Annotated in this window: 102 protein-coding genes, 3 tRNA genes and 1 riboswitch (2 of these 106 running past the window's edge); of the genes, 17 read left to right on the top strand and 88 right to left on the bottom strand. The window is 65.4% G+C overall.

Translation table 11 applies throughout. The annotated features are described in order from the left end of the window. The 3 genes from alr to glmS all read right to left on the bottom strand — a co-directional run. On the bottom strand, nt 1-1,113 hold the 5' portion of the coding sequence (gene alr / locus ACTODO_RS01340) for an alanine racemase (RefSeq protein WP_003790514.1). It extends 156 nt beyond the left edge of the window; only the first 1,113 of its 1,269 coding nucleotides appear in the window; its start codon is at nt 1,111-1,113; its stop codon lies beyond the left edge, outside the window. Between the two features lie 71 nt (nt 1,114-1,184). After that, complete coding sequence (locus ACTODO_RS01345; protein WP_003790517.1) at nt 1,185-2,966, bottom strand: bifunctional ADP-dependent NAD(P)H-hydrate dehydratase/NAD(P)H-hydrate epimerase; 1,782 nt, start codon at nt 2,964-2,966, stop codon at nt 1,185-1,187. Nucleotides 2,967-3,110: 144 nt separating this feature from the next. Next, nucleotides 3,111-5,024 (bottom strand): glutamine--fructose-6-phosphate transaminase (isomerizing), encoded by a 1,914-nt coding sequence (gene glmS, locus ACTODO_RS01350; protein ID WP_034512552.1) that lies wholly within the window; start codon nt 5,022-5,024, stop codon nt 3,111-3,113. Between the two features lie 89 nt (nt 5,025-5,113). Here glmS and coaA point away from each other — a divergent pair, with 89 nt between their 5' ends. Further along, nucleotides 5,114-6,154, top strand: coding sequence for a type I pantothenate kinase (gene coaA, locus ACTODO_RS01355; RefSeq protein WP_003790521.1), 1,041 nt, complete (start codon nt 5,114-5,116; stop codon nt 6,152-6,154). A gap of 68 nt (nt 6,155-6,222) precedes the next feature. On the opposite strand, the gene ACTODO_RS01360 is transcribed toward coaA, so the two are convergent. The 5 genes from ACTODO_RS01360 to ACTODO_RS01380 all read right to left on the bottom strand — a co-directional run bounded on the left by ACTODO_RS01360 (nt 6,223) and on the right by ACTODO_RS01380 (nt 16,442). After that, nucleotides 6,223-9,933: a cadherin-like beta sandwich domain-containing protein gene (locus tag ACTODO_RS01360; protein WP_003790523.1), complete on the bottom strand. Its 3,711-nt coding sequence runs from the start codon at nt 9,931-9,933 to the stop codon at nt 6,223-6,225. A 159-nt stretch (nt 9,934-10,092) separates the two neighbouring features. Then, a complete protein-coding gene (locus tag ACTODO_RS01365) occupies nt 10,093-11,025 on the bottom strand; it encodes a carbohydrate ABC transporter permease (RefSeq protein WP_003790526.1) in 933 nt (310 codons plus the stop codon). Continuing rightward, entirely contained in the window at nt 11,022-11,933 is a 912-nt protein-coding gene (locus ACTODO_RS01370) for a carbohydrate ABC transporter permease (RefSeq protein ID WP_003790528.1), read from the bottom strand. Before ACTODO_RS01370 ends, ACTODO_RS01365 begins: the two co-directional genes overlap by 4 nt. A gap of 106 nt (nt 11,934-12,039) precedes the next feature. After that, nucleotides 12,040-13,452, bottom strand: a complete 1,413-nt coding sequence (locus tag ACTODO_RS01375) for an extracellular solute-binding protein (protein ID WP_003790529.1) — start codon at nt 13,450-13,452, stop codon at nt 12,040-12,042. A gap of 134 nt (nt 13,453-13,586) precedes the next feature. Then, nucleotides 13,587-16,442 carry a glycoside hydrolase family 2 TIM barrel-domain containing protein gene (locus ACTODO_RS01380; protein ID WP_034511793.1) on the bottom strand — a complete coding sequence of 952 codons (2,856 nt, stop codon included), beginning with the start codon at nt 16,440-16,442 and terminating at the stop codon, nt 13,587-13,589. Nucleotides 16,443-16,553: 111 nt separating this feature from the next. Between ACTODO_RS01380 and ACTODO_RS01385 the strand changes: the two genes are divergently transcribed. Continuing rightward, on the top strand, nt 16,554-17,639 hold the full coding sequence (locus ACTODO_RS01385) for a LacI family DNA-binding transcriptional regulator (RefSeq protein WP_003790535.1): 1,086 nt from the start codon (nt 16,554-16,556) through the stop codon (nt 17,637-17,639). Nucleotides 17,640-17,750: 111 nt separating this feature from the next. On the opposite strand, the gene ACTODO_RS01390 is transcribed toward ACTODO_RS01385, so the two are convergent. Together ACTODO_RS01390 and ACTODO_RS01395 are read right to left on the bottom strand one after the other, a co-directional pair. Beyond that, nucleotides 17,751-18,653, bottom strand: coding sequence for a DUF4862 family protein (locus tag ACTODO_RS01390; RefSeq protein WP_034512555.1), 903 nt, complete (start codon nt 18,651-18,653; stop codon nt 17,751-17,753). Between the two features lie 5 nt (nt 18,654-18,658). Beyond that, nucleotides 18,659-20,134 (bottom strand): MFS transporter, encoded by a 1,476-nt coding sequence (locus ACTODO_RS01395; protein WP_003790540.1) that lies wholly within the window; start codon nt 20,132-20,134, stop codon nt 18,659-18,661. A 263-nt stretch (nt 20,135-20,397) separates the two neighbouring features. On the opposite strand from ACTODO_RS01395, the gene ACTODO_RS01400 reads away from it, so the two are divergent. Continuing rightward, nucleotides 20,398-22,635: a sialidase family protein gene (locus ACTODO_RS01400; protein WP_003790542.1), complete on the top strand. Its 2,238-nt coding sequence runs from the start codon at nt 20,398-20,400 to the stop codon at nt 22,633-22,635. Nucleotides 22,636-22,776: 141 nt separating this feature from the next. Here the strand turns inward: ACTODO_RS01400 and glmM are convergent, their stop codons facing one another. The 40 genes from glmM to ACTODO_RS01605 all read right to left on the bottom strand — a co-directional run bounded on the left by glmM (nt 22,777) and on the right by ACTODO_RS01605 (nt 51,896). Beyond that, nucleotides 22,777-24,129 carry a phosphoglucosamine mutase gene (gene glmM / locus ACTODO_RS01405; protein WP_003790544.1) on the bottom strand — a complete coding sequence of 451 codons (1,353 nt, stop codon included), beginning with the start codon at nt 24,127-24,129 and terminating at the stop codon, nt 22,777-22,779. Nucleotides 24,130-24,310: 181 nt separating this feature from the next. After that, the gene (gene rpsI / locus ACTODO_RS01410) at nt 24,311-24,802 is read right to left on the bottom strand and encodes a 30S ribosomal protein S9 (protein ID WP_009054763.1); all 492 of its coding nucleotides are present in this window, start codon (nt 24,800-24,802) and stop codon (nt 24,311-24,313) included. A 38-nt stretch (nt 24,803-24,840) separates the two neighbouring features. Continuing rightward, nucleotides 24,841-25,284 (bottom strand): 50S ribosomal protein L13, encoded by a 444-nt coding sequence (gene rplM / locus ACTODO_RS01415; RefSeq protein ID WP_016460312.1) that lies wholly within the window; start codon nt 25,282-25,284, stop codon nt 24,841-24,843. A gap of 203 nt (nt 25,285-25,487) precedes the next feature. After that, nucleotides 25,488-26,396 carry a tRNA pseudouridine synthase A gene (locus ACTODO_RS01420; RefSeq protein WP_003790549.1) on the bottom strand — a complete coding sequence of 303 codons (909 nt, stop codon included), beginning with the start codon at nt 26,394-26,396 and terminating at the stop codon, nt 25,488-25,490. Then, nucleotides 26,393-27,142, bottom strand: a complete 750-nt coding sequence (locus tag ACTODO_RS01425; protein ID WP_003790551.1) for an ROK family protein — start codon at nt 27,140-27,142, stop codon at nt 26,393-26,395. The genes ACTODO_RS01420 and ACTODO_RS01425 overlap by 4 nt, the downstream gene beginning before the upstream one ends. A gap of 85 nt (nt 27,143-27,227) precedes the next feature. Then, a complete protein-coding gene (gene rplQ / locus ACTODO_RS01430; protein WP_003790552.1) occupies nt 27,228-27,797 on the bottom strand; it encodes a 50S ribosomal protein L17 in 570 nt (189 codons plus the stop codon). A gap of 43 nt (nt 27,798-27,840) precedes the next feature. Beyond that, nucleotides 27,841-28,836, bottom strand: a complete 996-nt coding sequence (locus ACTODO_RS01435) for a DNA-directed RNA polymerase subunit alpha (protein ID WP_003790553.1) — start codon at nt 28,834-28,836, stop codon at nt 27,841-27,843. A gap of 124 nt (nt 28,837-28,960) precedes the next feature. Beyond that, nucleotides 28,961-29,371, bottom strand: coding sequence for a 30S ribosomal protein S11 (gene rpsK, locus ACTODO_RS01440; RefSeq protein ID WP_003790556.1), 411 nt, complete (start codon nt 29,369-29,371; stop codon nt 28,961-28,963). 61 nt (nt 29,372-29,432) lie between these two features. After that, on the bottom strand, nt 29,433-29,807 hold the full coding sequence (rpsM, locus tag ACTODO_RS01445; protein ID WP_005872704.1) for a 30S ribosomal protein S13: 375 nt from the start codon (nt 29,805-29,807) through the stop codon (nt 29,433-29,435). Between the two features lie 148 nt (nt 29,808-29,955). Next, nucleotides 29,956-30,069, bottom strand: a complete 114-nt coding sequence (rpmJ, locus tag ACTODO_RS01450) for a 50S ribosomal protein L36 (RefSeq protein WP_003790577.1) — start codon at nt 30,067-30,069, stop codon at nt 29,956-29,958. A 40-nt stretch (nt 30,070-30,109) separates the two neighbouring features. After that, on the bottom strand, nt 30,110-30,331 hold the full coding sequence (gene infA / locus ACTODO_RS01455; protein WP_003790580.1) for a translation initiation factor IF-1: 222 nt from the start codon (nt 30,329-30,331) through the stop codon (nt 30,110-30,112). Nucleotides 30,332-30,788: 457 nt separating this feature from the next. Beyond that, complete coding sequence (locus ACTODO_RS01465) at nt 30,789-31,697, bottom strand: type I methionyl aminopeptidase (RefSeq protein ID WP_003790582.1); 909 nt, start codon at nt 31,695-31,697, stop codon at nt 30,789-30,791. A gap of 3 nt (nt 31,698-31,700) precedes the next feature. After that, nucleotides 31,701-32,279 carry an adenylate kinase gene (locus ACTODO_RS01470; RefSeq protein ID WP_003790584.1) on the bottom strand — a complete coding sequence of 193 codons (579 nt, stop codon included), beginning with the start codon at nt 32,277-32,279 and terminating at the stop codon, nt 31,701-31,703. After that, nucleotides 32,276-33,568: a preprotein translocase subunit SecY gene (secY, locus tag ACTODO_RS01475; RefSeq protein ID WP_003790585.1), complete on the bottom strand. Its 1,293-nt coding sequence runs from the start codon at nt 33,566-33,568 to the stop codon at nt 32,276-32,278. Before secY ends, ACTODO_RS01470 begins: the two co-directional genes overlap by 4 nt. A 257-nt stretch (nt 33,569-33,825) precedes the next feature. Then, the gene (gene rplO, locus ACTODO_RS01480) at nt 33,826-34,290 is read right to left on the bottom strand and encodes a 50S ribosomal protein L15 (protein ID WP_003790587.1); all 465 of its coding nucleotides are present in this window, start codon (nt 34,288-34,290) and stop codon (nt 33,826-33,828) included. A gap of 2 nt (nt 34,291-34,292) precedes the next feature. After that, the gene (gene rpmD, locus ACTODO_RS01485; RefSeq protein WP_003790588.1) at nt 34,293-34,478 is read right to left on the bottom strand and encodes a 50S ribosomal protein L30; all 186 of its coding nucleotides are present in this window, start codon (nt 34,476-34,478) and stop codon (nt 34,293-34,295) included. Then, entirely contained in the window at nt 34,478-35,167 is a 690-nt protein-coding gene (gene rpsE / locus ACTODO_RS01490) for a 30S ribosomal protein S5 (RefSeq protein ID WP_003790589.1), read from the bottom strand. Before rpsE ends, rpmD begins: the two co-directional genes overlap by 1 nt. A 28-nt stretch (nt 35,168-35,195) precedes the next feature. After that, on the bottom strand, nt 35,196-35,567 hold the full coding sequence (gene rplR / locus ACTODO_RS01495) for a 50S ribosomal protein L18 (RefSeq protein ID WP_003790591.1): 372 nt from the start codon (nt 35,565-35,567) through the stop codon (nt 35,196-35,198). Then, nucleotides 35,567-36,109 carry a 50S ribosomal protein L6 gene (gene rplF / locus ACTODO_RS01500; RefSeq protein ID WP_003790593.1) on the bottom strand — a complete coding sequence of 181 codons (543 nt, stop codon included), beginning with the start codon at nt 36,107-36,109 and terminating at the stop codon, nt 35,567-35,569. Before rplF ends, rplR begins: the two co-directional genes overlap by 1 nt. Nucleotides 36,110-36,124: 15 nt before the next feature. Next, on the bottom strand, nt 36,125-36,523 hold the full coding sequence (rpsH, locus tag ACTODO_RS01505; RefSeq protein WP_003790595.1) for a 30S ribosomal protein S8: 399 nt from the start codon (nt 36,521-36,523) through the stop codon (nt 36,125-36,127). A gap of 62 nt (nt 36,524-36,585) precedes the next feature. Next, nucleotides 36,586-36,771: a type Z 30S ribosomal protein S14 gene (locus ACTODO_RS01510; protein ID WP_003790603.1), complete on the bottom strand. Its 186-nt coding sequence runs from the start codon at nt 36,769-36,771 to the stop codon at nt 36,586-36,588. 3 nt (nt 36,772-36,774) lie between these two features. Next, nucleotides 36,775-37,320, bottom strand: a complete 546-nt coding sequence (gene rplE / locus ACTODO_RS01515; RefSeq protein WP_003790605.1) for a 50S ribosomal protein L5 — start codon at nt 37,318-37,320, stop codon at nt 36,775-36,777. Nucleotides 37,321-37,322: 2 nt separating this feature from the next. Then, nucleotides 37,323-37,754, bottom strand: a complete 432-nt coding sequence (gene rplX / locus ACTODO_RS01520) for a 50S ribosomal protein L24 (protein ID WP_003790606.1) — start codon at nt 37,752-37,754, stop codon at nt 37,323-37,325. 3 nt (nt 37,755-37,757) lie between these two features. Then, nucleotides 37,758-38,126, bottom strand: coding sequence for a 50S ribosomal protein L14 (gene rplN, locus ACTODO_RS01525; protein ID WP_003790609.1), 369 nt, complete (start codon nt 38,124-38,126; stop codon nt 37,758-37,760). A gap of 88 nt (nt 38,127-38,214) precedes the next feature. Then, entirely contained in the window at nt 38,215-38,481 is a 267-nt protein-coding gene (rpsQ, locus tag ACTODO_RS01530) for a 30S ribosomal protein S17 (protein ID WP_003790611.1), read from the bottom strand. Nucleotides 38,482-38,486: 5 nt separating this feature from the next. Continuing rightward, nucleotides 38,487-38,720 (bottom strand): 50S ribosomal protein L29, encoded by a 234-nt coding sequence (gene rpmC, locus ACTODO_RS01535; RefSeq protein ID WP_003790613.1) that lies wholly within the window; start codon nt 38,718-38,720, stop codon nt 38,487-38,489. Continuing rightward, a complete protein-coding gene (gene rplP, locus ACTODO_RS01540; protein WP_003790615.1) occupies nt 38,720-39,139 on the bottom strand; it encodes a 50S ribosomal protein L16 in 420 nt (139 codons plus the stop codon). The genes rpmC and rplP overlap by 1 nt, the downstream gene beginning before the upstream one ends. Nucleotides 39,140-39,144: 5 nt before the next feature. Further along, nucleotides 39,145-39,954: a 30S ribosomal protein S3 gene (gene rpsC / locus ACTODO_RS01545; protein WP_003790618.1), complete on the bottom strand. Its 810-nt coding sequence runs from the start codon at nt 39,952-39,954 to the stop codon at nt 39,145-39,147. A gap of 1 nt (nt 39,955) precedes the next feature. Further along, a complete protein-coding gene (gene rplV / locus ACTODO_RS01550; protein WP_003790620.1) occupies nt 39,956-40,327 on the bottom strand; it encodes a 50S ribosomal protein L22 in 372 nt (123 codons plus the stop codon). Nucleotides 40,328-40,356: 29 nt separating this feature from the next. Then, nucleotides 40,357-40,638: a 30S ribosomal protein S19 gene (gene rpsS, locus ACTODO_RS01555; protein WP_003790621.1), complete on the bottom strand. Its 282-nt coding sequence runs from the start codon at nt 40,636-40,638 to the stop codon at nt 40,357-40,359. Between the two features lie 16 nt (nt 40,639-40,654). After that, on the bottom strand, nt 40,655-41,491 hold the full coding sequence (gene rplB, locus ACTODO_RS01560) for a 50S ribosomal protein L2 (RefSeq protein WP_003790623.1): 837 nt from the start codon (nt 41,489-41,491) through the stop codon (nt 40,655-40,657). A gap of 22 nt (nt 41,492-41,513) precedes the next feature. Next, nucleotides 41,514-41,819: a 50S ribosomal protein L23 gene (gene rplW / locus ACTODO_RS01565; RefSeq protein ID WP_003790626.1), complete on the bottom strand. Its 306-nt coding sequence runs from the start codon at nt 41,817-41,819 to the stop codon at nt 41,514-41,516. Beyond that, nucleotides 41,816-42,460 (bottom strand): 50S ribosomal protein L4, encoded by a 645-nt coding sequence (rplD, locus tag ACTODO_RS01570; RefSeq protein ID WP_009054699.1) that lies wholly within the window; start codon nt 42,458-42,460, stop codon nt 41,816-41,818. The genes rplW and rplD overlap by 4 nt, the downstream gene beginning before the upstream one ends. Nucleotides 42,461-42,462: 2 nt before the next feature. Next, nucleotides 42,463-43,128 carry a 50S ribosomal protein L3 gene (rplC, locus tag ACTODO_RS01575; RefSeq protein WP_003790629.1) on the bottom strand — a complete coding sequence of 222 codons (666 nt, stop codon included), beginning with the start codon at nt 43,126-43,128 and terminating at the stop codon, nt 42,463-42,465. Between the two features lie 11 nt (nt 43,129-43,139). Continuing rightward, on the bottom strand, nt 43,140-43,448 hold the full coding sequence (gene rpsJ / locus ACTODO_RS01580) for a 30S ribosomal protein S10 (RefSeq protein ID WP_003790631.1): 309 nt from the start codon (nt 43,446-43,448) through the stop codon (nt 43,140-43,142). A gap of 608 nt (nt 43,449-44,056) precedes the next feature. Beyond that, complete coding sequence (gene tuf, locus ACTODO_RS01585; RefSeq protein ID WP_003790633.1) at nt 44,057-45,244, bottom strand: elongation factor Tu; 1,188 nt, start codon at nt 45,242-45,244, stop codon at nt 44,057-44,059. A gap of 146 nt (nt 45,245-45,390) precedes the next feature. Further along, nucleotides 45,391-47,514 carry an elongation factor G gene (fusA, locus tag ACTODO_RS01590; RefSeq protein ID WP_003790635.1) on the bottom strand — a complete coding sequence of 708 codons (2,124 nt, stop codon included), beginning with the start codon at nt 47,512-47,514 and terminating at the stop codon, nt 45,391-45,393. An 80-nt stretch (nt 47,515-47,594) separates the two neighbouring features. Continuing rightward, the gene (rpsG, locus tag ACTODO_RS01595) at nt 47,595-48,065 is read right to left on the bottom strand and encodes a 30S ribosomal protein S7 (RefSeq protein WP_003790637.1); all 471 of its coding nucleotides are present in this window, start codon (nt 48,063-48,065) and stop codon (nt 47,595-47,597) included. Further along, nucleotides 48,065-48,439 carry a 30S ribosomal protein S12 gene (gene rpsL / locus ACTODO_RS01600; protein WP_003790639.1) on the bottom strand — a complete coding sequence of 125 codons (375 nt, stop codon included), beginning with the start codon at nt 48,437-48,439 and terminating at the stop codon, nt 48,065-48,067. Before rpsL ends, rpsG begins: the two co-directional genes overlap by 1 nt. A 505-nt stretch (nt 48,440-48,944) precedes the next feature. Further along, entirely contained in the window at nt 48,945-51,896 is a 2,952-nt protein-coding gene (locus tag ACTODO_RS01605) for a glycoside hydrolase family 3 C-terminal domain-containing protein (protein ID WP_003790640.1), read from the bottom strand. 807 nt (nt 51,897-52,703) lie between these two features. Between ACTODO_RS01605 and ACTODO_RS10955 the strand changes: the two genes are divergently transcribed. After that, entirely contained in the window at nt 52,704-53,753 is a 1,050-nt protein-coding gene (locus ACTODO_RS10955; RefSeq protein WP_244262492.1) for a hypothetical protein, read from the top strand. A 509-nt stretch (nt 53,754-54,262) separates the two neighbouring features. Here ACTODO_RS10955 and ACTODO_RS01615 read toward each other — a convergent pair. The 3 genes from ACTODO_RS01615 to ACTODO_RS01625 all read right to left on the bottom strand — a co-directional run bounded on the left by ACTODO_RS01615 (nt 54,263) and on the right by ACTODO_RS01625 (nt 61,986). Continuing rightward, nucleotides 54,263-58,165, bottom strand: coding sequence for a DNA-directed RNA polymerase subunit beta' (locus tag ACTODO_RS01615; protein ID WP_003790645.1), 3,903 nt, complete (start codon nt 58,163-58,165; stop codon nt 54,263-54,265). Between the two features lie 15 nt (nt 58,166-58,180). Next, complete coding sequence (rpoB, locus tag ACTODO_RS01620; RefSeq protein ID WP_003790647.1) at nt 58,181-61,657, bottom strand: DNA-directed RNA polymerase subunit beta; 3,477 nt, start codon at nt 61,655-61,657, stop codon at nt 58,181-58,183. A gap of 252 nt (nt 61,658-61,909) precedes the next feature. Next, a tRNA-Ile gene (locus ACTODO_RS01625) sits at nt 61,910-61,986 on the bottom strand. Between the two features lie 140 nt (nt 61,987-62,126). On the opposite strand from ACTODO_RS01625, the gene ACTODO_RS01630 reads away from it, so the two are divergent. Further along, entirely contained in the window at nt 62,127-63,869 is a 1,743-nt protein-coding gene (locus ACTODO_RS01630) for a pyruvate dehydrogenase (protein ID WP_003790651.1), read from the top strand. A gap of 72 nt (nt 63,870-63,941) precedes the next feature. On the opposite strand, the gene ACTODO_RS01635 is transcribed toward ACTODO_RS01630, so the two are convergent. The 8 genes from ACTODO_RS01635 to ACTODO_RS01670 all read right to left on the bottom strand — a co-directional run bounded on the left by ACTODO_RS01635 (nt 63,942) and on the right by ACTODO_RS01670 (nt 72,176). Then, on the bottom strand, nt 63,942-64,532 hold the full coding sequence (locus tag ACTODO_RS01635; protein WP_003790653.1) for a hypothetical protein: 591 nt from the start codon (nt 64,530-64,532) through the stop codon (nt 63,942-63,944). 160 nt (nt 64,533-64,692) lie between these two features. Next, nucleotides 64,693-65,589, bottom strand: a complete 897-nt coding sequence (locus ACTODO_RS01640; RefSeq protein ID WP_003790655.1) for a fructosamine kinase family protein — start codon at nt 65,587-65,589, stop codon at nt 64,693-64,695. Nucleotides 65,590-65,745: 156 nt separating this feature from the next. Further along, the gene (locus tag ACTODO_RS01645) at nt 65,746-66,480 is read right to left on the bottom strand and encodes a DUF8453 domain-containing protein (RefSeq protein ID WP_244262493.1); all 735 of its coding nucleotides are present in this window, start codon (nt 66,478-66,480) and stop codon (nt 65,746-65,748) included. 1,504 nt (nt 66,481-67,984) lie between these two features. After that, a tRNA-Ala gene (locus ACTODO_RS01650) sits at nt 67,985-68,060 on the bottom strand. A 141-nt stretch (nt 68,061-68,201) separates the two neighbouring features. Beyond that, nucleotides 68,202-68,951: a hypothetical protein gene (locus ACTODO_RS01655; protein ID WP_244262494.1), complete on the bottom strand. Its 750-nt coding sequence runs from the start codon at nt 68,949-68,951 to the stop codon at nt 68,202-68,204. A 374-nt stretch (nt 68,952-69,325) separates the two neighbouring features. Next, nucleotides 69,326-70,024, bottom strand: a complete 699-nt coding sequence (locus tag ACTODO_RS01660) for a GNAT family N-acetyltransferase (RefSeq protein WP_003790661.1) — start codon at nt 70,022-70,024, stop codon at nt 69,326-69,328. After that, nucleotides 70,021-71,247 carry a molybdopterin molybdotransferase MoeA gene (locus ACTODO_RS01665; protein ID WP_003790664.1) on the bottom strand — a complete coding sequence of 409 codons (1,227 nt, stop codon included), beginning with the start codon at nt 71,245-71,247 and terminating at the stop codon, nt 70,021-70,023. The genes ACTODO_RS01660 and ACTODO_RS01665 overlap by 4 nt, the downstream gene beginning before the upstream one ends. Before the next feature lie 5 nt (nt 71,248-71,252). After that, nucleotides 71,253-72,176 carry a UTP--glucose-1-phosphate uridylyltransferase gene (locus tag ACTODO_RS01670; protein WP_208853676.1) on the bottom strand — a complete coding sequence of 308 codons (924 nt, stop codon included), beginning with the start codon at nt 72,174-72,176 and terminating at the stop codon, nt 71,253-71,255. 40 nt (nt 72,177-72,216) lie between these two features. Between ACTODO_RS01670 and ACTODO_RS01675 the strand changes: the two genes are divergently transcribed. Then, nucleotides 72,217-72,861: a 5-formyltetrahydrofolate cyclo-ligase gene (locus ACTODO_RS01675; RefSeq protein WP_003790668.1), complete on the top strand. Its 645-nt coding sequence runs from the start codon at nt 72,217-72,219 to the stop codon at nt 72,859-72,861. Nucleotides 72,862-73,149: 288 nt separating this feature from the next. Next, a complete protein-coding gene (gene mscL, locus ACTODO_RS01680; protein WP_003790670.1) occupies nt 73,150-73,563 on the top strand; it encodes a large conductance mechanosensitive channel protein MscL in 414 nt (137 codons plus the stop codon). A gap of 128 nt (nt 73,564-73,691) precedes the next feature. Here mscL and ACTODO_RS01685 read toward each other — a convergent pair whose 3' ends face one another. The 7 genes from ACTODO_RS01685 to ACTODO_RS01715 form a co-directional block, all read right to left on the bottom strand. Further along, nucleotides 73,692-73,913 carry a hypothetical protein gene (locus ACTODO_RS01685; RefSeq protein WP_003790672.1) on the bottom strand — a complete coding sequence of 74 codons (222 nt, stop codon included), beginning with the start codon at nt 73,911-73,913 and terminating at the stop codon, nt 73,692-73,694. Further along, nucleotides 73,906-78,114 (bottom strand): hypothetical protein, encoded by a 4,209-nt coding sequence (locus tag ACTODO_RS01690; protein ID WP_003790674.1) that lies wholly within the window; start codon nt 78,112-78,114, stop codon nt 73,906-73,908. Before ACTODO_RS01690 ends, ACTODO_RS01685 begins: the two co-directional genes overlap by 8 nt. Before the next feature lie 25 nt (nt 78,115-78,139). Further along, nucleotides 78,140-79,057, bottom strand: coding sequence for a DMT family transporter (locus ACTODO_RS01695; protein WP_003790676.1), 918 nt, complete (start codon nt 79,055-79,057; stop codon nt 78,140-78,142). 15 nt (nt 79,058-79,072) lie between these two features. After that, nucleotides 79,073-79,145 (bottom strand) — tRNA-Arg (locus ACTODO_RS01700). 154 nt (nt 79,146-79,299) lie between these two features. Continuing rightward, nucleotides 79,300-80,232 (bottom strand): universal stress protein, encoded by a 933-nt coding sequence (locus ACTODO_RS01705; protein WP_034511812.1) that lies wholly within the window; start codon nt 80,230-80,232, stop codon nt 79,300-79,302. Between the two features lie 133 nt (nt 80,233-80,365). Next, complete coding sequence (locus tag ACTODO_RS01710) at nt 80,366-81,115, bottom strand: C40 family peptidase (RefSeq protein ID WP_346432464.1); 750 nt, start codon at nt 81,113-81,115, stop codon at nt 80,366-80,368. A gap of 2 nt (nt 81,116-81,117) precedes the next feature. Beyond that, a riboswitch (cyclic di-AMP (ydaO/yuaA leader) is annotated at nt 81,118-81,258 on the bottom strand. A gap of 236 nt (nt 81,259-81,494) precedes the next feature. After that, nucleotides 81,495-82,172 carry a metal-dependent transcriptional regulator gene (locus tag ACTODO_RS01715; protein ID WP_034512560.1) on the bottom strand — a complete coding sequence of 226 codons (678 nt, stop codon included), beginning with the start codon at nt 82,170-82,172 and terminating at the stop codon, nt 81,495-81,497. A gap of 173 nt (nt 82,173-82,345) precedes the next feature. On the opposite strand from ACTODO_RS01715, the gene serC reads away from it, so the two are divergent. After that, on the top strand, nt 82,346-83,473 hold the full coding sequence (gene serC, locus ACTODO_RS01720; protein ID WP_003790686.1) for a phosphoserine transaminase: 1,128 nt from the start codon (nt 82,346-82,348) through the stop codon (nt 83,471-83,473). A gap of 15 nt (nt 83,474-83,488) precedes the next feature. On the opposite strand, the gene ACTODO_RS01725 is transcribed toward serC, so the two are convergent. The 4 genes from ACTODO_RS01725 to ACTODO_RS01740 all read right to left on the bottom strand — a co-directional run bounded on the left by ACTODO_RS01725 (nt 83,489) and on the right by ACTODO_RS01740 (nt 87,721). Beyond that, entirely contained in the window at nt 83,489-84,778 is a 1,290-nt protein-coding gene (locus ACTODO_RS01725) for an MFS transporter (protein WP_034511815.1), read from the bottom strand. Between the two features lie 145 nt (nt 84,779-84,923). Then, nucleotides 84,924-86,375, bottom strand: coding sequence for an NCS2 family permease (locus ACTODO_RS01730; protein WP_034511818.1), 1,452 nt, complete (start codon nt 86,373-86,375; stop codon nt 84,924-84,926). 121 nt (nt 86,376-86,496) lie between these two features. Then, nucleotides 86,497-87,351, bottom strand: coding sequence for a DUF3027 domain-containing protein (locus ACTODO_RS01735; RefSeq protein ID WP_003790692.1), 855 nt, complete (start codon nt 87,349-87,351; stop codon nt 86,497-86,499). Further along, the gene (locus tag ACTODO_RS01740; protein ID WP_003790694.1) at nt 87,344-87,721 is read right to left on the bottom strand and encodes a cold-shock protein; all 378 of its coding nucleotides are present in this window, start codon (nt 87,719-87,721) and stop codon (nt 87,344-87,346) included. Before ACTODO_RS01740 ends, ACTODO_RS01735 begins: the two co-directional genes overlap by 8 nt. A 206-nt stretch (nt 87,722-87,927) precedes the next feature. Between ACTODO_RS01740 and ACTODO_RS01745 the strand changes: the two genes are divergently transcribed. Both ACTODO_RS01745 and ACTODO_RS01750 read left to right on the top strand, forming a co-directional pair. Then, nucleotides 87,928-90,015, top strand: coding sequence for a coiled-coil domain-containing protein (locus ACTODO_RS01745; RefSeq protein WP_003790696.1), 2,088 nt, complete (start codon nt 87,928-87,930; stop codon nt 90,013-90,015). A gap of 108 nt (nt 90,016-90,123) precedes the next feature. Further along, nucleotides 90,124-90,849 (top strand): PspA/IM30 family protein, encoded by a 726-nt coding sequence (locus ACTODO_RS01750; protein WP_034511820.1) that lies wholly within the window; start codon nt 90,124-90,126, stop codon nt 90,847-90,849. A 107-nt stretch (nt 90,850-90,956) separates the two neighbouring features. Here ACTODO_RS01750 and ACTODO_RS01755 read toward each other — a convergent pair whose 3' ends face one another. The 3 genes from ACTODO_RS01755 to ACTODO_RS01765 form a co-directional block, all read right to left on the bottom strand. Further along, nucleotides 90,957-91,529, bottom strand: a complete 573-nt coding sequence (locus ACTODO_RS01755; protein ID WP_003790700.1) for a PIN domain-containing protein — start codon at nt 91,527-91,529, stop codon at nt 90,957-90,959. A gap of 121 nt (nt 91,530-91,650) precedes the next feature. Continuing rightward, on the bottom strand, nt 91,651-93,171 hold the full coding sequence (glpK, locus tag ACTODO_RS01760) for a glycerol kinase GlpK (RefSeq protein WP_003790702.1): 1,521 nt from the start codon (nt 93,169-93,171) through the stop codon (nt 91,651-91,653). Nucleotides 93,172-93,323: 152 nt separating this feature from the next. After that, nucleotides 93,324-94,109, bottom strand: coding sequence for an MIP/aquaporin family protein (locus tag ACTODO_RS01765; RefSeq protein ID WP_003790706.1), 786 nt, complete (start codon nt 94,107-94,109; stop codon nt 93,324-93,326). 314 nt (nt 94,110-94,423) lie between these two features. Between ACTODO_RS01765 and ACTODO_RS01770 the strand changes: the two genes are divergently transcribed. Further along, entirely contained in the window at nt 94,424-95,365 is a 942-nt protein-coding gene (locus ACTODO_RS01770) for a sugar-binding transcriptional regulator (RefSeq protein WP_003790707.1), read from the top strand. 83 nt (nt 95,366-95,448) lie between these two features. Here ACTODO_RS01770 and ACTODO_RS01775 read toward each other — a convergent pair whose 3' ends face one another. Together ACTODO_RS01775 and ACTODO_RS01780 are read right to left on the bottom strand one after the other, a co-directional pair. Further along, the gene (locus ACTODO_RS01775; protein WP_003790710.1) at nt 95,449-97,068 is read right to left on the bottom strand and encodes a lysine--tRNA ligase; all 1,620 of its coding nucleotides are present in this window, start codon (nt 97,066-97,068) and stop codon (nt 95,449-95,451) included. Nucleotides 97,069-97,124: 56 nt separating this feature from the next. After that, nucleotides 97,125-98,012 carry a carbohydrate kinase family protein gene (locus tag ACTODO_RS01780; RefSeq protein ID WP_034511825.1) on the bottom strand — a complete coding sequence of 296 codons (888 nt, stop codon included), beginning with the start codon at nt 98,010-98,012 and terminating at the stop codon, nt 97,125-97,127. A 76-nt stretch (nt 98,013-98,088) separates the two neighbouring features. Here ACTODO_RS01780 and ACTODO_RS01785 point away from each other — a divergent pair, with 76 nt between their 5' ends. Next, nucleotides 98,089-99,462, top strand: coding sequence for a 6-phospho-beta-glucosidase (locus tag ACTODO_RS01785; protein WP_208853677.1), 1,374 nt, complete (start codon nt 98,089-98,091; stop codon nt 99,460-99,462). Between the two features lie 95 nt (nt 99,463-99,557). On the opposite strand, the gene ACTODO_RS01790 is transcribed toward ACTODO_RS01785, so the two are convergent. The 9 genes from ACTODO_RS01790 to ACTODO_RS01830 form a co-directional block, all read right to left on the bottom strand. Next, the gene (locus ACTODO_RS01790; protein WP_003790716.1) at nt 99,558-100,253 is read right to left on the bottom strand and encodes a PIG-L deacetylase family protein; all 696 of its coding nucleotides are present in this window, start codon (nt 100,251-100,253) and stop codon (nt 99,558-99,560) included. A 68-nt stretch (nt 100,254-100,321) separates the two neighbouring features. Then, nucleotides 100,322-101,644, bottom strand: a complete 1,323-nt coding sequence (locus tag ACTODO_RS01795) for an ABC transporter substrate-binding protein (protein WP_003790719.1) — start codon at nt 101,642-101,644, stop codon at nt 100,322-100,324. Between the two features lie 30 nt (nt 101,645-101,674). Continuing rightward, nucleotides 101,675-102,520 carry a carbohydrate ABC transporter permease gene (locus tag ACTODO_RS01800; protein ID WP_003790721.1) on the bottom strand — a complete coding sequence of 282 codons (846 nt, stop codon included), beginning with the start codon at nt 102,518-102,520 and terminating at the stop codon, nt 101,675-101,677. Further along, complete coding sequence (locus ACTODO_RS01805) at nt 102,507-103,385, bottom strand: carbohydrate ABC transporter permease (protein WP_003790723.1); 879 nt, start codon at nt 103,383-103,385, stop codon at nt 102,507-102,509. Before ACTODO_RS01805 ends, ACTODO_RS01800 begins: the two co-directional genes overlap by 14 nt. Nucleotides 103,386-103,567: 182 nt before the next feature. Further along, nucleotides 103,568-104,002: an aspartate 1-decarboxylase gene (gene panD, locus ACTODO_RS01810; protein WP_003790725.1), complete on the bottom strand. Its 435-nt coding sequence runs from the start codon at nt 104,000-104,002 to the stop codon at nt 103,568-103,570. Then, nucleotides 103,999-104,952, bottom strand: a complete 954-nt coding sequence (gene panC / locus ACTODO_RS01815; RefSeq protein WP_003790727.1) for a pantoate--beta-alanine ligase — start codon at nt 104,950-104,952, stop codon at nt 103,999-104,001. The genes panD and panC overlap by 4 nt, the downstream gene beginning before the upstream one ends. 132 nt (nt 104,953-105,084) lie before the next feature. Beyond that, nucleotides 105,085-105,972 (bottom strand): Rossmann-like and DUF2520 domain-containing protein, encoded by an 888-nt coding sequence (locus ACTODO_RS01820; protein ID WP_003790729.1) that lies wholly within the window; start codon nt 105,970-105,972, stop codon nt 105,085-105,087. A 25-nt stretch (nt 105,973-105,997) separates the two neighbouring features. Continuing rightward, nucleotides 105,998-107,557 (bottom strand): PH domain-containing protein, encoded by a 1,560-nt coding sequence (locus ACTODO_RS01825; RefSeq protein WP_003790731.1) that lies wholly within the window; start codon nt 107,555-107,557, stop codon nt 105,998-106,000. Further along, nucleotides 107,554-108,054, bottom strand: a complete 501-nt coding sequence (locus ACTODO_RS01830; protein ID WP_003790733.1) for a PH domain-containing protein — start codon at nt 108,052-108,054, stop codon at nt 107,554-107,556. The genes ACTODO_RS01825 and ACTODO_RS01830 overlap by 4 nt, the downstream gene beginning before the upstream one ends. 129 nt (nt 108,055-108,183) lie before the next feature. Here ACTODO_RS01830 and ACTODO_RS01835 point away from each other — a divergent pair, with 129 nt between their 5' ends. From ACTODO_RS01835 to ACTODO_RS01850, 4 genes are all read left to right on the top strand, one after another. Further along, on the top strand, nt 108,184-108,906 hold the full coding sequence (locus ACTODO_RS01835) for a response regulator transcription factor (RefSeq protein ID WP_003790734.1): 723 nt from the start codon (nt 108,184-108,186) through the stop codon (nt 108,904-108,906). Between the two features lies 1 nt (nt 108,907). Next, nucleotides 108,908-110,374 (top strand): sensor histidine kinase, encoded by a 1,467-nt coding sequence (locus ACTODO_RS01840; protein ID WP_003790736.1) that lies wholly within the window; start codon nt 108,908-108,910, stop codon nt 110,372-110,374. A gap of 175 nt (nt 110,375-110,549) precedes the next feature. After that, nucleotides 110,550-111,512, top strand: a complete 963-nt coding sequence (locus ACTODO_RS01845) for an HD domain-containing protein (RefSeq protein WP_003790738.1) — start codon at nt 110,550-110,552, stop codon at nt 111,510-111,512. A 219-nt stretch (nt 111,513-111,731) separates the two neighbouring features. Further along, a complete protein-coding gene (locus tag ACTODO_RS01850; protein WP_034465355.1) occupies nt 111,732-112,025 on the top strand; it encodes a WXG100 family type VII secretion target in 294 nt (97 codons plus the stop codon). Between the two features lie 133 nt (nt 112,026-112,158). Here the strand turns inward: ACTODO_RS01850 and groL are convergent, their stop codons facing one another. Further along, nucleotides 112,159-113,787 carry a chaperonin GroEL gene (gene groL / locus ACTODO_RS01855; RefSeq protein ID WP_003790742.1) on the bottom strand — a complete coding sequence of 543 codons (1,629 nt, stop codon included), beginning with the start codon at nt 113,785-113,787 and terminating at the stop codon, nt 112,159-112,161. Nucleotides 113,788-114,254: 467 nt separating this feature from the next. Then, on the bottom strand, nt 114,255-114,785 hold the full coding sequence (locus ACTODO_RS01860) for a LytR C-terminal domain-containing protein (RefSeq protein ID WP_003790744.1): 531 nt from the start codon (nt 114,783-114,785) through the stop codon (nt 114,255-114,257). A 134-nt stretch (nt 114,786-114,919) separates the two neighbouring features. Between ACTODO_RS01860 and ACTODO_RS01865 the strand changes: the two genes are divergently transcribed. Continuing rightward, nucleotides 114,920-115,343, top strand: partial view of a uracil-DNA glycosylase gene (locus ACTODO_RS01865; protein ID WP_003790746.1) — the 5' portion only. Its footprint extends 287 nt past the window's final position; 424 of the gene's 711 nt are visible here — the first part of the coding sequence; the start codon lies at nt 114,920-114,922; the stop codon falls past the right edge of the window.

Here is a 115,343-nt window from a genome sequence, read left to right on the forward strand (position 1 = left end):
GGCGATGTCGCCGGGGATGGCGGGGGCCTGCCCGGAGCGCGCGGTCGGCGTTCCGGGGCTTCCCTCGGCTGGCCCGAGGTCGACCATGAACTGGTCCATGCACACGCGTCCGATGAGGGGCGCGTTAAAGGGGCCGAAGGCGGTGTGGACGACGACGCGCGCTTGGTTGGAGGCGGCGCGCAGGATGCCGTCGCCGTAGCCAAGGGGGACGAGGCCGATCCAGCGGCGCGTGGGCGCGACCCAGGTTCCACCGTACGAGGCCGGGGTCCCCTCTTCGATGACCTTGACGGAGGTCAGGGGCGCGCTTAGCTCGAGGGCGGGGGTGAGGCCGAGTTGCTCGGACGTGGCCACCGCCGGGTCGGGGCTCAGCCCGTACAGGCCAATGCCGGCGCGAACCATGTCGTAGTGAGCTTCGCGGTGCCACAGGATGCCCGACGTGGCGGACAGGTGTCGGATGCGCGGAGTGACGCCCGCGTCGGCGAGGATCGCGAGCCCCTCCTCGAAGATACGCACGTGGCTCGCGGTCGAGGCGTTTCCTGCCTCGCTGGGGTCGTCGGCGCGGGACATGTGGCTCCAGGCGCCAACGACATCGACGAGGCCGTCGTCGGCGGCCATGCGCAGGGCCGAGGCCAGGGCGGGCAGGTCGGCGAGCGTGGAGCCCGCGCGGGACATGCCGGTGTCGATCTTGACGTGGACGCGAGCCGGGCGGCCGGCCTCTCGGGCTGCGGCGCAGATGTCGGCGAGGACCCACGTCCACGAGACGGACAGGTCGATGTCGGCCTCGATCGCAGCCGCGAAATCCGAGGACGACGTGGAGATCCACGCGAGGATGGGCGCGTCGGCTCGGGCGACCGCGGCCTCGTCGAGGCCACGGCGCAGCGTGAAGGCCTCGGCCAGCTGGGCAACACCCAGCCAGTCGGCGCCACCGTCCAGGGCAGCGCGGGCGACTGGGAGGAGGCCGTGCCCGTAGGCGTTCGCCTTGACGGTCGCGAGCTGGAGCGCGCCGGGGGCGGCTGCGCGCAGGACGCCCAGGTTGTGACGGATCGCGGCCAGGTCGACGGCCGCGGATGACGGGTAGTCCCGTCCTTCGACTCGTTCGTCTGTGGAAATCACACCTCTAGTATCTCACGGCGCGCGCCGCCCGCCCCGCGTTCGTTGGCGTCGCGATCATGGCGACCAGAGTGTCACCGCGTGGGCTGCGACAGGACCTGCCCGATCGCGGCCGCGATGTCGGAGGCCTGAATGGGAGCAAATCCACCGGCAGCCTCTGCGGCCACCTGGGCGGCTCGCCCGTGAACGCTCACCGCCGCCGTCAGGCGTCCCGGGGTGACGCGCTGGGGCTGCCCATCGGGACCCGCCACGGCGTCCCCTTCATCGACCGGTCGGGCGAGCACGCCAGCGAGGAATCCGGCGAGCACATCCCCGTTGCCTGCGACACCCGCCCAGGAGGTCGTCACCTGGCCGACAGTCGGGGTGTAGGAGCGCACGAGGCGGCCCTGCGGCAGCGCGTCCACGTCGGGCCATACCTCCGCGGCGTTGAGCGCACGCTGGAAGGCCTCCTGCACCTCCGTATCGACGTATTCGACGGAGTACACGATCGTGACGGGCCCCTTGAGGATCACGTGGCAGCCCGTCGCCTCGTGGAGCGCGCGGGCGTAGCGCAGAGGCGCGGCGGCGACCTCGGCCCGCGTCACCGGAGCGCCGAGGCGCCCCAGAAGGCGCGCGGCCTCGCCGTAGTGCGGGGTGAGGACGGTGGCGTCGGGCTTGATGGAACTCGCCAGCTCGGGGACAAGGTCGAGGGCCCACGCGTCGATGACGAGGGGCATGCCCGATTGACCGCAGAATTGCGCGAGTTCGAGCGCATCCTCGCGACGATCCTCGTCGAGGCCGGGGCCGATGAGGGCGGACTGGATGCGCCCGCCGACGGTGACGACGCCGGGCTGGTCTGCGAGCACGAGGTCCTGGACGCGCCGGGTCGAGTTCAGGCGCACCATGCCCACGCCCGCGGCCAGTGCGCCGCGCGTCGCGAGGAGGCCAGCTCCCGGGTAGGTGTCGGATCCGGCGACAAGGCCGACGACGCCGCGCGCGTACTTGTCGTCGGAGAAAGCGGGGACGGGGACGACCTCGCGGGCGGAGAAGGCCTCGTCGACGACGTAGAGGTCATCCGCGCCAATCATTCCGTCATCACCTTGGGTGCGACCCGTCCCGTTGCTATCCCAGTCCATCGTCACGAGGCTGATGTCCCCGGTGAACTCGACGGCGGGAGGCAGGACCTGCGCGCGCTTGTAGGTGCCGACCGCGAGGGTGTGGGTAGCGCGCAGGATCGGGCCCGTAATCGCGCCGTCGTCGTCGGTCAGACCAGAGGGCACATCGATCGCAATAACGGGGCGAGGCTTGATGGCGGAAAGCCTGTTGAGGAGCTCCACGGATTCCGCGAGCACGCCCGTGAGCGGGCCGTGGGAACCGGTGCCCACGATGCCGTCGATCCAGGCGTGCGCGAGAAAGACCTCGGACCATGCGGGGGTGTTTTCGATGGAGCGCAGCGACTGGCCGCCGAGGTCGATGATGCGCACGCCCGCTTCCTGGGCGGCGGCGAGGGCGCGGCGGTGGCAGCGCTTCTTGAGGAGGTAGGCGGTCGCTCCGATTCCTCCGCGCGCGAGGATCGCGCAGGCGTAGAGGGCATCCCCACCGTTGTCTCCGCCTCCAACGAAGGCTGTAACACGGCTAGCGATCCGGTCGACCCCTTCAGCGTCGCCGCGTTCCTCCGCATCCACGCCGGGTTCACTGTCCTCGCCATTCCAGCTCACGGGCAGGTCCGCATGGCGAACGACCGCGGCCGCGACCTCGCCCGCGACGTCGAGCATGTAGCGGTCCGGATCGCCCTCGGAAACCGCCTGGTCAACGCACTTTGTCTCCAGTTCCCGCGCGTCGGCGAAGGACAGGGCGGCTCGATCAATCGTGAACATGCGCCATATTGTTTCACACCGCGCGCGCCTGGGGTGGCCGCTTGAGCGACGACGAAGCAGTCGCGCAAAGACAGCACGGGCCTCGTCCCAGATAGGGAACGAGGCCCGTGAACGCTCGGGAGGCACCAGCCCCGCGCCGGTGGATCACTCCACGGTCACGGACTTGGCGAGGTTACGCGGCTGGTCGACGTCGAGGCCCTTCACAGCGGCAAGCTCGCAGGCGAAGATCTGCAGCGGCACGACCGTCAGGAGCGGCGCGTACAGGGTCGGCACGGCGGGCACGCGGAAGACGACCTCGGCGAACTCGTCGACGCTCGCGTCCCCCTCCTCGGCGATGATGATCGTGCGGGCACCGCGGGCGCGGACCTCGGCGATGTTGGCCAGGACCTTGCCGTGCAGCTCTGGGCGGCGCGGGGTCGGCACGATGACGATGACCGGCTGGCCATCGTCCACGAGCGCGATGGGACCGTGCTTGAGCTCGCCGGCGGCGAAGCCCTCCGCGTGGATGTAGCAGATTTCCTTGAGCTTGAGCGCGCCCTCGAGGGCGACAGGGAACCCGACGTGGCGTCCCAGGTAGATCACCGACGTCGCGTCCTGCATAGTACGAGCGAACTGACGCACGCTCTCGCCGCCGTCGAGGACACGCGTGATCGCGTCGGGGATGGCGCCGAGCTTGTCCATGTAGTCGGCGATCTCATCGGCGTACTTGTTGCCGCGCACCTGCGCCAGGTACAGGCCCAGGATGTAGCAGGCGGTGACCTGCGCGGTGAACGCCTTGGTGGAGGCGACCGCGATCTCGGGGCCCGCGTGCGTGAGGATCACCGCGTCGGACTCGCGCGAGATCGTCGAGCCGGGCGTGTTGACGATGGCGACGACCTTCGCGCCCTGCTCGCGGGCGTGGCGGATCGCCTGGATCGTGTCCATGGTCTCGCCGCTCTGGGAGATGGCGACGACCAGGGTCTTCTCGTCGACGACCGGGTCGCGGTATCGGAACTCGCTGGAGAGCTCGACCTCAACGGGGATACGGCACCAGTGCTCGATCGCGTAGCGGGCGACCTGTCCGGCGTAGGACGCGGTGCCGCAGCCGATCATGATGACCTTGTTGACGGAGCGCAGGACGTGCTCGGGGATGCGCACCTCGTCCAGGGCCAGATGGCCGTGGGAGTCGATGCGGTCGGCCAGGGTGGCGCCCACGGCGTCGGGCTGCTCGTGGATCTCCTTCTCCATGAAGGTCGGCCACCCGTTCTTGGTGGCGCGGTCGGAGGAGAAGTCGACCTCGTACGCCTCGCGCTCGACGGGGTTACCCGCGGGGTCGATGACGGTCACGCCGGTCGCGGAGACAACCACGACCTCGTCCTGGCCGACCTCGACGGCGCGGTTCGTGTGCTCGACGAAGGCCAGGACGTCGGAGCCCAGGAAGTTCTCCCCGTCCCCCAGGCCAATGACCAGCGGGGAGGAGCGGCGTGCCGCGACGATGACGTTCGGGGACTGCGTGCTCAGCACCAGCAGGGTGAAGGTGCCGTGCAGCTGCTCGGTGACAGCGCGCAAGGCGACGACCAGTCGGCGCGCCACCTCCTCGTCCGCTCCGGTCAGTCCGGCGACCGCCCCTTGGTACGAGGCCGGATTAGCCTGGTCGTAGGCGCGGGCCAGCAGGTGGACGACCACCTCGGTGTCGGTCTCCGAGGCGAAAGTCTCGCCGTCGGCGATGAGGGCGGCGCGCAGGGCGTCCGCGTTCTCGATGATGCCGTTGTGAACGAGAGAGAAACGTCCATCCGGGCTGGAATGGGGGTGGGCGTTCGCGACCGTGGGGCGACCGTGGGTCGCCCAGCGGGTGTGTCCAATGCCCGCAAAGGCATCGGCCGGAGGCTGCGCGTCGAGGTCCTCGGAGAGGTTGATGAGCTTGCCGAGCGCGCGGCGAACGTCGAGGTGACCCGGGGACGCCAGGGCGATGCCCGCCGAGTCGTACCCGCGATATTCGAGGCGCGCCAGGCCGCCGAGGACAACCTCGCGACTACGCTGGGACGCCTTGCATGCAATATGTCCAACAATTCCGCACATAGCATCCATTGCAGCACACCCACCCCCTCCATCGGCCAGTAACGTGTGTCGCTTCACGTGGTGAACGAAGTGCGCACGACCACAAACATATGGGGCACAATGGGATCGTGAGCATCACCGAGAGCCCCTCGCCCATCCCATTCCCGGCCTCGTCAAGCGTCTCGTCTGACGAGCACAACCCTGCCCCCGCGCGCAACGCACCCAACCCCTACGCGCGCTTCGATCGCCGCGAGTGGGACCGCCTCGCCGATCGCACTCCCCTGCCGCTCACGCAGGAGGACATTGACCGCATCGCGTCGCTGGGCGACCCCATCGACATGACCGAGGTCGACACGATTTACCGTCCCCTGAGCGCGCTGCTGCAGCTCTACATCGACGGGCGTCGGCGCACCGCCGCCGAGCGGCACGCCTTCCTGGGCGAGCCCGAAGGCCACTCGACCCCCTTCGTTATCGGCATCGCCGGCTCTGTCGCCGTCGGCAAGTCGACGGTCGCGCGCCTCCTCCAGCTGCTGCTCTCCCGCTGGGATTCGACCCCGCGCGTGGACCTGGTGACGACCGACGGCTTCCTCTATCCGAACCGGATCCTGCAGGAACGTTCCCTCATCGCCCGCAAGGGTTTCCCCGAGTCCTACGACCGCTCGGCCCTCATCTCGTTCCTGGCTTCGGTCAAGGCGGGCAACCCGCACGCGAAGGCGCCGGTGTACTCCCACGTCACCTACGACATCGTGCCCGACGCCTACGTCGACGTGGACCGCCCTGACATCCTCATCGTCGAGGGCCTCAACGTGCTCCAGCCGCCGCGCTCCGCCCCCGGTTCTGTGTCGGTGGCCGTTTCGGACTACTTCGACTTCTCGATCTACGTCGACGCCGACGAGAAACAGATTGAGCAGTGGTACGTGGACCGTTTCCTCAAGCTGCGGGCGACCGCGTTTTCTCGCGAGGATTCCTATTTCAAGACCTACGCCTCCCTGACCGACGCCGAGGCCGCATCGACCGCGCACGTCGTGTGGAACGCGATCAACCTGCCGAACCTTCGCGAGAATATTCGTCCCACCCGCGAGCGCGCGACCCTCATCTTCCGCAAGGGCCCCGACCACCGCGTCGAGTCGCTCTCCATCCGCAAGGAATGAACCTTTTCGCACGCGAACGAGGCCGCAGCCGGAAAACCCGGCCACGGCCTCGTCCTGTGTGGAGCTAACTACTCAATCCACGCGCCCGAGGGCGCGAAGTGGTACCAGGTCCATCCGATCAGTTCCCAACCGGTGGCCATCGAGCCATTGCCGTGCAGGTAGAACCACGAGGGTCCATCCTTGAGCCAACCGGTGGTCATCGCACCGTTGGCGCCCAGGTGGTACCAGGAGCCATCCAGGTGCTGCCAGCCCGTGGCCATCGAGCCGGAGGGCGACAGGTAGTACCAGGCACCGCCGTCCTTCACCCATCCGGTTCGCATCGCTCCGGAGGGCGACAGATAGAACCAGGATCCATCGATCTGGGCCCAGCCGGTCGCCATCACGCCGTTCGACGGGTCGAGGTAGTACCAGTTACCGCGGTCCATGACCCAGCCGGTCTGCTGGGCACCGCTGGAGGCGTGGTAGTACCAGTGTCCGCCCTCGTAGACCCAGCCCGTCTTCATGTAGCCACGCGCATCGAAGCGGTACGTCTGTCCGTCGATGACCAGGGTTTCGTTGGCGGCGTAGGTGCCGTCAGAGTAGCTGTACCACCAGCCGAAGTAGCCGGACTTCCACTGACCGGTGCGAGGCTGGGGCGCAGGATCCGGGGTCGGAGCCGGGGTCGGGTCCACGGTCGGCTCAGGAGCCGGGGTCGGATCGACAGTCGGTTCGGGAGCCGGTGTCGGGTCCGGGGTGGGCTGCGGGTCCGGGGTGGGGGTCGGATCCTCGATCGTCACCCAGTACAGGAAGCGCGAGTCGCCGCCACCAACAGCATGGAGCACAACCTGCGAGGTCTCGCCCTCGCCGAGTTCGACTTCCTGCGTCGTCTTGTCGGCCGGGTTGACGAGCATCAGGTGTGCGTTCGCAGCCGGCTTCTTGACGGTCAGGGTGATGTCCTGAGCGGTCTCGGCCAGCGAACCATTGTCGGTTCGCGGGTCGAGGAGGTAGGACGGGTAGCGGGTCTGGCCCGTCAGAGCGTTGACGACCATGAAGCCCTTGGGGGCCGTCGTGGAGTCGCCGAAGATCTCGGCGGACTTGGCGGTCTCCAGGCCCTTCAGCTGCTCGAAGTAGCCGACGACGACATCGCCGGGCAGGCCGTCGTTGACGGAGCCGACGTTGGTCACCGACATGTCAACCAGGCCGACGGACTCGTTGGCGGCCTTGGCCTCGTCGCCGGAGGCGAAGTCACCGTACTTGTAGCCGCTCAGCGAGGGGATCGCGCCACGAGCCGCGTACTGGCCGGGCTTGTAGGCGACGAACGTGGAGTTCATGGCCTTCGTGTAGTTACCGATGTAGGTGACGTTGCCGAAGATGTTGGAGAACTCGTAGAACGAACGCGTGGGCGCGCCGTCGTGGTCGATGATCGAGGAGCGGTCGTAGCCGTTGTACTCCATGCGGAACAGACCGAACCACTTCTGGCCGGTCGCCAGGCCCAGGGAGGGAACGATCGACTTCTCAGAGGCGGACACGTTCGCATCCCAGTTGTAGTCCAGGTACTGGCCGTACAGGATCGGGCTGGAGCCGTCACCGGTGAGGCCCTTGAGGCCGTATTCGCGCTGTTTCTTCCAGGTGTTGGTGTTGAGCAGGTTCATGACGACGTTGCTCGGGGCCGGGCCGCCGTTGGCGCCCCAGTAGTACTTGTCCCAGCTGAGCAGGTCGGGCTTGGCGTTCTCGACGTAGTAGCTCAGATTGGCGTCGCGGTACCAGGACGGGTCGTCCCAGGAGTTCGCGTGGACGACGGCGCCGGGGATATTCTCCTTGGACCAGGAGAACCAGTTCTTGAAGCACTCGGACTCGCTGCGGTTGAAGCCGCCCTCATCGCCGTACTGGATGTCGACGAGCGTGGAGGCGTAGGGCTTCATGTATTCGTTCATGAAGTCGCGCGGCTCGCCAGCGTTGCACATGCTGTTCTTGCCGGTGGGGGCCTTGGCGAGGGCCCACGGCGCACCCTTACCCAGGGACTCCATCATGGCGGTGTTGAACATGGGCAGGTCGTAGAACATCGGGAACGCGCCACCCGTGAGGTCGCGCTCGTTGGCATCGAAGCCGCCACGGCCGTAGCCCTCGGAGGGAACCCACGCGGGCATCATGACGCCGTACTGCAGCGCGAGGGCCTGGGCACGGTTGACGCCCCACTTGCCGTCACCGGGATTGAAGCCGGAGTAGCGCTCGTACATGGAGTTGTCGACAACGGGAGCCACGGGGGTCTTGCCGGCGGGCAGGCCCCACACCTCAACGTCGTTGAAGGTCACACCGGTGGCGATGTTGCGGGGGGTCTGAGGTTCGGTCTCGTCGTTCATCCAGATGCGGATGTTCTTGGCGAGGTGGTAGCTGTTGAAGTCCCAGTACCACAGGCCGCGCGCGTCGCGCGTGAGCGAGCCGTGGGTGACGATGGTCTTCCATTCGCCGCCGTCGGCCTCCTGGACCGCGATGGCCACGGAGTTGCCGCCGTGCCATCCCTGGACGCCCGCGGGCAGGATCGGGGTGCCCCATCCGTTGACGCGGTGCACGTAGCGGGCCTCGCCCAGATGCAGCTCGATGCCGGTGACGCTGCTCGACCATTCATTCGCACGAACGAGCGGATCGGAGGTCCACGTCGTTGTCGGGTCGAGGTCAGTGAGGGCCGCGTTGTCGGCCTCGGTTCCGCCATTCGCCTGAGCGGTCGCGGGGATCATCACGTTGCCGCGGAAGTCGGTGTCAACCTTGGTGATGTTAACGACGTAGGTGGCTTCCTTGCCGTCCTTGGCCACGGTGGCGGTGATAACGTTCAGGCCCGTGGTGAGGTCAAGGTTGGACACGCGTCCGTCGGCGTCAGGGGTCGCGCCGTTGATGGTGACGGTGGCACCGTCGACCGCACGGATACGGGCCGAGACGGTCTTCGCGTGGTAGTAGCCGGTGGCCGTGTAGGTGTGGGTGCCGGGGGCAAAGTCAACGGGTTTACCGGGCTCACCGTAGGGCAGCTGGTCGATGACGAAGTCAACGACGAGGTCGGATGCGCCCGATCCCTGCTCGGGGGCATCGGGGTGAGGTACGACGGGTCGTGCTGCTTCGTGGTTACCGCCGGTGTCCTCGTTGCCGTAGGAGGTGATGGCGTTACCGTCGGCGTCGCAGGGCAGGAGCTTGATGTCGGACAGCGCCATGTCCTTCTTGCCGGGGGCTAGCGAGCGCAGGCCGGTCAGAGCGAAGACTCGCTTCGTGGTCGCTGGGAAGGTGACGTACTGTTCCTTGTTCCCGAACTGAAGGTCACTTCCGTGCTTGACCTCGGTGCCGCCTTCCCACCTGCCCGCAGCGACGTTGGTCTTCCAGTCGGCGAAGGAGGCTTCGGCGGCCGGGTTACCGGGGTCCTCGTCGAAGGCGAAGACGCGGTACTCGCCGGGGAACTGGTCGTTGCCCAGGGTCGAATCGTAGGTGGGGCGCGGGGTCAGGCCGAGGCCGCACACCTGGGTGCCGGGCGTGGGGTTCTGGACGGCGAGGGCGTGGGGGTATTCGTCGAGGCCGCCCTTCCACTTGGTGGTCCAGAAGGTCTTGGTCGCGTCGGTACGGGTCGTGTCGTCGTCGACGAGGGCTGCGATCGTGCCGTTGGGTGCGCTTTCGCCGACCTTCTCTTCGGAGGTCGCCCACAGGACGGACGGGTGATACGGGGTTTCGGTGGCGGCGACGGCCGCGGCGGGTGCGAGGCCAAGCATGGTGGCCGCAAGAATCGGGGCTCCGAGTGCACCGATGATGGGTCTATTCCCCATGAGTTTAACTCCTTCGTCAGTATGGGGGTGGTGGCTGGGATCGGCCGTTAGACGGCCTCAGATCCACAATACCTAACACGTATTAGTTTTTTGTGAAACAACCTCCTTTTAGGTAGAGAAGATCCCCGCGGGTGCGAGGGGCACCCGCGGGGATGAGGATCAGAACTTCAGACCGCCATCTTCGATGCCGCGGAAGAAGAACTTCTGGCTGAAAGCGAAGACCAGCACGACGGGGATCATCGCCACGACAGCGCCCGCCAGCACGAGCTGGTAGGTGACACCCTGGGGCGAGTTCTGGATGGCCGTCAGCGTCAGCATCAGCGTCTGCTTGTTTGGGTCGGGCAGCATGAGCAGCGGGAAGATGAAGTCGGACCAGGCCCCGATGAAGGAGGTCAGGCCGACGACGGTGAGCGTGCCGCGCACCTGGGGTAGGAAGATCGACCAGAAGCGGCGCAGCTCACCCGCGCCGTCGATCAGGGCCGCATCCTCGATCTCATCGGGGATACCCATGAACGCGGCGCGCATCATGAGGATCTGGAACGGCCCGATCATGGCCACCATCCACACGCCGGGGAGCGTGTTGTACAGGTCCAGATTCACCATCATCTTGAACAGCGAGAGCATGATCGACTCGAAGGGGAAGATCATGGCGGACAGGACCACGAAGTACATGATGTTGCGGCCGGTCCACCCGCGCCTCGACAGCATGTAGCCGCCAATGCACGAAAGAACGACGTTGGAGGTCACCGTCAGCGCGGCGATGATAGCCGAGTTTCGGATAGACCCGAGGATATTCGTGCGTTCAAACAGGACGACGAACGAGTCGAGCGACCAGGTCTGCGGCAGGATCGTTGCCCCCTGACCAAAGACCGATTCGCCGGGCGCCTTAAAGGCGGCCATCAGGGGAAGGACGAGCGGGCCGACCAGTACGATCGCGACAACGACGAGGAGAACATAGCGGGCGACAAGGGCACCGCCGCGCATCTGACGCGACGCAACGTTGCGGCTCTGGCGCTCGAGGCGGCGATCCTTGCGCCAGCTGGCGAAGCGCTCGCTCGCGCTTGCGGGTGCGGTCTGGGGTGCGGTGCTCATGAGTCTTCAGCCTTCCTCTGCAGGCTCTGCGAAGCGATGATGAAGCCGAAGGTGATGAGGAACAGACACACCGACGCGGCGTCTCCCTGCCCCAGGGACCCGAAGGTCGGGTCAACGATTCGGTCTCGGATGTACATCGTGAGTGTCTTTGTGGGCGAGGCGGCCCCACCCAGGAGGTAAACCTCGGTGAAGATCTTCAAGCAGCCGATTGTCGTCAGTGTGGCGACGAGGAACATCATCACCTTCACGCCAGGAACGGTAACGGTCAGGAAGCGACGGATCGGACCCGCACCGTCGAGTTCGGCGGCCTCGTACAGGGACTTGTCGACGTTTGCGAGGGCGGACAAGTACAGGATCATGTAGTAGGGCAGGCCCTGCCACAGGGTGATGATCATCGCGCAGAAGAGAATCAGCCACTGGTTGGACAGGAAGGGAATGGGATCGACACCCCACGAAGCCAGCATATTGTTGACCGGACCTCGCTGATCCAGGAGGTAACGCCAGGCCAGCGAGATGACGACCAGAGAGGAAATGGCAGGCAGGTAATACAGGGCGCGGAAGAAACCAATCCCGGGCACGTGTGACTTGACGAGGAGGGCCAGCAACAGGGGCAGAAGCACCATGAGCGGGACGACGCAGACCGCGTAGACGAGTGAGTTCGTCAGCGACTGCCAGAACTCCGGATCACCAAGGACGGAGTAGTAGTTCTTCAGGCCGACGAAGGAGCCGACTTTACCCACCGGCTTGGTCTTCGTGAACGACACGTAGACGGTCGTGATGAAGGGGTAGATGTAGAAGGAGATGACCGCGAGGACCGGGAGGGTCACCCACAGCCAGGGAACCCAGCCCGGGCGGAATCGGGCGGCGCCATTGAGGGAGCGCGTCTGCGCACTCTTACGTATCGGCATACCATAGTCCTTTTTCAGGGGTGCGCTGGGTCGTGAGCCGTCGGCCCGACGCTGGGCGAGGAATGCGTCGGGGGCCGAGGCCAAGCCTCGGCCCCCGAGCGGTCAATCAGTCTTCGAGAGCCTTGAGCTTCTCGTTCATCTGATCCTGAGCGGTCTTGAGGGCGGTCTTGGGATCGACCTCGCCGCGGATAGCCTTGTTGACGTTCTCGATGAGGGCGTCCTTCACGGCGCCGGTCGCGTAGAAGACGTCGGTGTAGGCCTCGGCCTCCTTGGCAGCCTTAGCGGCTTCCTCGTAGGCGGCCTTGAAGACCGGGTCGTCGGCGATCTCCGGCGGGTTGTTGACGAGCTTGTCGAGGGCCTCGGTGGCGGCCGGGAAGATGATGGCGCCGCCGTCGTGCGTCCAGGCGTACTCGTTCTCAGCGTTGGTGATCCACTCGGCGAACTTCATGGCCAGGGGAGCGTTCTGCGTGGTGACGGAGACGCCGATGTACTGGCCTTCGAAGACGGGCTTGATGCCGGGGTTGGTCGGGAACGGGCCGACGCCGGTGTTCTGGTAGACCGTCTCGTTGTTGTTCTTGACGGACTTGAGGAACGAGGCATTGGGCGTACCGAAGGCGAGGTTGCCGTCGGTGTAGGCCTTGCCCGGGTCAGGCTCGCCGGTCAGGGAGTCCTTCGGGATGGCGCCAGAGGCGTAGAGCTCGGAGAGCTTGGTGACGTAGTTGATAGCGGCCTCGTTGTCGGCGAAGTCGAAGGCGGTCTTGTCAGCGTTCAGCAGGTTGACGCCCATGCCGTGCAGCTGAGCAACCATGTACCACTCGGGCGAGCCGTAGAGGCCGTAATCACCCTGTCCGTCAGCTCCGACCTTCGCGGCAGCCTTGAACAGCTCATCCATGGTCTTGGGCGGCATGTTCTCGTCGAGACCAGCGCGCTTGAAGACCTCCTTGTTGTAGGTGGTGATGTAGGGGCCGAAGTACCAGGGCAGAGCCGTGTGGTGATCGTTGGCGCCCAGGGCGGTGGAGTCCCAAATGGACTTTACGAACTTGTCGCCGATGCCGGGGGCCTTGACGTCGTAGTCCATGAGGAGGTTGGACTTGGACAGGGCGAGGATGGTGGAGGAAGGAACGTTGATAACGTCCGCCATCTTGCAGTTCGAGGCCTGAGCGGTCACGGTCTGGTCGAACTCGGCGCCGCCGCCCTGGTCAGTCCAGTTGATCTTGACGCCGGGGTTGGCGTCCTCGAACTCCTTGATCTTGGCCTTGAAGAAGTCGCCGAAGTCGTTCTGCAGACCCTGGGTCTGGAACGTGATCTCGCCTTCGACCTTCGAGGTGTCGATCTTCGAGTTGTCAAGGTTGCCCTCGGGGATGTCACAGGCGACGTCGGGCTGAGGGATGGAACCGGCGGCGGCCGAACCGCCGCGCGAGCTGTCGGAGCTGGAGCCACCAGGGTTGCAGGCGGCCAGGCCGAGGGTGCTGAACATGGCGAGGGCGACAACGCCTGCGGCCATCTTCTTCTTCAACATGCGAAACCTCCATTGGTCCGTTTTTGTTGGTCGATCGATGGGATCGAGTCACTAACTATCTCGTGTTAGTTGATGTCTGAATCATAGCGTCCTGTGACGCTTCGCGCATCATTTGCCAACAACTTTGTGCATCGTTACCAAGCTGCAACATAACAGTTTGGGGCTTCATCACCCCCAACCTGGGCAATTACGAATGTCAGGTCAGTGTCGCGCATATAACCGGCGAACTCGGGCCGAGAGTCAGGACCGCACGAACGTGTGCCAATCCCATCCTGGAAGGCGTCCAGCCAGAGGAAGGTACGCTCACTGTCAGGCAGGTCCTCCCAGTGCGAGGCCTCGGCCAGTTCACGCTCACTCCAAGGCGAGGCACTCCAGCCCAGGGACGACGTCGGCACGACGAGGACGTCACCCGCCTCTCCATGCAGACGGAGTGCTTCGAGGTCGAGGCGCTGCCCGCCTTCCTGAGGGCGCACACTCACATCCCAGAGCTCGCGGACGGGGGCGTGCCCATATCCGCGAGCGCCACTCACGCACATGTCGGAGTATCCGATAAGGGTGTCGCCGAGCCACGAGGCTTCCCACTGCGAACCGGGCATCTCGATGCGCACGCCGAGGCGCGGGACGCGCTCGGGCCAGGCCCCGTAGGGCGCGACACGGGCAGACACCGACAGGGCAGGGGTCTCCCCCAGCAGCACTGGCCGATATTCCCAGGTGAGGGTGACGCCAAACTGCGCGACAGGCGGGGCCCAGCGCTCGATGACGCGCTGGCAGGCGCCATCCTCCTCAATGGCGACGAGGCGTCGGCGCAGCAGGTGCAGGCGAGCCTGCTCCCATCGGGCTGCGTGCGAGGTTCCATGCTCGCCGCGGCCGACCCCAAGGGGGCCGAGGTCGTCCTCGTCAATCCCCCAGTAGTCGACCGGGCCGCGCCCACGGTCGTTGTCGGTGGGGGCCCTAAAGACGCTGAGGTCGACGCTCACGGGCATGGTGCCGATCCGCGCGAGGCGCCCGCGCGCATCGAGCGCATAGGGGGCTGCCACATCATCGTCCGAGCGGACGACCGCGACGGGGGTGCCGAGGAGCGCGCGCAGTCGGGCCTCATCCGGGCCATGTCCGCGCGAGGACTCGACAGCCTTCGCGAGGGCCGGAGCGTCTGGGGCCATCGCCTGAACCCACGACCAGGTGCCGGCGTAGGGGCGCGAGAGGGCATCGATCAGGCCGTCGCACACGAAGCTGCCGTCGTGGACCTCTTCACCGAAGTCGCCGCCGTAGGACAGGGCTCGTCGCCCGTCGGGCAGGGTGCGCCAGAGGGCGTGGTCGCGCCATTCCCACACGAAGCCGCCGGCATGGCGGGGGTGGTCCATCTGCGCGGCGTAGGCGGCGGCATTTCCGGGGCCTGTTCCCATCGCGTGCAGGTATTCGCACATGATGTAGGGGGCGCGGCGGATGCGCTCGCGCGCGGCGTCGTCAACCCGCGCGGCGACGTGCGTGGGGACGGCAACCTCGGCGTGGGGATCGCTCTCGTCGAGGACGGCGGCAACCTCCTCCAGGGTCGGGTACATACGCGAGTAGATATCCGTGTATTCGAGGGCATGGTCACCCTCGTAGTGAACGATCGCCCGGGAACCCGTGCGCTCATGGACCCAGCGCGCGCAGGCGACCAGGTTCGCGCCGGTGCCGGACTCGTTGCCGAGGCTCCAGCTCATGATCGAGGGATGGTTCTTGTCGCGCTCGAACGCGCGGACCGTGCGATCCATGTAGGCATCAGCCCAGCGCGGGTCGTCGGAGGGATTATCGATCCACTCCCCCACGCCCTCGAAACCATGCGTTTCAATGTCGCCTTCGAGCATGACCCACAGGCCGATCTCATCCGCCAGGTCGAGCACGCGGGGGTGGGGCGGGTAGTGGGAGGTACGGATCGCGTTGATTCCCATGGACTTCATGAGGGCGAGGTCCTCGCGCGCCCAGGCCTCGTCAAACACGCGTCCCTCGGCGGCGCGCACCTCGTGGCGGTTGACGCCGTTGAGGGTCAGGGGCTCACCGTTGGCCATGAGGACGCCGCCCTCGATGTACACGCGACGGAAGCCGATGCGCAGGCAGCGCTCACCCGCGTCGAGGCGTTCCGAGCCCTGGACGCTGACGCGCGCCTCGTAGAGGGCGGGGTCCTGCGCGCTCCACGGGCGCACGCTGCCCACTTCGATGCGGCCGCTGCGGTAGCGGCCATCCTCGCCGCGTTCGAGCGAGCAGGCGAACGACCAGAGGCCATCGATGCTGAGATGCCCGGACAGATGCGCCTCCTGGGCACCGAGCACCCGGGCTTCGATGGTCACATAACCCACCCCGGCCTCATAGTCAGTGTCGACCCACAGGTCTTCGATCGCTCCGGGAGCGAGGCGACGCAGACTCACCGAGCGGAAGATGCCGGGCAGCCACCACTGATCCTGATCCTCGAGGTAGGAACCGGGGCTGAACTGGTGCACGCGCACGGTGATCGTATTGACGCCGGAGTGCACGGCCTCGGTCACGTCGAACTCGTGGGCGAGGCGCGAACCGCGGCCCATGCCGATCCACGTGCCGTTCACCCACACGGTGGCCTGACTTTCAACGCCGTCAAAACGCAGGCGAATGTGGCCGCCCTGCCAGTCGGCGGGGAGTTCGAAGGTGCGGCGGTAGTCGCCGACGGGGTTGTCGTCGGGCGGGAACGGCGGGTCGACCGGGAAGGGGAAGTCGACGTTGGTATAGGCGGGGTGGCCCCAGGCGCCCTCACCGCGCAGGACCCAGTGACTGGGCACGTCAATCGCGGACACGTCGCCGACGGGAGCGGGCTCATCCCAGGGCTGCTCGACGTTGACGAAGGGCGCGGGGTCGGTACTGTGATAGGCGAAGCTCCACATGCCATCGAGGGTGAGAACCCCGCAGTCGTCAGCGAGGTGCGCGCGCGGAGGCACAAGCGCGCCCGCGCCGGGAGCATAGGAAGGTAGTATCGATATCACGTCTATGTGCCTTTCGGATGTCGTCGTCGAAACTCCGATCGTCAGAGATAAGACTAACACGTTATAGTTCTTGTGTTTCAACGAAACACAACCGAGGATTGGGAGCCTAGCATGGAGCGCGCAACCCGGGCCGATGTCGCCCGCGCGGCAGGCGTCGCACCGTCGACCGTCTCGCTCGTCCTCAACGGACGAGGCCGGGACGTGAAGATCGCGCCCGCCACCATCGATCGCGTCAAGCAGGCCGCACGCAAACTCAACTACATCCCCAACGCAGCCGCTCGGTCGCTGCGCCGCGGCAAGTCCCACCTCATTGCTCTCCTCATGGCCGAGCTGCCGGACGACCCCTTCGTGCCCGTTGTCCACACGGTCCTCACGACCGCGATGATCGACATTCAGCGCCACGGCTACCTGCTCCTCCCCCTCTTCCAGTCCGGCGACGGAGCATCGGACGCCGAGGTTATCCGCGGGGTCCTGGGTGACACCCAGCTGGCCGGCATCATCCGCGAGACCACGTCGGCTGAGGCCTTTACCTCGCGCCTGCTCGCCAACCTCGGCATCCCCGTCGTCGCCATGTCGATGATCGAGGCCAACCCGACCGGATCGGAATCCTCCCTCATTCGCATCGACGAGGGTGCCGGCGTGCGCGACGTTCTCTCTGACTGCGCACTCGTGGATCCGTCGACCGGTACGGGCAGCGGGCGGGCGGTGTTCTTGGCTGGCCCGAACACGAATCACGCGCGCCAGAACCCGATCGCGCGGATGTTTGGCACGAGGTTCACGATGTACTCGCTGCCCGACTGGGAACCCACCACGGCCTACCAGGCCGCGCTGCGCCTCCTCGACGAAGACCCGTCAATCTCGCTCATCGCCCTGGCCGACGACTCGCAGGCCCCCGGCGTCTTCCAGGCTGCCGCAGACCTGGATCTGTCCGTGCCCGGCGACCTGTCGATCCTCGGCTTCGGCAACCAGGACCACCGCAGCGCCTCCGCTCTCGGCCTCACGACGGTCGAGTGGCCCCTCAAGGACATGACCGAGGCCGCCGTCTCCTCGATCATCAACGTGATCGAGGGGCGCTCCCCCATGACCGACATTCACCCGCAGGCCTCCATCGACGAGGAGGCCCCGGACGGCACCCCGATCGCGACGATCCCGACGCGCCCGGTGTGGCGTTCATCGGTCGCCAGGCGCACACCGTGACAGCGCAGCGGGAGGGGCGGATACCCCATGGCATCCGCCCCTCCCGTCTATTGTTGCTTCGCGCCGAGCGCCTCCCGCACGATGCGGATGCCGCGCCCGGCGACGATGCCGTTACTCGCCGATGCCGCAGGCCCGGTAGATGTTGGTCAGCATGGCCAGACGCTGCTCGAGGGACGCATCCTTGGGGACGCAGACCTTCGCGCCGAGGTAGTTGACTCCGCCCTCGACGGCGGCCCGTGCACAGCGAGCGATCTCGGCCTCGTCCATGAGCGAGGTCGGCTCGTCGGCCTGCGCGGGCAGGTGGCCGTCGATCCAGGAGTAGCCGTACTGGGTTTCCTCCGGGCCTGCGCCCGAGAAGATGATGCCGTCCAGGACGCCGCGCTTGCCAGCCTCGAGCACGTGCTCGTAGGCGGTGTCCGCACTGCGGCCCTCCACGGCGGAGCGGCCCCAGTTGAGGTGGATGCCGATGCCCGCCTCGGAGACGATGTCGATCTCGGATTCGAGGGAGAGGAAGCCCTTTTCGGGGTTCTGCTCGGGGATGTACTTGTCGCAGTGCTCAATGACGAGCGTGGCCCCGCACCAGTCCCAGGTGGCCACCTCGGCGAGCGAACGCTTGAAGGCGTCCGCCTGCGCCAGGCGCGTGGGCGCCGAGTGCAGCTGCACGCGGGCGACCAGCTGGCGTCCCGCTCGCTCACACAGGGCGGCGAGGTCATCGCGCAGCGCGCGGGTGAAGTCAAGAGCGGCGGCGCGTCCGGCCTCGTCGGGCGAGGCCAGGCCGAAGTTCTCGTTCTTCCACACGTTCTGCATGGTGCCGGGAATCGCGGTGATCGTGTTGAAGTCCCAGTGGGCGGCCAGGTGGCCAGCCAGCACGTCGCCCTGGGTGGCGAGCTGCCCCGGGTAGGGGATCTCGACGCCACTCACCCACGGCTGATCCGCGAGGAGTCGGTAGTAGTCTGCCTCCAGCTCCGGTGCCGGATGCGACGCGTACGCGCCGATAACGAAAGGAAGTGTCATGGTGGTCATCCTTCTGCGATGATTTCGTCGTTTCCATCTTCAGGACGAACATACTCCGGTCCCACCATCCTCTGCAGCAGACGCGGAATGTTCGCGCCGATGGAGACCATGACGATCGCAGCGAATCCGAAGGACAGAATCGCGAGGGCCATACCGAGGCCGAGCTGATCGGCGATCGCAGCCCCCAGGACGGGGCCGACCGCGCCGCCGAGGGCACCGACGTTGTAGCAGAAGCCGAGGCCGGCAGCGCGCTTGTCGACCGGGAAGTAGGAGGACACCCACTTGGGCAGCAGGCCCGAAACACCCTGGCCGAACATCTGCTGGAAGAAGAGCAGACCGGCAACGAGAGCAACGTACTTCCCATCCTGCGTGAACAGCGGGAAGACGATGATCTGCGACAGCAGCAGGGAGATGGCGTACCAGCGACGCATGCCGAACTTGTCGCCCGCGAATCCGGCGATGATGTAGCCCACAGCGTTGCCGAGGCCGGCGAAGGACACGACGTTCGCGACGACCTTCTGGTCCATACCAACACCGTGCAGGTAGGTCGGCAGAAGGCCCTGGATCGGCCAGGTGTACATGAAGGAAGCGAAGATCGTCAGCATGATCGCGATGCCGATGATCCAGCGATTCGAGTCGAACTGGATGATCAGGTAGATGAAGACGATCGCGCACACGACACCGATCAGGCTGACCGCAACAATGCCACCCACCTGCTGAGTGAAGATCACCATTAGACCGACGAAGGCGATCACAACGACGGCATAGTTGAGGATCTTGCGCTGCCCACCGAAGAGCACGGCGAGCATATCGTTCTTCTCACCATCACCCTTCTCTTTGGCCTCACTCCAGTCCGCAGCCTCGGGCAGGGTGCGCCGCATGTAGATGGCGACGACGATCGGGACGATGCCCGTGAGGAAGAGGGCTCGCCAGCCCCAACCGGGGTGAACCGAATCGACCCAGGTCACGAAGTACTTGTCGACCTGAGCAGCGGCGATAACACCAAAGGCGTAGCCGGAGAGCAGGAAACCCGACGCCTTGTTGCGCATGTGCTTGGGCCACGACTCGATGACATAGGCAGCAGATGCCGAGTATTCGCCGGCCATTGCAAAGCCGATGACGAGGCGCAGGATGAAGAGAATCCAGAAGTTAGGAGCGAGAGCGCAGGCGATAGAGCCGAAGGCGAACATGAAGATCGACAGGACCATCGCAGGCTTACGTCCGTAGCGATCGCCAATAGCTCCGAGCACGAGGCCACCGATCCAGCGGCTGATGAAGGCGGCCGAAATCAGGGATGCGCTCTGGACCAGCGTCAGACTGAACGCTTCCTTGATCGCGGGGAGCGCAAAGGAGATCAGAACGAAGTCGTAGCCGTCCAGCAGCACGCCGATCCATGCGGCGAAGAAGGCCTTGCGATCTTCTTTGGTCAGGTATTGATACCAGGGCTTTTTCGGAAGCACCTGTGCGGGGGACGTACTCATGATGAGTGCCTTCCTGAAATTTCATCGTCGAATAACGAGGGGCTGTGAGTCCAGATGTCTAACTAGCAAGTTGTCAGACAACTTGCAGCAATGTTAGCTCTCTCTCATTCTGGAGTCAATACGAAATATTGGCAAAATCTCTATATTGCCAACGAAACACCACAGTGCTAATCTGTCTGATAACTTCAGCATTGTGACTGATCGCACGCTCAGCTTCGCAATGATGCGAGGCGAAATCAGCAACTAACAGAAAGGTGTCAAGCATGAGCATCGACGCAGGTCACCCGGGAATCTCCTGGACTTTACAGTTCCGAGCACGCATCGATGGAGCATTGATTGAGCTCCACAGCACGGCCGACACAGGGTGGCACCTGTTCATCCGCTCCAGCGCCCTCTTCCTCGAGGGATCAACAAACGCCATGTCCTTCGCCCTGGACATGGAAGACACTGCCTCCGTCACGGACGGCACCTGGCACTCTCTCGCGATCACGGCCACCAGCGCGGGCTCCAAGATCTTCCTCGACGGCTACCAGTGCTTCTCTACGACCGCAGACCTCTCCCCCGCTGCCAGCGGCCCCGAGGCTACTCTCGAACTCACGCCGGGAGCCGGCATCGACATTCGATCCTTCACAGAGCATGACGGCGTTCTCTCCCCCGCAGAGATCCTCGCACTCTCGCCCGCCCCCACCCCGCTCATCGAGTTTGCCGCCGCTCACCTGTCGGATTACGACGTCGCCGAACTCTCTGAGCTCACCGCGGGCACGATCTTCGCCCGCTACCGCGTGCGCGGACCGGGCCAGCACGGCACGATCCTCGCGGCGGGTGGTGGCGGCACCGAGCAGCTCAACCTGTCCGTGACGGAAGAAGGCATCGAGTACAAGGTCCTCGGGCGACGGGGCGAGTGGCGTACATTTACGGCCCACGGGCACTGGGACCAGGGACACTGGCACGACGTCGTCGTTCGCGTCGGACACGGCGCAGTACAGATCTACGTGGACGGCTACCTTGAGGCTCACCTGCCCGGACAGGCATTCTTCGCAGCCGTCGATTCCCTCGACGAGGTCGTCATCGGTCAGGACACCTCCGGGTCTCGCCTCTTCGGCGAGGTCCGCAATGCGACACTCTACTCGTCGGTCCTCAACGATTCGCAGATCAAGAAGCTCTCCTCGATCGCTCCGGTCGACACGCAATGCCTGTTCGATGCCGGGTTTCACGACTCGATCAGCTACCGCATCCCCTCACTGATCACCCTGGAATCCGGAGTCGTTGTCGCAGGCGCCGACCAGCGTGAGACCATCGCGAACGACTCACCCAACTCGATCAACTTCACGGTTCGCCGCTCGTTCGACGGAGGACACACGTGGGGCGACCTCCAGACAGTCCTCACCTACCCCGGTCACGGCGCCAAGGGTGCATCCGTCATCGACTCATGCGTCGTGCAGGACCGCCGCAACGGACGCCTCGTTATCCTCATCGACCACTTCCCGGGCGGCATCGGCCAGCCAAACGCCGAGGCCGGCCTCGGCGTCGACGAACGGGGCCGGTACATCCTGCACGACGCCAACGGTGCCACCTACACGTGGAACCAGGATGGAAGCGTCACGGACGCCGACGGCAACACCACTGCATTCACGGTCTCCGAGCGCGGCGACGTCACCGTCACGGAAGGCGGACAGGAATCCTCCGGTGGCAACGTATTCCTCGCCGATGGCGTCGATCCCCACCAGACACTGTTGACGGCCCGGACCTGCTTCCTTCAAATGATCTACTCCGACGACGACGGCGAGACTTGGTCCGGCCCCTTCAACCTCAACCAAGACGTGAAGGAAGAATGGATGTCCTTCTGCGGGACCTCCCCGGGCACGGGCGTGCAGCTGCGCAGCGGGCGCCTCGTCATCCCGATCTACTACAACGGGGACCACAAGCGTCACTTCTCCGCATCCGTCGTTTACTCCGATGACGGCGGTACGACATGGAAGCGCGGCAAGTCTCCCAACGACGGGCGCATCTTCGAGGGCCGCGAGATCGACTCACGCACGCTCGACACCGAAGCGGCCGCGACGCACGAGGCCACGCTCATCGAGCGCGCCGACGGCTCACTCCTCATGCTCATGCGCAACCAGCACCCCAGCGGAAAGGTCGCGGCGACCGTCAGCACCGACGGAGGCGAAACCTGGAGCGACGTGTTCTTCGCCGAGGAGATCACCGAAATCTTCTGCCAGCCGAACGCGGTTCCCTGGCCGACGGAGGACTGCCCCGAGCGCGTGGTGTTCGCGAATGCCTCGCAGATGCGTCCCTACCGCGGCCGCGGCGTTCTGCGCCTGTCCGAAGACGGCGGGCGGACGTGGATCGCATCTCGCACATTCAACCCGGCCCACTACGTCTACCAGTGCATGACGATCCTCCCCGACGGGGCTCTGGGCTTGCTGTGGGAGCGTGAGATGCAGGGCCTGTACTTCAGCCGCATCCCGCTGGAGTGGATCGAGGCCGCCAAGATCTGACGACTCGTCGTACACCAGCACGAGGCCGCCTGCTGCACACTCCACACAGGAGGGCGACAGGCGGCCTCGTACGCCAACAACACATACACAGAGGGCGGGCACCGGCTGGTGCCCGCCCTCACGCGTACATCTCTCAGACGCTCACAGCGCCAGGTTCTCCTTGACGACGTCCGCCAGCGAAGCGGCGACCGAGTCGGCCTCTTCCTGCGTGGCAGCCTCGACCATGACGCGCACGAGCGGCTCCGTGCCCGAGGGACGCAGAAGCACGCGGCCGGTCTCTCCCAGACGGGCCTCTGCGGCCGCCACGGCCTCAGCAACAGCCTCGTTCGTCGAGGCACCAGCGCGATCCACGCCGCCCACGTTGATGAGGGTCTGCGGCAGGCGCTGGATGAAGGAGGTCAGGTCCGCCAGGGAGCGGCCCGACTCCTTCACCATGCGGGAGACGAGCAGCGAGGACAGGATGCCGTCGCCGGTGGTCGCATGGTCGCGGGCGATGATGTGGCCGGACTGCTCGCCGCCGAGCGAGTAGCCGGACGCCAGCATCTCCTCAAGCACGTAGCGGTCGCCCACGCCGGTCTGCACGGTCTTAATACCAGCCTCCCGCATGGCGATCAGCAAGCCCAGGTTGCTCATGACGGTCACGACCAGCGTGTCCTTGGCGAGAGTGCCGCGCTCAAGAGCGTTCACGGCCAGAGAACCCATGATCTTGTCGCCATCGATGAGGTTGCCCTCGTGGTCGACGGCGAGGCAGCGATCGGCGTCTCCGTCGTAAGCAACACCAAAGTCGCAGCCGGCCTCGACGACGGCGGCCTGCAGGGACTCGGGGTGCGTGGAACCCGCGTTGAGGTTGATGTTGCGCCCATCGGGGGACGCGTTGATGACGGTGATATCCGCGCCGAGCTCGCGGAACACGGCCGGCCCCAGCTCGGAGGCCGCACCATTCGCACAATCGATCGCGATCTTCATGCCGCGCAGATCGGTGCCGATCGCCTCGACGAGGTGCGCAATGTAGGAGTCTTTCGCCCATGCGTGGTCGGCGTTGATCTCACCGACGGCGTCGCCGGTGGGACGATCCCACTCAGTGTTCACGAGCGCCTCGATCTGGTCCTCCACGGAGTCGGCCAGCTTGTAGCCTCCGTGGGCAAAGAACTTAATGCCGTTGTCAGGCATGGGGTTGTGCGAGGCGGAGATCATGACGCCCAGGTCCACGGTGTCCTCCGTGGCCGTCAGGTGGGCGACCGTCGGCGTGGTGACAACGCCAATCCGGGTGACGTCCATACCGGCGCTCGCCAGACCCGCCGCAAGTGCGTGGTCGAGGAACTCGCCCGAAATACGGGTATCGCGCCCGATGATCGCGCGGGGCTTGGAGCCGTCCGCACGCAGGGAGCCGCCGAACTGGCGGGCAGCCGCCTCGCCGAGCTGCAGCGCGAGGTCCGCAGTGATGTCAACGTTCGCCAGTCCTCGCACGCCATCCGTGCCGAACATCCTGGGCATAGTCTCTCCGTTCAGTGGGTCATACGACTGCACTAAGCCTACCGCGCCCGCGCCTTCTCCTTGGTACGAGGCCGGGGCACGGACAGCGGAGGCGCTCACATCCTGGCACGTGGTGATGGGGAAACAAAGGCCGCGCCCCGCAGGAGCGGGACGCGGCCAACAGAAAAAGTGCTGAGTGAAATCAGCGCTTCGAGAACTGCGAAGCCTTGCGGGCCTTCTTGAGGCCTGCCTTCTTACGCTCGGTGGCGCGGGCATCGCGGGTCAGGAAGCCAGCCTTCTTGAGGGCCGGACGGTTCGCGTCGCGGTCGATCTCGTTGAGGGCGCGCGACACGCCGAGGCGCAGGGCGCCGGCCTGGCCGGAGACGCCGCCGCCGTTGATGCGGGCGATGACGTCGAAACGGCCGTCAATGTCGAGCAGCACGAAGGGGGACTTCACCAGCTGCTGGTGCAGCTTGTTGGGGAAGTAGTCCTCAAGGGTGCGACCGTTGATGGTCCACTTGCCGGAGCCGGGGACCAGGCGAACGCGGGCGACGGCCTCCTTGCGGCGGCCCAGGCCCGCGCCGGGCGCAGTGATGGACTGACCGGCGCCGGCGGGCGCCGACTCGGTCTCGGACGTGTAGGAGCTGGGGACGACTTCCTCGTCCAGCTCAGCGGAAACGATGGTCTCAGCCACGGTTCTCCTCAGGGTCAAAGGCGTTCAGCGACCGAAGGTCACTGAGCCACCTGGGTCAGTTCGTAGGGAACCGGCGACTGGCCGGCGTGGGGGTGCTCCGGGCCAGCGTAAACGTGCAGCTTCTTGAACTGCGCGCGGCCGAGGGAGTTGTGAGGAAGCATGCCCTTAACGGCCTTCTCGACGGCGCGCTCAGGCGTCGCGGCGAGGAGGTCGCGGTAAGCGGTCGCGGTCAGGCCACCGGGACGACCGGAGTGACGGTAGGCCATCTTCTGGTCGAGCTTCTTGCCGGTCAGAGCGACCTTGTCCGCGTTGATGATGATGACGTTGTCGCCCATGTCCATGTGAGGGGCGAACGTCGGCTTGTGCTTCCCACGGAGGAGGGCAGCGGTCTGGGCTGCCAGGCGACCGAGGACGACGTCGGTGGCGTCAATGACGTACCACTTCTTGTCTGCGTCCCCAGGCTTGGGTGAATAGGTGCGCACGGGCGTAACCTTCAATTCTTGTTGGTCATGGGACGCCGCGCCGGTTTTTCCGGGGGCATCCGCGATGAAACGGTTCGCGCGAGGCGTCGGCGAGCGCTCCTAGCGAGTGGGAGACACTAGGTACTCTGCTGACGCACAGCACTAGCCATATTATCTGTGCTCAGCCCGGCGGTCAAAGCGCGGCGAATACTGTGTCACATTCCTCAGCCGTCGTCGCCGCAGCACGTGTCGCGCCTGGCCCGGGCCTGCTCGGCCCGCGCGCTCCACTGCGAGGGATCGGGATACTCCACGCCCTCGAGGGTGAGCCCGTGTGCGGGGGCGATCGGCGCGGCCTCGGAGCGGGACCGGGCCCGCAGGATCTGCACGGGGTAGGTGACGTCGCGCGCGCCAGAGCCCACCAGCAGCAGCGCCCCCACCAGGGAGCGGACCATCGAGTGGCAGAAGGCATCCGCCTCGACTCGGAAGACGAGGGTCCCCTCGGCGTCACGCTCGGCGAGCAGGGTACGCAGGGTTCGGATCGTCGTGGCTCCCTCGCGCGGACGACAGAACCCGAGGAAGTCATGTTCCCCGAGGAGCGCGGCCCCGGCCTCGTTCATGGCAGCCTCGTCGAGGGGTTCTTCGACCCACAGGCGATCCCAGCGCCCGAGGGGCTCGGGACGGTCGGACACCCGGTAGGCGTAGGAGCGGCCGAGGGCGGAGAAGCGCGCGTCGAAACTGGGGTCAACGACGGCGGCCGAGTAGATGCGCACGTCGCAGGTGCCGCGCGCGGCAGCAAGGTCTCGGCCACGCGCGCGCTCGCCGTAGCGGCCGGAGAGGATCTTGTTGAGTCGGCGGACAATCGCCGAGGCCACGGCCTGCTCGTTGGACTCCCCTCCCCTGGGCGACAGGCGTGCCCAGGCGGCCTCGGAGATGTCCGCGTGACAGACCTGGTGACGCGCATGAACACCCGCGTCGGTACGACCGGCGACCGTCGTCACGACGTCTTCGCGCGAGGCCATGGCCAGCGCCGCCTCGACCTCACCCTGGACGGTGCGCAGTCCGGGCTGGGCGGCCCAGCCACGAAAGTCGGTGCCGTCGTAGCCCAGGTCGAGGCGTAGGCGCCGCGCGCTCACAGCTCCCACGCCCGAACGCCGCCGATGATGCCCGCGTCGTTGGGCACAACCATCACGTCATCGCCCATGAGGCGCAGGTTCGAGGCCGTGATGCGCTTGGAGTTGCCGCCACCCAAGTAGAGGCGATCCCACATGTACATGGGGCGCAGGCCATCCACGACGCGACGGACCCGGCGCGACCAGTGCACGTCACCCAAGCGCAGGCGCTCATGCTCGCCGATGTAGTCGTCGTAGGTCAGACCCCAGCGAACGGGTCCCTGAGAGACCTCCACGTGAGGCGCCAGCTGGCCGCCGTCAAACACCGCGTTACCGAGGCCGGTTCCCAGGGTGATGATCATTTCGAGACCGCGGCCCGTGATAGCGCCAGCGCCAGCGACCTCTGCGTCGTTCAAGACCTTGGTGGGCAGGGCGAGGGCCTGCTCAATCGCCCGGCCCATGTCAAAGTGATCCCACCGCTCGACCAGCTCGGGCAGCACGCGCGAGCGCGGCCCATCGCGGGTGATGTAGTGCGGCGTTGCGATGACGACGCCGTGGCGGATCATTCCCGGCATACCCATCGTCACTCGCGTCGGAGTGGGAAGCTCACGCGCGAGGCCAATAACGGTTTCCACGAGGAGCTCAGGAGGCAGCGGGTAAGGAGTGGGCACCCTGTGAGGCGGGGCCATCATCGTGCCGCGCTCATCCACGACGGAGCCCTTAATGCCGCCGCCGCCGCAGTCAATCGCCAACGTCATCTCACGAGTCATGGCTTCAGGCTACCGGATACGGCAAGAGCCGGACACTCCTTGCGGAATGTCCGGCCCAATGCTCGAGTTGATCAGTGACTCACGGTCACTTCTCGTCGGCGACCTGCTCGGCGGCGTCAGCAGCCTTGCCGGCCTCGGCGGCAACTTCCTCGGCCTCGTTGGCCTTGGCGAGATCGCCTTCCTCGCGAGCCTCTTCGGCGCGCTCGGCGGCAGCCTCGGCGGCCTTCTCGGCCTCTTCGGCGACGGCCTTGGCGGCGGTCTTCTCGGCAGCCTTCACGACGGCTTTCTTCTCGACCTTCTCCATGACGAGCTCAATGCGCATCAGGGGAGCGTTGTCGCCCTTGCGGTTGCCGACGCGGATGAGGCGGGTGTAGCCGCCGGCGCGCTCGGAATCCATCGCGGGAACGAGCTCCTCGAAGAGGATCGCGACGATGCCCTTGTTGGGGATCTTCTTCATGACCGTGCGGCGGGCGTGCTGGTCGCCACGCTTGGCCTTGGTGATGAGCTTCTCGACGTAGGGGCGCAGGGCCTTAGCCTTGGCCTCGGTCGTCGTGATCGCACGGTGTTCGATGAGCTGAGCTGCCAGGTTCGACAGGATCAGCTTCTGGTGTGCCGGGCTACCGCCCAGACGAGCACCCTTCTTGGGGGTGGGCATGAGTTTCTCCTACGGATTCAATGCGTCCATCGGACGCACGGGGTCAGATGGACTGGTCGTCCGAAAAGATCGCGGCGGACTCCGAGTCACCGAAGCTCGGCATGACCGAGTCCTTCAGCGTCATACCAAGGGCCGCCAGGGACTCCTTGATCTCTTCGATCGACTTGGTGCCGAAGTTGCGGATGTCGAGCAGGTCGGCCTCCGAGTGAGCAACCAGCTCGCCGACGGTCAGAATGCCGCGGCGACGCAGCGCGTTGTAGGAACGCGACTGCAGGTTCAGGTTCTCGATCGGGAGAGCCAGATCGGCTGCGAGGGTGGCGTCGGTGGTGGACGGACCCACCTCGATGCCTTCCGCTTCCTCGTTCAGTTCACGCATGAGGCCGAACAGCTCCACCAGCGTCTTGCCGGCCGAGGCCAGTGCATCGCGCGGGGTGATCGCCGGCTTGGTCTCCACGTCGATGACGAGGCGATCAAAGTCGGTGCGCTGCTGAACACGCGTCGCCTCGACCTTGTAGGTCACCTTGACGACGGGCGAGTAGATCGAATCAATCGGAATGCGAGAGATCTCGGCCTGCGGATCCTTGTTCTGAGCAGCCGACACGTAGCCGCGGCCACGCTCGACGGTCAGCTCGATCTCCAGCTTGCCCTTCTCATTGAGGGTGGCAAGGTGCAGATCGGGGTTGTGGATCTCCACGCCGGCGGGAGGCGTGATGTCGCCGGCGAGAACCTCGCCGGGGCCAGCCTTCCGCAGGTACATGACGACAGGCTCGTCGTTCTCGCTGGACAGGACGATCTGCTTGATGTTCAGGATGATCTCAGCGACATCTTCCTTCACGCCTTCGATCGTGCGGAACTCGTGGGGGACGCCATCAATACGGATGGACGTCACCGCTGCACCCGGGATCGAGGACAGGAGGGTACGACGCAGGGAGTTACCCAGCGTGTAGCCGAACCCAGGCTCGAGGGGCTCCAGGGTGAAACGGGAGCGCAGGTCGCTGACCTTTTCTTCGGTCAGGATGGGTCGCTCTGCAATGAGCACGTCTATTCCTTTCTGGCCGGTGCCCGCTATATGACACCGGATATGGGAACCTGCTGAAGCAGGCTAAGGGAGTAAGAACCCGAAGGTTCAGACGTGGGGAGGGCAATGCCCTCCCGTCCACAAGTCAGCCGCGGCGGCGCTTCGGCGGGCGGGTGCCGTTGAAGGCCTGAGGCGTGACGTCCTGGATCGAACCGATCTCGAGGCCGGCGGCCTGGAGGGAACGGATCGCGGTCTCACGGCCGGAGCCGGGACCCTTCACGAAAACGTCAACCTTCTTCATACCGTGCTCCTGGGCGCGACGAGCCGCAGCCTCGGCCGCGAGCTGCGCGGCGAAGGGGGTGGACTTACGCGAACCCTTGAAGCCAACCTGGCCGGAGGACGCCCAGGCGACAACCGCGCCCGTGGGGTCCGTGAGGGAAACGATGGTGTTGTTGAACGTCGACTTGATGTAGGCGTGGCCGTTGGTGACGTTCTTCGAAATCTTGCGACGCGGCTTGCGGGCACCGCCCGAGCGCGAGGTCTTTGCTGCTGCCATTTCTGGTTCAGTTCCTTCTTGTCGCGGAAAGCTATCCCGAGGGAATTCGCTCTCCTAGGCCTTACTTGGCCTTCTTCTTGCCTGCAACGGTGCGCTTGGGGCCCTTGCGGGTACGCGCGTTGGTCTTGGTACGCTGACCGTGGACCGGCAGGCCACGACGGTGGCGAAGGCCCTGGTACGAACCGATTTCGATCTTGCGACGAATGTCGGCCTGAACCTCACGGCGGAGGTCACCCTCAACCTTGAAGTTTGCCTCAATGTAGTCACGAAGCTTGACGAGTTCCTCTTCCGTCGCGTCCTTCACGCGAGTGTCCGGGCTGACGCCGGTGGCGGCGAGGGTCTCTGCCGCGCGGGTGCGGCCGACTCCGTAGATGTATGTGAGCGCGATCTCGAGCCGCTTCTCGCGGGGGAGGTCGACGCCGGCAATACGTGCCATGGTGATGTTGCTCCAGTTGTTCATCGGAGGTCGTCATCGCTCAATCCGGGCGAGCAGCCCGGCCTCGGCCTCCGAACCGAGGGTCACCCACGAGTGGGCGCTTAGAGTGATGCTGTGGGGCTTTGTGCCCCGCGGGTCGCAGCGGGTCTCAGCCCTGGCGCTGCTTGTGCCTGGGGTTGTCGCAGATGACCATGACGTTGCCGTGGCGACGAATCACCTTGCACTTGTCACAGATCTTCTTGACACTCGGCTTGACCTTCATGGTTGTTACCTCCACTGCCCGCTGGGCAGTTTGTGTCGGGTCACTTGTAGCGGTAGACGATACGGCCTCGGGAGAGGTCGTAGGGGCTCAGCTCGACGACAACTCGATCCTCGGGCAGGATGCGGATGTAGTGCTGACGCATCTTTCCCGCAATGTGGCCGAGAACCACGTGGCCATTCTTCAGTTCCACACGGAACATCGCGTTAGGCAGGGCCTCAACGACCGTGCCTTCCATCTCAATGACGCCGTCTTTCTTCGCCATATCCTCCGTTTATCCTCTACATGTCTCGGATAGGTTGCGGCGGATGCCGCTAGGCATAGTGCACCAACGAATGCCGGATGCAGATACGCCCAAGGAACTACTCTACGGCATTCACGCCCATCGGTGGTAGTCAGGGCCCCTGTCGGTTCGCTCACGTTTAATGCGTCACATTTCAGCGAAACGCCGCCACAGTCTGTCTCATATCGACGAGGCCGGGGTTCGCCACGCGCCACCAGTGCGGAGAGCGCCGGCGGGGCCGCAGGGCCTGGCCGGGCTTCGAGCCGACGCGCCGAGCGAAGCTCGCGGCGCGGACGGCGAGCGGGCGGGCGGGCCGACGGCGCTCGGAAAACCGGTGGCGCAGCCAGCAGAAACACCTGTGATCAGGCCGCGACCTCGTCGACGAACGAGTCGGGCCCGGCACCTCCGTGAGGTACCGGGCCCGCAGCCATCCGTCGTGTCAGTCGAGCGACACCGGAGTAACACCGTAGGGCGCCAGGCCGGCCACTCCCCCGTCGCGCGCCGTCAGAACGGAGACACCGTCCTCGGTGATCGCGATCGAGTGCTCCCAGTGGGCGGCGTCGCGACCGTCGACCGTGCGCACCGTCCACTCGTCGTCGTCCGTCTGCGAGGCAATGTTGCCACGCGTCAGCATCGGCTCAACCGCCAGGACCATGCCCGGCTTGAGCCGAGCCTGAATGCCGCGAACGTTGTAGTTGAGAACATCCGGAGGCATGTGCATCTTCGTACCGATGCCATGGCCAACGAACTCCTCGATAATGCCAGCTTCCCAGCCATTGATCAGAGCGTTCTCTGCAACAACGGTCTCGACCGCATTGCCGACCGCGCTAATACGCTTGCCGGTCGCGAGCCCCGTGAGGGCAGCCCACAGGGACTCACGCGTCACGGCATCCAGCTGGCGACGCTCACGAAGCAGGTTCTCGTCCACTCCGGCGATAGCGCCGGTAGCCCGCTCCCCCGCCGCGAAGTCAGCGTCCGACACGAAAGCTTCACCTACGATGACGCTGAAGGCAGCGTCTCCGTGCCACTGACGGCCGCCGCGCTCCACGTACGCACCGCAGTCGAAAGACACGATGTCTCCGGGAGCCAGCTCATAGTCGCCCGGGATGCCGTGAACGATCACATCGTTGACCGAGATACACACCGTCGCCGGATAGCCGTAGTAGCCCTTAAAGTTAGAGGTCGCTCCCTCGTCGGCGATCGCCTGGGCGCTGACCTCGTCCAGCACACGCGTCGTAATGCCGGGGCGGATAGCGCCGCGCAGGGCCTCGTGGATGGACGCGACGACCAGACCGGCCTCGCGCATCCAACGAAGCTCCTGCGCGGACTTCAGTTCAATGCGAGGCATCGCTCAGTTCTTTGCCACCGAGTCAAGGATCGCGAAGATGCGAGCCGTAACCTCGTCAATCGTGCCACTGCCATCGACAACCTCCAGGAGGTCCTGGTCGACGTAGTAGGTGGCGACGGGCAGCGTCTGCTGGTGGTAGACCTCCAGTCGGTGACGGATGACGGGCTCAGTGTCATCCGTGCGGTGCTGCTCCTGAGCGCGCTTGAGCATGCGCGCCACGACCTCGTCCTCGTCCACCTGGATCTCCAGGACAACGTCAATGGACTTGCCCAGATCGAGGAGCATGTCGCGCAGGACGTGCGCCTGCTCCACGGTACGCGGGTAGCCGTCAAGGAGGAAACCGTCGGCAGCGTCGGGGGCTGCGAGGCGCGCCTTTACCATGGCGTTCGTGACCGAGTCAGGAACGAACTCGCCACGGTCCATGTAGGCCTGCGCTTGCTTGCCGATCTCCGTACCTTCCGCCATGTTGGCGCGGAAGATGTCGCCCGTCGAAATAGCCGGAATACCGAGGCGCTCAGCGATACGCGAGGCCTGGGTGCCCTTGCCAGCTCCGGGAGGGCCGAGGAGGATGACGACTGTCATTTCAGGAATCCTTCATAGTGATGCTGCTGCAGCTGCGTGTTGATTTCCTTCACCGTCTGCAGACCAACGCCAATGATGATGAGCAGCGTGGTGCCACCGAAGGGCATCTGCGAGCTCGACAGCTGCAGCGGAATGATCGCGAGAGACGGCAGAAGGGCAATGATCACCAGGTAGAGGGCACCAGCAGAGGTGATTCGGTTAATCACGTAACGCAGGTACTCGGCCGTGGGACGACCCGCACGGTAACCGGGGATAAAGCCTCCATACTTCTTCATGTTGTCCGCAACCTCGTCCGGGTTGAACGTAATAGCGGTGTAGAAGAAGGTGAAGAACAGAGTCATCAGGGCGTAGATCGTCAGGTAGAACGAGCTGCCCTGCGTGAAGTGCGCAGAAATCCACTGAACCCACTTGTCGTTCGGGCTGCCGAACTGCGCCGCCATCGGAGGCAAGGCGAGGATCGAGGAGGCGAAGATGACGGGAATAACGCCCGACATGTTGATCTTCAGCGGAATGTAGGTGGTGGTGCCGCCGTACTGGCGACGCCCAATCATGCGCTTGGCGTACTGGACCGGGATGCGGCGCTGGGCCTGCTCAACGTAGACGACGGCAATCGCGACGAGGAGAAGCAGGGCGACGATAGCGGCGACCGAACCCCACTTGCCGGCCTGGCCGATAGACAGGAGCTGCTCGGGCAGACGGGCCGCGATAGACGTGAAGATCAGCAGCGACATGCCGTTACCGATGCCCCGCTCCGTGATGAGCTCGCCCAGCCACATGATCACGCCGGTACCGGCCATCATGACGATGATCATCATGATGAAGGTCATGACCGAACGGTCCTTGATGATGTCGTGGTTGCACGACTGGAAGAGCTGACCGCTGCGGGCCAGCGAGATCGTCGTGGTCGCCTGCAGGATGCCCAGGAAGATCGTGAGGTAACGCGTGTACTGCGTCAGCTTCGCCTGGCCCGTCTGACCTTCCTTATGGAGGTCATCGAAGCGAGGAATAACTACCCTCAGCAGCTGAATGATGATCGACGCGGTGATGTAGGGCATGATACCCAGGGCGAAGATCGACAGCTGCAGAAGTGCTCCACCCGAGAACAGGTTGACGAGGTCGAGCAGCGACGCCTCCGACTCTTGCGCCATACAGCGCTGCACGGCCTGCGAGTCAACACCGGGCGTCGGAATGAACGAACCCAGCCGGAACGCGGCCATGATGAAAAGGGTAAAGAGCAGCTTCCGACGCAGGTCGGGGGTACGGAACGCCTGGGCGAATGCACCGAGCAAGGCTTCCTCCTACGGGTGATGGGCATGCGGGGCAGAGCCCCTAGACTGATCCAGCTTACCCGACACGGGTAGTGGTTGGCGATATCCAATCATTAAAAAAGCGCATTGCCGCGTATTTAACGAGACGCGACGCGCGAAATCCCCATCTCATGGGGTGAGTTGCTTTCGCGGGTGAGGCGCCACTTGACAGCTCCTCACCCGCGAAAAGACAGACACGTAACGGGGGTGGCCCCTCACGGGACCACCCCCGTTCAGCGTCAGCGGGCCGAGATGGACCCGCCGGCAGCCGTGATCTTCGCCTCGGCGGAGGACGACCAGGAGTCGACCTCAACCTCGAGCTTGACGCTCAGTTCGCCGGTACCGAGCACCTTGACGGGCGCGGAGTCGCGAACGGCGTGCTTGGCGATGAGATCCTCAACCGTGACCTTGCCACCCTCGGGGAAGAGCTCCCCGAGCTTGCCTACGTTCACGACCTGGTACTCAACGCGGAAGGGGTTCTTGAAGCCGCGAAGCTTCGGCAGACGCATGTGAATCGGCATCTGACCACCCTCGAAGCCGGCAGCAACCTGGTAACGGGCCTTGGTGCCCTTGGTACCACGGCCAGCGGTCTTACCCTTCGAACCTTCACCGCGACCCACGCGGGTCTTCGCGGTCTTGGCTCCCGGGGCAGGACGCAGGTGGTGCAGCTTAACGATCTGCGTCTTGTTCGTGGAGTCCGCCATTGTCAGTCGACCTCCTCAGCGGTCACCAGGTGACGCACGGTGCGAACGGCGCCCAGAACGACGTCCGTCTGCTCACGCACGACACTCTGGCCGATCTTGCGCAGCCCGAGGGTGCGCAGCGTGTCCTTCATGTTCTGCTTCGCGTGAGCAGAGGACTTGACCAGCGTGATCTTGATGTTCTTCGCCATCACTTAGCCTCCCCTGCAGCGGCCTTGTCGGCCTCGGCGGCCTCGGCAGCCGCGCGCTTCTCGGCCTCGCCCTCTGCGCGAGCGCGCAGCATGGACGCGGGAGCAACGCGCTCGAGGGGCAGGCCGCGACGTGCGGCGACAGCCTCGGGCTGCTCGAGCTGCTTGAGTGCGTCAACCGTCGCGTGGACGATGTTGATCGCGTTGGACGAGCCCAGCGACTTGGTGAGCACGTCGTGGACGCCTGCGGCCTCCAGGACGGCGCGCACCGGGCCGCCGGCGATAACGCCGGTACCGGGGGCAGCCGGACGCAGGAGGACGACACCGGCGGTGTCGCGGCCCTGCACCACGTGCGTAATCGTGCGGCGGATCATCGGGACGCGGAAGAAGTTCTTCTTCGCCTCCTCGACGCCCTTGGAAATGGCCTGAGGAACTTCCTTGGCCTTTCCGTAGCCGACACCCACCGTGCCTTCGCCGTCACCCACGACAACCAGGGCGGTGAAGGAGAAACGACGTCCACCCTTCACAACCTTGGAGACGCGGTTGATCGTCACGACGCGCTCGATGTACTCGTTCTTGTTCTCGTTGTTCCGGCGGTTATCGCGATCGTTGCCGCGGCCGGAGCGGCGCTCACGGCGATCGTTGTTCTCGCCCGCGCCCGAACCGTTCCTGTCTCGCTGCTGTGCAGCCATCAGATGATCTCTCTTTCTTTCGGCTCGTTCACAGCTCGAGTCCGCCCTCACGGGCGGCCTCGGCAACGGCCGCAACGCGACCTGCGTACTTGTTACCACCGCGGTCGAAGACGACAGCGGAGATACCGGCAGCCTTCGCACGCTCGGCGATCAGTGCGCCGACCTTGCGAGCCTTGTCGGTCTTCGTGCCCTCGGAACCAGCGACCTCGGTCTCGATGTCGGAGGCCGACACCAAGGTGTGACCAACCGTATCGTCGATGACCTGAGCCACCATGTGGCGGTTCGAACGGGTGACGACCAGACGGGGACGCTCGGGCGTGCCGTTGATCTTCTTGCGGAGGCGGAGGTGACGGCGCTTGCGAGCGACGAACTTGCCCTTGCCCTTGATCGAGTAAGCCATCACTTACCAGCCTTTCCGACCTTGCGACGGATGGTCTCGCCCACGTAGTGGATGCCCTTGCCCTTGTAGGGCTCCGGCTTCTTCAGCTTGCGGATGCGAGCAGCGGTCTCACCGACGAGCTGCTTATCGATTCCGGAGACCGTGAACAGCGTCTGGGACTTCGGCGCAATTGTGAACTCGATGCCCTCGGGCGGGGTGATGGTGATCGTGTGGGAGAAGCCCAGGGAGAACTCGAGGTCCTTACCCTTGGCGACCACGCGGTAACCGGTACCCGTGATTTCGAGTTCCTTCTTGTAGCCCTCGGTCACGCCGACGATCATGTTGGCGATCAGGGTGCGCGACAGTCCGTGGAGCGAACGCGAGGTGCGCTCGTCGTTCGGACGCTCGACGATAACCTGACCGTCTTCGATCTTGGCGGTGATCGGCTCGGCAACAACGTGGGAGAGGGTGCCCTTGGGGCCCTTCACCGACACGTTCTGGCCGTCGATCGTGACGTCAACACCGGCGGGAATTGCGATGGGGTTCTTACCAATTCGCGACATTGTTCAGCCTCCTCATCACCAGATGTAGGCGAGGACTTCCCCACCCACACCCTTCTCGGCTGCCTGACGGTCCGTGAGCAGGCCGGAGGACGTGGACAGGATAGCCACGCCGAGGCCGCCGCGGACCTTGGGCAGGTTGGTGGACTTGGCGTACACGCGCAGACCAGGCTTGGACACGCGCTTGAGCCCCTGGATCGCGGCCTCGCGGTGCGCGCCGTACTTCAGGTTGATCGTCAGGGTCTTGCCCACGCGGGCATCCTCGACGGAGGTCGAGGCAATGTAGCCTTCCTCGACCAGGATGTTCGCAATCGCGTTCTTGAGCTTCGAGTACGGCATGGAAACCGTATCGTGGTGCGCACGAGTCGCGTTGCGCAGACGCGTCAGCATATCTGCAATCGGGTCTGTCATTGTCATGGGGGTTTATTCCCCTTCCTCGTCGCGGTTTCTCCGGTTACCCGGGACCTGCGACGTTCGTTTTACCAGCTGCTCTTGGTGACACCGGGGAGTTCGCCACGGTGGGCGAGCTCGCGCAGGCACACGCGGCACAGTCCGAACTTGCGGTACACCGAGTGCGGACGACCGCAACGGTTGCACCGGGTGTAGGCACGCACGCCGAACTTCGGCTTGCGGGCAGCCTTGACCTTCAGGGATGTCTTGGCCATGGGTCAGTCCTCCTTGAACGGGAAGCCGAGGTGACGGAGAAGGGCGCGACCCTCTTCGTCGGTGGTGGCCGAGGTGACAACCGTGATGTCCATGCCGCGCACTCGGTCGATCGAGTCCTGATCGATCTCGTGGAACATCGACTGTTCCGTGAGACCGAAGGTGTAGTTGCCGTGACCGTCGAACTGCTTAGGAGACAGTCCGCGGAAGTCACGGATACGGGGAAGCGCCGTCGAGAGGAGGCGATCCAGGAACTCCCACATGCGGTCGCCGCGAAGCGTGACGTGCGCACCGATCGCCTGGCCCTCACGCAGCTTGAACTGCGCGATGGACTTCTTGGCGCGGGTGGTCACGGGCTTCTGGCCGGTGATCGCGGTGAGGTCGCGGAGCGCGCCCTCGAGTGCCTTCGAGTCGCGAGCGGCCTCGCCGACACCCATGTTGACAACGATCTTCGTCAGTCCGCCGACCTGCATGACGTTCTCGTGCTTGAACTCAGCACGGAGCGCCTCGCGGATCTCGGAGACGTACTTTTCCTTCAGACGCGGGGCCATGCTCAGATCTCCTTGCCCTGCTCAACGCCGCGCTTCGCGCCACCACGAGCCACGCGGACTCGGACGGTGCGGGTGCGGCCGCCGCGCTCGACGGTGTCCTCGCGGAAACCGGCGCGAACGCGCTTCTTGGTCTCGGGGTCGACCAGTGCGACCTTGGACAGCGAGATGGGGGCCTCGATAGTCTCGATACCGCCGGCGCTGCCCTGCTGGCCCTGACGCACGTGGCGCGTCTTCAGGTTGATGCCCTCGACGAGGACCTTACCCTCAGCCGGGAACACCTGGATGACGCGGCCCTGCTTGCCCTTGTCGCCGGGGGTCAGGGGCTCAAGGCCCTCTTCCGCACGGCGGGCGTTGCGCTCAGCCAGCGCCTTCTCGTCGGACGTGCGTCCGCGAACGACCTCAACGAGGTCATTCTTACGAATCTTGGCTGCCATGGATCAGATCACCTCCGGAGCGAGGGAGACGATACGCATGAACTTCTTGTCACGCAGCTCGCGGCCCACGGGGCCGAAGATACGCGTGCCACGCGGCTCGCCATTGTTGTTGATGATGACGGCCGCATTCTCGTCGAAACGAATGTAGGAACCGTCGGGGCGGCGGGTTTCCTTACGCGTGCGAACGATCACTGCCTTGACGACTTCGCCCTTCTTGACGTTGCCGCCGGGAATGGCGTCCTTCACGGTGGCGACAATCGTGTCGCCGATACCCGCGTAGCGCCGACCCGAGCCACCGAGAACACGGATGGTCAGGATCTCCTTGGCCCCTGTGTTGTCGGCGACCTTCAGTCGCGACTCCTGCTGAATCATTTTCTATTGACTCCTGTCGTCGTGCCGGTTCTCTTCCGGATTGTACCGGTCGAGCCTTGCCGAACGGATTTCGGTCTGTGAGCGAAGGTCACTTCGCCTTTTCGAGGATCTCCACAACGCGCCAGCGCTTGGTGGCCGACAGCGGGCGGGTCTCCATGATGAGGACGAGATCGCCGACGCCGCACTCGTTGTGCTCGTCGTGAACCTTGACCTTCTTGTTCTTGCGCATGACCTTGCCGTAGAGGGCGTGCTTGACGCGGTCCTCGATCTGGACGACAACGGTCTTGTCCATCTTGTCGCTGACGACGTAGCCGCGACGGACCTTACGCTCGTTACGAGCGGTGGTTTCTGCCATCAGGCTCACTCCTCAGTGCTCGGGGCGGTGCGGTAGCCAAGCTCCCGCTCGCGCGCGATGGTGTAGATCCGGGCAATGTCGCGGCGCACGGTCTTCATGCGACCGTGATCCTCGAGGTTGCCAACGGCCTGCGCAAAACGCAGGTTGAACAGCTCAGCCTTAGCCTTCTCGAGCTCCTTGGACAGCTGGGAGTTGTCCATGGCGTCGAGCTGCTCGGTGGTCAGACCCTTATCTGCCATCAGATATCACCACCCTCTCGGACCACGAAGCGGGTCTTGATAGGAAGCTTGTGCTGGGCACGGCTGAGGGCCTCGCGAGCGAGCTCCTCGGGGACGCCTGCCAGCTCGAACATGACACGTCCGGGCTTGACGGGGGCAACCCACCATTCCGGAGCACCCTTACCGGAACCCATTCGGGTTTCGGCGGGCTTCTTCGTCAGGGGACGGTCCGGGAAGATGTTGATCCAGACCTTACCGCCACGCTTGATGTGACGCGTCACGGCAATACGTGCCGCCTCAATCTGACGGTTGGTGATGTACGCAGCCTCGAGAGCCTGGATTCCGTAGTCGCCGAACGCGAGTTCGGTGCCACCGGAGGCAAAGCCAGTGCGGTGAGGACGGTGCTGCTTGCGGTACTTAGTCCGACGGGGAATGAGCATTGGGCTCAGGCCTCCGATCCGGTCGTGGGCGCAGTGGCCTCGGAGGCCGAAGCCTCACGGGGAGCCTGCTGCGCAGCGGTCTCCTGGTTGGGGCGTCCACCGCGGCGGGGGCCACGGCGGCCATCGCGACGTCCGCCACGCTGGGCCTGCTCGGCCTGCTGGCGAGCGAACTCGCGCTCGGTGATGTCGCCCTTGTAGATCCACACCTTGACGCCGATGCGACCGAAGGTCGTACGGGCCTCGTGGAATCCGTAGTCGATGTTCGCGCGGAGGGTGTGCAGCGGCACGCGGCCCTCACGGTAGAACTCGGAGCGGGACATTTCAGCGCCACCCAGACGGCCGGACACCTGGACACGAATGCCCTTGGCGCCAGCGCGCTGCGCGGACTGGATGCCCTTACGCATCGCACGACGGAAGGACACGCGAGCAGCGAGCTGCTCGGCGATGCCCTGCGCAACGAGCTGTGCTTCGAGGTCGGGATTCTTGACCTCAAGGATGTTCAGCTGGACTTGCTTGCCCGTCAGCTTCTCGAGCTGAACGCGCAGGCGGTCGGCCTCTGCACCACGGCGACCGATGACGATGCCCGGGCGGGCGGTGTGCAGGTCGACGCGAACGCGGTCACGCGTGCGCTCGATGCTCACCTCGGCGATGCCGGCGCGCTCGAGGTTGTCGGTCAGGAACTTGCGGATCGCGACGTCTTCGGCCACGTAATCCGCGTAGCGCTGTCCCTTGGTGGTGGAGTCGGAGAACCAGCGAGACCGGTGGTCAGTGGTGATTCCCAGACGGAACCCGCGGGGGTTGACCTTCTGACCCATATCAGCGGTCTCCCTTCTTCTTGTCTTCCTTGGTCCCCACCACGATGGTGATGTGGGAGGTGCGCTTCAGGATACGACCGGCGCGCCCCTGTGCACGGGGACGAATGCGCTTCATGGTCGGACCCTCGTCCACGTATGCCTCCAGGACGAGCAGGTCGGCCTCGTTGAAGGTCTCTCCGGCGTTCTCAGCCTTGACCTTCGAGTTGGCGACGGCGCTCAGGAGCACCTTGCGGACATCGGTGGCGACGGCCTGCGGGGCGAACCGCAGAATGTCGGCGGCCTCCAGAACACGCTTGCCGCGAACCTCGTTCACAACACGGCGGGACTTCTGGGGCGTGACGCGGATGAATCGCGCCTGCGCCTTGGCTTCCATGTATCTGCCTCTTCTTCCGTGGGGCCGGCTCAGCGCCGACGTCCCTTACGATCGTCCTTGTCGTGGCTGCGGAAAGTACGCGTGGGAGCGAACTCGCCGAGCTTGTGGCCCACCATCGACTCGGTGACGAAAACGGGCACATGCTTACGGCCGTCGTGGACGGCAATGGTCAGACCCAGGAAGTCCGGGGTAATGACCGAGCGACGCGACCAGGTCTTGATGACGTTCTTAGAGCCGGATTCGTTCGCGGCGTCGACCTTCTTGAGCAGGTGGTCGTCGACGAACGGGCCCTTCTTCAAACTACGCGGCATTTCAATCGACTCCTACTCAGCGGTTCTTGCCGGTCTTGCGACGGCGGACGATCATGCGATCGGACGCCTTCTTCGGACGACGCGTACGGCCCTCGGGCTTGCCCCAAGGCGACACGGGGTGACGACCACCGGACGTGCGGCCTTCACCACCGCCGTGCGGGTGATCGACCGGGTTCATAACGACACCACGGACGTGCGGGCGCTTGCCCTTCCAGCGCATACGGCCGGCCTTGCCCCAGTTGATGTTCGACTGCTCGGCGTTGCCGACCTCGCCGATGGTGGCGCGGCAGGTGGCCTCGACGTTGCGGATCTCGCCGGAGGGCATACGCAGCTGGGCGAAGCGGCCTTCCTTAGCGACGAGCTGCACGGAGGTGCCAGCGGAGCGGGCGATCTTGGCGCCGCCACCCGGGTAGAGCTCAACGGCGTGCACAACGGTACCCAGGGGGATGTTGCGCAGCTGCAGCGAGTTGCCGGGCTTGATGTCAGCGCCAACGCCAGCCTCGATCTGGTCGCCCTGCTTGAGGCCGGTCGGAGCGAGGATGTAGCGCTTCTCGCCATCCGCGTAGTGCAGGAGGGCGATGCGAGCGGTGCGGTTGGGGTCGTACTCGATGTGAGCGACCGTTGCCGGGACGCCGTCCTTGTCGTGACGACGGAAGTCGATCACGCGGTACTGACGCTTGTGGCCGCCGCCGCGGTGGCGGGAGGTCACGCGGCCGTTGTTGTTACGGCCACCGGTCTTGTGCAGCGGGCGCAGCAGCGACTTCTCGGGGGTGTCGCGGGTGATCTCGACGAAGTCAGAGACGGACGAGAAGCGACGGCCCGGGGTCGTGGGCTTGTACTTGCGAATTCCCATTGTTCAAATGTCCCTTCGGTCCTCAGGCCTGATCGCCGAAGATGTCGATGGTGCCCTCACGCACGGTGACGATGGCACGCTTGACGTCCTTGCGCTTACCGATCCCGTTGCGGGTGCGGTAGGTCTTGCCCTTGCGGTTCTGGGTGGCGATGGAACCGATCTTGACGCCGAAGATACGCTCGAGGGCAATCTTGATCTCGGTCTTGTTCGCGCGGGGGTCAACCTCGAAGGTGTACTTGCCCAGGTCCATGAGGGCGAGCGACTTCTCGGTGGTGACCGGCTTCAGGATGATGTCGCGGGGGTTCTTACCCGCTTCGATCGTGCTCACTTGGTCTCCTCCTTGGTGCCGAGGAAGGACTCAAGGGCGGCCTGCGTGAAGACGATGTCATCGGCGTCCAGGACGTCGTACGTGTTCAGCTGGTCGGCCCACAGGACGTGAACCTCGGGAACGTTGCGCAGGGACAGCGCGGTCAGTTCGTTGCCACGCTCGAGGACGACGAGAGCCTGACGGTCCTCGACGATCGCGCGCAGAGCGGCGAGAGCGGCCTTGGTCGAGGGCTTGTCGCCTTCGAACAGGGCGGTGACAACGTGGATGCGGTCGGCGCGCGCACGGTCGGAGAGAGCGGAACGCAGAGCGCCCTGCTTCATCTTCTTGGGGGTGCGCTGGTCGTAGTCACGCGGCTGAGGGCCGTGGACGATGCCACCGCCGGTGAAGTGAGGCGCACGGATGGAGCCCTGACGGGCGTTACCGGTGCCCTTCTGACGGAAGGGCTTCTTGCCGCCGCCAGCGACCTCACCACGGGTCTTCGTCGCGTGCGTGCCCTGACGAGCGGCCGCAAGCTGAGCGACGACAACCTGGTGCATCAGCGGAATGTTGGTGGGAACGTCAAAGATCGAACCCGGGAGAACGACGGAGCCCGCCTTCTTGCCCTTGAGGTCGATGACGTCAACGTTACGATCGTCAGCCATGATCACGCACCCTTCACGGAGGAGCGAACCAGGACCACGCCGTTCTTCGGACCCGGGATGGCGCCGCTGATGAGCAGCAGGCCCTTCTCGGCGTCCACGGCCTGGATCGTCAGGTTCTGGACAGTACGACGGTTGCCACCCATGCGGCCGGCCATACGCAGGCCCTTGAAGATGCGACCGGGGGTTGCGCAGGCGCCGATCGAGCCGGGCTTGCGGTGGTTGCGGTGCGCACCGTGGGAGGCGGAAACGCCAGCGAAGCCGTGACGCTTCATAACGCCGGCAAAACCCTTGCCCTTGGTGGTGCCGGAGACGTCGACGCCTTCGCCAGCCTCGAAGGTGGTGGCGTCGAGTTCCTGGCCGAGCTCGTAAGAGTCATGCTCGGACGTGCGGACCTCAACGAGGTGGCGACGGGGGGCAACCCCGGCCTTCTCGAAGTGGCCCTGGAGGGGCTTGGTGACCTTACGGGAGTCAATCTCACCGAAGCCAAGCTGAATAGCGGAGTAGCCGTCGACCTCATCGGTACGAACCTGGGTCACGACGTTGGTGCCGACCTGCACGACAGTCAGGGGCACGAGGTGGCCGTCGGCATCCCACACCTGGGTCATACCGAGCTTGCGGCCGAGCAGCGCCTTGATGGGCGCGCCAGCGTGCTGCTTCTTGTTAGTCATTGCAGATGTCCTCAGAGCTTGATCTCGATGTTGACGTCCGCAGGCAGGTCGAGGCGCATGAGCGAGTCGACGGCCTTGGGGGTCGGATCGATGATGTCGATGAGCCGCTTGTGCGTGCGCATTTCAAAGTGCTCGCGGCTGTCCTTGTACTTGTGGGGCGACCGAATAACGACGAAAACGTTCTTCTCGGTCGGCAGCGGCACCGGGCCCACGACCGTGGCGCCAGCACGCTGTACGGTGTCCACGATCTTGCGCGCGGAGCTGTCGATGACCTCGTGGTCATACGACTTGAGCCGGATGCGGATCTTCTGTCCCGCCATGCCGTCTTACCTCTTCTCGTACAGATTCGCCGCCGGTCCCCGCGCTCGGGCGTGTCGCAGCCGTTGTGCGCGCGAATGCTCGCGCTGGACCGACGTCTTGTCCAAAGATCTTGGGCATATTGCCCGATCCATACGTGATGGCACGCATGGACCACCCCAGAGACGCTGAGGCAACCGTGCCATTCTGTCAGAGTTCCACCCGCGAGCACAAACCCGAAAGGGGGTTCTCGCATGTGAAACCACCGACAGATTGGCGTGGATAGCGGCCCAAGCTGCGCATAACAGCCCAGACCGTCACCAAGAAACTACCGTACCCCGCACTCGGGCGTGTCGCAACCGGGGATCGGTCACATTCTCATGAAAGAGGCCGGGGCAGCCACGCAAGTACGCCGCCCAATGCGTTTCCACAATCGACCCACACATCACTTAAGCCACCAATGTCACGGAAGACGTAGCGCTGACCATTCACCCATACACAGCGGTACGCATGTTCGGATTAGTCGCTATTGACAACAGAGAGCGAAAGGCCCCGCCTCTGAAAAGAGGCGGGGCCTTCAATGCCGCTGGATCAGCAGCGAATCAGATCTGAGAAAGTCTCAGAGGTTGATTCACTTGATGATCTTGGTGACACGACCGGAACCAACGGTGCGGCCACCCTCACGGATGGCGAAGCCGAGGCCGGGCTCCATAGCGATCGGCTGGATCAGCTGGACAGAGATCTCGGTGGTGTCGCCAGGCATGACCATGTCGGTGCCCTCGGGGAGGGTGATGACGCCGGTCACGTCCGTGGTACGGAAGTAGAACTGCGGACGGTAGTTCGAGAAGAACGGGTTGTGACGGCCGCCCTCTTCCTTCTTGAGGATGTAGACCTGGCCCTCGAAGTCCGTGTGAGGCGTGATGGAGCCGGGGACGGCCACAACCTGGCCACGCTCGACCTCGTCGCGCTTGGTGCCACGGAGCAGCAGACCACAGTTCTCGCCGGCCCAGGCCTCGTCCATCGACTTGTGGAACATCTCGATGCCGGTAACCGTGGTCTTCTGGGGCTCACGGATACCGAGGATCTCGACCTCGGAGTTGATGGGCAGCTTGCCACGCTCAACACGACCGGTGACGACGGTGCCACGACCGGTGATCGTGAAGACGTCCTCGATCGGCATGAGGAAGGGCTTGTCCATGTCGCGCTCGGGGGTGGGGATGTAGGAATCCACAGCCTCCATGAGCTCCTCGACCTTGGCAACCCACTCCGGGTCGCCCTCGAGGGCCTTCAGAGCGGACACCTGGATGATCGGAGCGTCGCGGTCGAAGTCCTGGGACTCGAGCAGGTCGCGGCACTCTTCCTCAACCAGCTCCAGCATCTCCTCGTCGTCGACCATGTCGGCCTTGTTGAGGGCGATGAGGATGGTGGGGACGCCGACCTGACGGGCGAGCAGAACGTGCTCGCGGGTCTGGGCCATGGGGCCGTCGGTGGCGGCGACCACGAGGATCGCGCCGTCCATCTGGGCCGCGCCGGTGATCATGTTCTTGACGTAGTCGGCGTGGCCGGGGGCGTCAACGTGCGCGTAGTGACGCGCCTCCGTCTGGTACTCGACGTGGGAGACGTTGATCGTGATACCACGATCGCGCTCCTCGGGAGCGTTGTCGACCTGATCGAAGGGGGTGAACTCGTTCAGATCGGGGTACTTATCGTGCAGCACCTTGGTGATAGCTGCCGTCAGCGTCGTCTTGCCGTGGTCAACGTGACCAATCGTGCCGATGTTGACGTGCGGCTTGGTGCGCTCAAACTTGGCCTTCGCCACTTGTGTCCTCCTGGACTCGGGTAGATAATCTCAGCCTACGGCTAGGTGCCACTTTAACACCCCTGGGGCTTGAGACCTACTGGGTTTACTTGTGTGTGAGGCGGCTCGCAGGGCAGATGACCTGCCCCGCGAGCCCCCGGTGGGACTCAGTTGCCCCGAGACTTGCCGACGATCTCGTCCGCGACGGCGCGCGGAACCTCGGCGTAGCTGTCGAACTCCATGGAGTAGACAGCGCGGCCCTGCGTCTTGGAGCGCAGGTCGCCGACGTATCCGAACATCTCGGACAGCGGGACCTGAGCCTTGACGACGCGCACGCCGTGCTGCTCGTCCATCGACGAGATCTGGCCACGGCGAGAGTTGAGGTCGCCGATGACATCGCCCATGTACTCCTCGGGAGTACGAACCTCGACGGCCATGATCGGCTCGAGGAGGACGGGGTTAGCCTTCTTAGCAGCTTCCTTCAGCGCCATCGAGCCAGCAACCTTGAACGCCATTTCGGAGGAGTCAACCTCGTGGTAGGCGCCGTCGAGCAGCGTGGCCTTGATGTCGACCATCGGGTAGCCGGCGAGAACGCCGGACTGCATGGCGTCCTTGATGCCCGCGTCGACCGACGGAATGTACTCGCGAGGAACGCGGCCACCGGTGACCTTGTCCTCGAACATGTACTCTTCCTCGGAGTCGGCCGGGAGGGGCTCCAGGGCGATGATGACACGCGCGAACTGACCGGAACCACCGGTCTGCTTCTTGTGCGTGTATTCGTACTTTTCGACCGTCTTGCGGATGGTCTCGCGGTAGGCAACCATCGGGTTACCCACGTTGGCCTCGACCTTGAACTCGCGACGCATACGGTCGACGATGATGTCGAGGTGGAGCTCACCCATACCACCGATGATGGTCTGGCCGGTCTCGGCGTCGAGCTCGACGGTGAACGTCGGGTCCTCTTCCGCCAGCTTCTGGATGGCGACGCCCATCTTCTCCTGGTCGGCCTTCGACTTGGGCTCGACGGCGACCTGGATAACGGGGGCGGGGAATGTCATCGACTCGAGGACGATCGGCTTGTCCATCGCGGACAGGGTGTCACCGGTCGTGGTGTCCTTGAGGCCGATCACCGCGTAGATGTGGCCAGCGTGCGCCACCTCGACGGGGTTCTCCTTGTTCGAGTGCATCTGGAAGATCTTGCCGATGCGCTCCTTCTTGCCCTTGGTCGAGTTGAGGACCTGGGCGCCGGACTCGACCTTACCGGAGTACACGCGGATGAAGGTGAGCTTGCCGTAGAAGGGGTGAGCGGCGATCTTGAACGCCAGAGCGGAGAAGGGCTCGTTCTCGTCGGGCTTACGGGTCTCGGTCTCTTCCTCGGTCTCAGAGCCGGGGAGGAAGCCGCGAACGTCGCCGATGTCGAGCGGGGAGGGCAGGAAGTCCACGACGGCGTCGAGGACGGGCTGCACGCCCATGTTACGCAGAGCGGTACCGCAGTAGACGGGGAACGCGCGCGAGGAGATGGTCAGGAGGCGGATGCCTTCCTTGATCTGCTCGATCGTGAGCTCGCCGTTCTCGAGGTAGGCCTCGGTCAGCTCGTCGGAGCCCTCGGCGGCGGCCTCAACGAGCGCCTCGCGGTACTCTTCAGCCTTTTCCTGGTACTCGGCGGGGATCGGGCCGCGCTCGACGATGGAGCCGTGCGTGTCGTTGCCCTTATCGTCCTTGGCCGGGTAGGTCAGGGCCTCCATGGTCAGCAGGTCGATGTTGCCGACGAAGTCGTTCTCGGCGCCCATCGGGATCTGCATGACGATCGGGGTCGCGTGCAGGCGGTCGCGGATGGTGCCAACCGAGAAGTAGAAGTCGGCGCCCATCTTGTCCATCTTGTTGATGAAGCAGATACGCGGGACGTCGTACTTGTCGGCCTGACGCCACACGGTCTCGGACTGGGGCTCAACGCCCTCCTTGCCGTCGAACACGGCGACGGCGCCGTCGAGGACGCGCAGGGAGCGCTCAACCTCAACGGTGAAGTCAACGTGACCGGGGGTGTCAATGATGTTGATCTGGTTACCGTTCCAGAAAGAGGTAACGGCGGCGGACGTAATCGTGATGCCGCGTTCCTTTTCCTGTTCCATCCAGTCGGTGGTCGAGGCGCCGTCGTGCGTCTCGCCGATCTTGTAGTTGATGCCCGTGTAGAACAGGATTCGTTCGGTCACGGTCGTCTTGCCGGCATCGATGTGAGCCATGATGCCAATGTTGCGGACCTTGTTGAGATCCGTCAGCACCTCTAGTGCCACGAGTGTGGTTCCTTCGTTCGAAGTAATGGGTGTTCTTGCTGCGTGAGACGAGGCCCGGTTGCCCAGGCCTCGTCTTTACATCACCAGCGGTAGTGCGCGAAGGCGCGGTTGGACTCAGCCATCTTGTGCATGTCCTCACGGCGCTTCACAGCGGCACCGAGGCCGTTGGAGGCGTCGAGGATCTCGTTGGCGAGACGCTCGGTCATGGTCTTCTCGCGACGCTGACGCGAGAAGTCAACCAGCCAGCGCAGGGCCAGCGTCGTGGCGCGCGCGGGGCGAACCTCAACGGGGACCTGGTAGGTCGCGCCGCCGACGCGGCGGGAGCGGACCTCGAGGGCCGGACGAATGTTCTCGAGAGCGCGCTTCAGCACGGAGACAGGCTCCTGCTCGGTGCGCTCGCGAACGGTTTCAAGTGCGCCGTAGACGATGCGCTCGGCGACGGTCTTCTTGCCGTCAAGGAGAACGCGGTTGACCAGCTGGGTCACGACCTTGGAGCCGTACACCGGGTCATCGACGAGGGGGCGACGGGGAGCGGGGCCCTTACGAGGCATTACTTCTTCTCCTTCTTCGCGCCGTAACGGGAACGAGCCTGCTGACGGCCGCGGACACCCTGGGTGTCGAGCGAGCCGCGGACGATGCGGTAACGCACGCCCGGCAGGTCTTTCACACGACCACCGCGCACGAGCACGATCGAGTGCTCCTGCAGGTTGTGGCCCTCACCGGGGATGTAGGCGGTGACTTCGATGCCGGACGAAAGGCGCACACGAGCGACCTTTCGCAGAGCCGAGTTCGGCTTCTTCGGCGTGGTGGTGTACACACGGGTGCACACGCCGCGACGCTGGGGGGAGCCCTTCAGCGCGGGGGTCTTCACCTTCGCGCGCTTCGAGACACGTCCCTTGCGGACGAGCTGCTGAATGGTAGGCACTGGGTCTCCAGTTTCTTTCCGTCGGCGGCCTCCCCTCGCTTTAAGGGGCGGCCCTGATTGTCAGTCTTCCGCGACTGTTTTCACCCCCGTGTGGGCACACGTGTCCGCCTGGGGGCCGGCGCGCCATGATAACCACGAGGGTCAGAGAATGACGCCCGGAGCTCCGACGGACGGAGCCCGCTCCCGGTTTCCCGGGCACAGAGGTTCCACAGAAGCGGGAACCACCCTCAAGGATAGTGGGAAACGTCGCCGTTCGTCAAAGGGGGTGCATTGTGGTTCCCCCCTCATCGACGAGGCCGGGGCACGGGAGCGCTCAGATCGGTCCTTCGCGCTCCCCCGTTTGCATGGTGAAGGGCACGAAAGTTGTCGCCTCGGGCATTCCTGCTGTTAGGTCGGTAGCATGCGGAGGGGCCCGCAGGCGCTTGCCTGCGGACCCCTCCCCCACGGGTGAACGGCACTCAATGTCACCCGGAGATCATGCTCCATCCGTCTGTTCCCGGATCGGTCATTCTTCCACCGTCTCGGACCCGGCCTCGTCGATCGACGCGTTGGGTTCAACGGTGATCACGGCCTCGGCCTTGCGAGCGCGGTAGCGGCGGATCGCCACCAGCTCAAGTCCGAGCAGCGACAAGATCAGGATTCCTGCCACGGCCCACGTGATGTACTCCCACGCGTTGCGCGTGACCTCGGGCTGGCCGTTCTCGTACATCCACGAGTTCGCAACCGTGTAGAGGATGTTGTGCGAGGCACCGCGCAGCGCGGTCACGCCCGCGGCATCCTGCACGTTGACCGTGGAGATCGGCATGTCAATCGTCGCGAGCATCAGGTCACCGCCGTTACGGGTGATCTGGTCGGCATTCTGGTATCCGTAGCCCGCGAAGTAGTCCGTGAGGATCATGCCGCGGAAGCCCCACTCGTCGCGCAGGACGTTATTGAGCAGCGCCGAGTTCGCACCCGCGTACTCGGGGCCAATGTAGTTGAACGCGCTCATGATCGCGTGCGCGCCTCCGTCCTTGACGCCGATCTCGAAGGAACGCAGGTAGATTTCGCGCATCGCCTGCTCGTTCGTCCAGGTCGCCAGCATGTGCGTACGGTTCGTTTCCTGGTCGTTGAGGGCGAAGTGCTTGAGGAAGGCGTACACGCCCTTGGCCTGGGCGCCCTTGATCTCCTCGGCGACCTGCTTGCCGGCCAGGACCGGGTCCTCCGAGAAGTACTCGAAGTTACGGCCCGCGTAGGCGTAGCGGTGCGTGTTCGTGGCCGGCGCGTACCAGCCCGAGACCTGCATATCGTGCGCCATCGTACCGATCGCGTCACCGAAGGAACGCGCGAGCTCCTTGTTGAAGGTGGCCGCAACGGACACCGCGGAGGGCAGGCCGATCGAGCCGACGCCCGTGAAGTTGTTGTTCAGCGAGGCGGGGCCGTCCACGTCGGAGACGCGCAGCTTGCCGATCGAGGAGATCGCCGGGGAGCCGTAGCCACCCTTGGAGATGAGGGTGTTCATTTCCTTGACGGTGAGCTGGTCGAGGAGCTGATCCCACTTCGGGTCGTCGTAATCGAGGCCCGCAAGGTCACCCAGGACGAGGCCGTTCTTCGCACCCGTGGTGGGCATCGTGGCGCTGCTGTCAGCGTCGGCGGCTGCTGCGTCGTAGTTCGACGTCGCGAGGAACTTCGCCTTGTTGGCCTCGCTCATCTCGAAGTTCGTGGGAGCCGCGGTTGCCTCCGCGAGGTTGGCGAAGCGGCCCGCACGCGACAGGTAGGTGACATCACCCTTCGCGTCGTCGAACTGGTTGGTGGCCACGACCTTGTCACCGTCGTGTGTGTTGTCGGCGGCGTTGAAGGTCTGCGTCGCATCGACCGTGTATGCCTTCTCATCGATGACGTCGTGCGAGTTGGTGCGCGCGGAGATCTTGTAGTCGCCAGCCTCAAGCACGTAGGCCTTCGTATTGACCGAGTCGTAGGAGGCGAGCGAATCGCGGTTCCAGGTGACCGTCAGCGTCTGGGACTCACCGGGCTCCAGCAGCTTCGTCTTCTCGTACGACAGCAGGTTCGCGGAAGCCTTTTCGATGCCACCGTCCGTGTAGGGCGGGTTGTCGTAGATCTGGACGATGTCCTTACCGGCGACCTGGCCGGTGTTCGTGACGGTCACGTCCGCGGACATGGTTCCCGTGGCCTCGTCGACCGAGATGTCGCTCATCGACTGGGAGAACGTCGTGTAGGACAGGCCGTAGCCGAAGGGGTAGACGACCTCGTTACCGTAGTCGATGACGCCCTCAGCGGCGGCCGTCTCGTACCAGCGGTAGCCGACGTAGATCGAGTCGTTGTAGTTGACGAAGGACGGCTGTGTCTGGGTGCCCTTGTTGAAGGGGTCGTCCTGGGCGAACTCCGTCATGTTCGTGTACTGGAAGTCGCCGAAGTTGTTGGCCGCGGGGCCCGCCTTGATGACACGCGGGAACGTGTCGGGGGTCTTCGCCGAGGGGTTGACCTCGCCGTCCAGGATGCGGCCCAGCGCGTTGAATCCAACCTGGCCGCCGGGGATTGCCCACACGATCGCGTCGATCTCCGGGTCGTCCTGAAGGTCGCCGAGCTGGAAGACGTTGGCAGCGTTGATGACGACGATCGTCTTCGTCGACGTCTTCTTCGCCAGCTCGATCATGTCCTTCTCGGGACGCGTCAGCTCGAGGTAGCCCTGGCCATCTTCGAAGTCCGTGTAGTCCTCGGAGTTGTTCGTGTAGCTGAAGTACGGGTTGTCAGCCATCTCCTGGTTGACGTCGCGGGGCAGGTCGAAACCCTCTCCGCCCGAGCGGGCGATCGTCACGACCGCGGTGTCACCGAAGGCGGTGGCGTTGGAGAGCAGGTCGTCAGAGTACTTATCCTGCGTGGGCTCAGGCAGCGACCAGTCGGCCTTGAACATACCTACCTCGGGGCGCTCAGCACGGTAGGAGGTGTACAGGTTCGTCAGCTCATCGTTCGTGGTGAAGCCAGCGTTGTGCAGGCCGTCGAGCAGCGTTGTCGTCGGGTTGTCCTTCGACAGCGAGCCGGAGCCGGTGCCGCCGTAGATCGGGTTCGTCGAGCCCCAACCCCACACGTTGATCGCGGAGCCCTTAGCGAGAGGCAGGGCGCCTCCCTGGTTCTTCAGGAGGACCATGCCCTCGTCAGAAATGTCGTTGCCCAGGTCCTCAACCTGGGCCTTCGACGCGTCCGTGAGGGCGCCGGTGCCAGCCGCCAGGTCGAGCACCGTCTTGAAACCGCCGTACATCATCGACACGACAGCAACGACAACGGCGATGAGCGCCGCGACCCAGGCCGTCGAGCGCGTGAGCTTACGGGCAGGCTTGCCCATCTTGAAAACAGCAAGGGAGACGATGATGGCGAGCGCCAGCGCCACGCCGATGACGATCAAGGGGACCTTGATCGACTCAACCATCTTCCACACATCAGACCAGTTGATGGAAAGCATTGTTGATGTCCTCTTTCAGTTCCGAAACCCTGCATCCCAGAGCCAGATCAGCTCCCTTTCCATCCCCGTTTGTGTCTCCATAGACGTGGGTCACCGCAGACCAGAGGGCGGATGGGAACCGCCACCGCCTATTCAACCGTACGGTCGGCACCTAGAGGTGGGACCTCGTGTGTTCTGTCGGATTGCGCGCACAATCTGTCGCGAGGTGGGTCTGGCCAACGGAGTGGCACTGTCCGCATTCATTCTTCGGTGACCTGGACGCGCACCGGCAGATGCCACAGTTGCTGCGAGCACATCACGTCAGGCAAAACACCGCTCGGATTGAGGCATGCTCGGTCCATGAGCTAACAACACCCACGACCGGGTCCACCACATTGCTCCAGCACTGTTGAAGACCAACGTCTCATGCGCAGAGGCGAGTGTTCGCACTTGAAGAACCCCAGCCTCGTCAATGGCCCAACACACAGCAAGCACTCGCGCCGTACCCAGGCATCACTTCGACTCGCACGCAAACCCGATAACCTGCACGGCAACCCCTTCATACGCACGCAAACCCGATAACCTGCACGTGGGCAGGGTCGCCCACGCGCATACCTAGGGGTTAACGTGCGAATTTAGAGGCCCACGCGCATATCCAGGGGTTAACGTGCGGTTCTCAGGGTGTCAATTGCGAACATAGAATCTTCAACGGTCACCGAGTCATTCAGTGAAACCGTCTGTACACAGGCAACGTGGCACCGCAACGGTTATCCACAGGCAACCACAATCTGCTTGCACTCTACTTCTGCTGAGATATACACCGGGCACATGATCACTATCGAGACCTTCAGAACTCACCGGCACAGTCGTCCCAGCATCGTCGATAACCCGGACATCCTGGTGATTCGTCGTGGCTACCGCGTACGTCTGCACGGTGATCGCAATGCTCAACCGTGGGAAATCTGGCGGAGCATCAACATCGCTCGGCTCTACGCGCTCGATTACCAGTGCACACAGCGTGTGGTTTTCACGGGACATAGCGCTCTATTGCTTCACGGAATCCCAACATGGTCAACGAATTCTTGCGTCGAGGCATGGCCGAGCAAGACGGTTCTCCATCTTCGCCCGTTCCCCGCAGTACACCACCAACAAACGGTTGTCCCGGGCACTGCGGTCATCAGTCGGAGCATGCCACCGCGTAGCATCATCCAGATTGGCGGCCTCGAAGCAGAATCTCCCATTGATGCCAGTGTTCGTCTCGCCCTCAACGAGCAACCCCGTGACGCATTCATTGCTGCATGCATGGTGATGCGCTCCCTCGCACATTTCGACAGATTTAATCTCAAAGACTCGCGACAAAGGTGTGAGGAGACTCGGAGAACGATACTCGATGAACTCTTGCGTTTCTCCGGCCACCACGGTTACCTGCGTGCTCAGGCAGTCGTCGAAGCAGCAGATGGAGGTTGCGAGAATGTTTTCGAGGCCACGGTACTGTGGATCGTCAAAAGCCTGTACTCGGGTCGCGTACTCACACAGTTCCCGATCACCATCGAAGACCACACCTATTTCGGGGATATTGTTCTTCCGGATCTGAAGGTCATCATCGAACCTGACGGCCGCACGAAGTTCGGCGACAACGAGCAGGAAGTACGCGACAGCACCGGCAAGTGGCTCGCTCGTCAACACGATCTGACGAACGCTGGATGGAGGGTCGTGCGTGTCCGCTGGCAGGATACGGAGAATCTTGTCGCCTTCCGAACAGGAATCGCGGCACAGCTGAAGATCGAGCACCTGCCGATGACGCAGCAGTCACTTCGCCTGTGGGCAGAGCCTCGACAACCGCATGGACCCCGCAGCAAACAAAGAACTCACAGGTAGTAGCCGTTCCGTACTGATATGTGTCTGTCGGTAGACGCCCAACATCGATGCCACGGGACGATTCACCCTGTCGCGCGTAGCACGAGCATTCCTGTGCAGGCAGCAACTCATCCACTTCCAGAATGGCATTGTGGCTTGGTTCGTTTCATGACGAGTAGGTTCCTAACGCACGCAAACCCGATAACCTGCACGGCAACCCCTTCATACGCACGCAAACCCGATAACCTGCACATGGGCAGGGTCGCCCACGCGCATACCTAGGGGTTAACGTGCGAATTAAGAGGCCCACGCGCATATCTAGGGGTTAACGTGCGCATCAGTGGGTCAACGCGCGCCACGACGAGTCCGGGGATCCCCTGTTGGAACAACTGAAAGCAAGCCTTCGCGTCCCCAGGCACCAGCCACACTCCCCCACCTCACGCGCCAACCGCTCCCGGGCACGCAAAAAGGCCCCGGCCTCGTCACGTTCTCACGGACGAGGCCGGGGCCCCAAGCGGTCACGAACCGGATTACTCGCGGAAGTTCATGCCAAAGTCGATGGCGCCCAGCGCGTCGAGGAAGTCCTCGGACACAGAGCCGTCACCGAAGTCGGCTTCGGAGTAGTTCGAGTTCGCCATGGCTTCAGCCGTCGGCTCGACGATAACGTCGTTGTAGCGCGATAGGCCGGTGCCAGCCGGGATGAGCTTACCGAGGATAACGTTCTCCTTGAGGCCCACCAGGGAGTCCGACTTGCCGTTCATGGCGGCCTCGGTCAGGACCTTGGTGGTCTCCTGGAAGGACGCGGCCGACAGCCACGAATCCGTGGCCAGCGACGCCTTCGTGATACCCATCAGCATCTGGCGACCGGAGGCGGGCTGGCCGCCCTCGGCTGCGACGCGACGGTTCTGCGTCAGGTACGCCATGCGGTCGACGAGCTCGCCGGGCATGAACGTCGTGTCGCCGGGCTCCAGGATGGTGACGCGGCGCAGCATCTGACGGACGATGACCTCGATGTGCTTGGCGTGAATGCCCACGCCCTGGTCGCGGTACACCTTCTGGACTTCGTCCACGAGCATCTTCTGGGACACGTTACGGCCCATGATGCGCAGGATTTCCTTGGGATCCAGCTGGCCTTCGGTCAGCGGGGTGCCAGCCTCGATGTGCTGGCCCTCGGAGACGAGGAGCTTCTGGCGACGCGAGACCTCGATGACCAGGTCTTCCTTGCCGTCGTCACGGGTGATGACGACCTTACGCGCGCTCGGGTCTTCGTCGTCGATGTGGACGCGGCCGGCGGCCTCGTTCATCTTCGCCTCGACCTTCGGGCTGCGGGCCTCGAAGAGTTCCTGGACACGGGGCAGACCCTGCGTAATATCCGCAGCGGAGGCGGCGCCACCGGTGTGGAACGTACGCATCGTCAGCTGCGTGCCGGGCTCGCCAATCGACTGAGCGGCGATAATGCCGACGGCCTCGCCGATGTCGACCTGCTTGCCGGTGGCCAGCGAGCGACCGTAGCAGGCCGCACAGGTGCCGACCTGCGACTCACAGGTGAGGACGGAACGGCAGACGATCTGCTCGACGCCGGCTGCGACGAGCTCGGCGAGCTGGTCGTCACCCAGGTCGGTACCCGCGGGCATGACGACCTCTCCGGCCTCGTTCACCGCGTCACGGGCGAGGTTACGGGCGTAGGCGGTCGTCTCGATGGTCTCGGACGCCTCCCACTCACCGAACTCGTTCTTGTGAGCGATGTCGATCTTCAGGCCGGCGCGGGTGCCACAGTCGCCCTCGCGGACGATAACGTCCTGCGAGACGTCGACCAGACGACGGGTCAGGTAGCCCGACTCGGCGGTACGCAGAGCCGTATCGACCAGGCCCTTTCGGGCGCCGTGCGTGGCGATGAAGTACTCGAGAACCGTCAGGCCTTCGCGGTAGTTCGCCTTAATGGGCTGCTCGATCAGCTTCTGCTTCGGGTCGGACACGAGGCCACGCATACCGGCGATCTGCTGAACCTGAGACCAGTTACCACGGGCGCCGGAGTTCACCATGCGGTACACGGTGTTGCGCTCGTCGAAGTTCGCGCGCATGTCGTCGGCGACCTCTTCGGTGCACTGCAGCCACAGCTTCACGAGCTCCTCGTAACGGGTCTCCTCGAGGATGATACCCGTCTCGAACTGCTCAACGATCTCGGCGGCCTTGGCCTCGTAGCGGGCCAGGATCTCGCGCTTACGCGGCGAGGCCTGAATGTCGGAGAACGCAATCGTGATGCCCGACCAGGTCGACCAGTGGAAGCCGGCCGATTTCAGCGCGTCGAGGCAGTCCGCCACGAGCACGTTCGGGTAACGCTGGGTCAGCGTGTTCACGATGTTACCGAGCTGCTTCTTGCCGACGACCTCGTTGATGAACGGGTAGTCGGTGGGCAGCTGCTCGTTGAAGATCGCGCGGCCGAGGCTGGTCTCGAGGATCAGCTCGTCGCCGGGCTCCCAGCCCTCGGGGGCTTCCCAGCCCTCGGGCGGCACGGTGCCGTCGGCGAAGCGGATGCGCGCGGTCGCGTTCAGGTGCAGGTTGCCGGCGTCGTACGCCATCTGGGCTTCCGCCTGGCTGGAGAAGTACGGAATCACGGGGTTTCCGTCTTCGTCCTTCTCGACGGGCACCGACGGGTCGGGCGTCGAGGTCAGGTGGAACAGACCGATGATCATGTCCTGCGACGGCATGGCCACGGGGCGACCGTCGGAGGGCTTGAGGATGTTGTTCGTCGACAGCATGAGGATGCGGGCCTCGGCCTGCGCCTCAGCGCCCAGCGGCAGGTGGACAGCCATCTGGTCGCCGTCAAAGTCGGCGTTGAAGGCGCCACAGGCGAGGGGGTGCAGCTGGATAGCCTTACCCTCAATCAGCTGGGGCTCGAACGCCTGGATGCCGAGGCGGTGCAGCGTAGGTGCACGGTTCAGCAGCACGGGGTGCTCGCGGATGACGTCGTCGAGGACGTCCCACACCTCGGGGCGCTGACGCTCAACCTTGCGCTTGGCGGCCTTGACGTTCTGCGCGTAGTTCTTCTCAACCAGGCGCTTCATGACGAAGGGCTTGAACAGCTCCAGGGCCATCTGCTTGGGCAGACCACACTGGTGCAGCTGCAGCTGCGGGCCGACGACGATAACAGAACGACCCGAGTAGTCGACGCGCTTACCGAGCAGGTTCTGACGGAAACGCCCCTGCTTACCCTTGAGCATGTCCGAGATCGACTTCAGCGGACGGTTGCCCGGGCCCGCGACGGGGCGACCACGGCGGCCGTTGTCGAAGAGAGCGTCAACGGACTCCTGAAGCATGCGCTTCTCGTTGTTGACGATGATCTCGGGGGCGCCCAGCTCGAGCAGACGCTTGAGTCGGGTGTTGCGGTTGATGACACGACGGTACAGGTCGTTGAGGTCGGAGGTCGCGAAACGGCCGCCGTCCAGCTGAACCATCGGGCGCAGGTCCGGCGGGATCACGGGGATCTTGGTGAGGACCATCGAAGCCGGCGAGTTGCCGGTCGCGACGAAGGCGTTGATGACCTTCAGGCGCTTGATGGCACGGGCCTTGCGCGGGCCGGAGTCAGAGCCGATGGTCTGACGCAGCGCGGCGACCTCGGCCTCCAGGTCGAAGGTCTCCAGGCGCTTCTGGATAGCGGCAGCGCCCATGTCACCCTTGAAGTAGGTGCCGTAACGGGCCACCATCGCACGGTAGAGGCGCTCGTCGCCCTCAAGGTCGCCAACCTTAAGGTCCTTGAAGCGCTCCCACACGGCCTCGAGGCCTTCGATGTCGCCGTCGAAGCGGCGGCGAATCTTGGCCATCTCGCGTTCGCCCTGCTTGCGGGCGCGCTCGCGCTCGGCCTGCGAGGCGCCGTCCTTTTCCAGGGCGGCCATGTCGGACTCAAGCTGCTCCGCGAAGTCGTTGATCGTCGCGTCGCGGTTGTTCTCCATCTGCTTCTTCTGCACCTCAAGTTCGGCGCGCAGTTCAGCCAGATCCTCGTGGCGACCCTTTTCGTCGACCTCGGTGATCATGTAGGCAGCGAAGTAGATGACCTTCTCGAGGTCCTTGGGCGCGAGGTTGAGCACGTAGCCCAGGCGCGAGGGAACACCCTTGAAGTACCAGATGTGCGTAACGGGGGCGGCCAGGTCGATGTGACCCATGCGCTCACGACGAACGCGGGAGCGAGTGACCTCGACACCGCACTTCTCGCAGACGATGCCCTTGTAGCGCACGCGCTTGTACTTGCCACACGCGCACTCCCAGTCGCGGGTGGGGCCGAAGATCTGCTCACCGAACAGGCCGTCGCGCTCGGGCTTGAGCGTACGGTAGTTGATGGTCTCCGGCTTCTTAACCTCACCGTGGCTCCACTCGGCGATGTCGTCGCCGGTGGCCAGGGTGATCTTCAGGCTGTCGAACGTTTTGGCGTCCAGCAAAGTTATCTCTCCCTATCAGATCGCATCGATGGTCGCCGCAGCGTTCGGACGGGCTTCAAGGGTGATGCCCAGATCCTCACGCGCATTGAAGTCTTCGTCCTGCTCACGCAGGTCAATGACGTTGCCAGCCGCGTCGAGAGCTTCGACGTTCAGGCACAGCGAGCGCATTTCCTGGATGAGGACTCGGAAGGACTCGGGGATGCCGGGCTCGGGGATGTCCTCGCCCTTAACGATGGCCTCGTACACCTTGACGCGGCCGGTGGTGTCGTCCGACTTGATGGTCAGCAGCTCCTGGAGGGCGTAGGCGGCGCCGTAAGCTTCCAGGGCCCACACCTCCATCTCGCCGAAGCGCTGGCCGCCGAACTGGGCCTTACCGCCCAGCGGCTGCTGCGTGATCATCGAGTACGGGCCCGTGGAGCGGGCGTGGATCTTGTCATCGACCAGGTGGTGGAGCTTGAGCATGTAGGTGTAGCCCACCGAGATCGGGTACGGGAACGGCTCGCCGGAGCGGCCGTCGAACAGACGCGCCTTGCCCTCGTAGTTGGTGAGGACGTCGCCGTCGCGGTTCGGGTTCACGTTGCGCAGCAGGCCCGCGAGCTCGTCGGCCTCAAGGCCGTCGAACACGGGGGTAGCAACGGGCGTGCCGGGCTCGGTCTTGATGCCGTCGGCGGGCAGGTGCGCCGCCCACTCTTCGCCGGCCTCAACAGCGGCCGAGGCATCCCAGCCCTGGTGGGCGAGCCACCCGAGGTGGTACTCGAGCACCTGGCCGACGTTCATTCGGCCGGGGACACCCAGCGGGTTGAGGATGATGTCGACGGGCGTGCCGTCGGCGAGGAAGGGCATGTCCTCGACCGGGAGGATCTTGGACACGACGCCCTTGTTACCGTGGCGGCCGGCCATCTTGTCGCCGATCGTGATCTTGCGTCGCTGGGCGACGTAGACGCGCACGGTCTGGCGGACGCCTGGGTTGAGGTCGTCCTCGTCGTCGTTGAATTCGCGGACGCCGATGACGATGCCCTCTTCGCCGTGGGGGACGCGCAGGGAGGTGTCGCGCACCTCGCGGGCCTTCTCACCGAAGATGGCGCGCAGCAGGCGCTCTTCGGAGGTCAGCTCGGTCTCACCCTTCGGGGTGACCTTACCGACGAGGATGTCGCCGGCGGTGACCTCGGCACCGATGCGGATGATGCCGCGCTCGTCCAGGTCAGCGAGGGATTCCTCGGAGACGTTGGGGATGTCGCGGGTGATCTCTTCCTCACCGAGCTTGGTCTCGCGGGCGTCGACCTCGTACTCCTCGATGTGGATCGAGGTGAGGATGTCCTCTTCCACGACGCGACGGCTCAGGATAATGGCGTCCTCGTAGTTGAGGCCTTCCCACGACATGTAGGCGACGAGGAGGTTCTTGCCGAGCGCGACCTCACCGTTGGAGGTGGCGGGGCCGTCAGCCAGGACGTCGCCGGCCTCGACGCGGTCGCCCTCGTCCACGATAACGCGCTGGTTGGTGCAGTTTCCGGGGTTGGAGCGCTCGAACTTCTCGAGGCGGTAGGAGTCGCGGCCGCCCTCGTCCGTGGAGACGACGATCAGGTCAGCGGAGACCTCGGAGACGACGCCGGAGTGCGCGGCAAGGATCATTTCGCCGGAGTCGTGCGCGGCGCGCATCTCCATGCCGGTGCCAACCAGCGGGGCTTCCGTGGTGAGCAGCGGCACGGCCTGACGCTGCATGTTCGCGCCCATGAGGGCTCGGTTAGCGTCGTCGTGCTCGAGGAAGGGGATGAACGCCGCGGCGACGGAGACCATCTGACGTGCGGAGACGTCCATGTAGTCCACGCGATCGCGGGCGATCAGGGTCGGGTCGTCGCCTGCAACACGGCACAGGACGTCGTGCTCGGCGAAGGAACCGTCGGCCTCGAGGGGCGAGGAGGCCTGGGCGATGTAGTGGCCCTTCTCGTCGTCCGCGGTGAGGTAGCGGATTTCGTCGGTGACCTTACCGTCCTTGACGACGCGGTAGGGCGTCTCAATGAAGCCGAAGGGGTTGATGCGCGCGAAGGTCGCGAGCGAGCCGATGAGGCCGATGTTCGGGCCTTCAGGGGACTCGATCGGGCACATACGGCCGTAGTGCGAGGGGTGGACGTCTCGAACTTCCATGCCCGCGCGGTCACGCGACAGACCGCCGGGGCCCAGGGCCGACAGACGACGCTTGTGGGTCAGACCGGCGAGGGGGTTGTTCTGGTCCATGAACTGCGAGAGCTGGGAGGTTCCGAAGAACTCCTTGATCGCGGCGACGACGGGGCGGATGTTGATCAGCGTCTGGGGCGTGATCGAGTCCGTCTCCTGGGTGGTCATGCGCTCGCGCACGGTACGCTCCATGCGGGCGAGGCCGGTGCGGACCTGACCCTGGATGAGCTCGCCGACGGCGCGGATGCGACGGTTGGCGAAGTTGTCGATGTCGTCGACCTCAACGCGGACCTCAACGGGCTCGCCATTGCGGGTGCCGGCGAAGGTCTTGTCGCCCTGGTGCAGGGCGAGGAGGTACTTGACGGTCGCGACGATGTCCTCGAGGGACAGGGTCGAGGCCTTGGGGTCGGCTTCGATGGCCAGCTTCTTGTTGATCTTGTAGCGGCCGACCTTGGCGAGGTCGTAGCGACGAGAGTCGAAGTAGAAGTTGTTGAGCAGGGTCTGGGCGGCGTCGACGTTCGCGGGCTCGCCGGGGCGCAGCTTGCGGTAGATGTCGAGCAGGGCTTCTTCCTGCGTGGCGACTGTGTCCTTCTCGAGGGTTTCGAGCAGGACGGGGTAGGCGGCGAAGGTTTCACGAATCTCGGATTCGGTCATGCCGACGGCCTTGAGGAAGTGGGTCACCGACTGCTTACGCTTGCGGTCGATGCGCACGCCGACGGCGTCGCGCTTGTCGATCTCGAACTCGAGCCAAGCGCCGCGCGAGGGGATGACCTTCGCGCCGAAGGTTTCCTTGTCCGACGAGCGGTCCGAGAGTTTCTCGAAGTACACGCCGGGGGAACGCACGAGCTGGGAGACGACGACACGCTCGGTGCCGTTGATGATGAAGGTACCGCGCGGGGTCATGAGCGGGAAGTCGCCCATGAACACGGTCTGGGACTTGATTTCGCCGGTTTCGTAGTTCATGAACTCGGCGGTCACGTACATCGGTGCGGAGTACGTGTAGTCCTTCGCCTTGGCTTCCTCCATGGAGTACTTGGGGGATTCGAGGCGGTGGTCGTGGAACGACAGGCTCATGGTGCCTGCGACGTCCTCAATGGGGGAAATCTCGTGGAAGATTTCTTCGAGGCCGGAGACGTCGGGGACGTCGCCGTGGCCAGATGCCTGAGCGGCTTCGACGCGGGCCTTCCACGCGTCGTTACCCAGCAGCCAGTCGAAGCTTTCAACCTGCAGGCCCAGCAGATTGGGGGCCTGGAGGGGTTCACGAAGCTTGGCGAACGAGATGCGGTGCTTGGGCTGTTTGGCGGTGCTGTTGGCAGCCAAAGGGGATCCTTCCCTGCATTAACGGTGCGCACGCTGCCTTATCACCCATTATCTGACGCGTCCTGGTCCGTCAAGCGCCTGTTACGACGGCTGGATACGGGTCACCTCGGGCATGATAAGGCGCAACTACTCAGCCTACCGTGAGTCGCATCGCGAGTCAAGGCTGCGTGTGATATGTGCACGGTTTCACGGGCGAGGCCGCGGCCAGTTTGCTCGTCAGGCGCGACGCTGGCAGAACCCGGGCTTGGGAGATGGTGCCCCAAGTCGGGCTTGAACCGACGACCGACGGATTATGAGTCCGCTGCTCTGACCGACTGAGCTATTGGGGCCCTGCCATCCTATCGGAGGAAGGCGAGAGTCTTCCACCGACACCCTCGCTGATCCGTCGATCACGCTGTAGCGACACGGGACCTTAGTCATACCTATTGTGATTTTGCAAGGTTTGACCCAAACAAATTAAGGAGATGGCATGAACGTCGCGGAGCAGATCGTGGCTCAACTCGTTGACGCGGGAGTCCATCGGATCTATGGAATCGTCGGCGATTCACTGAACCCAATCGTTGACGCAGTGCGCAAGACCGGCGGCTCAAAGAAGGGCGGCATCGACTGGATTCACGTCCGCCACGAGGAGGCTGCGGCGTTTGCCGCGTCTGCGGAGGCTCAGTTGACGGGCAAGCTCGCGGTGTGTGCGGGTTCGTGCGGCCCGGGCAATCTTCACCTCATCAACGGTCTGTATGACGCAAACCGCACGGGTGCGCCGGTCCTGGCCATTGCCTCGCACATTCCGAGCGTCCAAATCGGGTCGATGTACTTTCAGGAGACCCACCCGGACCGTATCTTCGAGGAGTGCTCGGTCTACAACGAGCTCATTTCCTCCGCGGCACAGTCGCCGCGCACGGTGAACTCAGCAATCCGCCACGCGGTCGGCTTGGGCGGCATCTCGGTCATCACATTGCCCGGCGACGTCTCTGACCTCAAGGCCGTTGAGCACGTTCCCACCTACGCGCCCGCGCGCCCCGCGACGCTTGCTCCCAACGCCACCGATATTGAAGAGGCCGCAGCGCTCTTGAACAAGGCCGACAAGGTCGCTATCTTCGCTGGCGCCGGTGTCGAGGGAGCTCACGACGAGGTCATCGCCCTGGCGGATGCGCTCAAGGCACCGATCGGCCACTCGCTGCGCGGCAAGCACTTCATCCAGTACGACAACCCCTTCGACGTGGGCATGACGGGCCTGCTGGGCTACGGCGCGGCCGCCGAGGGCATGAACGACGCTGACGTGCTGATCCTGCTGGGTACCGACTTCCCCTACGACCAGTTCCTGCCGGACACCCCGACCATTCAGGTGGACACGCACGCGGAGAAGCTGGGCCGCCGCACGGACGTCGGCCTCGCGATCCACGCGCAGGTCAAGCCCTTCATCGAGGCACTCCTCCCCCACCTGCGCGCGAACCGCTCCGATTCCTTCCTAAAGTCCAAGATCAAGAAGCACTCGGAGATCATGCACGCTCCCGTCGGCGCATACACGCGCAACGTGGAGAAGATGCGCCCAATCCACCCCGAGTACGCGGCCCACCTCCTCAATGAGACGGCCGCGAAGGACGCGATTTTCACCGCGGACACGGGCATGTGCAACGTGTGGACCGCCCGCTACATCGATCCGCTCGGCACGCGCCGTCTCATCGGCTCCCTGCTGCACGGGTCGATGGCGAACGCCCTGCCGATGGCCCTGGGCGCTCAGGTCGCCTACCCGGATCGCCAGGTCGTGTCAGTGTCGGGCGACGGCGGGCTCTCGATGCTTCTCGGCGAGCTCATCACCGCGAAGATGTACGACCTGCCGGTCAAGGTGGTCGTCTTCAACAATTCGACGCTGGGCATGGTGAAGCTGGAGATGCTGGTCAACGGCCTGCCTGACTTCCAGACAGATGTCCCTGATACGAATTACGCGGACATTGCCCGCGCAATTGGCTTCCACGCGGAGCGCGTCGAGGACGCCTCTCGCCTGGAGGACGCGTACCGCGAGGCATTCGCTGCGCCCGGCCCCGCCCTCGTTGAGGTCATCACGGATCCGAACGCGCTGTCACTTCCGCCGGCCATCACGGGCGGCCAGGTCGTCGGTTTCGCGACCGCGATGAGCAAGATCGTTCTCAACCGCGGCATCGCTGAGGCTTTCTCAATGGCTACCTCCAACATGCGCAACATCCCGCGGCTGTAGGTCGTGCGTCGCCCCCGAAGACGAGGCTGGGGTCGGGTCGTTCACGCAACCCGCCCCCAGCCTCACGCACGTTTAACGTGAGGATCGTGTGTCGGCCCGCGAACGCACGAGCTTGGCCACGCACCACAAGCCCCCGCCGCACAGGAGAAGTCCAAGGGCTGCGGGGACAATGACGGAGGCCCCCGCCTCACCCGCAAACGCCACGCTCCACAGGGTTTTTGCGATGGCGATCAGCGCCATGACCGCTAGACCGAGCCAGAGATTGCGCCGCCATAATGCTGCCGCTAGCGCCGCCAACGACAGTGGAACCATGACCGTGAAGAGGACCTTACCGGGCGTCCAATCACCCTGCAGGTACTGCTGTTCAAACTGGAGGAACTGCTGCACGCGCGGGCTCACCTGACGCGGTGGGGGAAACCATCCCATGCTGGTGAGGAGGAGGAGCACCGTCGCCATAATCCCCGCGCCGCTGCGCTTGTAGGCGAACCAGCACAATGGAATGAGGAAAAGCGGCCGAATATACCAGCTCAGCTGGTTCTGGTGGCGTTGCCATAGCCAGTCCCAGAAGCTCGGCACCGTGAATGCTGCAGCAATGAACGCGACAATCAAGGCACCACAGACGAATGCGATAGCTGTGTCATACTTTCGCAGTACCACCAACATGCACACAGGCTAGCACTCCCATCGAAACGTCACCGTCACGCATCCGTCGTCGGGTTGGTTGCTTGCGCCGCGCATGCACGTGCACGGGGTCAACAATCGGCCGTATCGCAGTCAGTCGGAGCGCACCATGCACTCCGGCCCGGCGCGAAGGCATCCCCTTCTAGCTATAGCGTCGGGCGATCGAGACCGCCTCGGGCACGTAGGAGCGGCCAAAGAGCGCGCAGTGGACAATGATGATATGCATCTGATGCAGGGCGACGCGCTCGCGCCACCCGTCCGCCAAGGGCGAGGCCTCGTTATAGGCGGCGAGTATGCGTTCGTAGTGCGGGCAGCCGAAGACCGCGAGGGCCGCCAGGTCCTCCTCGGCGTGGCCGCCCTGCGCGGCGGGGTCGATGAGGACGGCGCCCTCGGGGGTCCACATGACGTTGCCGGACCACAGGTCGCCGTGGGTGCGGGCCGCGCCGACCGGGCCGGGCCGGGCGATCACGTCGGAGACCAGGTGGGGTTGGTCGTGGTCGAGCGCACCCGATTCGAGGCGCTCGCACAGGCGCTCGATAAGAGTCCTGTCGGACACGCTGAAGACCGGGGCGTCCAGGTAGGGGGCGATGCGTTCGCGCGCGTAGAAGGCACCCCAGGATGAGGCTGTGGCCCGGTCTTGCGCTGTTTCGCCGCGCGCGGGACGGCGGGGATTGGACGCCTCACTGGGCACGCTGCTCTCCGTTCGATGCATGGTGCGGTTGCTGGCTTTCGTGGCATCACGAGGCAGCGACAGGGGCGCCTCCCCCATCCAACCATCCCCCTCGAATCCGGGTGGCGGCGCGCCCAGGTGGCTGGCTCCGGCGGCGTGCGTATGGGCGAGGGCGCGGCCGAATCCTTCTGCGGCCCGAGAGGTTGGCGCGACGGACGCCAGACGCGGTTCCTCGAGCCACGTCGCGCCGTGCTCGAGGACGGGCACGACGGCTGCGCCGGGGTCCGAGGCCTCCGCAAGCCACGCAAGACCCGCGACCTCGTAGGCGATCCGCCCACGGCGGCTGTCCCTCTTCCTGATGGTGTCCACCGTGTGTTACCTCCTATCTGCGTGGAAGCTGCGGCGCTCCCTCGTCTCTTGGCGCTTCAGCACGCGACGAGTCCACGATATCAAGGGTTATGCGAGGCATCCGGGACTCCTCCAACGCTCAGAAAAGTTGCAGGTCGTCCGCTCGAGAGTGGATCGCTAACGACTCAAGTTCCCTATCGAGCGGGCGATGGCTTGACCGAGAAGATAGAAGCTACGCTCTGTGCCATGCAGATTGTCGGGTTCCGGCCCATCCTCCGCTACAGGAAATAGACCCGAACGGAAGATCAAAATCTCGTATTGTTCCTGGTACTGCGGCGCTGCTGGATCATCAGAGCCATAGAACAACTCGATCGTTCCTTCTTTAGGCATCCCAGCTTCGGTCGTTCCATCTGAAAAATTGCCCTCGAGGCGCCAGTAAGTCCGAATCGAGCAGCCAGGAGGCAGAGTTCGTTCAGTCTCAAAAAGGATCTTAACGTGTTCAGCCACGTCATCGATCTTTTCCGGCCAGTTGTCGAATTGGATATGCAAGTTTCTCGCAGCTGTCTTACCGACATTCGTGATCCGAAGATCAAAATGACGACGTCCAGCCAAACTCGGAACAATATCGGCATACACGTATGGACGCGTTTGTGCGATGCTATCCAATTTCATCTGCTCATTGGCTTCCGCAGCTGCGTTACTCGCTGCCTTCGAGGCACGCATAGCTGATACAGCTGTGAAGCCGGCCCACACCGCTGCAACTAGTAGCCCCAAAGTAAAAACGGCAGTCGCAAAGGACGACCATGCAGCGACAGACTCGGCCCAGGACACTGTGTTCATGGTTGTCAATGCTATCCATTCGATTAACTCCTCAAAGCCAATTGAAACATCCAATCGATGATTGCTTTCCAAGATGTTGCATCACCAGGGCAACCAGAAAACCTTCGCAGCCCCACACAATTGCTGGTTACGTTGCGCACTCCGGGCTAGGAACGGGGACAAGAGACAAAGAACCGTTGTCAGACGCAACCGGATCTGGGCACCCTCTTGTGCGCACACTGTGGCCCAAGGACTCGCACGTGAACCCGATGATCTGCGCGCGGGCAGCGCCGCCCACGTGCATACTCAAGGGTTAACGTGCGCATCAAAGGGTTAACACGCATATTCAAGGGCCCACGTGCACACAACACACCACGCGAGACAATGAATCCGCCAAAGCGCAGACCCATTCAGCCAAAACCGTCGTCGTTGGGCGCTTTTCGCCCAACGGGTATGCACGTTGGCAACAACAACGCTCCAGCCCACGGCCCTACGCCACCCAGCGGGGGGAATGGCTCCATCCAAGGCTCCGACACGCCGGCGACATGCCTCCAGAGGGCTTCACGTGGCGCAAATCCCCACCTCCGCCGGCGCGTCGAGCGCGCGAGGCCACACTTGTGCCTACGTGGATAGGTTGTCCTGATGCGGATAGGTTATCGATACGCGGATAGGTTAATAAGCTATCCACATCCTCATAACCTATCCATGTCGCAATAAGCTATCCGCGTACGTGGCCAGTTTCGTCGACGTGAAGGGCAGCGGCAGACGGGACAGCCTGACCTCAGTGCTGGTGGAGGGGCTCGGGGCCTGATTAAGGTGCCGGGGGTTGCGACAAAATTCGCCCAACAGACACCCCTCCCGCCCACACCCGCGAAAAAACTCGCCCGGCAGGCTACAAAACGCCCCTTTTGGGCCATGTTGCCCGCGCTGGGCGAATATTGTCGCGCTATCGGCATTGACAGGTCGCGCTGGGCGAACTTTATCGCGCCCACGCTGCTTACCGCGCCGTGAGATGAAACCATCAACACCAATGCAGGGACCTCAGGACGCCTCCATGAAACCCACGACGCCTTTGCTCGATGAAATAGCGCCGAAAACGGGTGTATCTGGCTCGCAATGGTGCCGTCGGTTTCACCAGAGACGGAGCACGCGCCAGCAAAGGCGATGACGGTTTCACGAGAGTTCCCGAACGCACCGGTGGGCGGCGGTGGGGCCTAGCCGCGGTGCCGGTGGGCGGCGGTAGGGCCAGGGCGGGTCTGGAGACAACGTGCCACCGCACACAGCACCGCAGGCGCCGCCGGTGTGGAGGGCGCCGGAGGGTACGGGCGGGCTTCGAGATCGACCACTCCGAGCCTTTAGGCTCGCGTGTGGCGATCTCGCGGGCGGCCGGGCCCGACGGCGCCCGGAACACCCGTGGGGCCTCAAGCAACATAATGCAGGAAGGCCGCCGCCCACGAGCACACCGAGCAGCCCGGCCCACAGGACAGCACGTGCGGCGCCCGAAACACCAGCGGCGCCACAAGCAACACAACAACCAGGCACCGCAACACCACGCCAGGCATACAAAAAACCGACATCCGGATCGGATGTCGGCCTGTGGTGGAGCTAGGGGGATTCGAACCCCCGACCTTCTCATTGCGAACGAGACGCGCTACCAACTGCGCCATAGCCCCAAGGACTCGGACAGCTTAGCACCATGACAATCAGCCGCGCAAGCCGACCACCGACGCGTGCGACATGACACGGAGCCCACACATGCGAGCGCGCCGCGAGCCCGAAGGCCCGCGGCGCGGCATCAGCAGCTGAGAGGTCCCCTATTGGGCGCGTCGCGCGTCCAGGACGGCATCCAGGTCCAGGGCGACGGCCTGATCGGCGACGACCTCGGCGGTGGAGCGGGCGCCCACCTGGGCGGTCTGTGCGATCGGGCGCGCCGGGACGGCGGCGGCGATGCGCGGGATGCCGCGCAGGTCGGTGTCGGCGTGGACAATGCGTCCGCGCACGCGCTCGCGCGACGCGTATGTCGGAGCGGGGATCGGCGCGACGGTCCATGCGCGGGCCGGGGTGTCAGCGACCTCGACGACCTCGGGCACCTCGACATTAAAGACGAGGGAGGGAACGGAGCCGGTCTGGGGTTCCGTGGCCTCGACTACCTCGGAAACCTCCTCCGAAGTGGAAGACGAAGCCTGAGTATCCGCAGGAGCGGCAGCGGTGGGACGCCCAGCGCCGCGTACGTCGCCGCGAAGCTTGGTCAGCAGCTCAAGTTCACGTTCGGAGGCGCGCTGGGAGCGCACAGCGGCGACACGGGACGTAGCCAGGGAGGCGACGAGCGCGGCTGCCGGGATGGCGATCCATACCCACGCGATGGAGGTCGCTGCGATCACGATGCCGAGCACGACGGTCGCGAGCGCGCAGACGCCAGTGACGACCATGCGGCGGCGGCCGGCGGCGCTTTCGGCGGCGAGACGGGCGGCGCGACGGGCACGCAGCTTCGCGATCTCACGGACCGCCTTGTTGTTGCGACGGTCGATAACGGGACGCGTGCGCCCCGTGGTGCCCTGGTGCATGCTGCCTCCGCTCGTCAATGCGCCCCGCGCCAGGATGGTTCCGCTGGCGTGGTCGCATGTGTCTAATTCTGGCTCATTCGTGTGGATCATGCGCAGCCTCGGAGAGAAACGGTCAATTTCTCGAGACTGAACGATTGCTGTCCTGCGTGCAACGAGCGACGGTACCGTCGCGATGAGCGCGACGAATATCGCTGCAATGACGAGTCCACCAATCTCCACCCTCACAAAGTACGGGCGTTTGTGACGCTGCGCTTTGTGCGATGGGCGCGTGTCGGGCTCTCAAACCTCTCGGTAAAAAGAGAAGTAACCACAGGTGTCACACCTGTACCATTTGCCCCACATGCACCGTTCAGCAAGCAAAGAAAGCCGCTGACTCAGTCGATCGCCGAACTCCCCCACCGACGTCGCACGAGGCCACCCTCAGGCAGGGACTCAGCATCAATAAAGAACGCGATATGGTCCGCCCACTGCCCACCGATGTGCATGAAGCGCGGACGCAGCCCTTCCTCCACGAGGCCGAGGCCTCGGCACACGCCCAGGGAACGCTCATTCTCGGGACGCACGCACACCTCGACGCGGTGCAGGCCAAGCTCGCCGACGACGAGGTCAAGGACGAGCGCCGCTACCAGGGATCCCAGACCTCGCCCCGACCATTCGGAGACGATCCAGTAGCCAAGCATGCCCGTCGACATCGCACCCCAGTGCACGTTGGAGATGGAGAATTGGCCGACGAAACGCCCATCGATCTGCACGCCGAAGATCAGGCCGGTCCCCTCGCGATGGTCTCGATCGGCACGACGCATGTACTGCGAAAACGTCGGAATGTGTTCGAGCGTATCCGGGGGCAGGGTCGCCTCCCACGGGCGCAGCCAGTGCCCGTCGGTGCGGCGCACGGTATCGAGGGCGCGGTGCTCCTCGCCGCTCACGGGACGCACGACGAGCTCGCGCGGGCGCGGATTCGGCTCGGTGCCGCTGCGCAGGAAGCCGCGGCCGACCGGGTCGGCCACGCGCAGCGTGAGCATCTCAATGTCGCGGCCCCACACGCACCGGCGACGCCGGAGGAAACATTTCATTCGAGGACCAGGCACTGCAGGCGGTCACCCGCGCGCACCGTCGTCACGTCCTCGGGGACGACCGCGAGAGCGTTGGAATCCGCGAGCGCGGACAGCAACAACGAGGCCGGGGTGCCCATGACGGCGGCGTTGTACCCGGAGCGGGGGGAGCCGGTGAGGCGCACGCGCACGAACTCGCGGCGGCCTCGCGGAGAGTACCAGGAGCGGTCGATGGCGGCGCGCACGACGGGGCGGTTGACGGCGGTCCAGCCCTGCATGTGGCGCAGCGCGGGGCGGACGAACACCTCGAAGCAGACCTGGGCGGAGACCGGGTCGCCGGGAAGGCAGACGATGGGCGTGCCGGGCTGGCCGTCCTCGGCGCCGACGGTACCCACACCCATGATGTGGCCGGGCCAGGCGGCGACATTGTCGAAGCGGACCGTTCCGAGCGCACCGAGGACCTCACGGACGGTGTCGCCGCTGCCGTAGGAAATGCCACCCGTCGTCAGGATCAGGTCCGCGCGCACCAGCTGATCCTCGATGGTCTCGCGCAGGCGAGCGCGCTCATCCGGGACGGCGGCGACGCGGAAGGTCTGTGCGCCGGCATCAGCAACGGCCGTCGACAGGGCATGACCGTTCGCATCAAAGACCGTGCCGGGGCGGGCCTCGCCGCCGGGCTCGACGATCTCGTCACCGATTGAGATGATGACGACGCGCGGGCGCGGGTGGACCAGCACACGGTCGCGGCCCACGCCGGCGAGGAGGGCCATCTGGCGGGCACCGATACGCGTGCCGGAGCGCAGCACCGTGTCGCCCTGCGCAACGTCCTCAGCGCGGCGGCGAATGTTCTCGCCATTGGCGGGGGCGGTCCGCAGGGCGACCTGGGCGATGCCGTGATCCGTGAACTCGAGGGAAACCACGGCCTCGGCGCCGGAGGGCATGGGCGCGCCGGACGCGATGCGGATCGCGGTGCCGGGCACGAGGGCAGCCGGATCGACAGCGCCAGCGCGGATCTCCTCGGTGACGGGAAGCGTCACCGGCGACTCCAGGGTGGCTCCCTCACAGTCACGGATGCGAACGGCGTATCCGTCGCACGCCGACAGGTCGGCGACCGGGAGGTTGAAGGGGGCCTGCACGTCCTCTGCGAGCACGCAGCTGACCGCGTCAGCGAGCTGAACGTCGAGCGGCGGCAGCGCGTGGGCAACGGCCATGCAGTCCTGGTAGAAGTCGGCAACGCTTCGCATAGTTGTTAGTCCTCAAGCTTGGAGCGCAGGAACTCCTTGAGTTCCGCTCCAAGCGCCGGGTCCTCAAGGGCGAGCGTGACATTAGCTTCGAGGTAGCCGAGTTTGTCCCCGGTGTCGAAGCGTCGCTCGTCGATGACTACACCGTACAACCCTCCACCCTCTTCTTCGGGGAGGTCGATCATGCGCGCGTACCCATCTGTGAGCTGATACTCACCACCGGCGCCCGGTTCGATGTTCTCGAGGGCCGCGAACACGGCCGGGTCGAGCAGGTAGCGACCGACGACCGCGTACTCGGACTTGACCTCTTCGAGCGGGGGCTTCTCGGTGACGTCGGTAATGCGCATGAGCTGGCCTTCTTCGAGGTCGACGCCCTCGGGGATCGGCAGGACCTCGACGGCGGTCGACGCGTAGGCGGTGGCCTGCTCGGGGGTGACCTTCAGCAGGGCGACGACGGTGCCGCCCAGGGCGGCGCGCACCTGGATCATCTTGCGCAGCAGCTGCGAGCCGGGCTCCATGAGGTCGTCGGGCAGCAGGACCGCGCAGGGGGCGTCGCCCACGTGGGACTTGGCCTGCAGGATCGCGTGACCGAGTCCGAGGGGGTGGCCCTGGCGCACGGAGTGGACGCGCGCGTACTTCTTGTACTCGTTGACGTATTCGAGGGCCTTCTCCTTGCCGGCCTTCTCCAAGTCGGCCTCGAGGCCGGGTTCGGCGTCGAAGTAGTCTTCGATCGACTGCTTGCCGGCGCGGGTCACGAAGAGGATGTCCTCGATGCCGGCATCCGTCGCCTCGCGCACGATGTACTCGATCGAGGGACGGTCGACGACGGGCAACATTTCCTTGGGCACGGACTTCGTGATGGGCAGGAAGCGGGTTCCGCGACCGGCCGAGGGAACGACAGCGTGCACTACTGGCTGGTTTCTATCTGACATACTTCACAGAGTAGCGAAGAAAACGCCCGAGAGGGAGACGATGGCCACAAAAACAACTCTCCGCGCGGAGGTGCGTATCAGGCGCCGCGCCCGGCGCGCGGGCACGTCCACGATCGAGGCCCCGTTAGCCCCAGAATTCAACCAGTCCCCAATCCCGGTGCGCGACCGGGCCGAAGCGGAAGGGCTCGCTCACCAGATTCGCGCCCTGGCCTCGTCAATGGGCGCAGTCACCCTGCCTGCACTGTTCATCCCCACCCCCCTCGAGCCCGACATGTCCCTTGCGCTCGGGCTATTTGAACGTGCGCTCCTCCCGGTCCTCCTCGACGAGGCCGGGGCTCCCCTCGGCGCACCGCGCTGGGGACTGTGGGAGCCGGGCCAGGCGTTGGTGACGCTCGGGCGACCACCCGCTCAGCCGAGCGGTGAGGTGCTGGGCGCGGAGTCGCTCAAGGAGGCGGATCTGATCGTCATTCCGGCGCTCGCTGCGTCCGCGGACGGGACTCGCCTCGGCCAGGGAGGAGGCTGGTACGACCGCGCGCTCACGCACCGCTCCCCCGGCACCCCGGTCGTTGCGGTGATTTTCGACGACGAGGTACTGGAGGCCGAGATAATTCCTGCGGAGCCTCACGACGTTCCCGTCGACGGAATTGTGACGCCGACACGGACGATGGCAATCAACCTCCGATAAGCCTTTTTCGGGGTTTTTCCTATTAAGCACAACGCCAGCACCCATTTGTCACATACCTCTCACGGCGGACTTTTCGGCCTAAATCCGCACCTCACTGACCGAGTTGCAAGAAATGCGATGAAGATTACCTCCTAAGCACTGTCGTGCGACCTTAGTCCACACTAGGGTGAGGGTCTGTGAAGGAGCGCCAGCAGGGAACGCGCTCCCCGGCGGCACCGGACCGCCACGCCGAAATACTTCGGCACTCCAGACTTGCCGGCTCACCCGGCCACTCTCACAGGAGACAACATGATTCAGGGATTCAAGGAATTCATCTCTCGCGGTAACGTCGTTGAGCTCGCCGTCGGTGTCATCATCGGTGCCGCCTTCAAGAACATCGTCGATGCCCTCGTCGACGGCATCATCAACCCCCTCATCGCCGCTGTCATCGGCAAGCCCGACTTCTCCGACGCCTTCATCCTCACCCTGAACGGTACCGACGTGAAGTTCGGCGTCCTGATCACCGCGGTCATCAACTTCCTGCTCATGGCCATCGCGCTCTACCTGTGCATCATCGTCCCGATGAACGCCCTCAACGAGCGCATGAAGAAGCAGGCCGCCGCCGATGAGGCCGAGGCCAAGGCCAACAAGGAAGAGAGCGACGAGGTCAAGCTCCTCACGGAGATCCGCGACGCCCTCGCCCAGGGCACGCCGCGCCACTGAGCATCTGATCCCTCCTCGTGAGGGACGAATGCGGGGCCGATGCTTGTCGCATCGGCCCCGCCTTTTTGTATCAGCACAACACGAGAGCGCCGCTCCAGCGAAGAAAACTCGCGCTCACGCACCAACCCCTACGCCCGCACCTGCGCGTGCGGCGGCACGTTCTCGAGCAGCCGCACGTCGTTGGCCCCGTCGCCCCGGTCGGGGGTATCAGCCATGGAACCGGGGCGTGTGTCCTCGGGTCGCACACGATCCTCCCAGGAGGGCGGCAGGCCCTCCTCGATAAGGCGGCGGTCTACGTCGGACACGTAGCGGGCGACGCGGCGACGCTTGCGCGGCGTCGTCTCACTCATCGGAGGATTCCTCCAGCTGCGCGTCATCGGAGGCCGAAGCCTCGTCAGATTCCTGCGCGCTGGCCGCGGGCTTCGTGCGGCGCACGACGTTGCCTAGGACCGCGTCGGACTGGAAGCCGCGTCGGGTGATACCCAGGGCCTCGCGCAGCTCTTCGGCGGTCTCCAGGTCGGTGCGCTCGACGCCGTCGGAACGCACCCAGGCGGCCATCTCGTCGAGCTGGTCGTCGGAGTAGGCGGCCAGCGGCAGGCCCTTGGCGATCGCGGGGCGAGGCCCACGGTTCTCCTCGGAGGCGCGCTCCTTGCGCTTGATCGCCAGCAGCATGCCGGTGGTGTCCTCATCGGCCTTCTTGCGGCGCTTGGATTCCTCGTCGAGGCCGTCGTCCAGCATCGGCATGCGCGGGGCCGAGGCGTCCGAGGAGTCCTCAGCCGCGTCCGCCCCCTCGTCACCGTCACCGGAGGAAGCCTCTTCCACGCGCTCTTCCACGCGCTCGTCCGCGGCCTCGTCATCGGCGATGCGTTCGGGGACCTCGACGACGGGCTCATCGTCGGTGGCGCGCAGCTTCTCAAGCGCATCCAGGACGGCATCGACGACGAGCGATGCCTCCTTGTCGGGGTCGATAAACAGCGGCATCGACAGGGCGGTGTAGACCGCCCAGCCCTGGGCTTCGAGCCAGCGGGGACGGGCGCGGTCGCGCACGCGCTGGCTGCGTTCCGCCAGGTACTCCTCGTCATCCGTGAGCACCGCGAGAAGCAGGCGCCCCGGAGACTCCGGGTGACCGATCGCAAGCGGGATCCGCATGCCGCCGGGGATACCGACGTTCGCGACAACCTCGAGGCCGCGCGAGTACAGGCGCTCGGCAAGGTCGACGAGCAGGCGATCCGGTTCGCCGGTCAGGACGGGCCAGGCGTCCATGCCCTCGCCCGCGTGGCCTTCAGCAATCTCCAGGAGGTCGACGAGCATACGCGAGCCCTCGTGGCCCAGGCGGTCACGGTCAATCTCCGCGCTGTGCAGGGCGGAAACAAGCGTCAGGTCGCCGCGCACGACGCGCAGGACCTCGGCGAGCGCGTCCGCACCCTCCTCGCTCGACAGGACGCCGAAGTCGTGAATGACCCGCCCGTGCGGGGTCTTCGCGAACCCGACGGACAGGATGAGCGATTCGCGGGTCAGGCCAGCCACCTGATCGGGGCCGACGACAACGAAGGGCTCCGGGGTCGCGGGATCGAAGAACGAGGCCAGTCCGGGCTCGTCGGCCTTCACACTCTCCAGGGCCTCGCGGATACGCTGCGCGTGCCGCTCGGACAGAGCGACGACCGCGAGGGAACGCTCCGGGGCCTCGACCGCGTGTTCGATGACGGCGTCGACAACTGCGCGCACCTCGGCGGCGGTCGATTCGATCGCGTGCGCACCGGGCGCGGGCATGCCCGTCGCCTCCACCCAGCGGGCGGACACGGGCGCGTTCGCGGCGGTCCACGGGACGGGGATACCGGCGTGCTCGTAGCCGTAGCGGGCAAGCAGCAGGGCGACCTGATCGTTGAGGCGGCGCGGACCGGGCTCGACGCGCACAACCGGCAGGACGCCCGCCAGCTCGCGGGTCGCGCCGCTTTCCGAGGCGCCGGTCAGATCGTCGATCACGACCAGCTGGTGGCCACGCGCGATGATGGGTGCCAGCTCGGCGAGCGGCAGGCCGTCAGCGCCGTCCAGGACAACGACGTCCACGGTACGTCCCGTCGGCGCAAGGGCCGGAACCATCGCAGGCACCGTCATGAGGACGGGCAGCAGGTGGCGCACGAGCGGGTACGACGTGAGCAAGTCCAGGTCGGAGGGAGCCGTTCCGTCGACGAGCAGGTCGTGCAGCTCCTCGTACTGGCTGGGTCGGGCCGCCAGGGCGTTCGTGCGGATTCGGCGCACGCCCGTGATGACCTGCGGGATGAGCGAAGCCACCTGAGCCTCATCAAGCTCGCAGCCCTCACGCGCCAGGTCCTCGAGGGAGGCAGGGTCCACCCCGCCAAGCGCGGGCTGGGAGGCGAGCATGGCGCGCAGCAGCGAGGCCCACCACGCAAGATCGAGCTCGGTGTCGATCGCGGCGTCTTCGACCTCGCGATCGGCGAGGTCCTGGGCGAGCTTGTCGAGGCCGTGAGCGGCCAGGCGCTCGCGCATCTGAAGGCGCGCGGGCACCTCGCGAGCGGCGGACGTGTCGCCGGCCCAGCGTTCGATGAGGGTCGTCAGGCGCTGCAGGTGGGTGCCCACCAGGTCCGGCTCCTCTGCCGCGAACACGGGGGCGATGGCGTCAAGGTCATCACGCACGGCGTCCGTGAGGGCCGAAATCTCGCCGATCTTCGCGGGGAGGATGGGCCACGAGTCGTCGCCGCAGACCGCGCACCACGCGTCGCGGCGCTCCTGGACGCGAATGAGGGCACGGTGCAGGTCGGGAACGTGCACGCCCGGGCGCACGAGGTCCTGGGCCTGCTTGACGAGGCGGTTGCGCTCGGAGCGGCCCATCGAAATATCGTGGTCCTTGCGCCACTGCTTGGGCGCGGTTGCGATCACCATGTCGGCGGCGCTGCGTTCGAACACGCGGGGCAGGAATACGTCGAGGACGTCGGCGATGCCGTCGAACATGGCGAGCTGGCGGTCCCACTGGGCGAGCGTGCCGGCGGGCTTGATGCCGGCCTCGCCGGCGACAGCCGCGATGCGCACGCGCAGCTCGGGCAGGGTCTTAGAGAGGCGGTCGACGCGCAGCAGCACGTCGGAGGCCTGTTCGTCAGAGGTCAGGACGGCGTTGCCCCACGCGGAGGAGGCGGAGCCCTTGAGGGTCCCAGACGCCAGGGCCTCACGCAGCAGGGCGCGGGCGCTCTCACCCTGATCGACCGCAATCTCGTAGAGGGTCTTTTCGTCCAGACGCACGCGGGTCGTGGGCGCATTCTCGCCGCTCGTTAGGTCCGTGAGAGCACGCAGCGCGTCGGCCGCACACACGCCAAAGCGGCCGTAGGGCTGGTGGAGCTCGGCCACGTACGAGGCCAATTGGCCGCGCACCTGACGCAGGCGGGCACGCATCTCGTCAACGCTTGCCTGGTCGACGACGGGCGAGGTGTCCTCCATTGCGGCGCTCACGCGCGCGGCGAGGTTCTTACGCGCGTCGGAATAGCCGTCGATGTTAGCGACGATGTCGGCGAGGCCCAGATCAGCCAGGCGCGTGTAGGCGGCGATCGAACGTGACGGGGAGGTCGACACGTGCAGGACCGACCGACCGGTGGCGGCCGCGTCCGCGAGGATGGCCGCGACGACGGAGGCGTCGTCGCTGTGCGCGGGGATGTCGATGAAGACGCTTCGACCGTCGGAGGCGGCCTCGACCGCGTCCTGCTGGGAGGGAATCAGGTCGCCGACGCCCTTTTCTGCCCACGGGTCACGGTCGGCGGGGTTGGGGACCGGAGCCTCGGAGCGCAGGTCGTTGCGCGCGTCCTGGTCGCCCGCGAGCGCGCGGATCACCTGAGAGTCCTCGAGGGCTGTCACGTCCTCGGCCAGGCTGGCGGCGAGGGCGCTGGCCGGGTGGCAGAACAGGCCAATGACGAGGTCGTCGCGGACCTCGAAGCGCGGCAGGGCGGCGCAGGCATCACGCAGGGCAGCCATCGCCTGCGAGGAGGAGAACCCGTGGGCTCCGCTGGCCTGGGCGAGGATCGTGTCCCCGTCCACGTTGAGGCCGTGGCTGCGCAGTGCCTCGGCCAGTTCGGGAGCGAGCAGGCCGCCGCGTCCGAGCGCGATGAGCACGTCGTCGTCGCGACGCACGAGGCGCACGGGGCGCAGCAGGGCGGGGACGGTGACGGCGTCGGTTCCGTTGCGCCACGAGGCCGTGCCGATTCCCAGGTGGATGGGGCCTGTGCCGTGCGCGGAGGCACGCTGCTCGGAGCGTGCGATGATGGACCGGGCGCGCTCGAGGGCGCGGCCCAGGGCGATGGGTTCGCGGATGAGGAGGCTCAGGCGTACCGGGTGTTCCGTGTAGAGCTGGGCGAGACCTCCGGGGTGCGCGCCGGACAGGGACAGCGTCGGCAGAGACGTGGAGTCTGCGGCGATGTCCTGGTCGAGACGTGAGCGCCACTTCTCGCGCGCAGAGCCGACGAGGGTGGTCGGGTGCGTCGAGGTGGACGAAGCCTCGGGGGCCTCGGGCTCAGGGGCGGAACGGCGCGAAAAGATACTAGGAACCACGTTTTAACCCTACGGCAGCACCGCCCTATTGTGTGACGCGGCGCGCCCGGAGGAGGTCGACAACGGAAATGGTCACAACGGCGCCGACGATGAGGGCCATACCGGCGATGTCGATGCCCGTGTAGGAGCTTCCCATGACGAGGGCGGAAAAGGCGGTCGCGGCGATGGGCTCGAGGCTCCCGATGAGCGAGGCCTTGACGGGCCCAATGCGGTCCACGCCCCACAGGAAGGCGGTGGAGGCGACGGCGGTGCCGAGGACGACGGTGCTGAACATAGCGAGCACGACGTCGGGCGTCCAGGTGATGTGGAAACGCCACACTCGACCGACCAGGCCGACGCACGCACCGGCGATCAGGAGGCCGTATGCCACGACGACGTCCACGCCATAGGCCGCAATAAGCCGAGCGGGCAGCAGTGTGTATGTCGCGCGCGTGAGCGCAGCGACGGCTCCCCAGGCGAGCGCGGTGGGCGTGATAACGAGGGAGTCCAGCGACCCGTTCGTGCACAGCAGGAAGGTGCCGGTCACGGCGAGGACGATGGCGATCACCTCGGAGGCACGCGGCCATCGCCTGTGGGTGAGACACACCCAGACGACGATGAGGATGAGGCCCAGGTACTCAAGGACGGTGCCGGTGCCCGCGTTCGAGGCGCGAATCACCCCCATGTAGGTGATCTGACAGGCCGCGAGCCCAAATATCGCGTAGATCACAAGGTCTCGCCAGTTGCGAGATGAGGACACCAATTCTCGATGACGAGCGGATACCCCGCACGAGCGCGCGAGAACGTAAACGAGGGCGAGGATGCCCGAGACGAACATGCGGAAGAAACTGATGAGGGTCAGCTCGATGCCGTGATGCTCCATGAGGTAGTCGGCGGAGACGCCGGAGGCGCCCCAACACAGGGCGGCCACGACGGTCACGAGAGACCCAAGGGCGTTGCGCATGGCGTCCTTCTACTGTGCCCCCGAGACGATTCGAACGTCCGACACCCGCTTTAGGAGAGCGGTGCTCTATCCCCTGAGCTACGAGGGCGTGACAAGTTGTCCGCGCCCACTGTAGCAAAGTGCGCGCACCGCTGCCCTGCGTCGTCGTGCGGGGAGCCTCACCCCGGGCGAACATTCGTCTCCATACACGGACGAGGCCGGGGTACCCACGCTTCGGACCCCGGCCTCGTGAACGTATGCGATTAGCGGCGCTCCCATTCGGTGTGCACGGCCGTTCCCGCATCCCCGAGGTGGGCGGAGGGAACGATCATGATCGGGCAGGTCGAGTGACCGAGCACCGTCTGCGACGTAGAACCGAGGAGCACACCGGCCAGCCCTCCGCGCCCGCGGGTGCCGACGACCACCAGGTCGACCGCAGTGGAGAACTCGATGAGCAGCGATGCCGCTGAGCCGTCGAGGGCGTGGCGGGAGACGTGCATGTCATCGCCGTCCAGGGCGGCGGCGATCGCGGCGTCCATTCCCTCGCGCACCTGCGCGAGCAGGGCCGAGTGATCGACGCCCGTGGGGGTCCACGTCATGACGGACGGGCCCACCGCGATCGGCACGGCGGACACCGCGGTCAGGCGCGCATCCCACAGGCGGGCCTCGCCGATCGCGCGCTTGAGCGCGCACGAGGGCTGATCGGTGCCGTCGATACCGACGACGACGCGCTCGACGGGCGTGAATTTCTTGCCCGAGGTGTGGCGGGGAACGACGACGACGGGGCACTTCGAGTGAGCGGGCAGAGCGGAGGAGACCGTCCCCAGGAGACGATCGGCGAATCCGCCGCCGCCGCGGGAACCGACGACGATCATGTCCACCTCAGCGGAGAAGTCGATGAGCACCCCCGCCGGGTCTCCGGGCTCAGTCGAACCGGAGACATGCGTCGCTCCGCGTTCGCGAGCCAGGGCCTTCGCCTCCTCGACGACCTGTTCGGCGCCCGCCTTCAGGGCCTCATCGTCGAGAACGGCGTATCCGCCGTCCAGGGCGGCCGCAGAGTACGAGGCCAGCGCGTAGGTACACAGGCAATGGATACGCGCTCCGGTGCGCGCGCCGCGATCAGCGGCCCATTTGACGGCGGCAAGGCTCTCCGTCGAGCCATCGACACCGACCAGAATGACTTCGGTAGAACTCATGATGTCCTCCTCGTGGTGGCAGTCACTTATATTGTGCCGCATTTTAACGATCCACGAAAGCCCAAACCGAGCACAAACAGCGATCCCCGCAGCCCGTAGGGGCTGCGGGGATCATCAGCTATGTATCGCAGGCTCAGTAGCGCACGTAGGTGGCGCCAGCGCGGACCGGCGAAACCCGGGAGAGACTGCCGGGCACCGTGGCCTCAACCATCTGACCGCCGCCGATGTAGATGGCGACGTGACCGGGGTAGGACACGATGTCGCCGGGCTGCGGGTCGGACACGATGGTGCCACCAGCGGTCTGAGCGGACGAGGAGTGCGGCAGGTTGATGCCAGCAGCCGCGTACGCGTACTTGACCAGGCCGGAGCAGTCAAGACCACCAAGGGTCTCGCCACCGTAGACGTAGGGGATACCGGTCAGGCCGAGGGCTACGGAGACGATGTCGCCGCCGGCCGCGTTCAGGCTGGCCTGACGGGCGGAGGTATCGGAGGTCGCGTCGGAACGGGTCTCCGAGCGAGAAGCAGCCGAGTCGGACTGATCGGCGGCGGGGGTCGCGGCGGCGGGGGCCGACGCGGGGGCCTCAGCGGTCGCAGAAGCGGTGACGTCCTCTTCAGCGGTCCACTCAATGTCCGGGACCTCAACGGTGGTCACGTCATCGACGGCAACGGTCGTCGTGTTGAGGTCAGCGCTCTGCGGCTCAGACTGGGGGGTCGCCGGGGCGGCGTTCGCAACGCCGGCGGCAATCGCGGTCAGCGCAACACCGGCGGCCGACGCGAAAGCGATCGGACGAGCGGCGCCGGAAACGTTCACACCCTCGACCACGGAATCGGTCAGCGGGCGACGTGCCATGCGGTGACGCGGAGCAGGCTTAATAGTCTTCACTCATGTTCTCCCTGTTTCCCTGCGAGGTTAGCTGTCGGGTTCGGACGGGAGGTCCGGCTCGGCGTGCGAGCTTCACCCCAAGGCTCAAGGAGCCACATCTGGGTTCCCCGCGTGAGACGATTTTTCCGCTCCATTCGTCGTCTCACTTCGGGTTCCGAATGGGCGGGCGGTCTGATGACCGACAGCAACTATACCTTGACCACCCAGCCAATGTCACGTTCTGGTAACAGTGACCACCCTCATCGTTACCATTCCGTGACATTTGCGTCCCGCAATCTCAGGAAAAACCCCGCCCCCTCACACGTTTCGAGATTCGAGACACACCCCGTAGACGACAAAAGCCGGGGCTTATCGCCCCGGCCTCGTCAATCGTCAGCGCTCACTCATCCCGCACGAAAAGGTGCGCGGCCAGCGCCATCGGGATCGTCAGGTAACCGCGAACCTCGCCGGCCTCGTCGAGAGCGGCGACACGCACGACGTCACCGTGCGCAGAGAGGCCCACTCGCGCACCCGGACGCAGGCCCAGCTCATCGAAGGAGCCAAGCAGCTCCGCGTCCGCCTGAATCGGCTCGCCAATGCGCGCCAGCGTGAGGGCCCCCGCCTCGAGCGAACGCACCGCCAGCTCGGCAGAATAGGCGCCCTCCGGCGGCGCACAGCCAGGCATAGGGTTGCCGTAGGGGTCCACGCACGTATTGCTGAGCAGCTCCTCCAGGCGTGCCTCGACGGCGTCGCTCATCACGTGTTCCCAGCGGCACGCCTCGTCGTGCACCTGCGCCCAGTCCATGCCAATCACGTCAAGGAGGAGACGCTCGGCCAGGCGATGCTTACGCAGCACCTCGGTGGCGCGCGCCCGGCCAGTGTCAGTCAGCTCGAGGCGACGATCGCCCATGACATGCAGCAGCCCATCGCGCTCCATGCGCGCGACCGTCTGCGAGACCGTCGGGCCGGAGTGCCCCAGGCGGTCGACGATGCGCGCACGCAGGGGGGTGACCCCATCCTCCTCGAGCTCAAGGATGGTCTTGAGGTACATCTCGGTGGTGTCGATCAGGTCTGCCACGTCGGCCTCCTTCATCAGGCAGGTAGTAAACACAGAATAGGGTCACCTTCCTCCCCGCAAGAGCAACGACACGTTGATGCGGAAAAACAGGCGTGTCGGCGTGGGCGCCCTCACGACAATTCGATTAATGAACGTGATGGAAATACCCTGCCCGAGAAGACTAGGCTGTTGCCATGGTGGCTTTCCCCGACATCCCCCAGGCCCTCGTCCCCGCTGACGGACGCTTCGGCTGCGGCCCCTCCAAGGTGCGCACCGCACAGATTGAGGCGCTCTCCGCCCCTCTCCTCATGGGCACCTCCCACCGCGCAGCCCCCGTGCGAGACGTGGTTGCCTCGCTGAAGGACGGGCTGCGCACCCTTCTGTCGGTCCCCAGCGACTACGAGGTCGTCCTGGGCAACGGCGGCGCCTCCGCATTCTGGGACGCAGCCTGCGCGTGCCTCATCTCTTCGCGCGCGACGTTCGGCTCCTGGGGCGCATTCGGCGCAAAGTTCGCCTCCGAGGCCGCCCACGCACCTCACCTCACTGCCCCCCTCATTGACGAGGCCGCACACGGATCTCTCGTCACCGTCTCCCCGCGCCGGGCTTCAGAGGGCGTCGACGTCTACGCCTACCCCCACAACGAGACCTCCACCGGCGTCACCTCCCCCGTCTACCGGGTCGAGGCGCCCGACGCGCTCACCCTCGTGGACGGCACGTCGATCGCGGGGGCTGCACCCGTCGACCTGACCCAGGTCGACGCCTACTATTTCTCCCTCCAAAAGGCCCTCGGGTCCGACGGCGGCCTATGGGTCGCGGTCCTCTCCCCCGCCGCCATCGAGCGCACCCACCGCGTCGAGGAGAGCACCGACGGGCGATGGGTCCCGCAGTTCCTCTCCCTGTCCGCAGCCATCGACAACTCGCGCAAGGACCAGACGCTCAACACTCCCGCGCTCGCAACGATCGTGATGGCGGAGCGCCAGGTCCGCTGGCTCCTCGAGCGCGGCGGGATGGACGCGGTGAGCGCCCACTGCGCCCAGGCCTCGTCCCTCATCTACGACTGGGCCGAAGCGAATCTGGCCGCACGCCCCTTCGTGGACAACCCGGCGTGGCGCTCCCCCGTGACCGCCACGATCGAGATCAACGAGGCCGCGAGCGTCTCCGAGCTGGCCGCGCACCTGCGCGCGCGGGGGATCGTCGACATCGGTGCCTACCGCGGCGTGGGCACCAACCAGCTGCGCATCGGCACGTGGCCGAGCGTGGAGGTCGACGACGTCGAGGCTCTCCTGGCGTGCATCGACTACTGCCTGGAGCGCGTGCTCTAAAGCCCTCGACGCCCCTCAGGTCGGGTCGACCAAACGACGCGGCGCGTCCACGGAGGAATCCGCCTCGATGCCCACCCATGGCAACGAGCGGCGGCGCACGACGCGCCCCTTCCAGTGAATCATCGCCCACGCTCCACAGATAAGCGCGATGCCGAGGGAGGCGATGCCGCCGACCAGGATGGACCAGCGCGCGCCGAACGTCGTGCCCACCCATCCGATGAGCGGCGACCCGATCGGCGTCGCTCCGAGGAACACGAGGGAGTACAGGGCCATGACGCGCCCGCGCTTGTCGGGATCGGTGCGCGTCTGCACGAGGGCGCTCGCGCTCGTGTTCATCGTGAGCATGCCGAAACCCGTCGGGATCGACAGGAGCGCGAACCACCAGTAGGAGGGCGACAGGGCCAGGAGAATCTCGGCGGTCCCGTAGAAGGCGGCGCCGATAAGGATGATGCGCAGGCGGGGAGCGCGGCGCGCGGCGCCCGTGGAGCCGAGGATCGACCCCACCGCCATGAACGTTGAGAGGATGCCAAAAGAGCCGGCGGCCTTTCCGAACACCGTCGTCGCCATGAGGGCGCTCGTCATCTGGAAGTTCATACCCAGCGCGCTCACAACGAAGATCAGCGCGAGGATGATGCGAATGTCGGTGCGGCTGTGCACGTACGCGACGGACTCGCGCAGCTGCCCCGGGGCGCGCGGCACGAGGGTGCGCGGATAGAGCTGGTCTCCGCGCATGAGGGCTAGCGCGATGACGGGGGCCATGAACATGACAGCATCGATCAGAAAGACCGGACCAATACCCCACCAGTCGATGAAGAAGCCCGCAGAGGCCGGGCCAATCAGGCGGGCGGTATGGAAGGCGGTAGCGTTCAGGGCAACGGCGTTCGCCATCTTCTCGTGGGGCACGAGCTCGCCCACGAAGGCCTGACGCGCCGGGGTATCGACGGCGGAGATCGTCCCCGAGATGAACGCGAGGACGTACTGGTGCCAGAGCTCACCCGTCCCCGTCAGGACGACGATACCGATGATGAGGGACACGAGGCCGACGCCGACCTGCGTGCACTGCAGGAGGCGGCGCCCCGGGATGCGATCCGCGAGGACCCCCGCCCACGCGGAGAACAGGATGATGGGGAGGAACTGAAGCGCCGTCACGAGGCCAACCTGCGACGCGTCATGATCGGTGAGGACCGTCAGGACGTACCAATCCTGGGCGACGCGCTGGAGCCACACGCCCGTCGACGCAATGAGGGAGGCGACGAACCAGTACCGGTAGTTCACGTAGCGCATGGATGCAAACGTTGCCGACATGCCGTTCCTCCCTCTCTCACTTCGCGCACTGGACGAGGCAGGGGCTGGCGGCGCTGACCGGCCCCATCGGTGCACCTTCCCAGGATACGACCGCCCCGCCGGAGGAAGGCTCCGGCGGGGCGGGAAGGGCGTGAAGCGTGACGAATCAGCCGACGCCGAGGAGGCGCTGAATCGGGCCCATCAGGAAGTAGATGATGAAGAGACCGGCGACCAGCCACATGAGCGGGTGCACCTTGGCGGGCTTGCCCTTGACGAGCTGGATGACCGCATAGGTCACGAAGCCCACGCCGATGCCGACGGACACGGAGTAACCGAAGGGCATGAAGGCGATCGTCATGAAGGCGGGGATCGCAACCTCCGGCGAATCCCAGTCGATGCCGGTCACCTGGGTCATCATGAGGAAGCCGACGAACACGAGGGCCGTGGAAGCGGCCTCGGTCGGAACCAGCTCAACGAGGGGTGCCAGGAAGGTCGACAGCAGGAACAGGATGCCGGTGACTACGGAGGCCAGGCCGGTACGAGCACCCTCGGCAACACCCGAGGCGGACTCGACGTAAGAGGTGTTCGAGGAGACGCCGCCGACGCCGCCCGCCACCGCGGCCAGGGAGTCGACGATCAGGATCTGGCGGGTCTTGGGCGGGTTGCCGTCCTTGTCCAGCAGGTTACCCTCGGCGCCGACGGCCACCATGGTGCCCATCGTGTCGAAGAAGTCCGCGAGCATGAGCGAGAAGACCAGCAGGATCACGGAGACGACGCCGAGCTTGCCGAAGCCGCCGAAGAGATCCACCTTGCCGAGCGTGTCGAACACGGGAACCGCGATCGGGGAGCCCTTGAGCTCGGGGACGGTCTGGCCCCAGCCGGTCGGGTTGGTGTCGGAGATGCGGTCGATGTGGGTGAAGGCCTGAACGATGACTGCGAGGATCGTGGAGGCAATGATCGAGATCAGCACCGCGCCCTTCACCTTGCGCACGTAGAGGATCATCATGAGGAACAGGCCGAACACGAAGACGAAGGCCGGCCAGCCGTCGAGCGAGCCCGAGATGCCGAACTGGACGGGGGTCGCGCCGGTGCGCACGATGCCCGCGTTCACGAGGCCGATGAGGGCCACGAAGAGGCCCAGACCCACCGTGATGGCGGTCTTGAGGGCGGCGGGAACCGCACGGAAAACGGCCTCGCGGAAGCCCGTGAGGACGAGCAGGAAGATGAGGATACCTTCCCAGGCGATGATGCCCATGGCCTCGCCATAGCTGAGGCCGGCACCGAGGACCAGGGTGAAGGCGACGACCGCGTTGAGGCCGAGGCCTGCGGCGAGCGCCAGGGGGTAGTTCGCGACAACGCCCATGAGGATCGTCATGATGCCCGCGACGAGCGCGGTGCCGGCTGCGATGCCCTGGGTCGTGATGGAGCCGTCTTCGGGCACGGCATTGCCCAGGATCGCCGGGTTGACGACCAGGATGTATGCCATCGCGAAGAAGGTGACAATTCCACCGCGGATTTCGTGACTAATAGTCGAGCCGCGCTTGGAAATCTGGAAGAACGAATCAAGTGACTGTGCGAAGCCGCCGTGGGACGGGGCGGTCTTTTCTTGTGTGCTCACCGGATAATCGTGCCTGTTCGGCCGCCCGCATGCAAACAAACTCACCATTTGCCCACTTGCTGAGAAAGCACCCGGGGCTCAGTCCCGGGTGCTTTCTGTCAGTTTGTAGCGGAAGGAAACGTCAGCCTTCCTGTTCTTCACCCGTCGGGGCCTCGGCCTGGGAGGACGTCACTTCGGCGACCACGGCCTCATCCTTCTTCGCCTCGTTCGATGCGCGCGGCATCGGCTCGGCGTCGAGTGCCCCCTCGTTCACGCGCGAGGGACGCACGGGCCATGCGGTGCCGTTCTTGGTCACGTCGGTCTCCGAGTGGGAGCCGCACGTGTGGTCCAGTGAGACCACAGCGCCGTCGTCGGTCGCCCACTCGTTTGCACACACGCCAAACATCGTGCGCATGTCGCCGCCCATCTTCACGAGGAAGCCGCACGTCGAACACGTGTTACGCGGGCGACGCCCGGACTTCGGGCCGCGCTCCGACTCGTACCAGCGCTTCGCGGCCTGGCTGTGCCCTTCCGGCGAGAGGACACGCACCCTCCCTAAGCCGAGCTCTCGCACGACCGGCAGGTCCGGGTCCACGCTCGTGTCCTCGAAGCTCTGCACAAGACGCTCATCGTCCGCCTTGTAGGGCAGGACGTCGTCGCGAGAAATATCCGAGGGACGCAGGCGATCCTCCCACGGAACCCACTCGGGGGCCAGAAGCGCGCCCTCACGGGGGGTCATACCGACTTCACACACGGTGGCGACGCGTCCGCGCGGCACGCGGGCGACGGTCACAGCCCAGCACCAGCCCACGTAACCCGCGTCGGTCGACGCGAAGTAGTGGGTAGCCAGGCGCTCCGACACCATCTCGAATCCGACGTGCTCGCCGACGGGACGCGGGTGCGCGACGGCCTCGGCACCGGCGCGCGCGACGTCGACGGCGGCCTCGAGGACGGCGTCCTTCTTCACTGCCCGCAGGCGGGCATTAGTCTTAGGCATCAAATTCCTCTGCGACGGCGCGCAGCACCTTCGCGATCTTGGTCGCGTTGTCCGGGTAGGAACCGCGGCGCAGCGCGGCGCTCGAGGAGTCGAGGAGCTTAATCAGGTCCTCGACGACGGGCACCATCGCCTGCGGCTTGCGGCGCTTGGCTCGGGCAACGGAAGCTGTCTCCTTGAGGAAACGCACGCTCAGAGCCTGCGGTCCCTTTCGTCCGTCGGCCACCGAATACTCCACGCGAGCGCCCACTCGCGGGTTGGCGTGGTCGGCCGGCAGCGCGGACGAGTGGAGGAAGACATCAGCTCCGTCATCTCCCGCAATGAAGCCAAAACCGCGATCTGCGTCGAAGAACCTCACTTTACCGGTGGGCATGGTCCCCTCCTTCTCTCAATAGTCTGAAAGCCCCTATGGGCTCTCCCTATCATAGGGGCCTCTTCCTCCGCGCGCGGGGAAGCGGCCGACGCCTGTAGCGAACAGCACCGCTGCCCCCCATTCCATCCGAGCTTTCACGTAGACTGACCCCACGGAAACAATCACCGATGCCGCGGAGCGTCACACGCTAGACGCACACGGCGTACATGGTGTATGTTGACCGGTTCGCCACATCGCAGGAGGCCCCCGTGACACGAATCCGCCGTTTCAGCCTCATCGCTGTTCTGACAGCGATACTGCTTGCGCTGGGCCTTCCCGCGCTCGCAGCGTCGCCCATGTCCATCAGCGATTCGGTCACCGATCCCGACGGCTGGCTCTCCAGCGCCGACCGCTCATCCATCGAGTCCTCGACGAGCAGGGCCGCCTCCTCGGGCAAACCCGTCAAGGTCGTCGTGGTCGCAAACTTCTCGGGCACGGACGCAGACTCCTGGTGCAAGCAGACCGTCGAGCGTTCCTCCCTGACCAACGGCACCGTCGTCTACGTCATCGCATACTCGCAGCGCCGTGACGCGGCGTGTTCCTACAACGGCCCCTCGAGTTCCTCTCTCCAGAGCGCCGTGCGCGCATCCGAGGCCCAGTTGACGCCCAATCCTCTGACCTCTTCCGCGGTCGCCAACGGTGTCAACGCATTCGTCAATACCCTCGTGAGCGGTACGTCCAGTTCGGGTTCCAGTTCCACGGGCTCGAGTCACTCGAGCAACGCCGGCGCGACCAACGACGACACCGGATCACTTTTCGGCATGTTCGTCATGTTCCTGCTGCTCGTGGGTGGCGTCATTGCCGTCGCCATCGGAGTTGCACACTCGTCGCGTCGCAACAGGCTCGCGGCCCAGCTGGCCGCACAGGTCGATGCCGAGAGCGCGGCGCGTGCCGCTCAGGAAGCGAATCGACAACTCCTGTCCGCAGACGAGCAGGTGCGTACCGCGACGGACGAACTCAACTACGCGCGCGCGCAATTCGGCCTGAGTTCCACAGACGAATTCGCCCGAGCCATCGAAGCCGGGAAGGCGGCGGTCTCGCGTGGCTTCAGCGCCCAGGGACAGATGAACTCCGCGACCCTGCCCGCCGAACAGCTCCGCCTGGCCACCGCGATCATGCGGGATCTGGGCGCCAACATGAACCCGCTCAGCGCCATCCAGGCGTCGTTCGCAACGAAGCGCGCCGAGCAGGCCTCGCTCCCCGAGCGAATCGCCGAGGCCCGCGAGCGCCTCGCGGAGGAGCTGACGGATCTGGAGCGCGCGAAGTCAGAGCTGGCCAGCATTTCGGCGCTCTACCCTGCGCAGATGCTCGCCTCCCTTCAGGACAACCCGGAGCAGGCCTCGGCGCTCCTCACCTCGGCGCGCACCGCGCTCGACACCGCGGAAGCATCCGCGTCCACCGACCGTGCGCACGCCGCGAGCGCCCTCGACACCGCCCTGCGCGCCCTGACGATGGCCAACCATCAGACCGACGCGATCTTCTCGGCGAAGTCCGACCTGGACGCGATCCGCGATCGCCTCGTCGCGGCGATCAGCTCGATTTCCTCGGACATCACCGATGTCAACGAATTGCACACGGATCCGGCTGTGTTTAACCCGATGGTGGCCGACGCTCACGCGGCCATCGCCGAGGCCCAGGCGGCCCTGGCGAACACGGGCGATCCGCTCGCAGCCCTCGAGCACCTGCGCATGTCCGAGGCCACTCTGGACGCGGCACTCGAGCCGCTGCGCACCAAGGAGGAGGCCTACGAGAAGGCTCGTGCGGCCGCTGAGGCGCAGATTTCGCTGGCTGAATCCGCAGTCTCCCAGGCTCAGCGCTACGTGCAGGGCCGACGTGGAGCCATCGATCTGGAGCTGCGTTCGACCCTGAACAACGCTGAGAGCGCCCTGAGCACCGCCCACCGGTCACTCGAGGACGATCCCGAGGCCGCGTCAACGCACGCAATGAACGCACGCGCCCTCGCGGACAGCGTCATGGCGACCCCCATCCAGAACTTCGGCGGGTCGTGGGGGCAGCCCACCACGGGCAACGGGTCCTACACGGGCTCGTCCCTGGGCGACTTCCTCCTGTGGTCGACGCTGTTCTCGAATTCCGGTTCGCACCACCGAGACGACTTCGATCCCTTCCACAGCGGTTCCAGCTCGTCCGGATCCGGCTGGTCCTTCGCTTCCGGCGGCGGCTCCGACTGGGGCTCGAGCTCGAGCAGCTCCGACTGGGGTTCGGGCGGCTGGTCCTCCGCTTCCGGTAGCTTCTAGTCCACCATCCACTTCCAAGACCTGCGAGGCTCGTTCCTCGCTCACAACCCGCGCGCACGCGCAACAACCCAAACCGCGCAGATGCGCACCATCTCAAAGGAGAACATCATGGCCGAAAAGCAGACGATCCTGGGCCGTATCGCTCAGCTCGCCAAGGCGAACATCAACGCCCTCCTCGACAAAGCCGAGGATCCGCAGAAGATGATCGACCAGCTCATCCGCGACTACACCAACTCGATCATCGAGGCCGAGAACGCAATCGCTCAGACCCTGGGCAACCTGCGCATGGCCGAGCGTGACTACGAGGAAGACGTCAAGGCCGCTGCTGACTGGGGCCAGAAGGCCGCCGCCGCTTCCGCGAAGGCTGACTCCCTGCGCACCGCCGGCGACGAGACCGGAGCCGACAAGTGGGACAACCTGGCCAAGGTTGCCCTCGGCAAGCAGATCCAGTTCGAGAACGAGATCAAGACCGAGGAGCCCGCTCTCGCCACTCAGCGCGACGTCGCCGAGCGCCTCAAGAACGGCCTCGCTCAGATGAAGGACAAGCTCTCCGAGCTCAAGAGCCGCCGCGACCAGCTGATCGCCCGCGAGAAGACTGCCAAGGCTCAGGCCCAGGTGACGGAGGCCCTCGGCTCGATCAACATCCTGGACCCCACGAGCGAGCTCGGCCGCTTCGAGGACCGCGTGCGCCAGCAGGAGGCCCTCGCCCAGGGCAAGATGGAACTGGCAGCTTCCTCGCTGGACGCCCAGTTCGCTGAGCTCCAGACCGACTCCTCGCAGGTGGAGATCGAGGCTCGCCTGGCCGCCCTGAAGGGCAACAACACCCAGGCGTGAGCGGATGCGGCAACGCCGCTCATAGACAGGCCGGGCGGCCCCGCGAGGGGCCGCCCGGTTCGTCATGTCGGTGGCAACGCATCCACGCGCGGACGCGGGGCCAGGGTTTACAGGAAGGACATCGGATCGAAGTCGTCGATGTCGATGATGTGGAGCCTGGGCAGGCGCACCTGGAAGGCATGCACATCGTATTCGAGGTCAATGATCTCCAGGCCTCGCTCCTCCAGCTCGTGGAGCTGGGAAGAGAGGAACTCCTTGAAGCACATGACCGCGACGCGGCGGCCCTGGTCGAGGAGAGTCTCAATCTGGGGCAGGAAGTCGGCGTCGTGGCTCGCCAGGATGACATCGCCGCTGCCGAGCTGCGCGATCGCTTCCATGGTGCGCTGGAGGCCGACGTCGACGACTTTCATGTCGGCCGGACCCGACAGGGGGATGACCGAGTAGTCCATGGCCGTGAGCGCCTGGACGAAGCCCATCGGCAGGAAGCCGGAGGAGCCGTTCAGGAAGAACAGGCCCTTGGCCTTCTGCCCCCATCGGCCATGCGCGCACTCGAGAACGCGGTCCCAGCGGGGGCGCTCCTCGGGGTTCGGGCGACGATCAAGGACAGAAAGGCCCAGCGTGGCATCGATATTTTCGCCGTCTACAACGAGATATGTTGTTTGATTATTAGGGTTTTCCATGGGAATAGAGTAACTGACGATTGTCCATACCTATGCGGCCTTGAGTCCTATGTTTAACCAGAGAGCGAGGCCGGGACTGCTCAACGCAGCCCCGGCCTCGTCAATTTCTATGGGGCGACAATCACTTCACGTCGTCGTCAACCCAGTCGAGCGTACGCGTGACGGCCTTCTTCCACAGGCGGTAGGTACGGTCGCGCTCGGCCGGCTCCATGGACGGCGTCCAGCGCTTGCCTTCCTGCCAGTTGGCCACGACGTCCTCAGTGCCCGACCAGTAGCCCACGGCCATACCGGCGGCGTAGGCCGCACCCAGGGCGGTCGTCTCGATGACCTTCGGGCGAACGACGTCGACGCCGCACAGGTCGGCCTGGAACTGCATGACCAGGTCGTCGTGCGTCATGCCGCCGTCAACCTTGAGCTCCTTGAGCGGCACGCCGGAGTCAGCGTTCATCGCATCAAGGACCTCGGCGCTCTGGAACGCGGTCGACTCCTCGACAGCGCGGGCGATGTGGCCCTTGTTGACGTAGCGGGTCAGGCCCACGATCGCGCCGCGAGCATCCGAACGCCAGTAGGGGGCGAACAGACCGGAGAAGGCGGGGACGAAGTAGACCCCACCATTGTCCTCGACCGTGCTGGCCAGCTCGCCAATGTCCGAGGACTTGACGATCATGCCCAGGTTGTCACGCAGCCACTGGACCAGCGAACCGGCGACGGCGATCGAACCCTCAAGGGCGTAGACGGCCGGCTGGTCGCCGATCTTGTAGGCCACCGTGGTGAGCAGGCCGTTGTCGGAGAAGACGGGCTCGGTGCCGGTGTTCATGAGCATGAAGCAACCGGTACCGTAGGTATTCTTCGCCATACCCTTCTCGAAGCAGGCCTGACCAAAGGTGGCCGCCTGCTGGTCGCCGAGGATACCGGCGATCGGGGTGTCGACGAGCAGACCGTTCTTGCGTCCGTAGCCGTAGATCTCGGAGGAGGACTTGATCTCGGGGAGCATCGACATGGGGATGCCGAAGATCTCGCAGACATCCTCACGCCACTGAAGGGTGCGGATATCCATGAGCATGGTGCGCGAGGCGTTGGTGACGTCGGTGCAGTGCACGCCGCCGTTGATGCCGCCCGTCAGGTTCCACAGGACCCAGCAGTCGGTGTTGCCGAAGAGCAGGTCGCCGGCCTCGGCGCGCTCCCGAGCACCCTCAACGTTGTCGAGGATCCACTTGATCTTGGAACCGGAGAAGTAGGGGGACAGACCCAGGCCACAGATCTGGCGGAAGCGGTCCGGGCCCTCGTCACCCTCGAGCTCCTTGACGATGTCGGAGGTACGCATGTCCTGCCAGACGATCGCGTTGTAGACGGGCTCGCCGGTGTTCTTGTCCCACACGACGGTGGTCTCACGCTGGTTGGTGATACCGACGGCCGCGAGGTTGTGGCGGTTGATCTCCGCCTTCTGCAGAGCCTCGGCGACGACGGTGCGGGTGGTCTCCCAGATTTCAATGGGGTTGTGCTCCACCCAGCCCGGGTTCGGGAAGATCTGGGTGAACTCCTTCTGTCCGACGGAGATAATCTCACCGGAGTGGTTGAAGATGATCGCACGGGTCGAGGTGGTGCCCTGATCGATGGCGAGAACGAACTTTTCGGTGGTCATGAGTGTCCTTTCGGAGGCGTTATCACGTCGTTGTGTATGCCGCGTCGATCCACCTGCGCGGCGGGCGGGACTTCGCAGTCCCACAAAATGTCACCCCGGCGGCGGGGTGTGACGCGGGCGAGGCCGCGGAGGCCTCGCCCGCGCACTCACTCTCAGGCGAGAATGAGGTAGTAGAGAACGGTGCCGACGATGGCGCCGATGATCGGGCCGACGACGGGAACCCAGGAGTAACCCCAGTCGGAGCCACCCTTGCCCTTGATCGGCAGGATCGCGTGAGCGATACGGGGGCCGAGGTCACGGGCCGGGTTGATGGCGTAACCGGTGGGGCCACCGAGCGAGTTACCGATGACGACGATGATGAGCGCGACGCCGAGGGGGCCGACCGCGGTCTCGGTGTAGCCGGAGACGAAGACCCACAGGATCAGGACAGCTGTGCCGATGGCCTCAGTGAGGCAGTTCCAACCGTAGGAACGGATCTCGGGGCCGGTGGAGAAAACGCCGAGCTTGAGGGCGGGGTCGCAATCCTCATCGAAGTGCTTCTTGAAGGTCAGCCAGCACAGGACGGCGCCGGCGAAGGCACCGAGGAACTGGGCGACGATGTAGACCGCGACGTTGGTGCCGGTGACGGGAATGTCACCCGCCAGGGTGACGTTGGAGTCGAACATGTGGGCGACGACCTTGGCGATCGTCACCGCGGGGTTCAGGTGGCCACCGGTGCGGAACGCAACGTAGACGCCGGCGAAGACCGCCAGGCCCCATCCCCAGTTGATGAGCAGCCAGCCGCCGCCCTTGCCCTTGGACTTGGGCAGCAGGTTCGTAGCAACGACGCCGCCACCGAGGAGCAGCAGGATCGTGGTGCCGAGGAACTCAGACCAGAAAATCTGGCCCGTGGTGGGGACAGCCGCATCAGCGGCTGCCGGGAGCAGTGTTGTGAGCATGTTTCCCTATCTTTCTCCGACGCGTCTTCGCGCCGGGTCACCGGTGTTCTTTCACCGCCAACTGTGTACCGTCGAACAATATCCGCTCGGATAAGCTTCGCGGGTCACATCACAGTATGACACTTGATGCACGTTAGCCCAAACTGAGTGCACATCCGTGCAAGCCCTCGCGTGTGACCCTGACCATATGACACGCATTATACTTGTCGCCCCTTCAGACCCTTTAATTCCCAAAGTCACACATCTGAACGCTTGTGCATGGCACACTAGAAAACGTGACAATACGTGACGAACAGGCGCACGAGGCCGCCTCGATGTACTACCTCCAGGGGCAGACGATGGAGACAATCGCCCGCCACCTGCAGATATCACGCTCCTCGGTCTCGCGACTTCTCGCCCACGCGCGGGAGGTCGGCCTGGTGCGCATTTCGGTGTCTGCCTCCCCCGGTCTCAAGGGCACCCTCGCAGGACAAATTGCCGACCTCTTCGGCGTCCAGGTTTCTGTCGTTCCCGTTCACGACGTCCATACCGAGGTCAACCGCCTGCACAACGTTGCGCTCGTCGCGGCGGAACACCTCATCGACATGCTCTTCCCCGGCGTCACCCTCGGCATCGCCTGGGGAAACACCACCGCCGAAGTGACGCGGGCCATGCCCCACGTGTCTTTTGCGGGTTCCACCGTCGTCCAGCTCAACGGAGCGGCCACCGCCACCGAGTCGGGCATGCCCTACGCCGAGGCCATCATCGCCCGCGCCGCGAAGGCCATCGGCGGGCGCATCGTCAACTTCCCCGTGCCCGCATTCTTCGACTACGCGGACACCAAAGAGGCGCTCTGGCGCGAACGCTCCGTCCAGTCGGTCCTCAACACGATCGACAGCGCAGACGTCGCCCTGTTCGGCGTCGGCTCCATGTCTGCCCGCCTCCCCTCCCACGTCTACTCGGGGGGCTTCCTCGACCCCAACGAGATCGCGGCGGCCCAGAACGACGGGGTCGTCGGCGATGTGTGCACCGTCCTCATCCGCGAGGACGGCTCCACGAACATGCACCTCAACGAGCGCGCCTCGGGCCCGAGCCCGGCCACGCTCAAGAAGATCCCACGCCGCCTCTGCGTCGTCTCCGGCGCCTCGAAGGCCCTCCCGCTCCTCGGCGCCCTGCGCGCGGGGGTCGCCACCGACCTCGTCCTCGACGACGGGGCCGCGCACGAGCTCCTCGACCTCGTTCACACGCGCATGACTCGCCGCCGCTCCTACATCTGAGCCGGGGAGACACCGACGAGCAAGAAAGGGCCTCGGCCTCGTCCACGATGGGAACGAGGCCGAGGCCCTTTCATCGACTCAGATCAGCCCAGGCGCTTGACCAGCGGGAACGGGATCGTCTCGCGGATGCCCTGGCCGGTGAGGACCATGAGCAGACGGTCGATGCCCATGCCCATGCCGCCGCACGGCGGGAAGCCCTGCTCCATGGCGATGAGGAAGTCCTCGTCCATGACCATGGCCTCGGGGTCGCCGTTGGCAGCCGCGAGGGCCTGCGCCTCGAAGCGCTCGCGCTGGACGACCGGGTCGGCCAGCTCGGAGTATGCGGTGCCCGTCTCGAAGCCGCGCACGTACAGGTCCCACTTTTCGGTGAGGCCGGGGCGCGAGCGGTGGTAGCGGGTCAGCGGGGAGGTGTCCTCCGGGAAGTCGTAGACGAAGGTCGGCGCCCACAGCTTGGAGGCGACGAGCTCCTCGAAGATGTCTTCGACGATCTTGCCGGACACGGCGTAGTCGTCGACCTCCAGGCCGATGCGCTCCGCGTACTTGACGAGGGTCTCGCGCGGCGTCTCCACCGTGACCTCCTCACCCAGGGCCTCGGAGGTGGAGCCGTACAGGTCGATGCGATCCCACTCGCCCGACAGGTCGTACTCGGTGCCGTCGGCCAGACGCACGATTTCCTCGCCCTCGGACAGGTCGAAGGCGTCGCGCGCGGCCTGCTGGATGAGGTCGCGGGTCAGCTCAGCCATGCCGTTGTAGTCCGAGTAGGCCTCGTAGGCCTCCAGGGAGGTGAACTCGGGGCTGTGCGAGGAGTCCATGCCCTCGTTGCGGAAGTTGCGGTTCATCTCGAAGACGCGGTCCACGCCGCCGACGACCGCGCGCTTGAGGTAGATCTCGGTCGCGATGCGCAGGTAGAGATCGGTGTCGAGCGCGTTCATGTGCGTCGTGAAGGGGCGGGCAGCCGCACCACCGTGGATCATCTGCAGCATCGGCGTCTCGAGCTCGATGTAGTCACGGCGGAAGAAGTTCTCGCGGATCGAGCGGTTGACGGCCGCGCGGATGCGGACCATGTCGCGCGCGGCGGGGCGCGTGATCAGGTCGAGCTCGCGGCGGCGGATGCGCTGATCCTCGGACAGGGTGATCTCTTCGCCGTCCTCGGTGGTCCAGGTCTTGGGCAGGGGGCGGATCGCCTTGGAGGCGATGGCCCACGAGGCGTCGGGGGCGGGCAGCGCGGTGGGCGCGGCGTCGTACTCGGCCTGGGCCTCGGGCGTGACTTCGGCGGGGGTCGCGAAGATCGACAGCTCGCCGCGGCGCGAGGAGATCACGCGGCCGTGGACGAAGAGGTGGTCGCCCAGGTCGACGTCGTTCTTGTAGGCGGCCAGGGACTCGGCGCCGACGGAGGCGGCCGAGAGCATGACCTGGATCTTGTTGCCCTCACCGTCCATGAGGGTTGCGAAGCAGAGCTTGCCGCCGTTGCGCGCGAGGATGACGCGGCCCGCCAGGCCCACGTAGTCCTCGGTTTCTTCGCCGGCCTCGAGGTGGGCGTACTTCTCACGCACCGCCTTGATGGTGGTCGTGATCGGCAGGCGCACGGGGTAGGCGGGGATGCCGGCCTCCATGAGGCGCGCGCGCTTGGCCGCGCGAACCTTGACCTGCTCGGGGGTGTCGTCTGCGGGTGCTTGCGTGGGCGTGGAAGAAGAATCGGTCATGCGCCTATCGTACCGGGATTTGGCCTCGTGACGAGGCAGGGGCCCGGTCGGGCCGCTCACGCACCCGGGAGGTCGGCCACGTAGGGGGCCGAGGAGGATCCGCCGATCCCCTGCGTGGAGTGTGCGGCGGCCGCGCAGGCGAGGGCGAGCGCCTCGGGCCACGGCATGCGGCGAGCTCGGCGCGCCCAGGCCAGCGCCGCCGAAAAGACATCCCCCGCGCCCGTCGTATCCACAGCGTTCACGGCGGGTGCTGGCACGCGCAGGATCTGTCCGTCGACGCACGCGATCACGCCGTTCTTGCCGCAGGTGACCACGCAGTCGCACTCAAAGGACGCGAACCACCGCGCGGCGTCCTCCACGGCGTCGGTGCGCGCGTAGGCGAGCGCCTCCTCCTCGTTGGGCGTGCACACGTCAGCCAGGTGCAAGGCCTCCAGGTCGGCCTCGTCCCAGGCCCCGGCCTCGTCCCATGCCGTGTCCGCCAGCACCCAGGTGCCGCGAGCGCGCCAGGAGGACACGACCTCACTGTTCGCGCCGATCCCCCGCACGTCCGCGAGCAGGCACCCCGGCGCGTCGCCTCCCAAGCGGGGCAACGCGGTCGTCCCGCGCGTGGTCATCGCGCGATCGCCGTCGAAGGACAGGGAGACGGTGACGTTTTGATCGCCCACGCGCTCGCACGACGAGGTGTCCACGCCCTCGCGCGCGAGCATCTCATCGACGAACACGCCCATCTGATCGACGCCCACGCGGCTGTGCAGGCGTACCGGCGCACCCAGGCGAGCCAGCGCAATCGCCTGATTCGCCGCGCCGCCCGCGCACATGAGAGCTCCCTCCACCCAGGCCTCGCAACCCGGAACCGGAGGCCCGTCGAGGGGCCCCATGACGACGTCAAGGAACGTCGGACCGTACACCGCGAACTGAGATGCGGCGGGTACTCGAGATGCCACGGGTCCTCCTAGACGTGAGCGCGACTACAATATGCCACTGAGCCACCACTATACGTATCCAGAGAGGATGCCCGCCATGCAGCTCACCATCGTCGGAGGAGGGGGCTTCCGGGTCCCCGCGATGATCGACGTCTTGGCACGTTCGCGGTCGGGTCAGGGAGCTTACGCGTCCCTCGACGTCGACCGCGTCATCCTGTACGACACCGACGCGCGCAGGCTCGACGCAATGATGGCCGTGCTGTCCTCACTTGACTTCCCGCACTCCCCGACCGTTCGTGCGACGACCGACATCAACGAGGCGCTTCCGGGAGCCGACTTCGTCTTCTCCGCGATGCGCGTGGGCGGCACCTGCGGAAGGGTCCTCGACGAGCACTGCGGCCTCGATCACGGGCTGCTCGGCCAGGAGACCGTCGGCGTGGGCGGCTACTGCTACGCGTTCCGCTCGCTCGGACCGGCACTCGAGCTGGCACGCGCCGCCAAGCGCCTGTGCCCGGGCGCCTGGCTCATCAACTTCACGAACCCAGCCGGCATCATCACCCAGGCGATGCGTTCCGTGCTCGGCGAGCGCGTCGTCGGCATCTGCGACACCCCCATTGGCCTCGTCAACCGCACGCTGAACGCCCTGGGCGTTGCCGATGAGGAGCGCACCGACGTGTCCTTCGATTACGTCGGTCTCAACCATCTTGGCTGGCTACGCTCCCTCTCAGTCGACGGCCGCGACATCCTCCCGCGTCTCTTCGCCGACGAGGCGGCCCTAGGATCCATGGAAGAATCCCGCGCCATCGGCACGGACTGGATTCGCGCGCTGGGCGCCCTGCCCAACGAATACCTGTTCTACTACTACTGTCATCGCGAAGCCATGGCCCGCATCCACCAGGACCAAACCCGCGGCGAGTACCTGCGCGATCAGCAGGAAGCCTTCTACAACGCCGTCCTCGCGGACCCCGAGCAGGCGGGACAGACGTGGATCGATGCCCTCGCCGACCGCGAGGCGACCTACATGGCCGAGGCCCGCGACGTCGACGAGCGTTCCGGCAGGCGCGCCGAGGACATTGCGGGCGGCGGCTACCAAAAGGTGGCCCTCGACCTCATGAAGGCGCTCGCTACGAATACTCCGGCGCGCATGATCCTCAACGTCGGTAACGGCGATGGTGGATTCTCCTCGATTCCGACGCTGCGCGACGCGGACGTCGTCGAGGTTCCCTGCGACGTCGACGCCTCGGGCGTCCATCCGATTCCGGTCGCTCCCTTGGAAGGGGCCGCTCTCGGCCTCGTCCAATCCGTGAAGGCCTGCGAGAATCTCGTCATCGACGCCGCCCGCGAGCACGACCGCAGCCTCGCGTGGCAGGCGCTGGCGCTGCACCCCCTGGTCGACTCGGTCAACGTCGCGCGCGACGTGCTCGACCAGGCGATCCGCACAAACCCACTGGTCGCCGCTGCCTTCGACTGAGGGGCGCCGTCCCCCCGCCCATCAACGCACTGTGCCCCTGCCTCGTACGGACGAGGCCGACGCACAGTCTCAGGGGCACGCCGGGTGTCGGGAGATCACCCGCGCGTGTCCCAGCGGAAGAACTCTTCTCCCCCCGCGTAGCCGTGGGGCTTCCCCGCGTCGCGGGTGCCCTGTCGGATCCAGGACTCCATCCGGTCGAGGTCGTCGAATTGGGTGACGTGCTCGCGCACCGCCCTGACCTTGGCCTCGACGTCTGCCTGGTCCAGCTCGACGACGTGGTTCGTCAACGGGCCCCCCTGGAACCACACTTCTTCGACCACGTGGGGGTCCAGGCCCTCGTCGAGTAGCTCGGGGAACGCGAAGGGGTTGCGCGCGGCCGGGTAGACGGCATCCGTGACCGCGGCGCCCACGGCCCGGTGGTCCGGGTGATTGGCGTAGATGGACGACCAGTTGTATTCGGGCGAGAGGGTGAGGATCAGGTTCGGCTTCACTCGCCGAATGAGGGCGACGATATCGCGCACGAGGCCGTGGGACAGGGGCACCATCCCGTCGGGGTAGCCGTCGAAGAAGACGAGCTCCGTGACGCCGAGTTGCTCGCACGCGCGGCGCTGTTCATCGCGACGCAACTCCCCCATCTGCTGATGCAGATCCTGGTCGGAGCCTCCCGCGTCACCGTCCGTGACGACTGCGACGACAACTCTCGACCCTTCGCGCGCGAAGCGAGCGAGTGTCCCGCCCGCGTCCACATCCGCATCATCGGGGTGGGCGTAAATGCCCAGCACGGTATCCATTCGTGTACTCCTTACCGAGGCGCCGGCGAGATCATGTCCCGCCGGCGCCTGTCCCGAGTCTGTGACGGCTACTGATCAATCGCCGCGTTGGCGGCGTCCTGAGCGGCCTGGACGCCCTCATGTACGCCGGTGCGTCCCAGGAAGACCTCCTTGAGCACGCCGTTGTACGCGTCCATTGCCGCGCCCAGCTTCGCGCCGAAGGGAGCCATGATCGTGCCCGAAGGAGTCTTCGCCATCACCGAAGTGTCGACGCCCTTGTCCGACCAGTACGCGGTCCACGTCGCCTGGGCATTCTCGTTCGCGGGGAAGCCGGCGCCGGTCTTGCCCAGTGCGGCACCTCCGTCCTTGCCAGCCAGCCACGCCAGCAGCTTGTGCTGAGCCTCGGGGTTCGCGCTCGCCGTCGAACCGGCGGCGACGACGGAGTTACCGACCGTCACGGCACCGGCGGGACCCTTCGGCTGGGGAGCCAGGCCCCACTCGAAGGAAGCGCCCTCGGCCACATTCGCCAGGTTGTAGGAACCGGACTGGAACAGAGCGATCTTGCCCTGCAGGAACTGGTCGCGGCTGAAGTCGCCGTTGTCGTTCGTGTCGGCCGCCGAGGGGGCCACGTGCTCCTTGTTGATCAGGTCCACCAGGTAGCCGACCGCGGCGTCGCCCTTGGGACTCGCAAACGTAAAGCGACCGCTCGCGTCCTGCAGGGTGGCACCGGCCGACCCCAGGTACGGAATGAGCATGGCCTGGCCATCCAGCGCGGCGTTGTATCCGTACTGGACGATGTGGTCCGCGTCGAATGCAGGGTCAGCCGCGTTGCGGCCCGACGAGTCCAGCGTCAGCTTTCGGGTGATCTCTCGCAGAGAGTCGGTGGAGGCGCTCGGGTCCCACGACAGGTTCTGCAGGTCCTCGATGCTCACGCCGGCCGCGTCCAGCAGCGACTTGTTGTAGTACACCGCGATCGACGGGTCGGTGAGGACCGGGACACCGTAGAGCTTTCCGTCAACCGTGTACTGATCGATGGCGCCCTGAAGCCAGCCGTCGCGCTCGGAGGCGGGGAATTCCTCGTCGATGTTGACGATCTTGCCGCCGCGCGCGTACTCCGTGTAGTTGTTCGTGTTGGACCAGAAGACGTCCGGTCCGGTGCCCGCGGCGAGCTCAGAACGCAGGCCCGTGAAGTAGTCCGACCACGGGACGACCTCGACGTTGACCGTGATCCCCGTTTCCTCGGTGAACTCGGGGAGCGCCGCCTCGTACGCCTGGGCAGCCTGATCATCCCACAGACGCAGGGTCAGGGACGTGCCCGCCTCGCTCGACGCGCTGCCACCCTGCGAGCAGGCGGCCATCAGCATCGACGCGGCACCAATCAGAGCGGTAGCGGTAACAAAACGCCTTTTCATGAAGACCTCCAGTTGTGATGGGGTGTGTTGTTACTTGATGCCCGTCAGGGCAATCGATTCAACGATGTGACGTTGAAAGACGATGAACAGAGCGATCAGGGGCACGAGCGCGATAGTCGTCGCCGCCATGACGTACGTCCAATTCGCGTTGTACTGGCTCTGTAGCGCGGCCGTCGCAACCGTGAGGACGCGTGGCCTGGTCGCGGCAATGATCCGCGGCCACATGAACGAGTTCCACTGGCTCACAACCGTGATGAGCACGAGCGTCGAAATGATCGGCTTCGACACGGGAACGACGATGGAGAAGAGGATGCGCATCTGCCCGGCGCCGTCCATGGTCGCCGCGTCGATGATTTCCTGGGGGATCTGGCGGAACGACTGACGCAGCAGGAACACCGCGTAGGGCGACGCAAACACGAAGGGGAGGACGATGCCCCAGAAGGTGTTGTTGAGCCCCATCTTGGCCATCATGAGGTACAGCGGGATGACGAGAACCGACGCCGGAATCATCATGGTGCCCAGGAAGAGCCAGAAGATGACCTCGCGCCCCGGGAACTCAATGCGGGCGAACGCGTAGGCGGCCAGCACGGAGGACACCAGCTGCCCGACGACCATCACCACGACCATGAGAAGCGTCGTGATGATCGCGTCGCCGAAGTTGACCCGTCCCGTGAGGATCGCCTGGAACGAGGCCAGGGAGGGCGGGGAAGGCAGCGCGAAGGGCGAGTGCGAGGCGAAGTCCTGCGGCGACTTAAAGGCCGTGACAAAGCTGAAGAGGAGCGGGACGACCATGATGAACGCGGCCAGCGAGAGCCCCGCGTAGATCCCCAGGGTCGACCACCAGGGCCGACGCGAGTGCAACTTAGACGAGCTCATACGTGGTCCTCTTCCGGAAGTACAGGTTCTGGGCCAGCGTCAGTCCCATGAGGAGCAGCATCATCACGCACGCCATGACTGCGGCGCGGCCGACGTTTCCGGTCTCGAAGGCCTCCTTGTAGATCAGGTAGGCGAGGACCTCGGTGGAGCCGGATGGGCCTCCCTTGGTGAGGGCGTAGATCTGATCGAAAACGTTGAAGACCGAGATCACGGAGGTGACCGAGACGAAGAAGAAGGTCGGGCGCAGGAGAGGCATCTTGATGTGCCAGAACACCTGCGAGGAGGATGCCCCGTCCACGGTCGCGGCCTCGGTGAGCTCACGCGGGATCGCGAGCAATCCGGCGATGAAGAAGAGAGCCGTGTACCCCACGTTCGACCAGACGACGACGAAAGCCGCCGCGGGCAGCGCCCAGGTGGGCGACACGAGAATTTCTAGTCGCGTGCCCGCCAGCGCGGAAAGAAGACCACCGGTGGGGGCGAAGATCCACGACCAGACGACGCCGAGGGCCAGCGGAGGCGCGATCCACGGAATGACGATGAGCGTGCGATAGACGACGGTTCCTCGCACGCCCTTCGTCAGTAGGTTCGCGAGGAGGAGGCCCAGGATGATCTGGATGGGGACCACGAGGAGGACGAAGAGAATCGTCGTGCGCAGGGACGACAGGAAGGACGGGTCGCTCAGTACGTTCGTGACGTTGGCCAGGCCCACGTATCGCGTATCCCCGATGAGGTCCCACCGGTACAGGCTCACCCACATGATGACACCGATGGGCACAACCATGAAGATGAGGACGCCGATGAGGGCGGGCGACAGGAACGCGTATCCGACGAGTGCGTGGCGCGTGCGAGACGCTCGCTTGCTCATGCCCCACCTTCCTTTCGTTCGGTTCTTCGAGGATAGGTGTGACGGGCGCATCAGCGCCGGGCGAAGACAAGGTATGGACAATTGTGAACATCGCATGCCGTCAAACGAGCAAAGGTGCACAAAACGAGGCAAAACAAGGGAGCGCCCACTCAGCTGAGTGGGCGCTCCTACCGGCGTGTCAATCAGACGCCGGAGCTTTTCAGCCCCAGCTCGCGGGCACGGGGTGAGTCCTCGGGGACGCTTCCCGCGTGGTCGCCGGCGCTCACGATTTTGTTGGAGCCGTCGACGAAGACGACGGAGGGCTTAATCGTACGCACGAGGGATTCGGGCACCTGGGCGTAGGCCATGATGATGACGAGGTCACCGACGCTCACCTTGTGGGCGGCCGCGCCGTTGAGCTGAATCGTGCCGCCGCCTCGCTCACCCGCGATCGTGTAGGTCGACAGGCGCTCACCGTTGTTGACGTCGACGATGTCGACCTTCTGTCCGGGCACGATGTTCGCGGCGTCCAGCAGGTCCTCGTCCACCGTGATCGAGCCGACGTAGTGCAGGTCGGCGCCGGTGACGACGGCGCGATGGATCTTGCCGATAGCCATCTCGCGGGTCATTTCCATCATGCGAGGTCCCCCGCGCGTTCGGCGAGACGGCCGGTGGAACCGGAGGCGTCGCGCAGCGGCACCTCCATGTTGTCGATGAGGCGCGTCGTGCCCACCTTGGCGGCGATGAGGATACGTCCCTCACGCGAGCCGTCCGACAGGATCGTGGGCGCGGCAGTACCCTCGCCGACGGGCACGGACTCGGTGCCCGCGAGAATCTCGAAAGTCCCCGCGTCCACGAGCGCGATGTAGTCCAGGTCAATGCCGCCCTCGGCGTCGATAACCGAGCGGCACTCGGCGACGATCTGCGCGGGCTTGGCTCCAGCCTCGGCGGCCTCGGCGCCGCGACGAAGCGCGCGCGAGAGGGCACGGGCGCGGATGCGCTCATCGTCGCTCAGGTACTGGTTACGGCTGGACAGGGCGACCCCGTCCTCGGCGCGCACGATCGGCACGGGGTGAACGCGCACGGGGATATCCAGCTGGGAGAAAACGGTACGCAGGACGGCCAGCTGCTGGGCGTCCTTCTGTCCGTACAGGGCCACGTCGGGGCGCACAAGGTTGACAACCTTCGTGCACACGAGCGCGACACCCGCGAAGTGCGTGGGGCGCGTCTTACCTTCGAGAACGCGCGCGATGGGGCCCGGGTCGATTGTCACGGTCGCGGGCGTGGGGTACACGTCCTGGGGCGCAGGTGCCCACACAAGGTCCGCACCCACCGTCTCGAGGGCTTCCATGTCCGCATCCAGGGTGCGCGGGTAGGCGTCGAAGTCCTCGCCGGGCGCGAACTGCGTCGGGTTGACGAAGATTGTGACGATCACGTGATCGGCCAGTTCGCGGGCTTCGCGCACGAGCTGCAGGTGCCCGGAGTGGAGAGCACCCATGGTCATCACGAGTGCCTTCGTGCCAGGCAGGCGCGACAGCGCATCGGCCAACTCGGCACGCGTGTGGGTCAGGACAGGACGGTGAGTCATAGTTCTATTCTTGCAACTTCGGCCCGCCGGTGCGTCATCGAGTCGCTTTCCTCACGCCTCGCGTTCTCGCGACGAGGCCGGGGTTGCGCGCGTTCTCTCTCCCGCGTTTTGGGCTCGTTGGGTGTGTGATGATCAGGCGTCCGGGTCGAGGAGGGCGGCCTCGACGCTGGTGGCGGCCCGTTCGTCGAGGAGACGTGCGTCGCGCAGCAGGCGGGTCAGGGCACGGGTCATGTCCGCGTAGGTGTCGCGTTCCCCGGCGAGATCCTCCCGGGCCCCCAGGCAGCGCGCGTGTGCGGCGATCGTTCCCGCGTCCCCGCGGGCGGCGGGCCCGGAGATACCCGCGACCCCCTCGGTGAGGGCACGGTCGAGGGCGGCCTCGAGGAGGGGGCGCACGTAGAGGGCGGGGTTTTCAATGCCGGCCTCGGCCAAAATGCGCGTTGTCTGCACGGTGATTCCGGCGATGAAGTTCGCACCGTGGGCGAGACCCGCGTGGTAGAGGGGTCGGTCCTCCTCAGCGACGACGACGGGTTCGCCACCCATTTCGACGACGAGAGCCTGGGCGATCGGCAGGAAGGGGGCCGCGGCCGTCACAGCGAAGGGCGTGCCCACGAGGCGCGCCACGTCGACGCTGGTACCGGTGAAGGTCATCGCCGGGTGGATGGCGAGCGGGATCGCTCCCGCGCCCGCGGCGGCGCCGAGCAGCCCCACGCCGGAGGCACCCGACAGGTGAATGACGATGTGCCCACTCTGCCAGGCGCCCAGGTCGGCCAGGCCGCTCACAAGGGGGCCAATCTGGTCGTCAGGGACGGCCACGATGACCACCTCGGAGCGTCGCACGACCTCCTCGGGCGTGGCGATCGGCACGCCGGGCAGCATCGCGTCGGCGCGCTCGCGCGAGGCGTTCGAGGACGCGGAGACGGCAACGATCTGGTGGCCGACCGCGCGCAGCGCAGAGCCGATGACGGGCCCGACGTGGCCCATGCCGATGATGCCGATTCCGAGGCGTCCGGGGGTACTCATGGCTCCATTGTCGCCGATCACCGGGCTACTTGTCGCCCTCCGCACGCTGCGAGGTCGCCTCGACGATCTCGGTGACGCGCGAGAGCCAGCGCTCGGGAGCCTCGGCCTCGCGGCGGACCTTCGAGGCCTGCGACAGCTGCGCCCACAGCTCCAGCGAGCGGCCCACCTCGACGTGCTCGGCCATGGATGCCACCGGTCCGGGGACCAGCGCGGCGCGCACGGAGGCGACGCGGCGCCAGCGCTGAATGGGCCCCTGATGCAGGGACACAGACTGGATGCGCGTCAGCGGGATGATCGAGAAGCGCAGGTTGAAGAAGCCGTCGCGGATCGCGAACACGGCATCGGTCAGGCCGAAGGCACGGCGCTTGTACACGAGAGGATCCAGGATCCTCGCGCTATGCGGGATCGGTGTCATCCAGCGGTCCTCGCCCGTGCCGGCGCGGAGGGACTCGAGGAAGCTGTCGGGGTCCTCGACCCCCAGGTCGGGGATCGCCATCGCGATCGCCTGGATGGCCTCCACGCGGCTGCCGACGGGAAGCAGCACGTCGGAGGCCACATCCACCTGCATGCCCTTGTTCTTCTCGTCCGTCGTGTGCGCCGCGTTGCCAGCCTGCGTGATCTCCACGCGATACCAGCCAAACAGTCGCCAGATCAGCGGCTGGCTCACCTCGATGGCGTGGATGCGCCCCGGAGGGATCGTCACGTGACGGCGAGCCGTCAGGCCACGGTCGATACGCACGCCGTCGGCAGCGATCGCCGCGGTAAAGCCGAACTCTCGATCAAAACGCGCCCAGACGCCCACCAGGAGGCTGAACGCGCCCGCCAGGATGCCCAGGAAACTCATGATCGACGTCACCCCGACGACACCCACGAGGAAGCCGTTGAGCCCCAGGAGGAAGATGCCGAAGAACAGCGCGATCGCATTGTCGATGGTCGCCAGCATGGACGCCAGGAGCTTCACGAAGCCGACCGTGAAAACGGGACGCTCCGGGGCCTCCAGCGGCGTCTTCGCCGTCGCCACGCGGGCCGAAGCGCCGGTAACGTCCGCAGGATCCACGACCTCGTCGATCGCGCCCGACGCGAGCGCGAGAAGGAGGGCGCGCAGCTCCTCGAGACACTGCGCGGGCAGCAGGCCCAGCTTGATGCTCGAGTCAGTGCCGCCGGCGACCTCGATGTCCAGATACCCCAGGCGCAGGAGGCGACCGACGAGCGAGTAGGACACGTTGATCGTCTGGATGCGCGTCAGCCGCGCGTGGCGCTGCGTACGCTTGAGGATGCCGGCGCGGTACCAGATCGCCGTATTGCTCACCGCGTAGCGAGTCTTCGTCCACGCCAGGTAGCAGTAGGCGCCCGCGATGGCGAGGACGATGCCCGCAATCATCAGAAGACCAAGGAAGATGCCGGTGGTTTCAAACCACTGCGGCGTCTCACCGTTGAGCATGCGCCCGATCGCGGAGGCGTTGCTTAGGGACACCGCACCGACGATACCCGTGACACTTCCCACGACGCGGGGAACGTAGGTGAGTGGGTGAAGCGGCTGCCAGTCCTCGGGAGCGATGCCGTCGGAGGAGAGGTCCGCGCTCATAGGCCCATCAGCTCCGCCGAGCCGCGCTCCGCCAGGACGTCACGCAGACGGGCTGCATCCGCGACGGGCACACCGCTCAGCGTCGCATCCGTCTGCGCGCTCGCGGTCGACAGCTTGATCGTCGAGATGCCAAGCAGGCGCAGCACGGGGCCCTGGTAGATGTCGACATACTGGATGCGACCGTAGGGCACGAGGGTCAGCGAGCGACTAAAGACGCCGCGGCGGATCACAAAGTCCGTGTCAGCCAGTGCGTAGCGCAGGGCGCGCACCTGGGCGGGCACGAGCCACAAGCAGAAGAGTGCAATGGCGGCGGGCACGAGCATGAGCCACCACAGCGCCGGAATATCGACGATGAGGACGAGCGCGGAAATCGCTCCGCACAGGACGCCGCACAGCGCGAGGGCGTTACCGAGGCGCAGGGTCGCGAGTTTAGGGGACACGTGCTGGAATTCGACGCCGTCGGGAGACATGACGTCCGCTGAGTTCTGGGATAACATGCTTCAATTCTTGCACATCTTTTCCGCGCCTTTTCTTGTCCTTTATTTCTGCGCGACCAACCGAGGTGACGAAGCGAATAGAAGCAACGCCCACTACTCCCACCCACCTCACAGGAAACATTCAGACACATGGGCGACACTAGTTCCATGAGCACCCCGGGAACCGAAGCAAAACTGCTCGTTGTCGACGACGAGCCCAACATCCGCGACCTCCTCGCCTCCTCCCTGCGTTTCGCCGGCTTCGACGTCATCACCGCCGAGGATGGCAGCGGCGCATTTCACGAAGCCCAGGCCTCGCGCCCGGACCTCATTGTCCTCGACGTCATGCTCCCCGACATGGACGGCTTCACCGTCACCAGGCGCCTGCGCGACGCCGGCATCACCACCCCGGTCCTCTTCCTCACCGCGCGCGACGACATGCGCGACAAGATCCAAGGCCTGACCGTCGGCGGCGACGACTACGTCACTAAGCCCTTCGGCCTCGAAGAGGTCGTCGCCCGCATCCGCGCCATCCTGCGCCGCACCATGGGCTCCGAAGAAGACGACGCGTTCCTGCGCGTCGGAGACCTCGTCATCGACGAGGACGCCCACGAAGTCACGCGCGCCGGCGTACCCATCGACCTGTCCCCCACCGAATTCAAGCTCCTGCGCTACCTCGTCATCAACGCGGGGCGCGTCGTCTCCAAGATGCAGATCCTCGACCACGTGTGGGAATACGACTGGGACGGCGAAGTCGCCATCGTCGAGTCCTACATCTCCTACCTGCGGCGCAAACTCGCCGTCGAGGGGGCCTCCGGGGAGCTGATCCACACCAAGCGTGGGGTCGGCTACATCCTGCGCGCTGAGGACTGACGTGCACCGTAGCCTGGCCCAACGCATCGAGGCGTGGTGGGACTCCAAGCCGCTATCCGCGCAGCTCGTCACGCTCATCACGCTGCTCCTGGCCATCGGACTATCCCTGTCCGGCACGGTCATGATCGGCCTCCTCCAGCGCCACCTCACCTCCCAGATCGACGACCAGCTCGTCGCCACCGCGCACACCATGCAGATCTCCGGATCGGCGGCAACCTTCTCTGCCGACGGCCAGGGCGGCATCCCCACCCTCTACTACATTCACATCCACGACACCGCCGGGGGCGATCGGTACTTCTACTCGGAGGACACCCTCAAGGCCTCGGGCAAGCCCAACCTGCCCGAACTCGTCGACACGAGCTCCGCGCCCATCTCATCCTTCCGCACCCTCCCGGTCACCGTCTCCTCTTCCAAGGCCGGCCTCGGCTGGCGCGCCCTCGTCGTCCCCGTGTACGAGCAGGACTCCGGCCTGTTCTCCGGATACATGACGATCGCCCTGCCCCTGTCGGACATGCAGCACACCCTGCGCACCACGGCCTCGTACTTCGCGGTCGCCGGCATCATCATCGTCCTCATCGGGGGCTGGACCGGGCGCGTCCTCGTGCGCCGCGCCCTCCTCCCCCTGCGTTCCATCGAATCCACCGCCGGAAAGATCGCCGCCGGCGACCTCACCAAGCGCGTCACCCCGCACCCTCCCACGACCGAGGTCGGCTCACTCTCACTCTCGCTCAACGCCATGCTCACCCAGGTCGAGCAATCCTTCGAAGCCCGCCAGGCCTCGGAACAAAAGATCAAACGATTCGTCTCCGACGCCTCCCACGAGCTGCGCACCCCCCTCGCAGCCATCTCCGGCTACTGCGAGCTCTACGCTATGGGCGGGGTGCCCGCCGAGCGCATCGAGGAAGTCATGGGGCGCATCGCTTCCGAATCCTCGCGCATGGCCACCCTCGTCGAAGACCTCCTCACCCTTGCCCGCCTCGACGAAGGCCGCCCCCTCGAGATCACCGACATCGACCTCGTCAAGCTCGCCGATAACGCCGTCTTCGACCTCCAAGCCCTCGACCCCACGCGCACGGTCGGCCTCACCGGCATCAACAGCCGCACTCCCCCGATGACCCTCATCGTCCCCGGTGACCGCGACCGCCTCTCGCAGGTCTTCACCAACCTCATCGGCAACATCGTGCGCTACACCCCTGAAGGCTCCCCCGTCGAAATCGCGCTCGGACGCAGCGGCGACACCGCGATCGTCGAACTGCGTGACCACGGGCCCGGCATCGACGAAACTGACCGCGGACGCGTCTTCGAACGCTTCTACCGCGCGGACACATCGCGCAACCGCAAGTCCGGGGGCTCCGGCCTCGGCCTCGCAATCGTCTCCGGCATCCTCACAGCTCACAAGGGCAACGCATCGCTCACCAAAACGAAAGGCGGCGGCCTCACCGTTCGCATCGAACTCCCCACAGCGTGAACGACGTAACGCACCGATCAGCGCACACGGCTTTTTCGCTCAGTTTTCGCCATTTCTCACCTGACAGTTTCACGAGATCCATCGGGATTTTCCCCGATTTTTTATCAACGAACGTGACCTTCGCTCAAAAGCGCACTAGCATGGATCGGGTATTCCTCAGCAAGGAGAGTGGCCCATGGGTGCTCAAGCACCTCAGTGGCTGCTGACGTCTTTCGTTGACGCCATGCAGCAAATCGGCGCAACCGCGACCCGGTCAGACCTCGAAACCGAAAGCGTCGACCTCGCGGAGCGCTGGAGCGCGCCCGAACGCCAATTGCACAACGTGCGTCGGCTCATGAACACGCTCACCCATATCGATGAAATCTCGTCGTCCGCGCACGATCCCGACATCCTGCGTGTCGCCGCGTGGTACCACGGCGCCTTCCTCAACAAGGCCCTCGACATCAAGCTCGGCGGGTTCCAAGCGAACTTCGCCTCCACCCGCTGCATCGATCACGCGCACAACCGCCTCACCAACCTCGGTGTGCCCGAGGAAGTCGTCGCCCGCATCGACGAGCTGATCGCGTTCCTCACGCGCCACCGCGCGCCTCGCACCGACTTCGACGCGCAGGTGCTTGTCGACGCGGACCTAGCGGTCCTGGCCTGCAGCCCGCAGGACTACAAGAAACTCCGCACGTCGCTACGCGCCGAACTCAGCGAGCTCAACGACCTGCAGTTCACCAAGGCTCGTATGGCACTCGTCAAGAAGCTCCTGAGCTACGAGACGATCTACCAGTCCCCCCTCGGCTCCGCGTGGGAGGACACCGCCCGCGCAAACCTCGAGGTTGAGCTCACCCGCCTCGAGCGCGAGAAGGCCCAGCTGTGCCAGGCCGCCCAGGCCGAGGACACGGACGACACCGAGGATGCGGACGACACCGACGAGGTCGTGGAGGACTCCACGACGACAACCGGCACGCTGATCATCAAGCGCCGTTCGATCAAGAAGTGCATCCCCGTTGCTTCCCCGGACGACGAGGCCACGTCCACCGGCGTCCTGCCCCGCAAGATCGAGGAAGACACCGACTCGGACGAGGACGAGGAGGCCACCTCCTCCCTTGAGTCCGCCGTCGAATCCCTGGACCTTCCCACGTCCGACTGACGAGGCCGCGGCTGTCTTTGCCTGCTCGGGCTGCTCAGTGCGCCCGTGGTCGGCGGCACCTCGCGCGTGAGTCGCACGGGTATACCTTGGGCTATCCACAGGCACTTTTCGGCGCGGGCGGTTATCCACAAGGTTTCGTTTCTGCCTGGATCACACTTCTTCATGCGCGTAGCGTCGATGTCGACGGACCCACCCGGGGTCCCACAAAGGAGTGACATCATGACCGCATACGCCGTCGACGCCGAACAAATTGCTGCTGCCTCCGCGCAGGCCTGCACAACCGCATCCACCATCCGCACCGAAGTGGACACGATGATGGCCCAGCTGCTCGCCCTTCAGGACACGTGGACCGGCGGGGCGCAGGTGAACTTCCAGGCGACTATCACCCAGTGGCAGGGCATCCAGGCGCAGACACACGACGCCCTGGATGCGATCTCCTCGCAGATGCAGGTCGCAGCCTCCACCTACGCCGACGCAGAGACACATTCCGCTTCCCTGTTTGCGGGGGTCTGACACCGCGCACTACGCCCCTTTCCTCGCGAGGCGCCACGACCGTGTGGCACACCGGCGCAGACAGACAGAAACGCCTGGGGGCGGGACCCTCACGAGTCCCGCCCCCAGGCGGATCAGCTTAACACCGAGCGGATCAGTACATGCCGCCCATGCCAGCGCCAGCGTCGTCGCCACCGGCGGCCGGAGCCTCGGGCTTGTCGGCGACAACGGCCTCGGTCGTCAGGAACATGCCTGCGATCGACGCAGCGTTCTGCAGCGCAGAACGGGTGACCTTGACCGGGTCAGAGATGCCGGCGGCCATGAGGTCGGTGTACTCGCCGGTCGCGGCGTTCAGGCCGTGGCCGGGCTCCATGTTCGCAACGCGGTCAGCAACCACGCCGCCCTCGACGCCCGCGTTCTCAGCGATCTGCTTGAGCGGGGCAGAGATGGCCAGGCGCACGATGTTGACGCCGGTCGCCTCGTCGCCGGTGAGGGCGTCGAGCTTGGGCAGCGCCACGGTGGCAGCCTGGATCAGGGCGACGCCGCCGCCGGCGACCAGGCCCTCTTCGGAAGCCGCGCGAGCGTTACGAACGGCGTCCTCGATTCGGTGCTTGCGCTCCTTGAGCTCAACCTCGGTGGCCGCGCCGGACTTGATGACGGCGACGCCGCCAGCCAGCTTGGCGAGGCGCTCCTGCAGCTTCTCGCGGTCGTAGTCGGAGTCGGTGTTCTCGATCTCCTGGCGGATCTGGCGCACGCGGGCATCCAGCATGTCCTTGTCGCCAGCGCCCTCGACGATGGTGGTCTCGTCCTTGGAGACAACGATCTTGCGGGCACGGCCCAGCAGCTCAAGGTCAGCGTTCTCAAGGGAGAGGCCGACGGTCTCGGAGATGACCTGGCCGCCCGTCAGGATAGCCATGTCCTGCAGCATCGCCTTGCGGCGCTCGCCGAAGCCGGGGGCCTTGACAGCCACGGACTTGAAGGTGCCGCGGATCTTGTTGACAACCAGCGTGGCGAGGGCTTCGCCCTCGACGTCCTCGGCGATGATCGCGAGGGGCTTGCCGGTCTGCATGACCTTCTCCAGGACGGGGACGATGTCCTTGACGTTAGAGATCTTGGAGTCCATGAGGAGGACGTAGGCGTCCTCGAGGACGGCTTCCTGGCGCTCCTGGTCGGTCACGAAGTAGGCCGACAGGTAGCCCTTGTCGAAGCGCATACCCTCGGTGGTCTCCAGGGTGGTGTCGAAGGAGTTGGTCTCCTCGACGGTGACGACACCCTCGGCGCCGACCTTTTCGAAGGCCTCGGCGATGAGCTTGCCGATGGCGGGATCGTTGGCGGAGATGGAGGCCGTGGCCGCAATCTGCTCGGTGGTCTCGACGGGCTTGGCGTCCACGTGAAGCTGCTCAACGATGGCCTCGACGGCCTGGTCGATGCCGCGCTTAAGGGCGATCGGGTTGGAGCCGGCGGCGACGTTACGCAGGCCCTCGTGGACCAGCGCCTGGGCCAGAACGGTCGCGGTGGTGGTGCCGTCACCCGCGACGTCGTCGGTCTTCTTGGCGACTTCCTTCACCAGCTCGGCACCGATGCGCTCGAACGGATCGTCGAGGTCGATTTCCTTAGCGACGGAGACGCCATCCTTGGTGATCGTGGGGGCGCCCCACTTCTTGTCCAGCACGACGTTGCGGCCCTTGGGGCCAAGCGTCACCTTGACGGTGTCGGCCAGCAGGTTGAGGCCGTTCTCCATGCCACGACGGGCATCCTCATCGAACTTGATGATCTTGCTCATTGAAAATGTGTCCTTCCGCGATGCGGATCGGGTTCGATGCCCGCGACGGACGGCCACGCTTTTGAGGTGGCCTCATCGAACCGGTGGTCTTATCACTCTCCATGTCGGAGTGCTAACTACGATTTTGGCACTCACCATCCCAGAGTGCAAGGCGAGGTCACGAGGCTTGAGCCCGCTGCGCTCAGGGCGTAACAATCCACGACGAGGCCGGGCAGGACCGCGGGGCCTGGCTACAGCGCCCGTGGGTGGCGGCGGGGCCTGGCCGGGCTTCGAGACGACGCGCCGAGCGAAGCTCGCGGCGCGGACGGCTCACGGGCGGGCCGCCGCCCGTGGGCACACCAAGCAGTCCGGCCCGACGGCGCGCGGAACACCAGGCGCTCGGAACACCAGCGGAGCAAGACGCAACCTAGGCATAACAAAGCCGCCCGGCCCCACAGGGGCCGGGCGGCTTAGTCAGTATCAGAGGCTCATCGCAGGATCACGATGATGTCGGGGTCTCCGAGGCCGCTCTCCTGGCGAACGTTGGAAATACCCAGCTTGGCGGCAACGTCCTTCGCGGTTCCCTCCATTCGGGGATCCTCGTAGAAGACGGTGGAGGTCTGCGTGGCCCAGCCGTCAGCGTTCGCGGCGGAGGTGCCCGCGTAGCCGGCCTGGTTCAGGATCTGAGCCTGCTGGCCGGCGTATCCCTGGGTTCCGGTGCCGTTGAGGACCTGGATGACAGCTCCGTGGTCGGGCTCAGAGGAAGCCGACGGTGAGGAGGAGCTGGCGGAAGGCGTGGGTTCAGCGGACGCGGTGGCCTCGGCCGTGGGTGACGCGGAGGGAGCGGCGGCGCTCGGGGTGGTCGCGGCGGGGCTGGGCACGTTGCTGACAGTGGCCTGCTGGCGCGACAGTGCGGTCGCCGCTGCCCATCCGAGGGCAGGAACGATCACGAGGATGGCCAGGAAAGGCCAGACGTTCTTCCACTTGGACGGCTTGGGGCGGTGCATGCCGACGGGCATGTCTTCGCCGGTGCGGTCAAATTCATCCCTGGGGTACTGAGAACTCACGCGTTCAGACTATCGGAAAAGAGGGAGTGGGGCGCGGGTGGCGCGCGGGGAATGTGGCGTGGCCTGTGCGGCATTAGGCTGGTGCTATGGGTGAACACAATCCGCGTCCGTTGGCCGAGTTGATTGATCCGGGCTGGGCTCGGGCGCTGGCTCCGGTGGAGGGGCGCGTCCACGAGTTGGGCGCGATGTTGGCCGCTGAGGTCAAGGCGGGACATGGCTACCTGCCTGCGGGCACGGATGTTCTCCGTGCCTTCACGTACCCGTTCGACAAGGTGAAGGTACTGATTGTCGGGCAGGATCCGTATCCGACGCCGGGGCATGCGATGGGGCTGTCGTTTTCGGTGCACCCGGGGGTGGCCTTGCCCAAGTCGCTCATCAACATTTTCCGCGAACTGAGCGAGGATATGGGCGTTCCCGCTCCGACGTCGGGTGACCTGACGCCGTGGTGCGAGCAGGGCGTGTGTCTGCTCAACCGCGTGTTGACGGTGCGCCCGGGTGCGCCCGCATCGC

The sequence above is a fragment of the Schaalia dentiphila ATCC 17982 genome (assembly GCF_000154225.1).
Classification (GTDB): domain Bacteria; phylum Actinomycetota; class Actinomycetes; order Actinomycetales; family Actinomycetaceae; genus Pauljensenia; species Pauljensenia dentiphila.

Bases quoted from the DNA above. Each gene is read 5' to 3' on its own strand.
- ACTODO_RS01345 (WP_003790517.1), bottom strand. From the start codon at position 2,966: ATGTTCACGATTGATCGAGCCGCCCTGTCCTTCGCCGACGCGCGGGAA.
- glmS (WP_034512552.1), bottom strand. From the start codon at position 5,024: ATGTGCGGAATTGTTGGACATATTGCATGCAAGGCGTCCCAGCGTAGT.
- coaA (WP_003790521.1), top strand. From the start codon at position 5,114: ATGGGGCACAATGGGATCGTGAGCATCACCGAGAGCCCCTCGCCCATC.
- ACTODO_RS01360 (WP_003790523.1), bottom strand. From the start codon at position 9,933: ATGGGGAATAGACCCATCATCGGTGCACTCGGAGCCCCGATTCTTGCG.
- ACTODO_RS01365 (WP_003790526.1), bottom strand. From the start codon at position 11,025: ATGAGCACCGCACCCCAGACCGCACCCGCAAGCGCGAGCGAGCGCTTC.
- ACTODO_RS01370 (WP_003790528.1), bottom strand. From the start codon at position 11,933: ATGCCGATACGTAAGAGTGCGCAGACGCGCTCCCTCAATGGCGCCGCC.
- ACTODO_RS01375 (WP_003790529.1), bottom strand. From the start codon at position 13,452: ATGTTGAAGAAGAAGATGGCCGCAGGCGTTGTCGCCCTCGCCATGTTC.
- ACTODO_RS01385 (WP_003790535.1), top strand. From the start codon at position 16,554: ATGGAGCGCGCAACCCGGGCCGATGTCGCCCGCGCGGCAGGCGTCGCA.
- ACTODO_RS01390 (WP_034512555.1), bottom strand. From the start codon at position 18,653: ATGACACTTCCTTTCGTTATCGGCGCGTACGCGTCGCATCCGGCACCG.
- ACTODO_RS01395 (WP_003790540.1), bottom strand. From the start codon at position 20,134: ATGAGTACGTCCCCCGCACAGGTGCTTCCGAAAAAGCCCTGGTATCAA.
- ACTODO_RS01400 (WP_003790542.1), top strand. From the start codon at position 20,398: ATGAGCATCGACGCAGGTCACCCGGGAATCTCCTGGACTTTACAGTTC.
- glmM (WP_003790544.1), bottom strand. From the start codon at position 24,129: ATGCCCAGGATGTTCGGCACGGATGGCGTGCGAGGACTGGCGAACGTT.
- ACTODO_RS01425 (WP_003790551.1), bottom strand. From the start codon at position 27,142: ATGACTCGTGAGATGACGTTGGCGATTGACTGCGGCGGCGGCGGCATT.
- rplQ (WP_003790552.1), bottom strand. From the start codon at position 27,797: ATGCCCACCCCCAAGAAGGGTGCTCGTCTGGGCGGTAGCCCGGCACAC.
- rpsK (WP_003790556.1), bottom strand. From the start codon at position 29,371: ATGGCAGCAGCAAAGACCTCGCGCTCGGGCGGTGCCCGCAAGCCGCGT.
- rpsM (WP_005872704.1), bottom strand. From the start codon at position 29,807: ATGGCACGTATTGCCGGCGTCGACCTCCCCCGCGAGAAGCGGCTCGAG.
- rpmJ (WP_003790577.1), bottom strand. From the start codon at position 30,069: ATGAAGGTCAAGCCGAGTGTCAAGAAGATCTGTGACAAGTGCAAGGTG.
- infA (WP_003790580.1), bottom strand. From the start codon at position 30,331: ATGGCGAAGAAAGACGGCGTCATTGAGATGGAAGGCACGGTCGTTGAG.
- ACTODO_RS01465 (WP_003790582.1), bottom strand. From the start codon at position 31,697: ATGCCTCGCATTGAACTGAAGTCCGCGCAGGAGCTTCGTTGGATGCGC.
- ACTODO_RS01470 (WP_003790584.1), bottom strand. From the start codon at position 32,279: ATGACAGTCGTCATCCTCCTCGGCCCTCCCGGAGCTGGCAAGGGCACC.
- rplO (WP_003790587.1), bottom strand. From the start codon at position 34,290: ATGGCGGACTCCACGAACAAGACGCAGATCGTTAAGCTGCACCACCTG.
- rpmD (WP_003790588.1), bottom strand. From the start codon at position 34,478: ATGGCGAAGAACATCAAGATCACGCTGGTCAAGTCCTCTGCTCACGCG.
- rpsE (WP_003790589.1), bottom strand. From the start codon at position 35,167: ATGGCTGCACAGCAGCGAGACAGGAACGGTTCGGGCGCGGGCGAGAAC.
- rplR (WP_003790591.1), bottom strand. From the start codon at position 35,567: ATGGCTTACTCGATCAAGGGCAAGGGCAAGTTCGTCGCTCGCAAGCGC.
- rplF (WP_003790593.1), bottom strand. From the start codon at position 36,109: ATGTCGCGAATTGGTAAGAACCCCATCGCAATTCCCGCCGGTGTTGAC.
- rpsH (WP_003790595.1), bottom strand. From the start codon at position 36,523: ATGACAATGACAGACCCGATTGCAGATATGCTGACGCGTCTGCGCAAC.
- ACTODO_RS01510 (WP_003790603.1), bottom strand. From the start codon at position 36,771: ATGGCCAAGACATCCCTGAAGGTCAAGGCTGCCCGCAAGCCGAAGTTC.
- rplE (WP_003790605.1), bottom strand. From the start codon at position 37,320: ATGGCCCCGCGTCTGAAGGAAAAGTACGTCTCCGAGATCCGCGAGGCG.
- rplX (WP_003790606.1), bottom strand. From the start codon at position 37,754: ATGGCAGCCAAGATTCGTAAGAATGACCTCGTTGAGGTCGTTCGCGGA.
- rplN (WP_003790609.1), bottom strand. From the start codon at position 38,126: ATGATTCAGCAGGAGTCGCGACTGAAGGTCGCCGACAACACAGGGGCC.
- rpsQ (WP_003790611.1), bottom strand. From the start codon at position 38,481: ATGGCAGAAACCACCGCTCGTAACGAGCGTAAGGTCCGTCGCGGCTAC.
- rpmC (WP_003790613.1), bottom strand. From the start codon at position 38,720: ATGGCAGATAAGGGTCTGACCACCGAGCAGCTCGACGCCATGGACAAC.
- rplP (WP_003790615.1), bottom strand. From the start codon at position 39,139: ATGCTCATTCCCCGTCGGACTAAGTACCGCAAGCAGCACCGTCCTCAC.
- rpsC (WP_003790618.1), bottom strand. From the start codon at position 39,954: ATGGGTCAGAAGGTCAACCCCCGCGGGTTCCGTCTGGGAATCACCACT.
- rplV (WP_003790620.1), bottom strand. From the start codon at position 40,327: ATGGAAGCCAAGGCGCAGGCGCGATTCATCCGCGTCACGCCCCAGAAG.
- rpsS (WP_003790621.1), bottom strand. From the start codon at position 40,638: ATGCCGCGTAGTTTGAAGAAGGGCCCGTTCGTCGACGACCACCTGCTC.
- rplB (WP_003790623.1), bottom strand. From the start codon at position 41,491: ATGGGAATTCGCAAGTACAAGCCCACGACCCCGGGCCGTCGCTTCTCG.
- rplD (WP_009054699.1), bottom strand. From the start codon at position 42,460: ATGGCTGACGATCGTAACGTTGACGTCATCGACCTCAAGGGCAAGAAG.
- rplC (WP_003790629.1), bottom strand. From the start codon at position 43,128: ATGACTAACAAGAAGCAGCACGCTGGCGCGCCCATCAAGGCGCTGCTC.
- rpsJ (WP_003790631.1), bottom strand. From the start codon at position 43,448: ATGGCGGGACAGAAGATCCGCATCCGGCTCAAGTCGTATGACCACGAG.
- rpsG (WP_003790637.1), bottom strand. From the start codon at position 48,065: ATGCCTCGTAAGGGCCCCGCTCCCCGTCGCCCCCTCGTCGATGACCCG.
- ACTODO_RS01605 (WP_003790640.1), bottom strand. From the start codon at position 51,896: ATGCTTTCCATCAACTGGTCTGATGTGTGGAAGATGGTTGAGTCGATC.
- ACTODO_RS10955 (WP_244262492.1), top strand. From the start codon at position 52,704: ATGATCACTATCGAGACCTTCAGAACTCACCGGCACAGTCGTCCCAGC.
- ACTODO_RS01630 (WP_003790651.1), top strand. From the start codon at position 62,127: ATGAACGTCGCGGAGCAGATCGTGGCTCAACTCGTTGACGCGGGAGTC.
- ACTODO_RS01635 (WP_003790653.1), bottom strand. From the start codon at position 64,532: ATGTTGGTGGTACTGCGAAAGTATGACACAGCTATCGCATTCGTCTGT.
- ACTODO_RS01655 (WP_244262494.1), bottom strand. From the start codon at position 68,951: ATGCACCAGGGCACCACGGGGCGCACGCGTCCCGTTATCGACCGTCGC.
- ACTODO_RS01660 (WP_003790661.1), bottom strand. From the start codon at position 70,024: ATGAAATGTTTCCTCCGGCGTCGCCGGTGCGTGTGGGGCCGCGACATT.
- ACTODO_RS01665 (WP_003790664.1), bottom strand. From the start codon at position 71,247: ATGCGAAGCGTTGCCGACTTCTACCAGGACTGCATGGCCGTTGCCCAC.
- ACTODO_RS01670 (WP_208853676.1), bottom strand. From the start codon at position 72,176: ATGTCAGATAGAAACCAGCCAGTAGTGCACGCTGTCGTTCCCTCGGCC.
- ACTODO_RS01675 (WP_003790668.1), top strand. From the start codon at position 72,217: ATGGCCACAAAAACAACTCTCCGCGCGGAGGTGCGTATCAGGCGCCGC.
- mscL (WP_003790670.1), top strand. From the start codon at position 73,150: ATGATTCAGGGATTCAAGGAATTCATCTCTCGCGGTAACGTCGTTGAG.
- ACTODO_RS01685 (WP_003790672.1), bottom strand. From the start codon at position 73,913: ATGAGTGAGACGACGCCGCGCAAGCGTCGCCGCGTCGCCCGCTACGTG.
- ACTODO_RS01695 (WP_003790676.1), bottom strand. From the start codon at position 79,057: ATGCGCAACGCCCTTGGGTCTCTCGTGACCGTCGTGGCCGCCCTGTGT.
- ACTODO_RS01705 (WP_034511812.1), bottom strand. From the start codon at position 80,232: ATGAGTTCTACCGAAGTCATTCTGGTCGGTGTCGATGGCTCGACGGAG.
- serC (WP_003790686.1), top strand. From the start codon at position 82,346: ATGGTGGCTTTCCCCGACATCCCCCAGGCCCTCGTCCCCGCTGACGGA.
- ACTODO_RS01725 (WP_034511815.1), bottom strand. From the start codon at position 84,778: ATGTCGGCAACGTTTGCATCCATGCGCTACGTGAACTACCGGTACTGG.
- ACTODO_RS01735 (WP_003790692.1), bottom strand. From the start codon at position 87,351: ATGCCTAAGACTAATGCCCGCCTGCGGGCAGTGAAGAAGGACGCCGTC.
- ACTODO_RS01740 (WP_003790694.1), bottom strand. From the start codon at position 87,721: ATGCCCACCGGTAAAGTGAGGTTCTTCGACGCAGATCGCGGTTTTGGC.
- ACTODO_RS01745 (WP_003790696.1), top strand. From the start codon at position 87,928: ATGGTGTATGTTGACCGGTTCGCCACATCGCAGGAGGCCCCCGTGACA.
- ACTODO_RS01750 (WP_034511820.1), top strand. From the start codon at position 90,124: ATGGCCGAAAAGCAGACGATCCTGGGCCGTATCGCTCAGCTCGCCAAG.
- ACTODO_RS01755 (WP_003790700.1), bottom strand. From the start codon at position 91,529: ATGGAAAACCCTAATAATCAAACAACATATCTCGTTGTAGACGGCGAA.
- glpK (WP_003790702.1), bottom strand. From the start codon at position 93,171: ATGACCACCGAAAAGTTCGTTCTCGCCATCGATCAGGGCACCACCTCG.
- ACTODO_RS01765 (WP_003790706.1), bottom strand. From the start codon at position 94,109: ATGCTCACAACACTGCTCCCGGCAGCCGCTGATGCGGCTGTCCCCACC.
- ACTODO_RS01770 (WP_003790707.1), top strand. From the start codon at position 94,424: ATGTACTACCTCCAGGGGCAGACGATGGAGACAATCGCCCGCCACCTG.
- ACTODO_RS01775 (WP_003790710.1), bottom strand. From the start codon at position 97,068: ATGACCGATTCTTCTTCCACGCCCACGCAAGCACCCGCAGACGACACC.
- ACTODO_RS01785 (WP_208853677.1), top strand. From the start codon at position 98,089: ATGCAGCTCACCATCGTCGGAGGAGGGGGCTTCCGGGTCCCCGCGATG.
- ACTODO_RS01790 (WP_003790716.1), bottom strand. From the start codon at position 100,253: ATGGATACCGTGCTGGGCATTTACGCCCACCCCGATGATGCGGATGTG.
- ACTODO_RS01795 (WP_003790719.1), bottom strand. From the start codon at position 101,644: ATGAAAAGGCGTTTTGTTACCGCTACCGCTCTGATTGGTGCCGCGTCG.
- ACTODO_RS01800 (WP_003790721.1), bottom strand. From the start codon at position 102,520: ATGAGCTCGTCTAAGTTGCACTCGCGTCGGCCCTGGTGGTCGACCCTG.
- ACTODO_RS01805 (WP_003790723.1), bottom strand. From the start codon at position 103,385: ATGAGCAAGCGAGCGTCTCGCACGCGCCACGCACTCGTCGGATACGCG.
- panD (WP_003790725.1), bottom strand. From the start codon at position 104,002: ATGATGGAAATGACCCGCGAGATGGCTATCGGCAAGATCCATCGCGCC.
- panC (WP_003790727.1), bottom strand. From the start codon at position 104,952: ATGACTCACCGTCCTGTCCTGACCCACACGCGTGCCGAGTTGGCCGAT.
- ACTODO_RS01820 (WP_003790729.1), bottom strand. From the start codon at position 105,972: ATGAGTACCCCCGGACGCCTCGGAATCGGCATCATCGGCATGGGCCAC.
- ACTODO_RS01825 (WP_003790731.1), bottom strand. From the start codon at position 107,557: ATGAGCGCGGACCTCTCCTCCGACGGCATCGCTCCCGAGGACTGGCAG.
- ACTODO_RS01830 (WP_003790733.1), bottom strand. From the start codon at position 108,054: ATGTTATCCCAGAACTCAGCGGACGTCATGTCTCCCGACGGCGTCGAA.
- ACTODO_RS01835 (WP_003790734.1), top strand. From the start codon at position 108,184: ATGGGCGACACTAGTTCCATGAGCACCCCGGGAACCGAAGCAAAACTG.
- ACTODO_RS01845 (WP_003790738.1), top strand. From the start codon at position 110,550: ATGGGTGCTCAAGCACCTCAGTGGCTGCTGACGTCTTTCGTTGACGCC.
- ACTODO_RS01850 (WP_034465355.1), top strand. From the start codon at position 111,732: ATGACCGCATACGCCGTCGACGCCGAACAAATTGCTGCTGCCTCCGCG.
- groL (WP_003790742.1), bottom strand. From the start codon at position 113,787: ATGAGCAAGATCATCAAGTTCGATGAGGATGCCCGTCGTGGCATGGAG.
- ACTODO_RS01860 (WP_003790744.1), bottom strand. From the start codon at position 114,785: ATGCCCGTCGGCATGCACCGCCCCAAGCCGTCCAAGTGGAAGAACGTC.